The 95987-nt window shown below is 69.8% G+C and carries 75 protein-coding genes and 1 tRNA gene; 50 read left to right on the plus strand and 26 right to left on the minus strand.

The window, feature by feature from the left end; translation table 11 throughout:
• The 5 genes from ACZ7OU_RS42920 to ACZ7OU_RS42940 form a co-directional block, all read left to right on the plus strand.
• The coding region (locus ACZ7OU_RS42920) for a hypothetical protein (RefSeq protein ID WP_470259691.1) at nt 1–1185 on the plus strand (1185 nt) is incomplete at its 5' end.
• Entirely contained in the window at nt 1178–2551 is a 1374-nt protein-coding gene (locus tag ACZ7OU_RS42925; RefSeq protein ID WP_470259692.1) for an esterase/lipase family protein, read from the plus strand. The genes ACZ7OU_RS42920 and ACZ7OU_RS42925, both read left to right, overlap by 8 nt.
• Before the next feature lie 274 nt (nt 2552–2825).
• On the plus strand, nt 2826–3374 hold the full coding sequence (locus ACZ7OU_RS42930) for an IS110 family transposase (protein ID WP_470259693.1): 549 nt from the start codon (nt 2826–2828) through the stop codon (nt 3372–3374).
• 29 nt (nt 3375–3403) lie between these two features.
• Nucleotides 3404–3985 (plus strand): transposase, encoded by a 582-nt coding sequence (locus ACZ7OU_RS42935; protein ID WP_470259694.1) that lies wholly within the window; start codon nt 3404–3406, stop codon nt 3983–3985.
• Nucleotides 3986–4258: 273 nt separating this feature from the next.
• Nucleotides 4259–4768 carry a tyrosine-type recombinase/integrase gene (locus ACZ7OU_RS42940; RefSeq protein ID WP_470259695.1) on the plus strand — a complete coding sequence of 170 codons (510 nt, stop codon included), beginning with the start codon at nt 4259–4261 and terminating at the stop codon, nt 4766–4768.
• A gap of 1770 nt (nt 4769–6538) precedes the next feature.
• Here ACZ7OU_RS42940 and ACZ7OU_RS42945 read toward each other — a convergent pair.
• From ACZ7OU_RS42945 to ACZ7OU_RS42955, 3 genes are all read right to left on the minus strand, one after another.
• Nucleotides 6539–12037 (minus strand): S1 family peptidase, encoded by a 5499-nt coding sequence (locus tag ACZ7OU_RS42945; protein WP_470259696.1) that lies wholly within the window; start codon nt 12035–12037, stop codon nt 6539–6541.
• 6 nt (nt 12038–12043) lie between these two features.
• The gene (locus tag ACZ7OU_RS42950) at nt 12044–12391 is read right to left on the minus strand and encodes a CU044_2847 family protein (protein WP_470259697.1); all 348 of its coding nucleotides are present in this window, start codon (nt 12389–12391) and stop codon (nt 12044–12046) included.
• A 1009-nt stretch (nt 12392–13400) separates the two neighbouring features.
• Nucleotides 13401–13473, minus strand: a tRNA-Ala gene (locus ACZ7OU_RS42955).
• Between the two features lie 279 nt (nt 13474–13752).
• Here ACZ7OU_RS42955 and ACZ7OU_RS42960 point away from each other — a divergent pair.
• The 10 genes from ACZ7OU_RS42960 to ACZ7OU_RS43005 all read left to right on the plus strand — a co-directional run bounded on the left by ACZ7OU_RS42960 (nt 13753) and on the right by ACZ7OU_RS43005 (nt 26659).
• On the plus strand, nt 13753–15939 hold the full coding sequence (locus tag ACZ7OU_RS42960) for an RICIN domain-containing protein (RefSeq protein ID WP_470259698.1): 2187 nt from the start codon (nt 13753–13755) through the stop codon (nt 15937–15939).
• A gap of 149 nt (nt 15940–16088) precedes the next feature.
• Nucleotides 16089–16658: an HdeD family acid-resistance protein gene (locus tag ACZ7OU_RS42965; protein ID WP_470259699.1), complete on the plus strand. Its 570-nt coding sequence runs from the start codon at nt 16089–16091 to the stop codon at nt 16656–16658.
• A gap of 13 nt (nt 16659–16671) precedes the next feature.
• Nucleotides 16672–17598: a ribonuclease Z gene (locus ACZ7OU_RS42970; protein WP_470259700.1), complete on the plus strand. Its 927-nt coding sequence runs from the start codon at nt 16672–16674 to the stop codon at nt 17596–17598.
• A 10-nt stretch (nt 17599–17608) separates the two neighbouring features.
• Nucleotides 17609–19261, plus strand: a complete 1653-nt coding sequence (locus tag ACZ7OU_RS42975) for an FAD-dependent oxidoreductase (RefSeq protein ID WP_470245410.1) — start codon at nt 17609–17611, stop codon at nt 19259–19261.
• Nucleotides 19258–20679, plus strand: coding sequence for an ATP-binding protein (locus ACZ7OU_RS42980; RefSeq protein WP_470245409.1), 1422 nt, complete (start codon nt 19258–19260; stop codon nt 20677–20679). The genes ACZ7OU_RS42975 and ACZ7OU_RS42980 overlap by 4 nt, the downstream gene beginning before the upstream one ends.
• Nucleotides 20679–22172 carry a carboxylesterase/lipase family protein gene (locus ACZ7OU_RS42985; RefSeq protein ID WP_470259701.1) on the plus strand — a complete coding sequence of 498 codons (1494 nt, stop codon included), beginning with the start codon at nt 20679–20681 and terminating at the stop codon, nt 22170–22172. Before ACZ7OU_RS42980 ends, ACZ7OU_RS42985 begins: the two co-directional genes overlap by 1 nt.
• Before the next feature lie 96 nt (nt 22173–22268).
• The gene (locus tag ACZ7OU_RS42990; RefSeq protein ID WP_470245407.1) at nt 22269–23348 is read left to right on the plus strand and encodes a hypothetical protein; all 1080 of its coding nucleotides are present in this window, start codon (nt 22269–22271) and stop codon (nt 23346–23348) included.
• Nucleotide 23349: 1 nt separating this feature from the next.
• Nucleotides 23350–24480, plus strand: a complete 1131-nt coding sequence (locus ACZ7OU_RS42995; protein ID WP_470259702.1) for a toxic anion resistance protein — start codon at nt 23350–23352, stop codon at nt 24478–24480.
• Entirely contained in the window at nt 24477–26093 is a 1617-nt protein-coding gene (locus ACZ7OU_RS43000) for an extracellular solute-binding protein (protein WP_470259703.1), read from the plus strand. The genes ACZ7OU_RS42995 and ACZ7OU_RS43000 overlap by 4 nt, the downstream gene beginning before the upstream one ends.
• Nucleotides 26093–26659 carry a hypothetical protein gene (locus ACZ7OU_RS43005; protein WP_470260155.1) on the plus strand — a complete coding sequence of 189 codons (567 nt, stop codon included), beginning with the start codon at nt 26093–26095 and terminating at the stop codon, nt 26657–26659. The genes ACZ7OU_RS43000 and ACZ7OU_RS43005 overlap by 1 nt, the downstream gene beginning before the upstream one ends.
• A 60-nt stretch (nt 26660–26719) precedes the next feature.
• Here the strand turns inward: ACZ7OU_RS43005 and ACZ7OU_RS43010 are convergent, their stop codons facing one another.
• The 3 genes from ACZ7OU_RS43010 to ACZ7OU_RS43020 all read right to left on the minus strand — a co-directional run bounded on the left by ACZ7OU_RS43010 (nt 26720) and on the right by ACZ7OU_RS43020 (nt 29247).
• On the minus strand, nt 26720–27541 hold the full coding sequence (locus ACZ7OU_RS43010; protein WP_470259704.1) for an LmeA family phospholipid-binding protein: 822 nt from the start codon (nt 27539–27541) through the stop codon (nt 26720–26722).
• Between the two features lie 227 nt (nt 27542–27768).
• A complete protein-coding gene (locus ACZ7OU_RS43015; protein ID WP_470245403.1) occupies nt 27769–28023 on the minus strand; it encodes a hypothetical protein in 255 nt (84 codons plus the stop codon).
• Between the two features lie 321 nt (nt 28024–28344).
• Nucleotides 28345–29247: an ornithine cyclodeaminase family protein gene (locus tag ACZ7OU_RS43020; RefSeq protein ID WP_470260156.1), complete on the minus strand. Its 903-nt coding sequence runs from the start codon at nt 29245–29247 to the stop codon at nt 28345–28347.
• A 44-nt stretch (nt 29248–29291) separates the two neighbouring features.
• Here ACZ7OU_RS43020 and ACZ7OU_RS43025 point away from each other — a divergent pair, with 44 nt between their 5' ends.
• The 3 genes from ACZ7OU_RS43025 to ACZ7OU_RS43035 are packed head-to-tail and all read left to right on the plus strand — an operon-like array spanning nt 29292 to nt 31244.
• On the plus strand, nt 29292–29903 hold the full coding sequence (locus ACZ7OU_RS43025; RefSeq protein WP_470259705.1) for a pentapeptide repeat-containing protein: 612 nt from the start codon (nt 29292–29294) through the stop codon (nt 29901–29903).
• Between the two features lie 28 nt (nt 29904–29931).
• On the plus strand, nt 29932–30531 hold the full coding sequence (locus ACZ7OU_RS43030) for a sulfite oxidase-like oxidoreductase (RefSeq protein ID WP_470259706.1): 600 nt from the start codon (nt 29932–29934) through the stop codon (nt 30529–30531).
• Complete coding sequence (locus ACZ7OU_RS43035; protein ID WP_470245399.1) at nt 30501–31244, plus strand: ferredoxin reductase; 744 nt, start codon at nt 30501–30503, stop codon at nt 31242–31244. Before ACZ7OU_RS43030 ends, ACZ7OU_RS43035 begins: the two co-directional genes overlap by 31 nt.
• 45 nt (nt 31245–31289) lie before the next feature.
• Here ACZ7OU_RS43035 and ACZ7OU_RS43040 read toward each other — a convergent pair whose 3' ends face one another.
• The gene (locus tag ACZ7OU_RS43040; RefSeq protein WP_470259707.1) at nt 31290–33752 is read right to left on the minus strand and encodes a helix-turn-helix transcriptional regulator; all 2463 of its coding nucleotides are present in this window, start codon (nt 33750–33752) and stop codon (nt 31290–31292) included.
• Nucleotides 33749–34864 carry an Hsp70 family protein gene (locus tag ACZ7OU_RS43045; protein WP_470245397.1) on the minus strand — a complete coding sequence of 372 codons (1116 nt, stop codon included), beginning with the start codon at nt 34862–34864 and terminating at the stop codon, nt 33749–33751. Before ACZ7OU_RS43045 ends, ACZ7OU_RS43040 begins: the two co-directional genes overlap by 4 nt.
• A gap of 302 nt (nt 34865–35166) precedes the next feature.
• On the opposite strand from ACZ7OU_RS43045, the gene ACZ7OU_RS43050 reads away from it, so the two are divergent.
• From ACZ7OU_RS43050 to ACZ7OU_RS43070, 5 genes are all read left to right on the plus strand, one after another.
• On the plus strand, nt 35167–36168 hold the full coding sequence (locus tag ACZ7OU_RS43050) for an IniB N-terminal domain-containing protein (RefSeq protein WP_470245396.1): 1002 nt from the start codon (nt 35167–35169) through the stop codon (nt 36166–36168).
• Nucleotides 36169–36269: 101 nt separating this feature from the next.
• Nucleotides 36270–38054: a P-loop NTPase family protein gene (locus ACZ7OU_RS43055; RefSeq protein ID WP_470245395.1), complete on the plus strand. Its 1785-nt coding sequence runs from the start codon at nt 36270–36272 to the stop codon at nt 38052–38054.
• A complete protein-coding gene (locus ACZ7OU_RS43060; protein ID WP_470259708.1) occupies nt 38051–39253 on the plus strand; it encodes a GTPase in 1203 nt (400 codons plus the stop codon). The genes ACZ7OU_RS43055 and ACZ7OU_RS43060 overlap by 4 nt, the downstream gene beginning before the upstream one ends.
• Before the next feature lie 121 nt (nt 39254–39374).
• Entirely contained in the window at nt 39375–40907 is a 1533-nt protein-coding gene (locus tag ACZ7OU_RS43065) for an acyl-CoA synthetase (protein WP_470259709.1), read from the plus strand.
• Entirely contained in the window at nt 40907–41449 is a 543-nt protein-coding gene (locus ACZ7OU_RS43070; protein ID WP_470259710.1) for a TetR/AcrR family transcriptional regulator, read from the plus strand. Before ACZ7OU_RS43065 ends, ACZ7OU_RS43070 begins: the two co-directional genes overlap by 1 nt.
• Nucleotides 41450–41492: 43 nt before the next feature.
• Here the strand turns inward: ACZ7OU_RS43070 and ACZ7OU_RS43075 are convergent, their stop codons facing one another.
• Nucleotides 41493–41885 carry a TIGR03618 family F420-dependent PPOX class oxidoreductase gene (locus ACZ7OU_RS43075; RefSeq protein ID WP_470259711.1) on the minus strand — a complete coding sequence of 131 codons (393 nt, stop codon included), beginning with the start codon at nt 41883–41885 and terminating at the stop codon, nt 41493–41495.
• Between the two features lie 159 nt (nt 41886–42044).
• Between ACZ7OU_RS43075 and ACZ7OU_RS43080 the strand changes: the two genes are divergently transcribed.
• Complete coding sequence (locus ACZ7OU_RS43080) at nt 42045–43250, plus strand: glycosyl hydrolase family 8 (RefSeq protein WP_470245390.1); 1206 nt, start codon at nt 42045–42047, stop codon at nt 43248–43250.
• On the opposite strand, the gene ACZ7OU_RS43085 is transcribed toward ACZ7OU_RS43080, so the two are convergent.
• Complete coding sequence (locus ACZ7OU_RS43085) at nt 43247–44230, minus strand: Gfo/Idh/MocA family protein (RefSeq protein WP_470259712.1); 984 nt, start codon at nt 44228–44230, stop codon at nt 43247–43249. The genes ACZ7OU_RS43080 and ACZ7OU_RS43085 overlap by 4 nt on opposite strands.
• 96 nt (nt 44231–44326) lie before the next feature.
• Between ACZ7OU_RS43085 and ACZ7OU_RS43090 the strand changes: the two genes are divergently transcribed.
• The 11 genes from ACZ7OU_RS43090 to ACZ7OU_RS43140 all read left to right on the plus strand — a co-directional run bounded on the left by ACZ7OU_RS43090 (nt 44327) and on the right by ACZ7OU_RS43140 (nt 55276).
• On the plus strand, nt 44327–45277 hold the full coding sequence (locus ACZ7OU_RS43090; protein WP_470245388.1) for an ABC transporter substrate-binding protein: 951 nt from the start codon (nt 44327–44329) through the stop codon (nt 45275–45277).
• Nucleotides 45264–46142: an amino acid ABC transporter permease gene (locus ACZ7OU_RS43095; RefSeq protein ID WP_470259713.1), complete on the plus strand. Its 879-nt coding sequence runs from the start codon at nt 45264–45266 to the stop codon at nt 46140–46142. Before ACZ7OU_RS43090 ends, ACZ7OU_RS43095 begins: the two co-directional genes overlap by 14 nt.
• Nucleotides 46135–46902 carry an amino acid ABC transporter ATP-binding protein gene (locus ACZ7OU_RS43100; RefSeq protein ID WP_470245386.1) on the plus strand — a complete coding sequence of 256 codons (768 nt, stop codon included), beginning with the start codon at nt 46135–46137 and terminating at the stop codon, nt 46900–46902. The genes ACZ7OU_RS43095 and ACZ7OU_RS43100 overlap by 8 nt, the downstream gene beginning before the upstream one ends.
• Nucleotides 46899–48617 (plus strand): aminotransferase class V-fold PLP-dependent enzyme, encoded by a 1719-nt coding sequence (locus ACZ7OU_RS43105; RefSeq protein WP_470259714.1) that lies wholly within the window; start codon nt 46899–46901, stop codon nt 48615–48617. The genes ACZ7OU_RS43100 and ACZ7OU_RS43105 overlap by 4 nt, the downstream gene beginning before the upstream one ends.
• Before the next feature lie 44 nt (nt 48618–48661).
• Nucleotides 48662–49039 carry an effector-associated constant component EACC1 gene (locus ACZ7OU_RS43110; protein WP_470245384.1) on the plus strand — a complete coding sequence of 126 codons (378 nt, stop codon included), beginning with the start codon at nt 48662–48664 and terminating at the stop codon, nt 49037–49039.
• Nucleotides 49040–49323: 284 nt separating this feature from the next.
• Nucleotides 49324–50895 (plus strand): alpha/beta hydrolase, encoded by a 1572-nt coding sequence (locus ACZ7OU_RS43115; RefSeq protein WP_470259715.1) that lies wholly within the window; start codon nt 49324–49326, stop codon nt 50893–50895.
• A gap of 359 nt (nt 50896–51254) precedes the next feature.
• Nucleotides 51255–52163, plus strand: a complete 909-nt coding sequence (locus ACZ7OU_RS43120; protein WP_470259716.1) for an ABC transporter ATP-binding protein — start codon at nt 51255–51257, stop codon at nt 52161–52163.
• Entirely contained in the window at nt 52160–52891 is a 732-nt protein-coding gene (locus ACZ7OU_RS43125) for an ABC transporter permease (RefSeq protein WP_470245380.1), read from the plus strand. The genes ACZ7OU_RS43120 and ACZ7OU_RS43125 overlap by 4 nt, the downstream gene beginning before the upstream one ends.
• A 150-nt stretch (nt 52892–53041) precedes the next feature.
• Nucleotides 53042–53656, plus strand: a complete 615-nt coding sequence (locus ACZ7OU_RS43130) for a hypothetical protein (protein ID WP_470259717.1) — start codon at nt 53042–53044, stop codon at nt 53654–53656.
• On the plus strand, nt 53653–53967 hold the full coding sequence (locus ACZ7OU_RS43135) for a transcriptional regulator (RefSeq protein WP_470245378.1): 315 nt from the start codon (nt 53653–53655) through the stop codon (nt 53965–53967). Before ACZ7OU_RS43130 ends, ACZ7OU_RS43135 begins: the two co-directional genes overlap by 4 nt.
• A gap of 1 nt (nt 53968) precedes the next feature.
• Complete coding sequence (locus tag ACZ7OU_RS43140) at nt 53969–55276, plus strand: DNA polymerase IV (RefSeq protein WP_470259718.1); 1308 nt, start codon at nt 53969–53971, stop codon at nt 55274–55276.
• A gap of 1 nt (nt 55277) precedes the next feature.
• Here the strand turns inward: ACZ7OU_RS43140 and ACZ7OU_RS43145 are convergent, their stop codons facing one another.
• The 5 genes from ACZ7OU_RS43145 to ACZ7OU_RS43165 form a co-directional block, all read right to left on the minus strand.
• Complete coding sequence (locus ACZ7OU_RS43145) at nt 55278–56360, minus strand: glycoside hydrolase family 88 protein (protein WP_470259719.1); 1083 nt, start codon at nt 56358–56360, stop codon at nt 55278–55280.
• Between the two features lie 72 nt (nt 56361–56432).
• Nucleotides 56433–57089: a FadR/GntR family transcriptional regulator gene (locus tag ACZ7OU_RS43150; RefSeq protein WP_470245375.1), complete on the minus strand. Its 657-nt coding sequence runs from the start codon at nt 57087–57089 to the stop codon at nt 56433–56435.
• Between the two features lie 3 nt (nt 57090–57092).
• Complete coding sequence (locus ACZ7OU_RS43155) at nt 57093–58118, minus strand: ABC transporter permease (RefSeq protein WP_360482365.1); 1026 nt, start codon at nt 58116–58118, stop codon at nt 57093–57095.
• 64 nt (nt 58119–58182) lie between these two features.
• On the minus strand, nt 58183–59721 hold the full coding sequence (locus tag ACZ7OU_RS43160) for a sugar ABC transporter ATP-binding protein (RefSeq protein WP_470245374.1): 1539 nt from the start codon (nt 59719–59721) through the stop codon (nt 58183–58185).
• A 73-nt stretch (nt 59722–59794) separates the two neighbouring features.
• Entirely contained in the window at nt 59795–60769 is a 975-nt protein-coding gene (locus ACZ7OU_RS43165; protein WP_470245373.1) for a substrate-binding domain-containing protein, read from the minus strand.
• Nucleotides 60770–61138: 369 nt separating this feature from the next.
• On the opposite strand from ACZ7OU_RS43165, the gene ACZ7OU_RS43170 reads away from it, so the two are divergent.
• Complete coding sequence (locus ACZ7OU_RS43170; protein ID WP_470259720.1) at nt 61139–62263, plus strand: CapA family protein; 1125 nt, start codon at nt 61139–61141, stop codon at nt 62261–62263.
• 141 nt (nt 62264–62404) lie between these two features.
• Here ACZ7OU_RS43170 and ACZ7OU_RS43175 read toward each other — a convergent pair whose 3' ends face one another.
• The 4 genes from ACZ7OU_RS43175 to ACZ7OU_RS43190 are packed head-to-tail and all read right to left on the minus strand — an operon-like array spanning nt 62405 to nt 66361.
• Entirely contained in the window at nt 62405–63421 is a 1017-nt protein-coding gene (locus ACZ7OU_RS43175) for a family 2 encapsulin nanocompartment cargo protein polyprenyl transferase (RefSeq protein WP_470259721.1), read from the minus strand.
• Nucleotides 63418–64797, minus strand: a complete 1380-nt coding sequence (locus tag ACZ7OU_RS43180) for a family 2B encapsulin nanocompartment shell protein (protein ID WP_470259722.1) — start codon at nt 64795–64797, stop codon at nt 63418–63420. Before ACZ7OU_RS43180 ends, ACZ7OU_RS43175 begins: the two co-directional genes overlap by 4 nt.
• Nucleotides 64794–64958, minus strand: a complete 165-nt coding sequence (locus ACZ7OU_RS43185; protein WP_470245369.1) for a hypothetical protein — start codon at nt 64956–64958, stop codon at nt 64794–64796. The genes ACZ7OU_RS43180 and ACZ7OU_RS43185 overlap by 4 nt, the downstream gene beginning before the upstream one ends.
• Complete coding sequence (locus ACZ7OU_RS43190; RefSeq protein ID WP_470259723.1) at nt 64958–66361, minus strand: family 2B encapsulin nanocompartment shell protein; 1404 nt, start codon at nt 66359–66361, stop codon at nt 64958–64960. The genes ACZ7OU_RS43185 and ACZ7OU_RS43190 overlap by 1 nt, the downstream gene beginning before the upstream one ends.
• Nucleotides 66362–66772: 411 nt before the next feature.
• On the opposite strand from ACZ7OU_RS43190, the gene ACZ7OU_RS43195 reads away from it, so the two are divergent.
• The 3 genes from ACZ7OU_RS43195 (at nt 66773) to ACZ7OU_RS43205 (ending at nt 70505) form a co-directional block, all read left to right on the plus strand.
• The gene (locus ACZ7OU_RS43195) at nt 66773–67537 is read left to right on the plus strand and encodes a bestrophin-like domain (RefSeq protein ID WP_470245367.1); all 765 of its coding nucleotides are present in this window, start codon (nt 66773–66775) and stop codon (nt 67535–67537) included.
• Nucleotides 67534–68826: a DUF6923 family protein gene (locus ACZ7OU_RS43200; RefSeq protein WP_470259724.1), complete on the plus strand. Its 1293-nt coding sequence runs from the start codon at nt 67534–67536 to the stop codon at nt 68824–68826. Before ACZ7OU_RS43195 ends, ACZ7OU_RS43200 begins: the two co-directional genes overlap by 4 nt.
• A 116-nt stretch (nt 68827–68942) precedes the next feature.
• Nucleotides 68943–70505: an esterase-like activity of phytase family protein gene (locus tag ACZ7OU_RS43205; RefSeq protein ID WP_470259725.1), complete on the plus strand. Its 1563-nt coding sequence runs from the start codon at nt 68943–68945 to the stop codon at nt 70503–70505.
• A gap of 4 nt (nt 70506–70509) precedes the next feature.
• Here the strand turns inward: ACZ7OU_RS43205 and ACZ7OU_RS43210 are convergent, their stop codons facing one another.
• A complete protein-coding gene (locus ACZ7OU_RS43210) occupies nt 70510–71526 on the minus strand; it encodes an autoinducer 2 ABC transporter substrate-binding protein (RefSeq protein WP_470259726.1) in 1017 nt (338 codons plus the stop codon).
• 275 nt (nt 71527–71801) lie between these two features.
• Here ACZ7OU_RS43210 and ACZ7OU_RS43215 point away from each other — a divergent pair, with 275 nt between their 5' ends.
• On the plus strand, nt 71802–72257 hold the full coding sequence (locus ACZ7OU_RS43215; RefSeq protein WP_470259727.1) for a DUF4396 domain-containing protein: 456 nt from the start codon (nt 71802–71804) through the stop codon (nt 72255–72257).
• 30 nt (nt 72258–72287) lie between these two features.
• Here the strand turns inward: ACZ7OU_RS43215 and ACZ7OU_RS43220 are convergent, their stop codons facing one another.
• The 3 genes from ACZ7OU_RS43220 to ACZ7OU_RS43230 form a co-directional block, all read right to left on the minus strand.
• Nucleotides 72288–73523 (minus strand): glycoside hydrolase family protein, encoded by a 1236-nt coding sequence (locus ACZ7OU_RS43220; RefSeq protein WP_470259728.1) that lies wholly within the window; start codon nt 73521–73523, stop codon nt 72288–72290.
• A 231-nt stretch (nt 73524–73754) separates the two neighbouring features.
• The gene (locus ACZ7OU_RS43225; RefSeq protein ID WP_470259729.1) at nt 73755–74972 is read right to left on the minus strand and encodes a hypothetical protein; all 1218 of its coding nucleotides are present in this window, start codon (nt 74970–74972) and stop codon (nt 73755–73757) included.
• Nucleotides 74973–75050: 78 nt separating this feature from the next.
• Complete coding sequence (locus ACZ7OU_RS43230; protein WP_470259730.1) at nt 75051–77984, minus strand: AfsR/SARP family transcriptional regulator; 2934 nt, start codon at nt 77982–77984, stop codon at nt 75051–75053.
• 99 nt (nt 77985–78083) lie between these two features.
• Here ACZ7OU_RS43230 and ACZ7OU_RS43235 point away from each other — a divergent pair, with 99 nt between their 5' ends.
• From ACZ7OU_RS43235 to ACZ7OU_RS43250, 4 genes are all read left to right on the plus strand, one after another.
• Nucleotides 78084–78740, plus strand: coding sequence for an SH3 domain-containing protein (locus tag ACZ7OU_RS43235; RefSeq protein WP_470259731.1), 657 nt, complete (start codon nt 78084–78086; stop codon nt 78738–78740).
• Between the two features lie 32 nt (nt 78741–78772).
• A complete protein-coding gene (locus tag ACZ7OU_RS43240; protein WP_470259732.1) occupies nt 78773–80344 on the plus strand; it encodes an alkaline phosphatase D family protein in 1572 nt (523 codons plus the stop codon).
• A 23-nt stretch (nt 80345–80367) separates the two neighbouring features.
• A complete protein-coding gene (locus tag ACZ7OU_RS43245) occupies nt 80368–80994 on the plus strand; it encodes a TetR family transcriptional regulator (protein ID WP_470259733.1) in 627 nt (208 codons plus the stop codon).
• Nucleotides 80995–81305: 311 nt separating this feature from the next.
• Complete coding sequence (locus ACZ7OU_RS43250; RefSeq protein WP_470259734.1) at nt 81306–82787, plus strand: glycoside hydrolase family 28 protein; 1482 nt, start codon at nt 81306–81308, stop codon at nt 82785–82787.
• Nucleotides 82788–83033: 246 nt separating this feature from the next.
• Here ACZ7OU_RS43250 and ACZ7OU_RS43255 read toward each other — a convergent pair whose 3' ends face one another.
• The gene (locus ACZ7OU_RS43255; RefSeq protein WP_470259735.1) at nt 83034–84221 is read right to left on the minus strand and encodes a glycoside hydrolase family 88/105 protein; all 1188 of its coding nucleotides are present in this window, start codon (nt 84219–84221) and stop codon (nt 83034–83036) included.
• 396 nt (nt 84222–84617) lie between these two features.
• Between ACZ7OU_RS43255 and ACZ7OU_RS43260 the strand changes: the two genes are divergently transcribed.
• A complete protein-coding gene (locus ACZ7OU_RS43260) occupies nt 84618–86390 on the plus strand; it encodes an alpha-L-fucosidase (protein ID WP_470259736.1) in 1773 nt (590 codons plus the stop codon).
• On the opposite strand, the gene ACZ7OU_RS43265 is transcribed toward ACZ7OU_RS43260, so the two are convergent.
• Nucleotides 86369–87607, minus strand: a complete 1239-nt coding sequence (locus ACZ7OU_RS43265; RefSeq protein WP_470259737.1) for an amylo-alpha-1,6-glucosidase — start codon at nt 87605–87607, stop codon at nt 86369–86371. The two genes, ACZ7OU_RS43260 and ACZ7OU_RS43265, sit on opposite strands and share 22 nt — an antisense overlap.
• A 58-nt stretch (nt 87608–87665) precedes the next feature.
• Between ACZ7OU_RS43265 and ACZ7OU_RS43270 the strand changes: the two genes are divergently transcribed.
• Together ACZ7OU_RS43270 and ACZ7OU_RS43275 are read left to right on the plus strand one after the other, a co-directional pair.
• Nucleotides 87666–88802, plus strand: a complete 1137-nt coding sequence (locus tag ACZ7OU_RS43270; RefSeq protein ID WP_470259738.1) for an ROK family transcriptional regulator — start codon at nt 87666–87668, stop codon at nt 88800–88802.
• A 303-nt stretch (nt 88803–89105) separates the two neighbouring features.
• The gene (locus ACZ7OU_RS43275) at nt 89106–91037 is read left to right on the plus strand and encodes a S53 family peptidase (RefSeq protein ID WP_470259739.1); all 1932 of its coding nucleotides are present in this window, start codon (nt 89106–89108) and stop codon (nt 91035–91037) included.
• A 48-nt stretch (nt 91038–91085) separates the two neighbouring features.
• On the opposite strand, the gene ACZ7OU_RS43280 is transcribed toward ACZ7OU_RS43275, so the two are convergent.
• On the minus strand, nt 91086–92603 hold the full coding sequence (locus tag ACZ7OU_RS43280) for a sensor histidine kinase (RefSeq protein ID WP_470260157.1): 1518 nt from the start codon (nt 92601–92603) through the stop codon (nt 91086–91088).
• A gap of 172 nt (nt 92604–92775) precedes the next feature.
• Here ACZ7OU_RS43280 and ACZ7OU_RS43285 point away from each other — a divergent pair, with 172 nt between their 5' ends.
• Genes ACZ7OU_RS43285 through ACZ7OU_RS43295 form a run of 3 tightly spaced genes read left to right on the plus strand, consistent with a single transcriptional unit; the run spans nt 92776 to nt 95860 of the window.
• Nucleotides 92776–94143, plus strand: a complete 1368-nt coding sequence (locus ACZ7OU_RS43285; RefSeq protein ID WP_470259740.1) for a purine-cytosine permease family protein — start codon at nt 92776–92778, stop codon at nt 94141–94143.
• A gap of 44 nt (nt 94144–94187) precedes the next feature.
• On the plus strand, nt 94188–94859 hold the full coding sequence (locus ACZ7OU_RS43290) for an SDR family NAD(P)-dependent oxidoreductase (RefSeq protein WP_470259741.1): 672 nt from the start codon (nt 94188–94190) through the stop codon (nt 94857–94859).
• Complete coding sequence (locus ACZ7OU_RS43295; protein WP_470259742.1) at nt 94856–95860, plus strand: S-adenosylmethionine:tRNA ribosyltransferase-isomerase; 1005 nt, start codon at nt 94856–94858, stop codon at nt 95858–95860. Before ACZ7OU_RS43290 ends, ACZ7OU_RS43295 begins: the two co-directional genes overlap by 4 nt.
• Nucleotides 95861–95987 lie beyond the last annotated feature (127 nt).

Raw genomic sequence — 95987 nt, forward strand, 5'->3', positions numbered from 1 at the left:
TGCTACAGCGAGGTGGGCCGGCGTGGTGAGGCGGTGGCGCCGGCGGAGGAGGCCGTCGCCCGGTACCGGACGCTGGCCGCGGAGAACCCGGCCTACCTTCCCGGCCTGGCCAGCGCGTTGAACAACTTGTCCGGGAATCTGGCGGAATCCCAGGGCTCTGATGCAATCGAAACGATGTGGAAAGACACGCTACTCGAGGTCGGCGAGCAAATACGTCCGACGCTTCTTTTGTACAGGGCCCTGTACGCACAAAGCGGCTATCCGGAAACAGCGGTATGGCTCTACGCGGCTATGCAAACGGGAGACCGTGGCCTGACGGCAGCCGCACACTCGGCTGCCCGGCGGCACTGGGCCGCCAACCAAGAGTCCTGGGCGCAAGCATGGACCGAAATCGATCACGCACCCTTACCGCCCTGGCTCACCGTTGATCCTGACTCGCTCACAACCGCATCCGAATGGATCGCAACCCCCAACTACGAAGACGAATGCGACTACCTGATTGCCAACCCGCAGCTTCTGGGCAACACATTCGACGTAGCTGTCGAAGAAGCCCTGCTGGAGCTCCCCGAAGCCAACGCATCCCGCTACACCGGCCTGCGCGATGCCGCACGATCCGAGGGCATCGCAGCAGCCTACAGGCCGCTCTTGTCCGCCGTTCTGGCCCAACAGTTCACCGTCGCCGAACCCGAACGACAACAGCGGCTCATGACAGATCGACGAGCGGACCTCCTCGACGACCTGACTGTGACACACCTGCACCAGCTAGCCGAGAAGACAGAAAAAGACACCAGACCTGCGATTGCACTGGCGCTGGTGAGCCTGGCCAGAGCCACACCCCACGATGACCTGGCCACTGTCTTTGCAGCCATGAAGGACACCGAAAAGTTCGCAGCTCTGTTGCACAGCGCCGCCGGCGAACTCGACGCCGCAAAAATACGAAATCTCGCCACAATCGCCCTCTGCACCACCTCGACAGCAGCCAGTGCTTCCGACGCCGCGTTCCATCTCGCGATCGCCGCCGCCGTTGATGGGGATGAGAGCGCACAGTCCCTTCTGCGTCGAGCAGTCACCTGGAGCCCGGACAAACGCAACACGTGGATCGCCCGGCTCGCCGAACTCGGCACCGCCAACCCGGCCGTTCTGAGCCTCATTCCGACCCTGACCGAGGTGGCACCGGATGCCTGACCGCGACCTTGTCGTAGTTCTCCCGGGGATCACCGGCAGCACCCTCACCCGGCACGGCACGCCGGTCTGGGCTCTGTCCGCAGGTGCGGTCCTGCGTGCGATCGGCACCCTGGGACGGAACCTGAACCAGCTGCGGTTGCCGCAGGGGCTCGGTGACGAACACCCTCAGGACGGCGTCGAACCTGGTGTCCTCATGTCGGACCTGCACGTCATCCCCGGTATCTGGACCCCGATCCGTGGGTACAGCAGCCTCCTCCAACGTCTGCGGACACTCGGTTTCCATGAAGAACACGGCAACCTTTTGCCCATCGCCTACGACTGGCGCCTGTCCAACCGGTACAACGCCCGTCGCCTTGCGACCCTCGTCGAACCGGCGCTTGAGCGGTGGCGTGCCGCCTCGCCGGAGCACCGCGACGCGCAACTGGTGTTCGTCTGCCACTCCATGGGGGGCCTGATCGCCCGCTGGTACATCGAATACTGCGGCGGCGCCGGGCACACCCGCAAGCTCATCACCCTCGGCACCCCCTACCGCGGCGCCGCCAAGGCCCTGCTGCCCTTGGTCAACGGCGTACGCAAAGACCTTGGCCCACTCTCCGTCGACCTCACCGTCTTCGCCCGCAGCATGCCCGCACTCCACCAGCTCCTGCCCACCTACGCGTGCATCGATCAACTCGACGGCCTGGCCAACCTCACCGAAACCACTCTGCCCGAACTCGACACCACCATGACCACCGACGCACTGGCCTTCCACCACGACCTCGCGCGTGCAGAAGCTGCCAGGCCCGCCAGCCTCGCCATGACCCACGCCATCGTCGGAGTCCGCCAGCCCACCACGAGCACCATCCGCATCGCCGACGGCCGAGCGATCCCCCTCGACACCATCGGCGCCGACAACGACTATGGCGACGGCACCGTGCCCCTCGCCGGCGCAATCGGCCACGGCCTGACGATGGACACCAACACCGTCCGCCGCATCGTCGACCACCACGGCAGCATCCAAGCCAACCCCTACGCCCTCGACGAACTCGAAGAAGTTCTCACCACAAACCCCATCCTCCGCCGGGCACCGGCAACCGTCCCGGTCCAGCTCACCGCACCCGACCTCGTCATCGCAGGCGAGCCGGTCCCCATCACCGCGCAGCTCCCGGCGGACGTACGAGACTCCCTACAGATCACCGTCGTCGACGAACATCAACGGACCGCCTTCGCCCGCCGCCCGCGGAGCACTAACGGCACCTACCACGCAACCGCACCGGCACTCCGACCCGGCGGCTACGAAATCCGTATCACCGGCACCCGCCCAGGATCACCGATCACACCCGTCACGGCACCTGTTCTCGTCTGGGACCCAGCAACCGAACTTTGATTGAAGTCGGAGGCGATACGCATCGACCCACGTTACGTCCGCACATCGGCTACTTAAGACTGGGCGGCAAGACCGGGTCCGACCAGACTCTGGTCCAGGTGCTCGGTGAGTCGCTCCCACCATCGGCTGCCTGCCAGCGTCATTGGTGTGGCTCTCTCATGGCATGCGTCTCGCCGAGCACCGCGCGAGGAGTGGCTGGAAAGGGGTCTGCCCGGCTCGAAGTAGCGGTGCCCTCCTTGCTTGTCATCGACTCGTTGAGGCAAGGGAGAACCGGATGCCGGTGATCATCGGAATGGACCCGCATAAACGGTCGGCCACGATTGAAGTGATCAACGAACGTGGTGACGTGGTCACGGCCGGGAAGTTCGGTACTGACCAACTCGGCTATGCGGAAATGCTGTTGGCCGGGCGGCGGTTCGCCGAGCGGGTATGGGCGGTGGAAGGTTGTAACGGCGTCGGCCGGCATATCGCCCACCGGCTGGTCCACGACGGCGAGACCGTGCTCGATGTGCCGGCGAAGCTGTCGGCGCAGGTGCGGGTGTTCGCCACCGGCAACGGCCGCAAGACCGACCCGGTCGACGCGCACTCGGTAGCTCTGGTCGCGCTGCGGACCCCGAACTTGGTCCGCGTCCAGGCTGACCCGGAGCTGGTCGTGATGGGCATGCTCGTCGATCGCCGTGACGAGCTCGGCCGTGCCAGGACCCAGACCGTCAACCGCCTTCACCGACTATTGCTGGAGCTCTTTCCTGGCGGAGCAGGGAAGTTCCTGTTCGCGGCGCAGGCCCGGGCGCTCGTGGCGACGATCAAACGCGGGACATTGTGAGCAAGACTCGCCGCCGTCTGGTCGTTGAGTTGATCATCGAACTCGAGGCGATCGACAAGAAGATCAAGACCGGGGAGAAGGATCTTCGTGAGCTGGTGATTGCGCGCGGCTCCACGCTGCTGGATCTGCACGGCATCGGCCCGTCCGGCGCCGCGCGGCTGCTGGCCGATGTCGGCGACATTCACCGGTTCGCCGGCCGGGACCGGTTCGCGTCCTGGAACGGCACTGCGCCGCTGGATGCCTCCTCCGGACAACAGCAACGGCATCGCTTGTCCCGCGCCGGCAACCGCAGGATCAACCGGACCCTGCACATCATGGGCGTCGTGCAGCTCCGCAATCCCACCGCCGGCCGCGTCTATTTCGACGCGAAGAAGGCGGCGGGCAAGACGTCGATGGAAGCGATGCGCGCCCTGAAACGACGGCTTTCGAACGTCGTCTACGCTCGCATGCTGGCCGATCAGAAGCGACGTGAGGCGGCAGGCTCGGGAGGGCACTCGGGGACGACTTTGCAATCCAGCGTGGCCGGCCTGACCCCGGACACCGGCCCTTCGGACAAGTCACAACCCGAACCTGCCACCAGCCAGCCTACCCCCGCCCGGGCTGCCACTTGACATAAAGGGGAGCCATGAGTGCATACGGACCGGTCGTTGTGGTGTGCGCCTCTGGATGCCGTCCGGCGCCTGCGTTGTCTTCGAGGGCGGACGCTGGAGATGTCTGCGCCGGGGAACTCCACCGTTGGGTCAACGCGTCGTTGGATTTATCCAGGTGTGGAGGTTGTTGTGGCGTGGGTGGAGCAGTGCGGCAGCAGGTCGTGGCGCGTGAGGTATCGGCGGCGAGGTTTCGGTGTTCGTTCGGTGTCGGGGTTCGGTTCGCGGCGTGATGCTGTGGCTTATGCCGCCGGGTTGGAGGTGGATCGGCGTCGGCGGGTGTGGATCGATCCGGCCGACAGCGCGGTCACGGTCGCCGACTGGGTGGCGCGGTGGTTCCGGTCGCTGGATCTGGATCCGCGGACGATCGAGAGCTATCGCAGCCGGCTGCGGTGTCACATCCTGCCGAAGTTCGGTGACCTGCCGTTAGGTGCAATCACGGCGCTGGGCGTGACCGAGTGGGCTCGGGAACTGGAGCGAGCCGGATTCGCCCCGTCGACGGTGAGTTCGCAGCTGAACCTGTTGTCGATGCTGTTGACCGACGCGGCCGACGAGCGGCTGATCCCGTTCAACCCGGTACGCCGGCGGAGGCGTCGTGGTCGGCGGTCACTGCGGGCGGTGGGGGGAGCGGATCTGGGCGACGCCGGAGCAGGTGGTGCGGATCGCCGAGCAGGCAGGCCTCCTCGGCGGCCCGATTGCGCGGCTGCTGGTCATCACGGCGGCGTGGACCGGTTGCCGGTGGGGTGAACTGGCCGGCCTGCATCGGGACAATGTCGATCTCCGGCGTGGGGTGATCGTGATCGATCCGTTGGTGGGTGCGTTGCACGAGTCGGGGTCGATGCGGTGGCTGGGGCCGCCGAAGACCCGGGCCTCGGCCCGGGTGATCGCGCTGCCGCCGTTCCTGGTCGCGTTGCTGCGGAGCATCTCGCGCGGCACCCGTATGGGTTCGTGTTCACGACGCCGAGTGGGACGTGGTTGTGGCGTTCGACGTTCCTGCGGCGGGTCTTCCGACCTGCGGTCGACGGCAGCGATGCGTCCGGGGCGAAGGCGGGCTGTGCGGCGGTCCGACCGGGGTTGACCTTCCACGGGCTGCGGCACAGCCACAAGACCTGGCTGATCGCCGGTGGCGCACCGGAGATCGCCCAGGCCCGTCGGCTCGGGCACCACCTGGACAACCGGGTGATCGAGACGTACTCCCATGTCGCCCCGGAGGTCGAGCAGCGGCTGCTCGACGATCTTGAGCGCCGCTGGCACACGGCGGCTCCACTTCCGCCGACGCCGTCACCAAGTGTAGTCGACAGAGAGAGACGGGCGCCGGTTGTCCCCCTCTTCGCCACGGTGGGGGTCACCCGCCGAGCGAGCCCGGGAGCAGCGGGAACACCGCGCCGACGCCGGATCGAGGGTGGGGTGGTGCTCCAGTTCTGCCCCACCAGGAGCACAAGATCACGCCGCAAAGGTCGATCACCGAAGATCGAACCCGGAACGCAAGAAACCCCTCCGACCTGCCGAAACGGCATGATCAAAGGGGTTCTGTAAGAGAGTGGAGCTAAGGGGACTCGAACCCCTGACCCCCTCACTGCCAGCGCAAGACGTCGTGACCTGCGGATTTGGTGAATCCGCAGGTCAGCTGGGGAAGCCTGGTGCACTTCGGTGCGGCTGTGCTCCGTTCGGGAGGGGTTTGCCCCAGCTGTGCCCCAGTGAAAGTAGTAAGAGGACTGGCCGAGTTCGTCTCGAACAACTGTGCGTCGGCATTTGACCCCAGGTCTGGAGAAAGCCGAGTGGCGTCAAGTCGAGCGGCGCCGTGCAGCTGGAGTCCCGTCTTGACGAGGACGTAAGTCGTGAGGCCAGCCCGCGTTGAATTGCCGAGCGTAGTGTGCCGAGACCTGCGCTCCGCGGCATGAGCGCGCATTCCGCGCGATGGGCACGCGGATCCTTGGGATCGAGCGCGTGACCGCGAGCGGGTGCCGTGGGCGGGCTGGGGCCGCTGTGGTCCTCCTTTGAGGGCGAGTAGGTGGTTGGAGTCGACCGCCGAGGAACAAGGCCGCCGGCCAGAACTTGATACCCCGTCCGCGCTGCGCGCAGGTCAGCCCGGCGAGCGTCCAGGACAGCAGCGAGGTAGCGACAACCCTTCGTGTTCCAAGCTGCCTGTCCGTCCGAAAGGTGGTGGCATAGCGCAAAGACATCCCCGCACAGCTCGCGGACACCGGACAACGCGGAGACATACTCATGGTCGCCCGACCAGGGAGCTCCCTAACCACTGGCGGCGCCGGCCGTTTAGCCCACGCTACCGCCATTCGTACCGACGCAACGGTTCACGGCGCTGGGCGCGACCTGGCTGCCTTCTGCGCGGCAGTAACCCGTTACCGTCGGCCGTTCGGAATTCCGGCCGTCGGGGAACTCCACCGAATTACCCCCGCCGGCCGCCGCGAGTAGCCGGGATCCGATGACGACCGCCTCTTCGCCGTTACGGAACGGCCGGAGCGATCGAGACGGTGGCGCACGCCAGCCACCAGGCAATCACTTGCTTTTCTCATCCACCTTTCGGAGCCGGTCCAGCATGCCGCTCATCTCTTCGGAGCTCGTGTCATCGAGCACAGGAATGGTGAGCAGCGCTTCCGCCAGCTCGACCGCCAACCCATCACTTGCCGCAGGTACCATCTCGAAGACTCGTTCGCGCGCCGACAACCACGCCATGCCGTGATTGAGGATCTTGGTCCAGTCAGAGTCGCTGTGGTCGCCTCGAATCACGAGCGAGATCAGAGCGTGCGCAGTTGGACCCCGAAAAGGCCAGTCGACGAGCCACGCGAATGTCATGTCGGTGAGGCGGCTGCGCTGCACATCGCTAAGGCCGCCGCAGTTGAGCACGTACCGGCTGACGTGCGGGAAACCCGGTCTCTCGACACCGCTGGTGGTGAGCCACTGCCAGGCCAGCGACACGGCTTCGGGCTTGTGCCGAGGAACGTCTTCCAAGCGCTGTAAGAGCGCCGTGAGGCAATGCCCCACCATTTCCTTCGACGGGATTTCCTTGATCACTTCGATAGACCGCGCAGCGATGAAGTCGAGTTCCTCCGTCGTGAGGTCACGACGAGCGAGCAACCCTTGCAACACCCTACCGACCTCAGCGGATGGCTGGCGACGGGCCCAGACGACCGCCAGTTCGATCACGTCTCGCGCGGCGGAGCCGGTCAGCATGATGCAACACAGCATGCCTTGGAGCACATGACTGACGTGATGCGGTGGGCGGTCACCCTCAAGCCACTTCGTGGCGATCACGAGTCCGCGCTTGAGCTCGTCAGGTGCAACATCCGGCCGAGATAGCAAAGACTCCAACAGGAAGCGCGTCGCACCGTCGTCCAAGTCCATCTCCAGCCATTTCAGAGACCAGGCGGAGACAGCAGCCAGCTGCGCTCGCGACAGGTGACGCACTTCCAGCAGCTGCTGCGCAACGAACACCGCGCTCGTTTCCTCCGGGTAACCCGCGATCCAGTCCACCGCCCGGTGGAGCACCGTAGTCGCGTGGTCGAAGTTCAAGTGTTTGTGCTGAATCAGGTTTTGCAGCGCATACGGCATCACAGGCAGCATGTCCACGCGATCGAGCCACCTCAATACGTGCTGGATAAGCGACTGCGATCGCTCGGGGTCGACGAGCGGCATCCTCAACGCCGCCCAAGCGACCGTCGACAGGTTGCGATGCATCCGAGGAGTGGAATTATCAGAGTTGAACTCATTGTTGGGGAAGTCAGGTGGTTGGTCGAAGTACTTAATGCACGACAACGCGTGCGCAAGATTCCGGTTGGCGAGCACGCGTGGCACGACGGCGCCGTTGAGTGATTTCAAGGACCGGGACAGCAGCTGCACGCCGACGAACGAGCATGGTGAGCGGAAGTCCATCCACTCCATCGCCACCTCGAGGAGTTCGATCTTCTCCGTCGTAGTGGCTTGACTCGATCGCCAGATTTCGAGCACGAGAATGGCCGTCGCACCGGAGGTCGGGTGGCTCGTCATCCGTGCGATCGCCTTGTCGATGACGCCCCGCACGAGCGAAGAATCCAGTGTTGAGCTCTCACGCAGCAACGAGATCGCCACGGACGCGGCTGCGGGCAGCTCCGCGTTCGCGTTCATCCAGCCGAGCGCCAACGCCTCCATTTCGTCGCGCTGCTGTACGGTGAGGTCGCGCCGCACCAGCAGACTGGAAAACACGGCGCCCGCGTCCGGATGGTCCGGGCGGGCGCGCACCCATCTCAGCGCGGGCCCGACCATGGAAGCCGATGACGTCGATTCTCTTCTGTCCTTGCCGATGCGCAGCATGGCACCGAGAACGGTAGCCGCGTTCGAACGGTCACCATTGTGACGCAACCAGACCGTAGCGTGTGCGGTGATAGCGCTCAGCTTGTCGTAGTCCAGCTGGCGGCGCAGCAGCTCGAAGATGATGTACGAGGACCGGTGCATTGCGGCTTCACAGGCCAGACGATCGAGGAGTGCGCCCGTGGACATCGATTGTTGCGCAGATATGCCTGACCGCGGGTACAACTCGTTCAACAACGCGAAGCGCGCATCCTCCGCAGCATCTCCAGATCGAGTGAGCAACCGGGCAACGACACCGCTCACGACATCCTCGTCGATCCTGTGCTGGGACACCAGCGTCATCAGTACTGCACGCACGGACGGCGGATCTTCGGCTTCCGCAAGCCACGCCATCGCGTGCTCCTCGACAGCGCTGACCACCTCAGGTGACACGTTCGTGTGCTGTCGAAGGGCAGAGGTGATCACCCACGACGCCTGCGGCTGGTTGCGGTGGGTTCGCAACCAGCCGTCTATGATCGGCGTTATCTGCGACCATTCGGCAGTGCTGAGCTCGACCGAAAGCAGCCCCTGCAGCACCCAGCTGGCTTCCAATATGAGGCTGAAGCGGTCCAGCCAGGCGAACGCGGCCGCCCTCAGCTTCTTCCGCATGGTCTTGGGGTGTTTGCTGACCAGCAACGCACCGAGCACATCTGCGTCCTGCGACGCCAGCTCCTCCGGTCGACGCCAAGGGAGAACATCGAAGACAGCGAGCGCCGAAGTGGGCGCAGACGGGAAAGGCTGCGACCGTCTGATCGCTCCAGCCACGATCTCGTGGCCTCGCGATGGCCAAGCGCGCAACCGGCGCGCGTCGAGCTGCTGGGGCAGCTTCATCCAACGGAACACCTGCTGCACGACGCGCTGAATCTGATTCACCGTTAGATCGTCGCGTTGGAGCAATGCGAGCAGCGCGCTCGCCGCATTCGGGTCGGACAGCCGTCTGCCGAGCCAAGTGAGCGTCTGGTCGACCACCTTGCGCTGGATGTCTGCTCCGAGATCGCGCGCGCTGAGTAGCACTCGTAGCAGTTGCGGCGTATTGGCAGCGGTACTGTTCACGCCGGCCCAGGTCAACGCTTGCGTAGCGAGCGTCCGCCGGTCGACGTCGACCGTGTTGACGATCAACAGATGTGTGAGGAGCGAACCGACGGATCGGTCGGTCGGACTGCCTGCGATCTCGGCTCGAGCATTCGCGACGAGGTCCGCACTGCCGTTCCCCGTCTGTTCACCGTGAACCAATAGCGCGTGCAGTAAGGCGTTGCGCCTGTTCCGGCGCAGGGATCGCAACAAGGACTCCGCGTGAACCACGAAATCGTTGAGCTGGTCCGAGGTCAGGAGATTCCTGTTCATCAGTACGGCTCGCAGGAGGCGGTCACTGTCGGCTTGGTTGAAATGATCGCGGGTCCACTCCCTGGCGTAGGCGACGGTTTGTCTCGCCCAGTCCGCCTCACGCAGTTCCCTGCGCCGCAACAGGGGAGTGATAACTTTGCTTGCTTCGACCGAGTTCCTATTGCGAGCCAGCCAAATCAACGCCTGGGTGACAGGGCGGTCGCCAGGAACGCCACGCAGCGACTCGACGATCAACGAGGTGGCAGGTGACGGTCCTAGAACGGCATCCAGGTAATTGCCTATGAGTCCCGCCCACGGCTCGTGGTGAAGTAGGGCATACTTGGTGAGCTCCCCGGGATCTCCAGCCTGCTCCAGCACGTGACCAAGCGCGGTCTGATTGTCGTGCAACCAGCTCTCGCACACTTGGCGCAGCTTCTCCGCATGCAGCCGCTGACTTGGATCATCCGCCAGGTCCACGTACTGACGCGAGACATGCACGCAGAACCGCTCGAACGCGACCGCGTCGGCGCAGGCGGAATCCAGCATGATCCGCGCGGCGGCAGCGTCGATCTCGGCCGTGCCCTTCGGGAAGAGACATGCGCGCAGCAGCGCGTCGGCCACGACGTCATGCAGAAGGTCGAGTTCGGGATCCTCTTGGTCGTCTGCGTCCGACCGGACCAGCCAGCCGGTCTCTTCGAGCTTCAGCACGTGGTCGGTGACCTTGAGCCCAGCCGGGTCGAAGGCGGACACCGCTCGCCGTACTGTGGCCGTCAGCTGGCTGATACTCCTGGGGCAGGTGTTGGCGGCGAGGGCATAGCCGAGCAGGTCGCCGTCGGACAGCAGGCGGTGAGCCGGCCGCCCGGACAGGAGACTGTCAAATGCAAGTCTGGAGTGCAGCCAGTCGTCCAGGAGCCTGGTGTCCGGTGCGTCACCACCCGAACTGGCAACACGTTCCCACGCGACAGCGAGGAGCAAAGTGAACAGCGGTGTAGCGTGGGCAGCACCACATCTTCGTCGCAGCTCGGTACGTGACCACTTCTTCAAGGCGTTCGGCGCGAGCTGCGCGAGGATGGTGTCCACTACCTGGTTCTGGTGTTTTTTCTCTTGCGGCAGGCGGCGTGACGTGAACAGCGAGGATGCCATCAGCAACAGTGGGTGCTGAGCTCCCGGCCGACAGGTCGCCAGCAATGCGACATGCACACCCTCCTGGTCGGCGTCCTCGATCAGCCGTTCCAGCGCATCGAAGTCGAGCGACTTGTCGTGGTTGTCGAGGTAGTCGAGCACGATCAGCACACGATCAGCCCTTGGCTCGCCTTCCTCGCCGAACACCGCGAGCCTCAGGTGTTCCACCGTCAGCCGGTTGGTCGCGCTCACCGCGTGGTGAATGCTGGGCGAGCGGGTGCACCACACTCGCCAGTTGTCGGCCAATGCAAGTCTGCCGACCTCCCAGCACAACCGCGTCTTGCCCGCGCCCGGTGGCGCAACCAGGAGCACACCGCGATCGGAGTCTCGTAGCTCGGCCATGAGATTTGCCGGATTGAACGACTCGTGCTCGCCGGTGTGCTCGACGTAGGAAAGGTTTTCTGACAGAAGATACTTGTTCCTGCCACGCTTGCCTGCTAGGTATTCGAAGGGACGGATCGGCTGCTCGTCCCACCATTTCGGTTGACGTGGCGCTGCACGAGCTGCATGTCGCCAACGCGAGTCACGCGCGTGAAAATTTTCGTGCGCCTGAGCGACAGTGCCGACCAGCTCGAGAATCTGCATGGAGGACACTATCCACCCACCTCGGTCGGTGTCCTCCTCCCTGGCTGTGCGCATCATCCCGATCACCTGCGAACTGGCTCGATCGAGCACAGGGCCGCCACTCATACCGGGAGGGACTTCGCCGTCAGCGAACTTGTAGAGCGGTTGATCGTGCCCAGGTTGCTCGATCTCGCCGCTATAGGTGAGCAAGGTCGTCTCGGCGGTGGGAGTGAGCTCCAGCCGCTTGGTGTAACCGCGGACCTTCACCCGCGCCTGATCATGCGGTGCCACCCTGCTGAGCAGGACACACGGGTGCCCGTCGTGTTCATGCGAGATCAAGGCGACGTCCGGCGGCAAGTGCAGTCCGGTCGGACCGTGCGTCGACAGGGATTGCGGCCAGATGCACTCCACCCTACCCGCGAACTTCGTGCCATCGGAGGTGACCAAAGTGACTTGACACCCCGGCGTCGAACCAACGACGTGGGAAGCCGTGATGACGCACCCGGGAGCGATGAAGAATCCCGTGCCCAGAACGACTTCACCGTCGGCGATCCGAACCGTGCACTTTTCGAGCAGCACCTCCAGGTCGGGTGAATGTGTCACGTTCGATCACTCCTGAGATTGAGATTCGCTCTCCGAAGGGAGTTCCTGCTGAGAGGTCGTCTCCACCTGATCCGCAACGGCAGGCTGACTCACTGGGAAACCCCACGTCGCGGTGATTTTGACGTTCGCCTTACCGCCGGCTTCGGCGAGTACGCTCACCACTTTGCCCGTCTTGGCGTTGATCTCGACACCGAACTCGACGGCGACTGTGTCTGGCCGGTGAGCCGCTAACGCCTGCTTCACCGAGGCGACGACACCCCGCACTGTCTCGGTGAAATACGGCAGGGTACCGAGCTGGAGGATGGAGTCGGTGAGGTTCACATCGCGCGGGCCAGTACTGGCTTGCCCGTCCATGCGTACTAGTACAGATTCACCGCTGGGCAGCTCCACTTCAGCGAAACCAGACACTGCGCTCAACCTTTCACTAAGGTTATCCGACCTTCAGCCTCTCCAATCGAGCAATAACTACGACTTGTTACAAGCAGTGCTTAACTGACGGGTTGCCGATCCCGAGTTCGACGCCGAACTCGGGCGGCGCCGGCCGAGTTCGGTCCAGGGCACGCTGAACTCCTGCGCTGAGGTGAGGGGTCGCGTGGTTGGTGCGTGTCCAGGACCTCTCCATAGGCGAAAGAGGGGAACCTGATTCGGCGAAGAACCTCGGTGTGTGACCGAATCGGGTGCTAGCGACGAGTTCGGCGGCGTCGGCCTGGCCGGCTTGGAGCCTGGTTCGGGCGGCTAGGCCCGCGGCGGCCGGCGGCGACGATGCCGCGGAGGTCCTCGTCGGTGAAGCGCAGGTGCTTGCCGACGAAGGTGCATGGGATGAGGCGCTGGCCGGCCTTGCCGGAGCCACGACTCGCTGATGGTAGGCCGTTCGGCCGCGTCGGCCGGCATGTAGAGAAGTCGGCCCGTGTCGCCAGTGGGGGGAGTCGGCGGGCTCGGAGTGTCTCGATGGCTGGTGCGCTACGGCGTCGGGGTGGCGAAGGAGATGGTTGTCGTTCTGCATGGTGGCCTCGAAGTGCGACGGGTCGTGGTCGCTGCCTAACTCCGCTCAGGCGCATCGGAGGAGACAGAAAGATCATGACCTGCGGCCAACCGCATCGAGGCTGGTTCGGGTTGGTGGCAGAGCATGCGGCCGATGCTGTGGAGGTGCCGGGTCAAAGAACCTTTGGTGATTCATCTGTTCGGGGGACGCTGCTGGAGCACTTTTCGTGACCCCATTTCGCCGCTATCCGGCCGGTGCCCCAGTTTTGCCCCAGCTACTCGCTGGTAGCTGAACTTCTTCTTGATGAAACTCAAAGTTCGTTGAAACGAAAAAACCGCCCAACCTGGAAATTCTGTTCCGGTGGGCGGTGTTTCGTCACTGTGGAGCTAAGGGGACTCGAACCCCTGACCCCCTCACTGCCAGTGAGGTGCGCTACCAGCTGCGCCATAGCCCCGAGGCGAAGGTGAGCTCCGCATCTCGTATGGCAATACCGTACAGGACCCCCCGCATGCCCTCCGCAGAGGGGGTGCCAGTCCCGGTGAACGGGGCGTTGACCTGCGACTTTACGCCTTATTTTTAGTCGTGTATTGACTCCGGGTGTGGCCGCCGTTACATTTTCGGCGGTTGTGACGCCGAGGTCCCCGCCCGTTACGCCGCGTCTACCCCTAGACCGGGCACGCCTCTGCCGTTTCCTGCTCTACGGACGCCGCGAACCGCGGCAGAGGAGGTTTCGATGAAGACGAGACGGCGGGTGATGACGCTGCTCTCCGCGGCGTTCGCCCTGGTCGCGGGCACCGTGACCGCGACGAACGCGCAAGCGGCGGTCACCCCGGACGGCTGGTACACCGTGGCCGCCGTCAACAGCGGGAAGTGCGTCGACGCCCGGGCTGCCGGGACCGCCAACGGCACCGTCGTGCAGCAGTACTCCTGCAACCAGACCGCCTCGCAGCAGTGGCAGTTCCAGTCCACGGGCGACGGCTACTTCCGGGTGAACGCGCGCACCAACGCGGCCGCCGCCTGGGATGTCAGCAACGTCTCCACCGCCGATGGTGGCCTCGTGCAGCTCTGGACCTACTCGAACGGCGCCAACCAGCAGTGGCAGGCCGTCGACGAGGGGAACGGCCGCTACCACTTCGTCAGCCGCAACAGCGGGAAGTGCCTCGACGTCCCCGGGGCCTCCGCCGCCGACTCCGTGCAGCTCCAGCAGTACTCCTGCAACGGCACCACCGCCCAGTCGTTCATCCTGAACCCCGTGAACACGACGCAGCCCGGTCAGCCGGATCTCGGCCCGAACGTGGTGATCTTCGACCCGTCGATGCCCAGCTCGACGATCCAGAGCTGGCTCAACAGCATCTTCAGCCAGCAGGAACGCAACCAGTTCGGCAGCCAGCGCTACGCCGTGATGTTCAAGCCCGGCACCTACTCCAACGACGTCAACGTCGGCTTCTACACGCAGGTGCTGGGCCTCGGCCTGAGCCCCGACGCCGTGACGATCAACGGCGCCGTGCACGTCGAGGCCGACTGGTTCCCGCCGCAGAACGCGACGCAGAACTTCTGGCGCGGCGCCGAGAACCTGTCCGTCAACCCGACCGGCGGCGCCGACCGCTGGGCCGTCAGCCAGGCCGCGCCGTACCGCCGCATGCACGTCCGCGGCGACCTGCAGCTCGACGACGGCGGCTGGGCCAGCGGCGGCTGGATCTCCGACTCGAAGATCGACGGCCAGGTCCGCTCCGGCTCGCAGCAGCAGTGGATCTCCCGCAACTCGCAGTTCGGCAGCTGGTCCGGCTCGAACTGGAACATGGTCTTCGCGGGCGTCCAGGGCGCCCCGCAGAACACCTTCCCGGCCCCGCCGTACACCACCGTCAACCAGACGCCGGTCGTGCGCGAGAAGCCGTTCCTCTACATCGACAACGCCGGCAACTACCAGGTCTTCGTCCCCGGGGTGAAGACCAACGCGTCCGGCACGAGCTGGGCGAACGGGACCGCGCCGGGCACGTCGCTGCCGATCGACCAGTTCTACATCGCCAAGCCCGGCGCCACCGCCGCGGACATGAACGCCGCGCTCGCCGCGGGCAAGAACCTGCTGGTCACGCCGGGTGTCTACCACCTCAACCAGGCGCTGCACGTCACCCGGCCGGACACCGTCGTGCTCGGGCTCGGCATCGCCACGATGGTGCCGGACAACGGCGTCACCGCGATGAACGTCGACGACGTCGACGGCGTCAAGGTCGCCGGCCTGCTGATCGACGCCGGCACGACCAACTCGAACACGCTCATGCAGGTCGGCCAGGCCGGCTCGACCGCCGACCACTCGGCCGACCCGACGTCGCTGCACGACGTGTTCTTCCGGATCGGCGGCCCGGCCGTCGGCAAGGCGACGAACAGCCTGGTGGTGAACAGCAGCAACGTGATCGGCGACCACATGTGGATCTGGCGCGCCGACCACGCCGACAACGGCAACAACGTCGGCTGGGGCACCAACACCGCCGACAACGGGCTCACGGTCAACGGCAACAACGTGACGATGTACGGCCTGTTCGTCGAGCACTACCAGAAGACGCAGGTCGTCTGGAACGGCAACGGCGGCCGGACGTACTTCTTCCAGAACGAGATGCCCTACGACGTGCCGAACCAGGCGGGCTGGATGAACGGCTCGACCAAGGGCTACTCGGCCTACAAGGTGGGTCCGAACGTCACCAGCCACGAGGCGTGGGGGCTGGGCAGCTACTGCTACTTCAGCACCAACCCGTCGGTCGCCAGCGCTCACGCGTTCGAGGCGCCGAACACCGCGGGCGTGAAGTTCCACGACATGGTGACCGTCTCCCTGAACTACCAGGGCACGATCACGCACGTCATCAACAACACGGGTGACACGACCCCGACCGGCACCAAGCCGGTCAACCTGGTCAGCTACCCCTGAGCAACCGGCGTGCGCCGTGGTGGCGGCCGCGGCGCACGCCGGTCCTATGTGTCCGGCCACAGTGGACGCATGGCCCGAACGGGTGGTGAATCACGCCGGCCGGGCGATTGGTCGCGATAATGGGACGCCCCACACCCGAGGAGCGACCCATGACCTCCTTCGCAGCGTTTTCCGTCATCGAACCCCGCCGAGCCTGGCCGATCGCCGCCGTCCGCGGCGTGGTCGCCGTCCTTTTCGGCATCTTCGCGCTGGCCTGGCCGGGCGCCACGGTGCTCGTGCTGGCGATCCTCTACGGCGTGTACGCGATCGTCGACGGCGTCGGCGGCCTGATGCAGGCCTTCCGCCCCGGCGACTCCGGCCACCGCGTCGCCTACGGAATCCTCGGCGCGCTCGGCATCGTCGCCGGAATCCTGGTCCTCGTCTGGCCCGGCATCACGGTTCTGCTCCTGGCCCTGCTGGTCGGCCTGTGGGCGATCGTCACCGGCGTCGCGGAGATCGCCGCCGCGATCCGGCTGCGCAAGCAGATCCAGGGCGAGGCGTTCCTCATCGCCGCCGGCGCGCTCTCCGTGATCGCCGGTGTCCTCATCGTGATCAACCCGATCGCCGGCGCGTTCGGCATCGCGCTGCTCGTCGGCATCTACGCCCTGCTCTACGGGATCATGCTGCTGGTGCTGGCCTTCCGGCTGCGCAAACTGGGGGACGCAGACCCCGCCGCGTGAGTAGCGTGCGGGGGTGTCGACCCGCGAACTGGTGGTGCTGGGCACCGCGAGCCAGGTGCCCACGCGCCTCCGGAACCAGAACGGCTACTTGCTGAGATGGGACGGCGAGGGCCTCCTCTTCGACCCCGGCGAAGGCACCCAGCGCCAGATGCTGCGCGCCGGCGTCGCGGCCACCGACATCACGCGGATCGGCATCACGCACTTCCACGGCGACCACACCCTCGGCCTGCCCGGAGTCATCCAGAGGTTGTCGCTGGACGCGGTCAAGCACCCGGTCCACGCCCACTTCCCGGCCTCCGGCGCGCACTTCTTCGAGCGGCTGCGCCACGCGACGTCCTTCTACGAGCAGGCCGACCTGCGCGAACACCCGATCGCCGAAGACGGCCCGATCGCGACCGGGAAGTTCACGCTCGAAGCGCGGCGGCTGAGTCACCCGGTCGAGGCCTTCGGCTACCGCCTGGTCGAGCCGGACGGCCGCACGATGCTCCCCGGCAAGCTGAAGGACCACGGCATCGCCGGCCCCGACGTCGGCAAGCTCCAGCGAGACGGTCACCTCGGGACCACCAGAATCGAAGACGTGAGCGTCCCCAGGCCCGGCCAGCGGTTCGCGTTCGTCATGGACACTCGCCTGTGCGACGGCGTGTACGCGCTCAGCGAAAAAGCCGACATGCTCGTGATCGAGTCGACGTTCCTCGCCGAGGACACCCACCTCGCCCGTGACTTCGGGCACCTGACCGCCCAGCAGGCGGCGCGCGTCGCCGCCGAATCCGGGGTGCGGCAGCTCGTCCTGACCCACTTCTCGCAGCGCTACCCCGATCCGGCGCGCTTCCTGGAGGAGGCGAAAGCCGAGTTCGACGGCGAGATCGTGGTGGCCGAGGACCTGGAGCGGGTCCAGGTCCCGAAACGCCGGTCCTCCCCAGCGGACCATCGGGCGCCGTAGGCTGCATCTCGTGAGCCAGCCGATCCTGATGACCGTCGACGACGATCCCGCCGTGTCCCGCTCGGTCGCCCGTGACCTGCGGCGCCGGTACGGGAAGGACTACCGCGTCATCCGCGCCGACTCCGGTGCCGACGCCCTCGACGCGCTGCGCGAGATCAAGCTGCGCGGGGACGCCGTCGCGGCGATCCTCGCCGACTACCGGATGCCGCAGATGGACGGGATCGCCTTCCTCGAGAAGGCGATGGACCTGTTCCCGCACGCCCGCCGCGCCCTGCTGACCGCCTACGCCGACACCGACGCCGCGATCCAGGCGATCAACGTCGTCGACGTCGACCACTACCTGCTCAAGCCGTGGGACCCGCCGGAGGAGAAGCTCTACCCGGTGATCGACGCCCTGGTCGAGACCTGGAAAGCCGTCGGCGACAAGCCGGTCGAAGAGGTCAAGCTCATCGGCCACCGCTTCAACTCGCCGTCGTTCCACATGCGCGACTTCCTCGCCCGCAACGCCGTCCCGTACCGGTGGTACTCGGTCGAAGACGACGAAGGGCGCCGGATCCTGCAGGCCGCCGACGCCACCGACGCCGACATCCCGGTCGTCGTCACCCCGGACGGCACCGTCCTCAAGCACCCCTCCGGCAGCGAGATCGCCGACGCGGTCGGCTTGTCGACCCGTCCGGCGCAGGAGTTCTACGACCTCGTCGTGATCGGCGGCGGGCCGGCCGGCCTCGGCGCCGCCGTCTACGGCGCGTCCGAGGGCCTGCGCACGGTGCTCGTCGAGAAGAAGGCCACGGGTGGCCAGGCCGGCACCAGTTCGCGCATCGAGAACTACCTCGGCTTCCCCGACGGCGTCTCCGGCGCGCAGCTGACCGACCGGGCGCGGCGCCAGGCGCAGAAGTTCGGCGCCGAGGTGCTGACCGCGCGCGACGTCGTCGGCCTCGAAGCCCGCGGCTCGTCCCGGGTCGTCACCTTCGGCGACGGCAGTGAGATCGCCGCGCACTCGGTGATCCTCGCCAGCGGCGTCACCTACCGCGCGCTGGACGCCGAGGGCATCGAGGAGCTGAGCGGCCGCGGCGTCTACTACGGCTCGGCCGCGACCGAGGCGCCCGAGTGCAAGGGCGAGCACGTCTACATCGTCGGCGGCGCCAACTCCGCCGGACAGGCGGCGGTGTTCTTCTCCCGGCACGCGAGCGACGTCACGATCCTCGTGCGCGGGGAGTCGCTGGAGTCGTCGATGTCGCACTACCTGATCGAGCAGATCGCCGGCATCGAGAACATCCACGTCCGCACGCACACCACGGTCAAGCAGGCCCACGGCGACGAGCACCTCGAACGCCTCACGCTGTGCGAGAACGGCGTCACCGAGACGGTCGAGAGCGGCCACCTGTTCATCTTCATCGGTGCCGCCCCGCGCACCGAGTGGCTCGGCGAGACGATCCACCGCGACGAGCACGGCTTCGTGTGCACCGGCCCCGACCTGACGGCGAACGGGCAGCGACCGGCGGGCTGGACCCTCGACCGTGATCCGCACTACCTCGAGTCGTCCGTCCCCGGTGTGTTCGTGGCCGGTGACGTGCGGGCCCAGTCGGTCAAGCGGGTGGCGTCCGCGGTCGGCGAGGGCGCGATGGCCGTGACGCTGGTACACCGGTACCTGGAGGAACAATGAGCGCACTGCCGCGGGAAGAGCTTCGCGGGCTCTTCCTTTTCGAACACCTTTCCGAAGACCAGCTCGACTGGATCGCCGCCAACGCCGTGCTCGAGGAGTACGCGGCCGACTCCACCGTCATCAGCGAGGGCGGCGAGGCGACCTGCTTCTACGTCCTGCTGAACGGCGCGATCCGGATGACGCGGCTGGTCAGCGGCACGGAGGTGGAGACCAACCGGTCCGACCAGCGCGGAGCGTACTTCGGCGCGACGCAGTTCTTCGTGCACCAGGAGAGCGAGCACACCTACAACGCCACCGTGCGCGCGCTGTCCGACGTCACGTTCCTGGCGCTGCCCTCGAAGGAGTTCTCCTTCGAGTTCCGCCGGTGGTTCCCGATGGCGACGCACCTCCTCGAAGGCATGTACCTCGGCTGGCGCAACAGCGACACCGTGATCGGCTCACGTCGTCGGCTCCTCGCGCTGGGCGAACTGTCGGCCGGACTCACGCACGAGCTGAACAACCCGGCCGCGGCCGCAGTCCGGGCGACGTCCGCCCTGCGCGAACGCGTCGCCGGGATGCGGCACAAGCTCGCCTTCCTCGCGAAGAAGGACATCGACCCGGAGCTGCTCTACCAGCTCATCGACGTCCAGGAACGCCTGGTCAAGCAGGTCGTCAACGCCGAGAAGCTGTCCGCGATGCAGCAGGCCGACCGCGAGGACGAGATCACCGACTGGTTCGACGACCGCGGCATCGACCAGGGCTGGGACCTCGCGGACATCTACGTCCGCGCCGGGCTTACCACGGCCGACCTCGACAACGTCCTCGAGCAGGTCGGCGACACCTTCATCGACGGCGCCGTCCGCTGGCTCGCCTACGCGCTCGAGACCGAGATGCTGATGGGCGAGATCGAGGACTCCACCACGCGGATCTCCGCGCTGGTCGGCAAGGCCAAGCAGTACTCGCAGATGGACCGGGCGCCGCACCAGTGGGTCGACGTCCACGACGGGCTCGACTCCACGCTCGTCATGCTCGCGGGCAAGATCGGCGACGGCGTCCGCATCGTGAAGGAGTACGACCGGAGCCTGCCGAAGATCCCGGCGTACCCGGCCGAGCTGAACCAGGTCTGGACGAACGTCATCGACAACGCCCTCGGCGCGATGCAGGGCGAAGGCACGCTGACGCTGCGCACGTGGGGTCAGAACGAGCAGGTCCGCGTCGAGATCGGCGACACCGGACCCGGCATCCCGGCGGACATCAAGCAGCGGATCTTCGAGCCGTTCTTCACGACGAAACCGGTCGGCGAAGGGACCGGCCTCGGCCTGGACATCTCGTGGAAGATCGTCGTCGAACGCCACCAGGGTGACCTGCGCGTCGAGTCCGAGCCCGGGAACACCCGGTTCGAAATCTGCCTGCCGACGGTCGAGCAGGCCTCGCTCTGATGGCTTCCGTCCCGACGGTCACGACCGAGCTCGGGGCGCTGGTGGGGCTGGCGGGCGACGGCGTCCGCCGGTGGCGTGGGATCCCGTATGCCCACCCGCCGGTCGGGGAGCTGCGGTGGAAGGCACCGCGGCCGCCGTCGCTGTCCGGTGGCGTGCACGTCGCGACGGAGTACGGGCCGCACGCGATGCAGTCGCCGGACCCGATGAACCCGTCCGCCGTGTGCGACGAGGACTGCCTGTACCTCAACGTCTGCACGCCGGAAGGGCCCGTTCCCGACCGCGGCTGGCCGGTGCTGTTCTGGCTGCACGGCGGCGGCTACCGCGTCGGCCACGGCGAGCAGCTCGGTGACGGCGAGGAGTTCGCACGCGCCGGGATCGTCGTCGTCACGATCAACTACCGCCTCGGCTCGCTCGGCTTCCTGCACCTCGCCGGCCTCTTCGGCGAGCCGGAAGCGGACGCCGGCGTGTGCGGGTTCCTCGACCAGGTCGAGGCCCTGAAATGGGTGCGCCGCAACATCTCCGCGTTCGGCGGCGACCCCGACCGGATCACCGTCTACGGCGTCTCGGCGGGCGCGAAGAGCGTCGGGAACCTGATGGGCAGCCCGCTGGGCACGGGGTTGTTCGCCCAGGCGATCAGCAGCAGCGGCGGCGCGGACCACGTCGCGACGCCGGAGGCCGGGACCGCGCTGGCCCGGCGGCTCCTGGACGAGGTCGGCTGCCACGACGTCGAAGCGCTGCGCGCCTTGCCGGCGAAGGAGTTCGTCGAGGCGCAGGAACGGATCCTCACCGGTTTCCAGGCGCTGTGGCTGTGGCGGCCGACGCTGCACCCCCGCGTGCTGCCGGAGGTGCCGATCGAGCCGATCCGCCGGGGGAGCGCGGCCGGCGTCACGCTGCTCGTGGGCTGCAACAGCAACGAAGGCAGCACGTACGCGCTGATGCTCGGCGACGACGTCGCGACCGCTCCGGCAAGTTCGGTCTTGAATGGCATCCTCGGCGACGAAGGCGCTTCGCAGCTTCTCGAGACGTATCTTCGCCGCGTCCCCGACCTGAAGTCCGCGAAGATCGCCGCGATGGGCGACGAACGCTACGGCGTCCCGACCCAGCGTCTCGCCGACGCGCAGTCCGCCTACGCGGCCGTCTACCGCTACCGCATCGACATCGCCGCGCCCGGCGTGCCCGAGCAGCTCGACGGCGGCCACGGCACCGAGACGACGATGGCGTGGAAGACCCCGCTGCCGCTCGCCACCCAGGGGTCCGCCGTCAACCCGAAGCGCGAAAGCGCGGCGTTGCTGATTCACCGGTGCTGGGTGCGGTTCGTCCGGGACGGCGTCGCGGACGCCGACGGCCCCGAATGGCCCCCGTACGGCCCCGAGTTGCGGCCGGTGCTCGTTTTCCGGGAAGACACCGACCTGGTGCTCGACCCACGGTCCGACGAGCGGAATGCCTGGGGCGACACGGAATGGGCGTCCGGAACCTGGTTCCAGCCGTCCTGACACCGTTAGTTCATCTTTCCTTCACTTCGAGCTGGCTCGTTCGCGCGTCAAACGAGTCGAAGGCCGTAGAGGATTTGGCCGTCGAGGGGAGTGACAGTGAAACGCCAGGTGTCCATCGGGTTGGCCGTGGTGCTGCTGCTGGCCGTCGTCGCCGTGATCGTCTGGGGCCGCGGCGACGACTCCGCGCAGGGTGGCGACCTCACCACCGTGCGCGGGGTGATCGGGTCGGAGAAGCAGGCCTTCTTCACCGACCAGCGCGTCGTCGACGCCTTCGCCCGCAACGGCCTGAAGGTCGAGGTCGACACGGCCGGCTCGCGGCAGATCGCGACGACCGTCGACCTGGGGAAGTACGCGTTCGCGTTCCCGTCGTCGTCGCCGGCCGCGCAGAAGATCCAGCGCGACCGCAAGGTGACGACGGTCTACACGCCGTTCCAGTCGCCGATGGCGATCGCGTCGTTCGAGCCGATCGTTTCTTTGTTGCGGGCCAATGGGGTGGTGCACAAGGGCGCCGGCGACTACGACGTCCTCGACATCGCGAAGTACCTCGACCTGGCGAAGGCCGGGACGCGCTGGGACCAGCTGCCCGGTAACACCGCCTACCCGGCGCGCAAGAACGTCCTGGTCACGACGACCGACCCGCGCGAGTCGAACTCCGCGGCGATGTACCTGTCGATCGTTTCCTTCGTGGCCAACGGCAACACCGTCGTCAGCACGCCCGACCAGGAGGCGAAGGTGCTGCCGTCGGTGTCGAAGCTGTTCCTCGACCAGGGGTACACGCAGAACAGCACCGAGGGGCCGTTCGAGGACTACCTGTCGGCGGGCATGGGGAAGACGCCGCTGGCGCTGATCTACGAGTCGCAGTTCGTCGACCGGGTGGAGCGCGGCGACGGGTCGATCCGGCCGGACATGCGCATGCTCTACACCGCGCCGACGGTCTACTCGAAGCACACGCTCGTCCCGCTCTCGGGCGACGGCGACAAGGTGGGCCAGCTGCTCACGACCGACCCCGAGCTGGGCAAACTCGCCGCGACCTTCGGGTTCCGCACGACCAACCCGCAGCTGTTCGCCGATGTCGCGGCGAAGGCGCACGCGCCGGCCGACCTGGTGGACGCCGTCGAGCCGCCGACCTTCGAGACGCTCGAGCGGCTGCTCGACGCCGTCGGCAAGCAGTACTGACATGGACGACTTCGCCCTCACCCCGCCCGAGCCCGTCACCGCGATCCCCGCCGAGCGCGCCGCCGGGCTCATCACGCTCAGCGACGACACACGATCGGAAGTCGCCGTTCGCGCCGAGGCCTTCGCCGCGCGGCTGGAGGCGCTGGACGTCCGGTCGCCGGAGTTCACGGACCTCCTCGACGAGCTGCTGGCCGTCGGCGAGGCCGACATGCGGGCCGCGGCCGGCGTCGCGGGGTCGATGCTGGACCGGTCCTTGCGCAGTGCCGCGTCCCCGCAGGACGGCGTCACGACGAGCCTGACGAGCCTGCGCCGCACGGTCGCCGAGCTGGACCCGGCCAAGCTGCCGCTGACCGGGCGCAAGCTGCTCGGGATGTTCCCGGTCGCCCAGGGCGCGAAGCGGGCCCTGGACCGCTACCGCGCGGCGAACGAGCCGGTCAACGCGCTGGTCGTCGACCTCCGCGGCCGTCAGGACGTCCTGCGTCGCGACAACGCCGCGATCAAGGGCGAGCGTGGGCGGCTGTGGAAGGTCATGGGCAAGCTCGCCGAGGCGGCCGCGTTCGCCGAAGCCGTCGACGGCGCGATCGAGACGCAGGCCGGGGTCTTCGACTTCACGGATCCCGCGCGCGCCAACGCGTTGCGCGCCGACGTGCTGTACCCGATCCGGCAACGGCACCAGGACCTGCTGACCCAGCTCGCCGTCAGCGCGCAGGGCTACCTCGCGCTGGACCTGGTGCGCAAGAACAACGACGAGCTGGTCCGCGGTGTCGAGCGGGCGGTGTCGACGACCGTGTCCGCGCTGCGGGTCGCCCTGCTGGTCAGCGGCGCGCTGGCGAGCCAGCGCGACGTCCTCGACGAGGTCGCGGCGCTGCAGGCGACCACCGACGGGCTGATCCGCGCCAACACCGAGCTGCTGGACCTGCAGTCCGCCGAAATCCGCAAGGCGAGCAGCGACCCCGCCGTCGCGACCGAGACGATCCGCCAGTCGTTCGACCGGATCTACGCCTCGATCGACGCGATCGACGGGTTCCGCGCCGACGCCGTCCGCACGATGGCGGCGACCGTCGAGTCGCTGTCCGGCGAGATCCGCCGCGCCGAAGACCACCTGCGGCGCTCGCACGAGGGGGAAGCATGATCAGGAAACTTCTTGCGCTGACGGTGGGCGCGGCCTTGCTGGCCGGCTGTTCCGACGCCGCTCCATCCGCGCCGCTGGGGGATCCCGAGCCGGGGACGCTGCGGATCCTTGCGGGCAGCGAACTGGCGGACATGCAGCCGGTGCTCGACGAAGCCGCGCGCGCCACCGGAGTGACGGTCAAGTTCACGTTCACCGGGACTTTGGAAGGTGCCGAAGCGCTCGCGAACGGCAGCGTCGACGGCAAGTACGACGCCGTGTGGTTCTCGTCGAACCGTTATCCCGCAGGCATTCCCGAAGCGGCGAAGCGGCTCGGCAACCAGGTCAAGATCATGAGCTCGCCGGTGGTGCTCGGGCTGGCGACGTCCGTGGTGCAGCGGCTCGGCTGGGCGGGCAAGCCGGTCAGCTGGGGTGAGATCGCCGCGCAGGCCGGGAAGAAGGCGTTCAGCTACGGGATGACGGACCCGTCGGCGTCGAACTCCGGGTTCTCGGCGCTGGTCGGGGTGGCTTCGGCGCTGGCCGGCGCGGGCAACGCGATCGACGCCCAGCAGATCGCGTCGGTGACTCCGCAGCTGACGCAGTTCTTCAGCGCCCAGGCGCTTTCGGCCGGGTCGTCGGGCTGGCTGTCGGACGCGTACACGCGGCGCGCGACCGGCCAGGACCCGGGGCAGAAGGTCGACGGGCTGATCAATTACGAGTCCGTGCTGCTGTCGGCGAACGCGTCCGGGAAGCTGCCGGAGCCGCTGACGCTGGTCTACCCGAGCGACGGCGTCGTCACGGCCGACTACCCGCTGACTCTGCTTTCGGACGCCGGGAACGACGCCCGCTCGGCACACCAGCGGCTCTCGGACTACCTGCGGACGCCCGACGTCCAGAAGAAGATCATGGAGACGACCCAGCGGCGGCCGGTGGTCCCGGGCGTCGCGCTGGGGCGGCAGTTCGCGGCGCGCGACCTCGTCGAGCTGCCGTTCCCGGCGACGCAGCAGGCCGTCGACGCGCTGCTCCAGGCTTACTTCGACAAGATCCGGCGGCCGTCGCGGACCTTGTACGTGCTCGACACGTCGGGTTCGATGAAGGGCGATCGGATCGATTCGCTGAAGAGCGCGCTGGTCGGGCTGACGGGGGCGGACACGTCGCTGACCGGCCGGTTCAGGCGGTTCCGGAGCCGGGAGGAGGTGACGATGCTGCCGTTCAACACGAGTCCTTCGCGGCCTTCGACGTTCACCGTGCCGGAGCAGAACCCGCAGGGCGAGCTGGACCGCATCAAGGCGTTCGCCGAGGGACTGTCGGCGGGCGGCGGGACGGCGATCTACGACAGCCTTTCGGAGGCCTACCGGGTGCTGGAACCGTTGGCGGCGCGCGATCCGGACCGGTTCACGTCGATCGTCCTGATGACCGACGGCGAGAACGCGAACGGCTCGTCCCTGGCCGACTTCCAGGCGTCGTCCGGCTCGCTGCCGCCGGCGATGAAGCAGGTGCCGGTGTTCACGGTGCTGTTCGGCGAGGGGTCGAGCGACGAGCTGACGCAGGTCGCCGGGGCGACCGGCGGCAAGGTGTTCGACGCGCGGAAGGTCCAGCTGTCCAGCGTGTTCCAGGAGATCCGCGGGTACCAATGATGCTGCTGCGCTATCTGGGGTCGACCAAGAACCTGCTCGGCTGCGTCGGCGGGCTCGTCGGTGTGGTGCTGTACCTGACCGGGGTGATCGGGTGGTTCTGGCCGTTCGTCGTGGTCGCGTTGTACCTGGTGGGGGCGCTGCTCGCGCCTTCGGAGAAGGTCCGGCTGGTCCCCGATACGTCCGCCGAGCTGCGGTCTTCTTTGGAAACCTTGGTGCGGCGGGTCTCGTCGCAGGCTTCGCGCATGCCCGAGTCCACTGTGGACACAGTGGGGCGCATCGCGGAAGTCCTGCGGGACTTGCTGTCCGATCCTGCGCGGTTGTCGGCTGACCCCGATGTGCGGCACGCCGTCGTGCGCTTGGCGGGCTCGGATCTGCCTCTGTCGCTGGAGACTTATCTGAACCTGCCGTGGTGGTTCGCGGCCCGGCGGGCAGGCGCGGGCTCGGAACTGGTGGCACAGCTGGGTTTGCTCGAAGCGGAGGCGCACCGGGTGGCCGAGCGGTTCTACGCGACCGAGGTCGACCGGCAGGCCGATCACACGCGGTATCTGCGTGACCGGGACGGGTGAGTTCGCGGCGCTACTCTTGTGAGTGGTGACGTTCGAACGCGCGTTCGAGTAGCTTGGATCTCATGGACGCGAACCGAGTTTCGGCAAGGTCAGGGTCACCGCTGCGGTGGTCAACCAGCTCAGCAGGTCGGCGAGAGGAATGCGGGAAAGCCGTTCCGGCCACTCTTCGGCGACGGTGTGCAGCACGAGTTCGTCGTGCCGCGGCTCCACCTTGGTCAGCTTTATCCCCGGCGGGAGCTCCGGCAGGGGAAGCACGATGGGCTGGAAGCGCTTCGGTGGGCGCAGGGTGCGCTGTCCGATGTGGAGGGTCCGGGGCACGAGCACGACCGCGTCGGCCTCCACCCGGGCTTCCAGCGTCAAGTGGCCCCAGTGCGGCTTCTTGGCCCAGTGGATCTGGAGCAGCCCGCTGTCCGCCGGGGCGGCCACGATCCCGGGGCGGACCTTCGCCACCCTTTCGCGGAGCACGTCCGCGGAAACGGCGATGCGCAGGTCCACGCGGGCGGGTTTGGCGGAGGGAACGGGAAGGGAGCGGAGGCGGACGTCTTCGGCGAGCACGGTGACCCGGCGCAGCGGAATGCTGCCGCCTTCGGGCTCGGGCCAGTCGACGTCCTCGGCGACGATCCGGACGTCGCCGATGCGGCCGGTGGCCAGGCGGAGGCTGTCGGCCGGGTAGTCGAGTTCGGTGAGGGTCAGGCCGACGTCGCGGCCGTCGACCTTGGCGGTCAGCCGGCGCCCGACGAGCTGTTCGGTGACGGTGCGCACCAGGGCGCCCGGCGTGACCGGGACGTTCGGGAGCAGGGAACGCCCGGCCGCGGCCAGTCCGGCCAGCCCGGCCAGTTCGGGCCAGGGCGACCAGCCGTCGAACCACCTGCCGTCGCTCATCCGTCCAGTGTCGCCGAAGGCCGGGTGGCCCGCCGAGGGCAGGTCAGGTGAAAGCGGTGATTCTCACGCGGCGACGGTGCGGGACCTGACCCGCCGGCCGTCTCCTGCCTGGCCGCGTCCCGGATGTGGTGCGGGATGCACCCACTGGGGCGGCTGGGAGCCACCTGCCGTCACCGGAGGGGGCGGCGACGACAGGTGGCAGTTCGGAGGGCGGTGTCGCCCGCCGGTCACCGGCCCGCGAAGCGGGCGATGATGCCGGTGATGACCAGCCAGAACACCGCGGCCAGGCCGAAGTCGAGGATCACGGCCAGGCTGGGGTTGTCCACCGGGAACAGACCCGGCCAGAACAACGCGAGAGGAACCGCCAGTGACTTGATGAAGACGAAGAAGGCGTTGCCGGCATTGGCACCGGCGAGCACCATGATCATGTAAAGCACTTCGATCCCCGCGAAGATCGCGCCGATCGCCGTGATGACCCGCACGGCCGTGTTCCGTCTGGTGGTGGTTCGCCAAGGAGACATGCCCGGAAAATTCCCGGATCGGGTGACCCGTCAAACGCTCCAACCCCAAGATTGCGCCGTTCGGCGGCTCCCGTTGCTCTCTGCCGCCCCTCCCGCACCCTCAGTCGCCCCCAAACCGGCCTCCGATGCCCGCCCAGTCACGCGTGATGCCCGCTCAATCACGCCCGATGCCCTCCCAGTCACGCGTGATGCCTGCCCAGTCACACGCGTGTCGTCCATCCAGGTACGCGAGTCGTCCGTCCGGGTGCGCGTGTCGTCCACTCAGGTCCGCGTTCACGGCCGTCAACGCGGGCCGGCGTCACCCAGCAGCCGCGCGATGGCCCAGTCCTGCACCGCGAGACCGACGGACTTGAACACCGTCCGTCCACTCACTGCCGGCGGCGTACCCAACGCGTCGCCGAGCTCGACCAAGGAGGAGCGCTTCACCACCCCACTGTCCACCGCGTGGATCACCTCACCGGCTTCCTCGAGCACGGCCTCGACCTGATCCACCACCACACACGAAGCAGAACCGAGCAACTCGGCCGGAAGCTCCCGCATGGAAGGCAGATACGACCCGATCGCGTTGACGTGAACCCGCTCCGGCAGGTCGTCCACATCGAACAGAGGAGTCGACGATGAAGTAGCACAACAAACGATCTCCGCATCGGAGACGGCGTCGGCGGCCGAAGCCGCGACCCGCGTCTCGATCGCCGGGAACTCGGCACGCACAAGATCCGCGAAGCCCTGAGCACGCGACGGATCCCGTCCGAACACCGCCAGCCGGCTCACCGGCCGGACCGCCGCCACCGCCCGCACCTGGTCGGCGGCCTGCGCGCCGGTGCCGAGGAGCGCCAGGCGGCTGGCGGAGGGCGGCGCGAGCAGGTCCGTCGCGACGCCGGACGCCGCGCCGGTGCGCAGGGTGGTCACCTCGATCGCGTCGGCGACCACCTGGCCCGCGGCCGTGTTCCACACCAGCGTCCCGAGGATCATCGGCGTGCGGCCGGCGACCAGGCTGAGCGTCTTCACCACCGTCGTCGACGTCGGCGTGTGGCAGGCGCTCATCACCAGCGTCGTGCCGCCGCCGAAGGACAACCGTTGCGGCACCACGAAACGGCCGGCGGCGAGGTCGAGGAAGGCCTCCCGGACCGCGTCGACGGCGGCGGTCATCGGCACGGCCGACCGGACGGCGTGAGCATCGAGCATGTGCGAACCCTTCGAAGCCGGAGAACTGCCGCTAGCCTGACTAGGTGTCCGATGCCGCGCAAGATCCACCCGTCGAAGACCAGCGGTTCGTCCGCGACGACTGGTACGGGGAGGAGATCACCGGACGCCACTACGTGCGGTGCGAGTTCCGCGAGGTCGACTTCTCGGAGACGCAGACGCGGAACTCGGTCTTCACCGACTGCGTGTTCGGCAACGTGCGCTTCAACGCGTCCCGGCACGCGGACTCGGCGTTCACCGGCTGCACCTTCAAACGGTGCAACTTCTTCGACGCCGAGTTCACCGGGTGCAAGCTGGTCGGTGCGACGTTCAGCGAGTGCGAGCTGCGCCCGCTGCGGGTCACCGGCGGCGACTGGTCGTTCGCCGGGCTGGCGGGGGCCGACCTGCGGTCGGTCGCCTTCCACGGGGTGCGCATGCGCGAGGTCGATCTCACCGGGGCGAACTGCGCCGACGCGGTGTTCGCCGACGTCGACCTTTCGGCGGCGACGCTGCACGCCGTCAAGCTGTCCCGCGCCGAGCTGAGGGGCAGCGATCTCTCGGCGCTCGACCCGGTGAACGCCGAGCTGGCCGGCGCGATCGTGTCACCCGAACAGGCTGCGGTGCTCGTCACGTCGCTCGGGCTGCACGTCCGGGCGTAGGCTCGGGCCGATCGGGAGGAGAGCCGCGATGGGCGTCGTGACACCGGGGTTCCGCGGCCGTGCCCGCGGCGGCAACCCGCGTTTGCCACCCGGGCAGTACCTGGCGGAGGACTTCCCCGTGCTGTCCGCAGGCCCGACGCCGCGCGTGCGGACCGAGACGTGGGAGTTCACGGTCACCTCCGAGACCGGCGAGAAGCACGCCTGGAGCTGGGCCGAGCTGATGGCCCTGCCCAGCGAGAAGCCCACAGTGGACATCCACTGCGTCACCCAGTGGTCCAAACTGGACACCCGCTGGCGCGGCGTCGCGGTGGACACCCTGGTCGGCGGGCTCGACACGGCCGCCGACTACGTCATGGTGCACTCCTACGGCGGCTACACCACGAACTTGCCGCTCGCCGACCTGCTCGACGGCCAGGCCTGGATCGCCTACGAGTACGGCGGCAAGCCGCTGACCCCGGAGCACGGCGGCCCGGCGCGGCTGCTCGTGCCGCACCTGTACTTCTGGAAGTCCGCGAAGTGGGTGCGCGGGCTCGAGCTGAAGACCCGGGACGAGCCCGGCTTCTGGGAGAACGTCGGCTACCACGACTACGGGGATCCATGGCGCGAACAGCGGTATCAGGGCGACTAGCCTGGCGGGTCGCCCGCCTGGCCGACTTCCGCGACGAGACGCCGACGGCTCGCACGCTCGTCTTCGACCTGCCCGGCTGGCCGGGTCACCTGGCGGGGCAGCACGTCGACGTCCGCCTGACGGCGGCCGACGGTTACCGCGCGCAGCGCAGCTACTCGCTCGCCGCGCCCGCCGACGGTGACCGGGTCGAGCTGACGGTCCAGCGCGTCCCCGACGGCGAGGTGTCCGAGCACCTGGCCGGCCCGTACGCGATCGGCGACCCGGTGGAGATCCGCGGCCCGGTCGGCGGCTGGTTCGTCTGGCGCCCGGCGGACCCGGCACCGGTCCTGCTGATCGCGGGCGGCTCGGGCATCGTCCCGGTGATGGCGATGATCCGCGCCCGCCGGGCGGCGGGCGTCCGCACCCCGTTCAAGCTGATCTACTCGCTGCGCACGCCGGCCGAGCTGTACTACGCGGACGAGCTGCGCACGCCGGTGGCGGGCCTGGACATCACGTACGTGTACACGCGCGAGCTGCCGGAAGGCCGCCCGGGAATCCCGCGCCGCATCGACGTGCCGACGCTCAACACGGCGGGCTGGCCGGCGGAGTTCGGCGCGGACTGCTTCATCTGCGGACCGACGGGCTTCGTTGAGACGGCGGCGGACATCCTGGTCGCACTGGGCCACGACCCGCACCGCATCCGCACGGAGAGGTTCGGCCCCAGCCGCGACTGACCCAGCCTCAACTGACCCAGCCGCGACTGACCCGGGTCGGCTGTTCTAAGGCGCGTCCGGGCGAGACAGCAGCTCCCGAAGCGTCGCGAGCAGCTCCCGGCGGTCCGCCGCGCCCAGCTTTCCGCGGATGCGGGCCATGTGGTGCTCGACCGTCTTCCCCGAAATGAACAGCTTCGAACCCGCCTGCTTGTAAGTCAGGCCTTCGACCACCAGCCGGGCCACCTCGAGCTCTCGCTCGCTCAGCGCCGCCAAGCCCGTCCCGGCCGCCGCGGGCTCCGATGTTCCCGGCTCGCGGCGGGCCGCCGTTCCCTGGAACTGGCGGGCCGCCTCCAGCAGCTGGACCATCGCCTTGCGGTCGGACGTGCGGATCGCCGCCTGGCCGGCCAGGCGGGCCGCGTCCCAGCGCAGGCCCAGGTCGTGCATCTCGGCTGCCGCCGCCGAGATCGTGTCCGGGGCGAACGTGCCGCTCCGGACCGACAGCCAGCAGCGGGCGGCCGTGGCCAGCGCGTGCGGGTAGCGGCCGCAGTGGGCGTGCGTCTCCAACGTCGTCAGGTGCGCCTTCGCTGCGTCCGCGTCCTCCAGCGTGATCGCCGCGTGCAGCTCGTGCCACACCAGCGAGACCGTCCACAGTGGAGGCTCGCCGAGGCGCGCCAGTAGGGTGTGGGCCCGTTCGAGCTGACCCGAAATCTTCGCGAACGCGCCGGTGCGGGCCGCCGCGATCGCGAGCTCGCCCAGCGGCAGGAGGGTGAACAGGTCCGTCTGCTGCCGCATCGACGCCTGGTACGCGCGGTGCCACGACCGCTGCAACCCCACCAGATCGCTGGCCCGGCGCGCCAAGCCGAGCTCCAGGGTGGCGAAGAACAGCTCATCGCGGGCTTCCAGCGTGCGGCCGGCGACGGCGTCGCGGTGTTCGGCCGCCGTCGCGAGGTCGCCGGCTGTCATCGCGACCCAGCCCAGCAGCAGCCGGTGCCGCACGGACAGCAGGTCGCCGCCGATCCCGCCGTCGAGAGCGCGGGTCAGCACGGGCTCAGCCAGCGCGAGTTCCCCGGTGTGCAAGGCGGCGAGCGCGGCCAGCGACGCCGGGCTGTCGGGCAGCAAGGTGCCGCCCAACGCCGGCTCCAGCATCGCGGCGGCGCCGAGCAGGGTCGACAAGGTCTCCGTCGCGCAGCCGACCACCGAATCGGCGATGCCCCGGGCCATCCGAGTGGCCGCCCCGGCGAACAAGGTCGGCGCGACACCGGGAGCGGGGGAGTCGAGCAGCCGCCGGGCCCCGTCGAGATCACCGGTGCCGACGAGCGCTATCGCCGCGAACGCATCGGCTCCCGCCCAGTTGGCGGTGCCGGGATGTCCGGCGCCCGCGGAACCGTGGCTGCTGGAATGCCCGCCAGGCGCCATCATTTCGGCGCTACGCGACGCCCAGTGGTACAGCTCCGCACTCCGAGCCAGCTCACCCCGATGCGCGAGCACAGTCGCCGCGATCGCCGCGCCGGCTGCGCGGGTCTCGGGATCAGCCGCCCCAAGCATCCCGTCGCCGAGGCGCAATGCCGTGTCCAGGTCGCCCGACAATGCCGTCGCGCGGGCCCAGCCCGCCGTCACCACCGATGACCGGTCGCCCGCCTCCGCCGCTGCCTCGAACAGCCGGGCCGCGAGTCGCGCGTCGGCCGGCAACGCCTCCGCTGCCGCCGCTGCGAACGCTGCCGCCGCTGATGCTCCGGAGCTGCCCGTGCCGAGCAGGGACCGCGCCAGGTCGAGTACCGGGAGACCGTTCGCCAGCTGCAGCTCGACCAGGCGCTGGACCGTCGTCAGGCGGCGGGCGGGTGGGCCGAAGTCGCGGACGGCCGTTGCGGCCAGGGGAAGCAGCGTGTCGTCCGGGCCGAGGAGACCCGTCGCGCGGGCCGCGTCGACGATCGATGGCAACTGATCAGGGCCGCGGTCCAGCAACGCGCACAGCAAGTCGAGATTGCGCCCTGCCCCGGCTTCCGCCGCGATCAAGTACCGCAAGACGTCGTCGGGGAGCTCGTCCAGCTCCGGGCGAAACTCCTCCAGCCGCCCGAGGAGCGCGCGCTCGGCCAAGCGCGGGACTCCGCCGGTGCGCGCGTGGAGCTCGGCCGCCGCCTTGGGCTCGGCGGGCGAACCCGTCACCGCCGCGATCAGCCGTGCGACGTCCTCGACGCCGAGGGGGCCGAGTTGGAGCAACGTCCAGCTCGAAGCCACCGCGGCCGGCCGGTGGGCGACGACGATCGGGCCGTCCGCGCCCGTGAGCAGCTCCTCGAGCTGGTCGGGACCCAGCCGGTCGGCGTCGTCGACGAGCAGGGCCTGGACGCCGGCCGCGCGGTAGCAGCGGTCGAGTGCGGCGAGCAGCACGCTCTTGCCGTACCCGCCGGGCGCGACGACGGCCAGCCGCATCGGCGCCGCCGGGTCGGCCGTGACCTGGTCGAGCAGCCGCAGCGCCGCCGGGTGCACGGGGACGGTGCGAAGCGGGGGGACCTGCGTGAGCAGAGTGTTCAACAGGGACCTTCACCGGAGGGGTGGGCGCAGTGGCTCGGGACGGGGGAGGGGACGGCGGTGGCTTCGCGGGCGGTGACCGTGATGACCACGGCCGAGGTGGCCGCGGCGAGCAGGAGCACCGCGGCCGCGAGGGGACGCCGCCGCCGGAACAGGTTCATCGGACTGCTCTTTTCGGGCAGCTCGAACGGCGTGATCTCGACCGGCGGGCGCGGTGGCCGCTCGCCGAGGTCACCGAGCGTGTCCACCTGGGGGAGCAGGGTGGTCTCGACGGCGGGGGGTTCGTGCGGGGCACCCCGGTGGTCCGCGCGCAGCGCCGCGAGGGCGGCCGCGCCGAGTGCGGTGGCCGCCGGCGGAACCGGTCCCGCGAACACCGGGCACGGCGGCCGGGCCGGGAGCGCGTGCGGGGGGACGTCGCCGCAGAACACCACGCCGGCGAGTCCCTTGGGGGACGTCGACGCCGCGTTCGCGAGGGCGAAGAGCGTGCTGAGCGCCGCCGCCGGGGCCACGCCTTCGGCGCTCGCGGCCGGTTGCCAGCCGCTCGCGCCGGTCGCCGTGGCCAGGGTGACGTTCACGCCGTCGGCGCCGAACTCGCAGACCCCGGCCGCCGTGGCGCCGGGGCCGGGGACGGGCAGGTGCGCCCCGAGCGCGGCGATCGAGCCGGGGACCAGCGTGACCGCGGGGAACCCGGCGTCGGCCAGTGCCCTCCGCAGCACGTCACGGCGGTAGCCGCCCCAGTCGGCGGGGTGGGTCAGCACCAGGTGCTGCGGGGCGCCGCCGAACTGGTTCGCGGCGTGCTCGGCGATGCTTTCGACGAGCACGGTGGTCAGCGTCTCGGGCGGGAACGGCTCGCCTTCGACGAGCATCGGCACGTCGTCGCCGATCCGCCGGTGGAAGCCGGTGAGCAGCCGGGACGGGACCTGGGCGCCCGCCTGCGCGGCCGCGTCCCCGGTGAGCAGGTACCCCTCGTCGTCCAGGAACAGCGCGGACGCGGCGGCGGGGGTTCGTTCACCCAGCCAGAGCGGTTCGGGTTCGCTCCAGCCGGGGCCTTGACGGTGGCAGGTCGCGGCGTGGGTACGCCCCTGTGCCACATCGATCCCAAGGACGTAAGGCAATGGCGCTTTCCTCCTCACCTCGCGGGGCCGATCGGGGGTGCGGGATCCCCCTAGGGCTCGGGGCATCCTCACCCAAACGGGTTAGTCAATCAAGGGGCTGGAGGGATTTAACCCAACTGCGAGCATCTCGGATGACCCCCTAACTCCCTAACGATGACATATCGATCCCCTATTGGCTGACTGGTCCGCGACTCGGAGTGATCCCCGATGTGCGTGGGGGGACCGGGTCCCTAGCTTGATGTCGGAGCAGCGGTCCTTGCGGCCGATGCCGTCCCCCGAACCACCGGACCAGGAGAAACCCCATGGACTCCGTGCAGACGTTGCACGACTTCGCCCTGAACCTGCTCAACGACCCGACCGCCCTCGCGGCCTTCGGGACGGACCCGCAGGGCGTCCTCGCCGCCGCCGGTCTCGGCGACGTCAGCGCCGCCGACGTGCACGAGGTCATCCCGCTGGTGCTCGACTTCGTGCCGGTCGACAGCCTCCCGGCCGTCGGTGGCCTCGCGGGCGTCGGCAGCCTCCCCGGCCTCGGCGGCCTCGGCACCGACGCCCCCGGCATCCAGGGCGCGATCGACCAGCTCACCGCCCTCACCGCGGGCCTCGGCCTGCCGGCCGTCCCGGCCTTGCCGGGTGTCGGCGACCTCGGCGTCGGCGCGCTGCCGGGCGTGGGCGATCTCGGCCTGCCGGCCGTCCCGGGCGTCGGTGCGCTCCCGGGTGTGAACGACCTCACCACGACCGCCGCCGGCGTCACTGCGCTCGCGGGCGACTTCGGCAACGCGGGCGACCTCGGCTCCAGCCTGGACGCGGTCCAGGTCACCGGGAACCTCGTGTACTCGGTCACCGACGCCGACCACAGCTCGGTCGTCGCCACCGTCGAGCAGGCCGCCCACCTCGGCGACGCCGTCACGAACAACGTGTCGTACAACGCCGTCACCCCGGTCTACGAGGCCACCTCGCAGGTCGGTGACATCAGCGGTGACCTCAGCCACACCGTGAACTCCGTCGTCGGCCAGGTCGGCGACTTCTCCGGCATCCTCAAGGGCGCCGGCGACATCGACGTCAAGCACGTCACCGGCGAGGTCACGAACGCCGTCCACGGCGTCGGCGACGTCAGCGGCGTCGTGTCGAACGCCACCGGCATCTCCGTCGACCACAATGTGGCCGGCGCGGTCGGCGACATCGCGAGCGGCAACACCTCGGCCGTTCACGACGTGGTGTCCGACGTCTCCGACGTCAGCCACAACGCCCTGGGCAACCTGCACCTCGGCGACATCGCGTCCAACGACATCCACCTCGGGCACTGATCCCCGAACCGGTCACCGGTGCCCGTCCCGCGGTCTGGGTGCAGCCGCGGGACGGGCACCCGGTGTGCGTACGGGGAGTAAACCGGGGACACTCGTCCGCTGTGACCGCACCGGCTTGGCACGAAGTGCTCAACGAGACTCTCGACGCGTGCCGCACCCACGGCCGCGCCGACCTCGCCGAGCGCCTCCGCAGACGTCGTGACGCCCCCGAGGGGCAGATCCGGCTCGGCGTGCTCGGATTCCCCAAACAGGGCAAGGGATACCTGGTCAACGCGGTGCTGAACGCGCCTGTGTGCGCGGTCGGCGACGCCCCGACCCCCGAAGTCCCCACTGAAATCGGCTACGCCGCCGAACCCGCCGCCACCCTCGTCAGCCGCTCCCGCGAACGGACTCCCGTCGCGGTCGAACGGCTCACCGGTGAGCTCGGCGCCCGCCCCGCGGGCACGCTCAGCCGCGTCGAGGTCGGCGTGCCGCGCGAGCTCCTGTCCGCCGGGCTCGTCCTCGTGGACACCCCCTCGGTCGGTGACCCGCGGTCACCGCGCACCGCCGCCGCGCTCGACCTGCTCGCCGAAGCCGACGCTGTGATCCTCGTCTCCGACGCGACCGCGCCGCTCAGCGCCGCCGAGCTCGCGCTGGCCCGCCACGTCCGCACCTGGTGCCCGCACGTCGTGCTGGCGCTCACCAAGATCGACGCTTCCCCCGGGTGGCGCGCGGTCGCCGAACGCAACCGCGGGATGCTCGCCGAGGCGGGGATCGACGCGCCCGTCCTACCGGTTTCGGCCGTCGTGCGCCAAGCCGCCGCGAAGGCCGGGGACGCCGACCTCAACGCGCGTTCGGGCTTTCCCGAGCTCCTCACGTGGATCGCCGAGCAGGCCTCGCGGCCGCCGGAGCAGGCCCGCGCGCTGCTCGCCGCCGTCGGCGTGCGCGCCGCGGCCGCGGAGCTCGTCGAGTCCCTGCGCGACCGCGTCGAGGCCGCGGGACAGGATGCCGGGCTCGGCCAGGCCGCGCTGCTGCAGCGCGCGCAACGCCGTGCCGACGACCTGCGGCGGCAGAACACCCGGTGGCAGAACCTGCTTTCCGACGAGGTCACCGACCTGATGGGCGACGTCGAGTACGACCTGCGCGAACGCACGCGCAAGATCGTCAACACGATCGACCAGACCTTCGACGAGGGCGACCCGGCGAAGGTCTGGGATGACTTCGCGCCGTGGCTGGACGAGACCCTGGCCGATGCCGTCGAAACGAACTACGCGTGGCTGGCCGAGCGAGCACAGTGGACCGCGCAGGCGGTCGCGGCGTGCTTCGGCGCGCAGTACGACCGCGCGCTGCCCGACCTGCCGCTCGACGGTTCCGGGGTCGAATACCTCGACGACGTCCGGCGCCCGAAGATCGAGAAGTTCAAGATCGGCCAGCAGGCCTTCACCGGCCTGCGCGGCTCCTACGGTGGCGTGCTGATGTTCGGCCTGGTCACCAGCTTGCCCTGGCTGGGCCTGCCGCTGATCAACCCGGTGTCGCTCAGCGCCGGCGCGGCGTTCGCGGTGAAGACGATCCGCGACGAGGGCGGGATGCGCCTGCAGCGGCGCCAAGCCGCCGCCAAGCAGGCCGCGCAACGGCACGTCGACGACGTCTTCCTGCGCTACAGCAAGGAGTTCCGCGACGGGATCCGCGTCGTGCAGCGGCGGCTGCGCGACCACTTCACCGGGCTGGCCGAGGACCTCGCGGACGAGCTGACGCGCGAACGCGAGACGATCATGGCCGGCACCGCCGAGCGCGAGCGCCGGACCGGGCACATCCGCCGGGAGATCGACCGCCTGGCCGGGCTGCACCAGCGCGCGGGCGAGCTCGGCACGATCGCCGGGCGCAAGCCGCGGGAGCTCTCGGCGTGACGCAGGACGTTCGCGACCTGCTGCACGCCGCGGCCGGGCTCTACCGCGACGACCCGCGCGCCTCGGCGGTCCTGCACGACTGCCTGAACCGGCTGGAGCAGCCGCTGCGCGTCGGGTTCACCGGTGCGCCGTCGTCGGGCAAGACGACGCTCGCCGCCGCGCTCGGCGAGTGGCCGACGCGGGCGCTGCGCGACCTCGTGCTGCTGGACGACCCGGGCCCGGCCGACGACCTCCCGGACGCGTCGGTGCGGCTCGTGCGTCACCTCGAACCGGACGAGCTCGCGGCGGCGCACCCGCCGGGCGGCTCGGCGTTCGCGCGGCAGAGCGCGGTCAACTCGGTGCTGGTGCTGTCCCGCGCGGACGAGGTCGGCGCGGGCCGGATCGACGCGTTGCTGACCGCGAAGCAGCTGGCACGCCGGGCTTGGCGCGAAGACCCGCTGTGCACGGGGTTCCTGGGCGTGATCGCCGTCGCGGGGCAGCTGGCCTACGGCGGCCGGTCCCTGCGCGACGACGAGTTCGACCTCCTGGCGGCCTTCGCCGCGGTGCCGCGCGAAGAGCTGGAACGGCACGTGCTTTCGGTGGACTCGTTCACCGACCCGGCGTTCCCCGGCCCGATCCCGGTCGAGACGCGGCGGTCGCTGGTGGTGCGGTTCGGGATGTTCGGCGTCCGCCTCGCGCTGACGCTGATCCGCACCGGCTGCGACGACCCGCTCAAGCTGTCGACCGAGCTCGTCCGCCGCAGCGGTCTCGGTGAGCTGCGGGACACCCTCGCCGGGTGCTTCGTGGCGCGGGCCGAGGCGTTGAAGGCGCGCACGGCGATCATCCGGCTGGAGACCCTGCTGGCGGACCGGCCCCGTCCCGGCGGCGATCGGCTGGTGTCCCGGGTGGAGCGCTTCGCGGCGGCCGCGCACGACTTCCGCGAGCTGCGCCTGATCGCCGACATCCGCGGCGGCCGCACGGCCCTGTCCGGCGAGCCGGCGGAGGAGGCGGTCCGGTTGCTGGGTGCCCAGGGCACGGCCCCGGCCGACCGCCTGAACCTGGAGCCGGACGCGGACCCGGGCGACATCTACGACGCGGGCCTGGACGCGCTGCGCCGCTGGCGGCACGAGGCGGAACGTCCGGACCGGCCCCACGCGGAACGCACCGCGGCGCACGTCGTGGTGCGCTCGACCGAGGGCCTGCTGTCGCTGTTCGCCTGACACGCCGGGAAAAAACCGGCAATCCGGGCATTCAGGTCATTGCTGTCAGGTGTTGACTCGCGGTCGCCGTCGCCGCACCATAGACCGGTCTATGGTCCAGCGCCGGCCCGAGGAGCACTCGATGCCCGAAGACGTCCGCCCTCGTGTCCGGCTGTTCGGCGACCTCCTGGCGCATTGGGCGCGGGAACGCCCCGGCGACACCGCGCTGATCTTCGGTGACCAGCAGTGGACCTGGGCGGAGTTCGACGAGCGCGTCCGGCGGCTCTCCGGCGCCCTCGCGGCGGCCGGGGTGGGCCGCGGCGACCGCGTCGCGTTCGTCGACAAGAACCACCCCGCCTGCCTGGAGACGACGTTCGCGGCGGCCGGGATCGGTGCGGCCAACGCCGTGGTGAACTGGCGGCTCTCCGGCGACGAACTGGCGTACGTCCTCAACGACTCGGGCGCGAAAGTCGTCTTCGTCGGCACCGAGCTGCTTCCCGTGCTCGACGCGATCCGCGACCGGCTGCCGGCAGTCGAGCGCGTGGTGGCCGTCGACGAGTACGAGTCCTTCCTCGCCGGTGCCGAGCCGCACACCGGCGCCGAACTCGATGAGGACGACGGCGTCCTGATCATGTACACCAGCGGCACCACCGGGTTCCCGAAGGGCGCGGTGCTCACGCACCGCAGCGTCATCGCCCACGGCCTCGCCGCGGGCACGGCGTTCCCGATCGGCCCGGGCGACGTCAACCTCGTCGCGATGCCGCTGTTCCACGTCGGCGGTAGCTGTTACGCCGTTTCCGGTTTCCTGTACGGCGAACCGTCGTACCTGACGCGCGAGCCGGACGCGGCGTCGCTGTTCGCGGCTCTGCGCGCCGGGATCACGCACGCCTTCCTGGTGCCCGCCGTGGTCGCCGGGATCGCGCAGGCCGGCGAGGCCGCGCTCAAGGCGTTCTCCAGCCTGAAGTACCTCTGCTATGGCGCTTCGCCGATGCCGCTCCCGTTGCTGCGCACGGCCCTCGCCGCGTGGCCGGACACCCGGTTCGCCCAGGTCTACGGCATGACCGAGCTGTCCGGCGCGGTCACCGCACTGACCCCGGAGGCGCACCGGGACGCCTCGCGCCCGGAACGGCTGGCGTCGGCGGGTACCGCACTGTCCGGTGTGGACATCCGGATCGTCGACCCGGTGACGGCCGAGGACACCGAGGTCGGTGAGGTCTGGATCCGCACCGAGCAGCGGATGGCGGGCTACCTCGGCAAGCCCGAGGCGACGGCGGAGACCATTGTGGACGGCTGGGTGCGCACCGGCGACGTCGGCCGCCTCGACGACGGCGGGTTCCTCTTCCTCGAGGACCGCGTCAAGGACATGATCATCACCGGCGGCGAGAACGTCTACTCACCGGAGGTCGAGCGCGTCGTCGCGGAGTTCCCCGGCGTGGCCGAGGTGGCGGTGATCGGCGTGCCGGACGACCGCTGGGGCGAGCAGGTCAAGGCCGTCGTCGCGGGCGAGGGGCTCGACGCCGACAAGCTGATGGAGTTCTGCCGCGAGCGGCTGGCCCACTACAAGTGCCCGCGCAGCGTCGACGTCGTGGAAGCGTTGCCGCGCAACGCGACCGGCAAGATCCTCAAGCGTTCGCTGCGCGAGCCGTACTGGCGGGACCGGGACCGGAACGTCTGATGCCCTCGGTGACGCGGCAGGCGTACTTCGCGGCCGCGCTGGACGTCTTGGCGGAACACGGGTTCACCGAGCTGAACGTCGGCAGGCTGTGCCGCGACCTCGGCGTGACGAGCGGGTCGTTCTACCACCACTTCGGCGGCTGGCCGGGTTTCGTGGAGCAGCTGCTGGACCACTGGGAGAACCGGCAGGTGCTCTTCCTGCGCGAGCGGAACTTCGGCAGCGGCGGGCCGTCGGCGGACTTCGCCGCGCTGATGGACCTGACGCTCGGGCTGCCGCACGAGGCCGAGGCCGCCATCCGCGCGTGGGCGGCGAACGACGAAACCGTGCGGGCGGCGCAGAAACGCGTCGACTCCGCCCGGCTGCGGACGGTCGGCAAGGCGGTCAAGGGCATCGTCGACGACCGCGGCCTCGCGCGGACGCTGACGTCGCTGGGCATGGCGATGCTGGTGGGGCACCAGCAGCTGGCGTCGGCGGGGGAGCACAGCGAGCTGGCGACCCTGCTGGCGGAGTACACGCGGCTGGTGCACGCCCGGGCCTCGTGAGTGGGAAACAGTGTTCTAACACTGTTTCCCACTCACGACCTCTTCACGCGTTGCCGAGGATCCGGCTCACCGCGATCTCCAGGACCACCCGCTGCGGGTTCGGCTTGGGCTGACGGTAGCGGGCGGCGTAGCGGTTTTCCGCGTCCCGCACCGACTCCGGGTCGTCGCGCAGCACCGCGCGTCCCTCCAAAGTGGACCACTTCGGGCCCTCCAGCTGGCAGACCGCGACCGGGACGCCGTCGGTGCCCGCGGCCCGGATCAGCCGGGCCTTGACGGACGTGTCGAACGTGATCACGCGGGCGAGGCCGGCGTCGAAGTCCACGGTCACGCCGACCGCGACGACGTGCGGCGTGCCGTCCGGGCGGACCGTCGTCAGGGTGGCCAGCCGGCGTTCGGTCCAGAAGGCGCGGAAGTCCGCGCCGCGGTCGATCTTCATGCGGTCCACGCTAGTCCGTCCGGGTGGCCGGCCGGTCGTGAGACCACTCACGGTCATTGTAAGGAAAGTTTCCTAACAGTCTTGACCTGGTCTTGAACCTTCTGTCACGCTCTGATCGCCGTCGCCGCAGCCAACGATGTCTGTCTTTACGGAGGACCGATGAAGAGAATCGTCCGGGCGGTGGTGGCCACGGCCGCGCTGGCCGCCGGGCTGCTGAGCGTGCCGACGACCGCGTCCGCCGCGGGGACCCCGTACGTGCCGGGAACCCTGCGGCCGTCCGTCTCGCAGGCCACGCAGGATGCCGCGCTCCAGAAGTACTACGACTTCTGGAAGAAGAACTTCCTCACGACCAAGTGCGGCAGCGGCACCTACGCCGTGCTGTCGAAGGACGCCGACCACTCCTTCGTCGCCGAAGGGGAGGGCTACGGCCTGACGATCTCGGCCATGATGGCCGACAAGGACACGCAGGCCCGCGCGATCGTCGACGGGATCCTGAAGTTCGTGAAGGCCCACCCGTCGGTCAACAACAAGGATCTGCACGCGGCCGAGCAGGACGGGAACTGCAAGAGCGTCAACGGCAGCGACTCCGCCACCGACGGCGACCTCGAAATCGCGTACGGCCTGCTGATCGCGGACAAGAAGTGGGGCAGCACGGGCTCGGTCAACTACAAGGCCGAGGCCGTCCGGATCATCAACGCGATCAAGAAGTCCGAGGTCAACAACAGCACGAAGTTCACGCTGCTGGGTGACTGGGGCAACGACGCGGAGTACAAGAACAGCTCGCGTTCGTCGGACTGGATGCCGGGGCACCTGCGGGCCTTCGCGAAGGCGACCGGGGACAGCTTCTGGGACCAGGTCCGGACCCGGTCGGAGACCGCGGTGAGCCAGCTGCAGTCGTCGTACGCGCCGAACACGGGCCTGCTGCCGGACTTCGTCGTCAACACGAACTCGACGCCGAAGCCGGCGCCGGCGAACTTCCTCGAGGGCCCGTACGACGGCAAGTACAGCTGGAACGCGTGCCGCGACCCGTGGCGCCTCGGCGCGGACGCGATCTCCTTCTCCGGCAGCGCGGCGGCGGCGCAGGTCCGCAAGATGAACACGTGGATCAAGTCGGCGACGGGCAGCGACCCGTCGAAGATCCAGAGCGGCTACTCGCTGTCGGGCTCGAAGACGGAGAGCGGCCAGCACCCGTGCTTCACCGCGCCGTTCGCGGTGGCGGCGATGACGGACGCGGGCAGCCAGGCGTGGCTGGACAAGCTGTGGACGTCGATCTCGACGTGGTCCCCGGACGCGACGGACTACTACGGGACGGGGATTACGGTGCAGGTGCTGCTGATCCTGAGCGGTAACTACGTGGCCGCTTAGGCCGGCTCTCGCGGCGGCAGTCCCGCGGCGCGGTAGATCTCGTCGATCACGGTCATCGTCTCGACCGCGTCCTCCGCCGAGGTCTTCACCGGTTCGCCGTGCAGGACTGCCGCCGCGAACGCGTCCAGCTGGTACTCGTACGTCGCCCGGCGAGGGAACTTCTCCGTGCGCCGCGCATCGCCGGTCCGGACCGAAAAGCGGTGGTACGCCTGGGGCATCAGCGGGTTGACCACCTTGAGCGAGCCCTTCGAACCGATCACCTTCGCACTGATATTCAAAAACGAAGACGACCACATCGAGCACGTCACCCGGCCCGTGTGGCCCGAGGGGTACTTCAGCTCCGCCGTCATCGCCCGGTCGACCCGGGGTGACCTCAACCGGGCCGACGCCGACACCACCGACGGCGTCTCGCCCCCGAACGTCCGGGCCATGTGGACCGCGTAGCAGCCCGCGTCCATCGTCGCGCCGCCCGCGAGGTCGTAGTCGTAGCGGATGTCCGAGAACTTCGGCAGCGGGAACGACACCGTCGTCTCGACGCGCTCCAGTGAGCCCAGCTCGCCCGACGCCACGATCTCCTCGGCCCGCAGCGTCAGCGGGTGGTAGCGGTAGTGGAACGCCTCCATCACCACGCGATCCGACTCGGCGGCCAGCTGGGCGATCTCCCGCGCCTCCGCCGCGTTGGCCGTGAACGGCTTCTCGCACAGCACGTGCTTGCCCGCTTCCAGGGCCGCGCGCGTCCAACGGCCGTGGAGGCCGTTCGGCAGCGGGTTGTAGATGGCGTCGACGTCCGGGTCCGCCAGGAGCTCTTCGTAAGACCCATACGCGGCCGGGATGCCGTGCCGCGTAGCAAACGTTTGCGCGCGAACGAGAGAACGCGCGGCGACCGCTGTCACCGCGACGGAGGAGTTCGAAGAAGCGGGCTTGACCAGGGCAGCGGGGGCGATGCGCGCCGCCCCGAGGATGCCGATCCGCAGGCTCATGCGCGCAAGCTAGCACCGAGACAGATTTCAACAGCAAGTTGACCTCTTCAACAACGAGTTGTACCGTTCCGGCCAGCCGAACAGTGGAGGTCCGCTATGTCCCGTTCACGCGCCTTGCAGGCGGGTTTGCTCGCGAGCCTGGCCGTCCTGGTGACGGCCTGCGGTGGTGGTCCGGACGGCGCGGGCGGGACGTCGCAGGCCGCCGGCGCGCCCGCCTCGGGCATCCCGGACACCACGGCGATCGTCCAGGGCGTGCAGAAGGACGCCCAGCTCAACGCCGCGCTGCCCGACGCCGTCAAGCAGGCGGGCGTGCTGCACCTGGCGTCGAACCTGCAGTCCGCGCCCAACAACTTCTACGCCGCCGACGGCAAGACCCCGATCGGCTACGAGGTCGACCTCGCCAAGGCGATCGCCGCCAAGCTCGGCGTCACCGTGACCCACCAGGACATGGCCTTCGGCTCGCTCATCACCAGCCTCCAGTCCGGCCGCATCGACCTGACCATGGCCGGCATGAACGACACCAAGGCCCGCCAGGCGCAGATCGACTTCGTCGACTACTTCACCTCGGGCATCACGATCATGATCCGCAAGGGCAACCCGGACGGCATCACCGGACCGGACACGCTCTGCGGCAAGAACGTCGCCGTCGTGCAGGGCACCAGCCACCAGAAGTTCGCCGAGGCGCAGAGCACCAAGTGCACGCAGGCCGGCAAGCCCGCGCTGAACGTCACCGCGACCGACAGCGACAACCAGAACCAGAACCAGCTGCGCACCGGCCGCGTCGCGGCGATCCTCAACGACCTGCCCAGCGCCGTCTACATCTCGCGGACCGCCGGTGACGGCAAGTTCTTCGAGGTCGTCCCGGGCGAGCCGATCGAGGGCGGGCCGTACGGCATCGGCGTCAACAAGCAGAACAAGCCGCTGACGGAGTCCGTCCAGAAGGCGCTGCAGGCGCTCATCGCCGACGGCACCTACGGCAAGATCCTCCAGGCCTGGGGCGTCGACCAGGGCGCGATCAAGGAGGCCGCGGTCAATGGCGGGTCCTGAACCGCTGCCCATCGTCCGGCTGAGGCACTGGGGACGCTGGGTTGCCGCCGTGATCATCCTGGCCCTGCTCGTGCTGCTGGGCATCGCCCTCGGCAACGCGCAGATCGAGTGGAGCCAGGTCCCGGACTTCGTCTTCTTCAAGGTGATGGCGACCGGTCTGCTCAACACCGTCGTCCTCGCCGTGCTGTCGCAGGCCGTCGCGATCGTGCTCGGCATCGTCATCGCCCTGCTGCGCCGCAGCGCCAACCCGGTCGCCCGGTGGTTCGCCGCCGGTTACATCTGGATCTTCCGCGGCCTGCCCGTGCTGCTGCAGATCCTCCTTTGGTACAACCTGGCGCTGGTCTTCCCGGTGATCGACATCCCGTTCCTGGTCCACGAGCAGACGAACGTGCTGATCAGCGCGTTCACCGCCGCGTTCCTCGGCCTGTCGCTCAACGAGAGCGCGTACATGGCCGAGATCGTCCGGGCCGGGCTGAACAGCGTCGACAGCGGGCAGACCGAGGCGGCCAAGTCGATCGGCATGACGCCGGCCGCGACGCTGCGCCGGGTCGTGCTGCCGCAGGCGATGCGCGTGATCATCCCGCCGACCGGCAACGACTTCATCAACATGCTCAAGGGCACGTCGATGGCGTCGGTGATCGGCGTGACCGAGCTGATCCACGCGGCGAACAACATCTCGTCGAACAACCTGCTGGTGATGGAGACGCTGCTGGCCGCGGCCGTCTGGTACATGGTCGTGGTGACCGTCGCCGGCGTCGGCCAGCACTACCTGGAACGCTCCTTCGGCCAGTCCGACAGCGGGGCGCTCGCCCGCGCGGGCAAGGCGTTGCGCGGCGTGCCGCTGGTGAGGAGTGCCCGTGTCTGAGCCGCTGCTGCGCGCCGTCGGCGTCAAGAAGTCCTACGGCCACACCGAAGTCCTCGGCGGCATCGACCTGGAAGTCCACAAGGGACAGGTCGTCTGCCTGCTCGGGCCGTCCGGTGCGGGCAAGAGCACGTTCCTGCGCTGCATCAACCACCTGGAGACGATCGACGCCGGCCAGATCTGGGTCGACGGCGAGCCGATCGGCTTCCGGCAACGCGGCGGAAAGCTGTACGAACTGCGCGAACGCGACGTCGCCCGCCAGCGCCGGGACATCGGCATGGTGTTCCAGCGGTTCAACCTGTTCGCGCACCGGACGGCGCTGGAGAACGTCGTCGAGGGCCCGATCCGGGTGCTCGGCCTGCGCGCCGAAGACGCCCGCAAGCAGGGCCTCGAACTGCTGGACCGCGTCGGGCTCGGGCACCGGGGCGACGCCTACCCCGCGCAGCTGTCCGGCGGGCAGCAGCAGCGCGTCGCGATCGCGCGGTCGCTGGCGATGAAACCGAAGCTGATGCTGTTCGACGAGCCGACGTCGGCGCTGGACCCGGAGCTGGTCGGGGAGGTGCTGGAAGTGATGAGTACGTTGGCGGGGGAGGGGATGACGATGGTCGTCGTGACGCACGAGATGAGCTTCGCCGCGGAGGCCGCCGACGAGGTGGTGTTCCTGGCCGACGGCGCGGTCGTCGAGACCGGGCCGCCGTCGGAGGTGCTGAGCGCGCCGAAGCACGAGCGCACCCGGCAGTTCCTGGCGAGGATCCTCGCGTGACGCGGATTTCGCCCCGGTACCTGCTCCAGTTCGACGAGCCCGCCGGCTACCTCGACTTCGCCCGGTTCGGGCCGCCGTCACACGCGGTGCTCGACACGACGGCCGCCCTGCTCGACCAGGCCACCACGGCCGGTCCGTCCACTGTGGACGAGCTGATGCGGCAGGAGATCCGGGCCAAGGCGGCCGCCGCGCGGCTGTCCGGCTCGGACACCGATCACACGGTCCTGCTGCCCAACACCAGCCTCGGGCTGTTCCAGGCCGCGTTCCACAGCAGCGGTGACGTCCTCGTGTCGGCCGCCGAGTTCCCCGCCAACACCTACCCGTGGGCCCGCGCCGAACAAGCGGGCCGGCTGCGTGTCCGGCGTCTGACCGGCGGATACGTGACTCCTGAGCGCGTCGCTTCCGCTTTGACGCCCGAGATCACCACGGTCAGCGTCAGCGCCGTCGACTTCCGTACCGGCTTCCGTGCCGACCTGGCAGCGTTGCGCGACGTCGTCGGTGACCGGCTGCTGGTCGTCGACGGCATCCAGGGCTTCGGCGTCGTCGAGGAGCCGTGGGAGGTCGCCGACGTCCTGGTCGTCGGCGGGCAGAAGTGGCTGCGCGCGGGCTGGGGGACCGGCTTCGCGGTGCTGTCCGACCGGGCGCTCGAGCGGATGGACCCGGTGTTCTCCGGCTGGACGGGCGCGCGCGACCCCGGCCTGTTCGACGACGAGATCCACCCGCCGGACGCCACCGCCCAGGCCTGGTCGATCTCCAACCTCAGCCCGATCACGTCCGGTGCGTTCGCCGAGGCCCTCGAACTGGTCGAGGACGCCGGCGTCGGCGCCATCGCGGCCCGCATCGCCGAGCGCATCGGGTCGTTCGAGGAGGTGCTGGCCTCCTGCGGCGCCGAGGTCGTGTCCGCGGTGGACCGCCGCGCCGGGATCCTGGCGTTCACGCTGCCCGGCCATCCCGCGGAGCAGGTCGGCGCCGCGCTGGCCACCGCCGGGATCGCCGCGACCGTGCGGCCCGAGCACGTCCGGCTGTCGCCCCACGCGTCGACGCCGGCGGCCGCCGCGGATCTGCTGCGCTCCGCTTTGGAGACGTTGACGAAGCCGCGTGAGCCCTTGGTCGTCCCGGCCGCGGGCGCGACGACGCACGAGGTGCTGACGGCGCTGGTCCCCGCGATCCCGGGGCTCGCGGCGATGCTCGGGCCGGGCAACGAGGTGCTGCTGCACGACCTGAGCCGGCTGCCGGACTCGATCGTCGCCATCGCGGGCGACCTGACCGGCCGCAACGTCGGCGGCCCGATGACCGACCTGCTGCTCGGCCTGGTCCGCCGCGGCACGACCCAGGACCTGACGAACTACCGCACGCACGGCCCGGACGGCCGCCCGATCCGCTCGTCGACGCTGTTCCTGCGTGACGCCGACGGGGTCGCGGTCGGCTGTCTGTGCGTCAACAGCGTCGACGCGTCCGCGCCGGCGAACGGCGCCGGCGAGCCGGAGACTTTCCCACCGGACGTCGACAGCCTGCAACGGTTCCTCGTCGACCGCGCGGTGACCAAGGCCGGGATCCCGGTGGACCTCATGAAGAAGCGGCACAAGGCGGCGGTGGTCCGGGAGCTCGACGAAGCCGGTTATTTCCTCATCAAGGACGCGGTCGACCACTTGGCCGGGCGCCTCGACGTCACCCGCTACACGATCTACAACTACCTCAACGAAATCCGCGCCTGATCGGGGCCTTGCCCGCGCCCGTTCCGGAGCGCACCATGACGCGCATGACCGAACCGGACACCCGGCGAGCGCTCCTGCGGCTCGAGGCGGACGACGCCGACGCCGAGGAGCTCGACCGGCTCGCCCGCCGGCTGCGCGCCGAGCTGGGCGAGCTCGACGTCGACCTGCGCTCGGTACCCGGCGAGGTCCCGGCGGGCGCGAAGGGCGCGGACCCCGTGACGATCGGGTCTCTGATGGTGGCGTTCAGCGCGGCCGGCGGAGTGTTCCCCGGCCTGGTCGAGACGCTGCGCGAGTGGCTGGGCCGCCAGGCGGGCCGCCACAAGATCAAGATGACGATCGACGGCGACACCGTCGAGCTGGAGCGGGCGACCTCGGCGGAGCGCCAGCAGCTGATCGAGGCGTTCGTCCAGCGGCACGGCTGACCGCGCCCGGCACGCACTGCCGCTGGCCCTCCTGATCCTGGTGCTGACTTCAGGCGTGACGGGCTGGCTGGTCCCCTTGCTGCTCGTGGTCTTCGCGACCTTCATGGTGCTGGGCCTGTCGGCTGTCCCCGGTCGATCCAAATAGGACCGGCGCCGGGTGCCCGGTGCATCCGATTTCCGCCTTTCGTAGGGCATTCGCACCCTGCCACCCGTTTGCCGTCCCCGGTCGGCGTGCGCGGGTCTAGGGTTCAGCCGCCGAAGCCGAAGCCGAAAGGGAGAAAACAGTGAGACGTGCCCTTTTTTCCGTGGTGGCCGCCGCCGCGGTGGCGTCCGCGCTCGTGGCCGCGCCGGCCGCGACCGCCGCGCCCGCGAGCCAGGCGTCGATCGCCTGGGGGGCCTGCACCGACCCCACGCTCGTCGCCGCCGGCGCCGAATGCGGGTACCTGGGGGTCCCGCTCGACTACTCCAAGCCGCACGGTGAGCAGATCCAGCTCGCCGTCGACCGCGTCAAGCACAAGGTGCCGGACGGGCAGTACCAGGGCGTCATGCTGACGAACCCGGGTGGCCCCGGCGGCTCCGGCCTGCTGCTGGCGACCCGCGGGCCGCGCGTGCCCAACCACGCCGGCGACGCCTACGACTGGATCGGCTTCGACCCGCGCGGCGTCGGGTCCAGCAAGCCCGCGCTGAGCTGCGACCCGAACTACATGGACTACAACCGGCCGCAGTACGTGCCGTTCACCCCGCAGCTGGAGAAGACCTGGCTGAGCCGCTCCAAGGGGTACGCCGAGGCCTGCGCGAAGAACAACTCGAAGGCCCTGCTGGAGAACATGAAGACGACCGACACGGTCAAGGACATGGACTCCATCCGCCAGGCGCTCGGTGCGAAGCAGCTGAACTTCTACGGCTACTCCTACGGCACCTACCTCGGCCAGGTGTACGGCTCGCTGTTCCCGCGGAACGTGCGCCGGATGGTGCTCGACTCGACCGTCGACCCGCGCGGCGTCTGGTACGGCGACAACCTGAACCAGGACGTCGCGTTCGACAAGAACATCCTCATCTGGTTCGGCTGGGTCGCCCAGCACGACGACGTCTACCACCTCGGCAAGACCCAGTCCGCCGTGCAGCGCGTGGTGAACGAGCAGCTGCTCAAGGCGCAGTTCAACCCGGCGGGCGGCGTGATCGGGCCGGACGAGATCATCGACGTCATCCAGCAGGCGTCGTACTACCAGCTCCGGTGGACGCTGCTGGGCGACGCGCTCGCGCGGTTCGTCAACCAGGGTGACTGGCAGAACTGGAAGTCGCTGTTCGAGGCCTTCGGCGGCCGCGGCGACGACAACGGCTACGCGGTCTACCTGGCCGTCCAGTGCTCCGACGTCCAGTGGCCGCAGAGCTGGAACCAGTGGAAGATCGACAACTGGAAGACATTCACCAAGGCGCCGTACTTCACCTGGCAGAACGCCTGGTTCAACGCGCCGTGCCTGTACTGGCCGGCGAAGGCGGGCAAGCCGACCAAGATCGACGGCAGTGGCGTCCAGAGCGTCCTGATGATCGACGAGACGCTCGACGCGGCGACGCCGTTCCCGGGCAGCCTCGAGGTCCGCAGCCGCTTCCCGGGCGCGTCGCTGATCGCGGAGCCGGGCGGCACGAGCCACGCGATCACCCCGCGCGGCAACGCGTGCGTCGACAACAAGATCGCGGACTACCTGGCGACGGGCGCGCTCCCGGCCCGCAAGCCGGGCCGCACGGCCGACGTCGAGTGCGCCCCGCTGCCGCTGCCGGTGCCCCCGGCACCGACCGCGGCGAAGGCCGACCTCGGTGCGACTCAGGGTCTGGTTGCCGGGCGGTTCGTCGGCTGACCTGCGGAAACCCGCTGAGACGGGGTGTTGGGCCCAGCGCCCGGCACCCCGTTTTTTTGTAGGACGGGGTTGCCGAGGGCGTCACGTCGCAGTTGACGGTCGGCCAGGCTGGCGTCGGGCCGGTGTCTTCCGACGTCGCCGACTGGCGCGGCCGCGAGTGGCTCGGGAGGCAGGTGGCACGGGTCGCCGGGCGGTTCATCGGCTGACCTGCGGAAACCCGCTGAGACGGGGTGTCGGGCCCAGCGCCCGGCACCCAGTTTTTCTGACTTTCCGACGCCGGGGGCTTTGAACCCGCGCGGACTTTGTGTTACAAAGTGCACGTCGAGTTTGAAACGCAAAGTCCACGAAAGGAGAACGCCATGACCGGGGGACCGGCGTTCGCGCTCCACGGCCTCACCAAGCGGTTCGGCGGCGTCACGGCCGTCGGCGGGGTGTCCGTCGAGGTCGCGCAGGGGCAGATCGTCGCCCTGCTCGGGCCGAACGGCGCGGGCAAGTCGACCACCGTCGACATGCTGCTGGGGCTGACCAAGCCGGACGCGGGGGAGGTCACCGTCGCCGGGGGCAGCCCGCGTGAGGCCGTCGACCGGGGGCTCGTCGGCGCCATGATGCAGAACGGCGCGCTGCTCGGCGATGTCACCGTCGGCGAGATCGTCGACCTCATCGTCTCGACGCACGTCAACCCGCTGCCCGCCGCCGAGGTGATCGCCCGTGCCGGGCTCGAGAACCTCGTGAAGCGCCGCTGCGGCAAGCTTTCCGGCGGTGAACGCCAGCGCGTGCGGTTCGCCCTCGCCCTGGCCGGCGACCCGCGGCTGCTCGTCCTCGACGAGCCCACCGCCGCGATGGACGTCGACGGGCGGCGCGCCTTCTGGGCGGCCATCCGGGAGTTCGCCGCCACCGGCCGGACCGTGCTGTTCGCGACGCACTACCTCGCCGAGGCCGAGGACTACGCCGACCGCGTCGTGCTGATGCGCCACGGCGTCGTCGTCGCCGACGGCGCGGTCACCGAGGTCCGGGCCGCGGTGTCCGGGCGGGTGCTCAAGGCCGTCGTGCCGGAGGCCACCGAAACCGACCTGGCGGCGCTGCCGGGCGTCACGACCGTGCAGCTGCGCGCCAGCCGCGCCGAGCTGGCCTGCGCCGACTCCGACGCCGCCATCCGCGCGTTGCTGGCGAAGTACCCGCAGGCGTCCGACATCGAAATCACCGCACTGGGGCTGGAAGAGGCCTTCCTGGCGCTCACCGCCGACGAGACCGAAGGGGCGGCCGCGTGAACACCACCTACCTGAGCCTGGAGATCAAGCGGATCGTCCGCAGTCCCCAGTTCACGATCTTCACCATCGGCATGCCGACGGCGATGTACCTGCTGTTCGGGTCCATCTTCGGCGACACCCTCCTGGACAACGGCCTGCACTCCAGCACCCAGACGATGATCACCATGGCGGCGTACGGCGCCAGCGGCGGCGCCCTGTTCACCGGCACCCGCGTGGCGCAGGAGCGCACCGACGGCTGGCAGCGTCAGATCCGCCTGACGCCGATGCGCGGCTCCGGCTACCTGGCGGTGAAGGTCGCCTCGGCGATGGCCGTCGCCCTGCCGGTGCTCCTGGTCATCTTCCTCGTCGGCTTCCTGCGCGGCGAGCAGCTCGGCCTGGCCGACTGGGGCCGGCTGCTGGTCTTCCTGTGGGCGGCCACGCTGCCGTTCGCCGTGCTCGGGCTGGCGATCGGCCTGTTCGGCAAGGGCGACACGGTCGGCGCGGTGACCGGTGCGCTGATGATGCCGCTCGGCATGCTCGGCGGCCTGTGGATCCCGCTGGAGTTCCTGCCCGGCTGGATGACGACGCTGGCGCACTTCGTGCCGACCTACTGGCTGCGGCGCGTCGGCGTCGACCCGCTGACGCACGCGTCCGGGACGTGGGTCGCGGTGCTCGTGCTGGCGGGCTGGCTGGTCGTGCCCGCACTGGTCGTCGTGCGCCGGTTCCGGCTGGACACGGCCAGGTTGTGAGTGCTTGTTAACCTCCGTGCAGTGAACCTTGTTCTGCCGTCGCCCGGCGCATCACCAGGTTCCGAGCCTCCGTTTCGCGGCGGGGCGCGCCGGGCTGACCAGAACAAGGTTCAAGTACTGAGGGGTCTGCGCGGACGAAGGGCGGAACAGGTGGACGACGAGCCGATGTCGGCGGAGGAGTCGCTGAACCTGATCGCCCGGCAGAACCGGCAGAACCGCCGGGAACTGGGCGGAGGCCCCGCGCGCATGCTCGCCGCGTGGGCCTTCGCCTGGATCGTCGGCTGGGGCTTCACCTACTTCGCGACGCAGACCGAGAGCGTCCCGGGATGGGTCGGCGGCGTGCTCGTCACCGTGCTCTTCCTCGGCGCGATGGGCTACACCGCCTTCGTCAGCGCGCGGGCCGGGCGGGGGATCCGCGGCCCGTCCAAGACGGTCGGCGCGATGTACGGCTACAGCTGGGCCTTTGCCTCGATCGGGCTCTCCGTGATCGACATCCGGATCACCCAGTTCGGGTCGCTGACCTCCGACCAGGTGTCGCTGCTGTGGTCGGGCACCTGGCTGCTGGTCACCGGCGTCATGTACCTCGCCGGCGGCATGCTCTGGCAGGACAGGCTGATGTACGGCCTGGGCGCGTGGATGATCGTGTCCGCGGCGCTGAGCGTGCTGATCGGGTTCCCGGGCAACTTCCTGGTGCTGACCATCTGCGGCGGTGGCGGGTTCCTGCTCGCCTCGATCGTGTACTTCGTGCGCGAGAAGTCGCGATGAGCGAACCGCTGCCGCAGCTCGACCCGGTCATCCACGCCCAGGCGCGGTTGCGGGTCACGGTCGCGCTCGCCGGGCTGCACACCGGCGACCAGATCACCTTCCCGCGCCTGCAGCAGCTCCTGGACATGACCGCCGGCAACCTCTCGACGCACCTGCGCAAGCTCGAGGACGCCGAGTACGTCGAGATCACCAAGGCCTACGAGCACCGCACGCCGGTCACCCTGGTCCGGCTGACCGCGGCCGGGCGCGCGGCGTTCGAGAGCTACACCAAGGCGCTGCACCAGCTGCTGGACGCCACCGGCGGGGACTGACGTGGCCCGCTGGGTGATCCACCTCGACCTGGACGCCTTCTACGCGTCGGCCGAGCAGCTCACCCGCCCGACGCTGGCCGGGCGCCCGGTGCTCGTCGGCGGCACCGGCCCCCGCGGCGTCGTCGCGGGCGCGAGCTACGAGTCACGGGCGTTCGGCATCAAGTCGGCCATGCCGATGGCGCAGGCGCGGCGGCTGCTCCCGGCGAACGGCGTGATCGTGCCGCCGCGGTTCCGCGTGTACGAGCGGCTCAGCCAGGAGGTGTTCACCGTCGTCACGTCGGTGGCGCCGCTGCTGGAGAAGATCTCCCTCGACGAGGCCTTCGCCGAGCCGCCTTCGCTCGTCGGCGCGTCGTTCGACGAGGTGACGGAGTTCTGCGCGTCGCTGCGGTCCCGCATCCGCTCGGAAACCGGGCTGGTGGCGTCGATCGGCGCGGGCAACGGCAAGCAGATCGCCAAGATCGCCTCGGACGAGGCCAAGCCGGACGGCCTGCTGGTGGTGCCGCAGGGCACCGAACGCGAGTTCCTCGCGCCGCTGCCGGTGCGCGCGCTGTGGGGGATCGGCCCGGTCGCCGAGGGGAAGCTGCGGTTCATCGACGTCCAGACGCTGGGGCAGCTGGCGGCACTGTCCGAACAGGACGCGGTGGCGACGCTGGGCGGCGTGGTCGGCCGCGACCTGCGCCGCCTGGCCACGGGCTTCGACGACCGCCCGGTGGCCGACCGCGGCGAGACCAAGCAGGTCAGCGCGGAGACGACGTTCGACACGGACATCATCGACCTCGCGTCCTTGCGGGCGGAGGTCCGCCGGATCGCGGTGGGGGCGCACAAGCGGCTGGTCAAGGCCGAGCGCGTGGCCCGCACGGTGGTGATCAAGCTGCGGCACACGGACATGCACACGGTGACCCGCTCGGAGACGATCTCGGCACCCACGGACGACCTGGCCGAGCTGGCGGCGGTGGCGGAACGGCTGCTGCTGGACCCGGCGGAGTTCGGCGGGATCCGCCTCGCCGGCGTCGCCTACAGCGGGCTTTCGGTGCCGCACCAGGACGCGTTGTTCAGCCTCTCCGTACCGGAAACCGCGGCGGCCACGGTGGTCTCCGCCGCGGCCGCACCGGTCGCCGCCCCGTCGGAGTGGCGACAGGGCGACGACGTGGTGCACGAGGAGTTCGGCACGGGCTGGGTCCAGGGCGCGGGCCACGGCCGGGTGACGGTCCGCTTCGAGCACCGCAGCTCGGGCCCGGGCGCGGCGAAGACGTTCCCCCAGACCGACCCGGCCCTGACCCGTGGCGACCCCGGCGACTGCCTGAAGTGACCTACTCGGCCGAGCAGCCTTGCAGCTTGGCCACTTCCTGGCCGGCCAGCAGGAACGCGCCGACGCCGAACGCCGACGTGTCGGTCACCTTCGCCGTCGCCGGGCGGTCGCCGACCGGCTGGACGTAGCCGACCTTGCCGTCCGCCTGCAGCGCCTTCGTCGACAACGCCGTCCACGCCTTGTCCACCACCGGGCGGAACCGCGATGCGTCCAGGATGCCCGCGGAGATGCCCCAGCCGATGCCGAACGTGAAGAACGCCGTGCCGCTCGTCTCCGGGCCGCCGTGGTCCCACGGGTTCAGCAGGTCGGAGTTCCAGAAGCCGTCACGACGCTGCACCAGGGCCAACGTCGTTGCCATCTTCTTGTACACCCGCAGGTACTCCGGCCGGCGCGGGTCGGTGGACGGCAGGACCTGCAGCACCTTCGTCAGCGCCGCCAGGGCCCAGCCGTTGCCGCGCGACCAGAACACGCCCGAGCCGGTGAACCGCGCGTCGCGGTACCACAGGCCCGTGAAGTCGTTGAACAGCTTGTGTTCCGACGACTTGAACAGCTTGTCCATCGCATCCAAATAGGACGGATCGTGGTCGATCACGCTCATCCGGGCGAACGACGGCATCGCCATGTTCAGCGCGTCGACGTAGTTCCAGTAGTCGCGGTGCCCGGCCTGCACGGACGCGACCTCGTCCTTGATCCGGGTGCGGATCGAGTCGAGCGGGATCTCCGGGTGGAAGTACGTGTACAGGTCGAGGTACGCCTCGCCGGCCGCCTGGTTGTCCGGGAAGAACGGCCGCTTCGGGTCCAGCGGCAGCTGGTAGTTCGCGGCCTGCGCCCACGGCAGTGTCTTGTGGTTCGACTGGCCGGTGGTCCGGACCAGTGCGAGGTTGCCGACGTGGAACGTCGCGTTCTGCCAGTCGATCGCGTCGAGGTTGGTGCCGTTGGCGACCCAGTAGTCGCCGGCGGCGACCATCTGGCCGGTGATCGGGCAGTCTGCGGGGGCCGCGACCGCCGCCGGAGCGGAGAACAGCCCGCCCGCCACCACCGCGGCCGCGAGCACGCCAAAGCCACGAATACCCGGGAAACGCATGGAAGCGTCCTCCTCAGCACGTCATGGCGGCGGGTGGGTCGCAGCGAGTGTTCAGGGTTCCCGGTGGACGTGTCAAGGTGCCGGTGAGTGGTACGGCGCAACGGTTTCCAGCAACCGGCGGGACGCGGATTCGGCCCCGTCGGCGTTCTTCGCGAGCACCAGTGTCAGCACCCGGGAATGCGCCACGAGCTCCATCGGCTCGCCGTGCGCCGTCAGCGCGGCCACGACGGGGACGTGCAGCTGCGCGATCAACGCGTTGCCGGACGCGCGGATCAAGGCCGCGTGGAACTTCGAGTCGGCGTCGTGGAAGGCCGCGGTGTCCTGGCGCTCGACGGCGTCCGCCATCAGCTCGTAGGCCGCGGCCATCGCCGAAAGCTCGTCGGGACGCCGGTGCTGCGCCGCCAGCCGCGCCGCCTGCGGCTCGATGGTCAGCCGCAGTTCCCGCAGCTCGTGCAGGTGGTGGCGGCCGTCCGGCCCGTTGACGCGCCAGCCGATGACGTCCGGGTCGATCGCGTCCCACGCCTCGGGGGGCAGTGTCCACGTGCCGACGCGCGGCCGCGCGGTCACCATGCCCTTGGATTCCAGCACCCGCAGTGCCTCGCGCACCACCGTCCGGGAGGCGGAGAAGCGGCGGCCGAGCTCCTCGGGGACGAGCGGTTGCCCGTCCCCGAGGACGCCTTCGACGATGAGCCTGCCCAGTTCGTCCACTATCCGGGCATGGAGGTTCACCGGCTACTCGGGCAGGCCGACGCGGCGCTCTCCACTGCGCAGCTGCTGCAGCACGACCGCGATCACGAGCAGGGCGCCGTGGGCGACGTTCTGCCAGAACGGGTTGATGCCCAGCCCGGACATGCCGTTGTCGAGCACGCCCAGGATGATCACCGCGAGGACCGTGGAGATGATCGACCCGCGGCCGCCCTTGAGCATCGTGCCGCCGAGCGCCGCGCCGGTGACGGCCTGCAGCTCGAGGCCTTCGGACCCGGACACCGGCTGGCCGGAGCCCGTGCGCGCGGTGATCAGCACGCCCGCGACCGCCGCCACCACGCCGGCCAGCGCGTACACGCCGATGATGTACCGGTTGATGTTGATGCCGGCCAGCCGCGCCGCGGTGTCGTTGCCGCCGATGGCGTAGACGTTGCGGCCGATGTCGGTGTACTTGAGCAGGAAGTGCAGCAGCGCCGCGACGATCAGGAACACCCACACCAGCGACGGCAGGCCCGCGATGGCGCCCTTGGCCAGGAAGATGAACAGGTCGTCGCCGCCGGTGTAGCCCTGCGACTTGCCGTCCGAGATGACCTGCGCGACGCCCTTGTAGGTGGCGAGCATGGCCAGCGTCGCGACCACCGGGTTGACCCGGCCGAAGATGATGATCATGCCGTTGATCAGGCCGCAGAGGATGCCGACACCGACCGCGGCGAGGATGCCGACCCCGGCGCTGCCGGTCGAGGTGAACACCATCGCCGAGATGACCGAGGCGAGCCCGGCCATCGAGCCGACCGAGATGTCCAGCGCGCCCAGGATGATCACCAGGGTCTGCACCAGGGCCAGCAGGCCCATGATGGTGATCGCGCTGCCGATCAGCAGCAGGTTGTTGGTGCGCAGGAAGTTGTCGTTCAGGATGCTCAGCAGGACGATCAACGCGATCAGCGTGATGATCAGGCTGGAGTTCTGCACGCCGATGCCGGTCAGCACGCGGCGCGCGGCGCTCGGCTGCGCAGGTGCGGCCGGGGCCGTCGTTTCCTTGGTGGGGGTACTCATGCGCCGACCTCGCTGACGCTCGGCACGGCTACAGCCGTGTCATTCGATTCGTTCGCAAGCTCACTCATGCGCCGATCTCCTGGGCTTCTTCCACGGCTGGTTCGGTTTCGGGGATGGCGAGGGTCAGCACGGCTTCCTCGGTCGCGTCCTCGCGGCTGAGCTCGCCGGCCAGGTGCCCGGCCCGCATGACGAGGATGCGGTCGGCCAGCGTCAGCACCTCGGGCAGGTCGGAGGAGATGACCAGCAGCGCGATGCCTTCCGCGGCGAGGCCGTCGATGATCCGGTAGATCTCGGCCTTCGCGCCGACGTCGACGCCGCGCGTCGGCTCGTCGAGGATCAGCAGCTTCGGCCGCCGCGCGAGCCAGCGCGCCAGGACGGCCTTCTGCTGGTTGCCGCCGGAAAGCTTGCGGACTTCCTGCTCCATCGACGGCGTACGCACGCGAAGCTCGCGGATGTACTCCTCGACGAGCGCGCGTTCCTTCGCCCGCTTCACGACGCGGAAGCGGCGAAGGCGGTCCAGCACCGAGATGGAGATGTTGTCGCGGACGGACCGCTGCATGAGCAGCGCGTCCGTCTTGCGCTCCTCGGGCGCGAAGCCGATGCCGGCCTTCACGGCGTCACCCGGGTTGTGCGCGCGCAGCCGCTTGCCGTCGAGCTCGACCGTGCCCGACCGGATCGGCAGGTCGCCGACGATCGCGCGGGCCAGCTCGGAGCGTCCCGCGCCGACCAGGCCGGCCAGGCAGACGACCTCGCCCGCGCGAACCTGCAGCGAGATGCCGGTGACGTCGTCGGTCGTGACGTCGTCGAGCTTCAGCACGACGTCGCCGGTGTCCTGGGTGACGCGGCGCTCGAGGGCCGAGAGGTCACGGCCGATCATCATCCGGACCAGGCCGGGCTCGTCGGTCTCCGCGACCTGCTGGACGCCGACGAGCTTGCCGTCGCGCAGCACGGCGACGCGGTCCGCGAGCTGGAAGATCTCCTTCATCCGGTGCGAGACGTAGACGACCGCGACACCGCTGTCGCGCAGCCGCCCGATCAGCCGGAACAGCGCCTCGACCTCGTGCTCGGACAGCGACGACGTCGGCTCGTCGAAGGCGATCACCTTCGGCGGCGTGGCCGCGGTGAGGACGCGCAGGATCTCGACGATCTGGCGCTGCGCGGCCGACAGCGCGACGCCCAGCGTCGCGGGGTTGAGGACGCCTTCGAAGCCGTACTCGGCGAGCGCGTCCTGCGTCGCCTTGATGAGCGTGCGGCGGTTGAACACCCGTGCCTTGGCGGGGAGCTCGCCGACGAAGACGTTCTCCGCCACCGAGACGTGCGGGATGATCTCGGGTTCCTGGTAGATCACGCGGACCCCGGCGGCCATCGCCGCGCGCGGGGTGTCGAACGCGACCTCGGTGCCGTCGAGGAGCAGGCGCCCGTCGTCGGGGCCCTGGTCACCGGAGAGGACGCGCAGCAGCGTCGACTTCCCGGCGCCGTTTTCGCCCATCAGCGCCAGCACCTCGCCGGAGCGGATTTCCAGCGAGACGTCGTCGAGGGCGGTGACGCCGGAGAAGCGCTTGCCGATGCCCTCGACGGCGAGCGCGGCAGGAGAGCTGGACATGATCGCCTTCCGTACGGCGGTCGTGAGTGGGAAACAGTGTTAGAACACTGTTTCCCACTCACGACGGGATCGGTCAGGTGCAGTTGACGCCGGCCTGCTTGTAGTTGTCCTTGTTGACGATCGTGGTCTTCGCGATCGTCTCCGCGGGCAGCTCCTTGCCGTTCTTCACCTTGTCCACCAGCACCTGGATCGCCGAGCGGCCGACCTCGGCGCCGGAGATGTAGAGCGCGGACTTGTTGCCGGTGTCCTTGCCGGCCGCCCAGTCCTTGCAGTCGAGGTACGCGCCGAGCCCGACGCCGATGATGTTGCTCGCCTGCACGCCGGAGTTGGCGAGCGCGGTCACGACACCGGTCTCGTTCTCGTCGTTGCAGCCCCACACGACCCAGTGCTTGACGCCCGGGTTGGAGCTGATCACCGCGCCGGAGCGGTTCTGCGCGTCGACGGGCGAGTTGTCGGTGCCGACGTCGATCACCGGGACCTCGGCGCCCGCCGCCTTGGCGAACGCGGACTTCGCGGCGCCGACGCGGTCGGTGCAGACGGTGAGGTCCTGCTTGTAGGCACTGATGATCTTGGTGTCGGCGGCGGTCCAGCCGGCGGCCTTGAAGAGCTTGCCGGCCTCGGTCCCGACCGAGTCGCCCATCTGGCTGCCGTTGAAGCCGACGAACGGGGCCTTCGCGCCGGTGCCGTCCTTGATGACGTCGTCCGAGGCGATGATCGGGATGCCCGCGCTCTTCGCCTTGTCGATCACCTGCGGGCCGATGGCCTGGTCCGGGACGACGATGGCGACGCCGTTCGCACCCTGCGCGACCGCCGCGTCCAGCTCGGTGATCGCCTTGTTGGCGTCCTGGCCGAGGTTGACGACCTTGAGCTCGACGCCGAGCTCCTTCGCCTTCTCCTGCGCACCCTGGGCCTGCTCGACGAAGTACTGCTGGTCACCCTGTTTCTGCAGGTAGTAGAGGGTGATCTTGCCGTTGGCGGGTGCCTGCTGCGTCGGTGCCGCGGTGTCTTTGCCCGAGGAGCACGAGGCCATCAGGACACCGGAAATCAAACAACAACCAACAACGCTCCAGGTGCGCAGCCTGTGCGAGTGTGGGGACATCGTTGCTCCCAAGGAGGCCGAGGTTCGAGTGGCGCGTGGGGGCGCCACTGGGTGACTGGTATTACAAAACACCCGTTCGTGCAGCGTCAACCCGCAGTTAGCGGAGCGATACCTACTCTCCGTAGTTGCATCGTGGCACGCACCCGAGTGATTTATCGTATTTTTTAGCGGCTGTCCTGCGCGTTGTCCGGTTTTGTCCTGTGCGAATGTTCTGATCGGTGTTGTCGACTGTGGTGGAAGTTTCCGTTGACCAGGAGCGCGCACGTGTCGGGTTCGTCCGGATGGGAGGATGACCCGACCACAGCAGCAGGGGGACCGATGACGAAGTTCCGCGTCGCCGCGCTCGCCGGGATCGCCGTCCTGGCGGCCGCGTGCAGCAGCCCGCCGCAGTCCGGCCCGGCGCCGACGCCGTTCCCGGAGACGCCGTCTTCGGCCGAGGCGGCCCCGGACGGCTCGTTCAGCGTCGTCGCGACCGGCGACGTCCTGATCCACCCGGCGCTGACCGAGCAGGCCGAGGCCGACGGCAAGGGCAAGATCGACTACCGGCCGCTGCTCGCCGGGATCAAGCCACTGATCTCCGGCGCCGACCTCGGGATCTGCCACCTCGAGACGCCGCTGGCGCCGGAAGGCGGCCCGTACAGCGGCTACCCGTCGTTCAGCGCGCCGCCGGAGATCGCGGACGCGCTCAAGGACACCGGCTACGACACGTGCTCGACGTCGTCCAACCACACGATCGACCAGGGCGCCGACGGTGTGAAGCGGACGTTGGACAAGCTCGACGAGACGGGCATCAAGCACACCGGCTCGGCGCGGTCTTCGAAGGAAGCGGCGACGCCGCTGGTTCTCGACGTCCACGGCGTGAAGGTCGCGCAGGTGTCGTACGCCTTCGGGTTCAACGGCATCAAGGTGCCGGCCGGGAAACCGTGGCTGGCCAACCAGATCGACGTCGACGACGTCCTGGCGTCGGCCCGGAAGGCGCGTGAGGCGGGCGCGCAGGTCGTGATCGCGAGCCTGCACTGGGGCGTGGAGTACCAGCACGAGCCGACGGCCGAGCAGCGGTCGCAGGCCAAGAAGCTCCTGGCGTCGGACGACATCGACCTGATCGTCGGCCACCACGCGCACGTGGTCCAGCCGTTCGAGAAGATCGGCGACAAGTGGGTCGCCTACGGGCTCGGCAACAGCGTCGCCCGCCATTCCGAGCCGAAGGGTGACACGGAGGAGGGCGCGGCGGCCCGCTTCCGCTTCGTCCGCGACGGCGACCGCTGGAAGGTCGACAAGGCCGAGTACATCCCGACGCTGATCAAGCTCGACGCCCCGATCCGCCTGATCGACTTGTCGACATCCCCCGCGTCAGCGCAGGTCACGAAGGCCCTGGGCGACACGGACAAGAACATCCTGAGCCTCAAAGCCGACAAAGACGGCCTCACCCGCCCCGGCAAGTAACGGACGACACGCGTACCTGCGCGGACGACACGCGTACCCAGACGGACGACACGCCGGGCCGGGCACGTGCTCGCCGTGTCGTCCATCCAGGTACGCGTGTCGTCCGCCGGGGTACGCGTGTCGTCCGTTCCGGTACGCGGGTCAGTGGGTGCGGGTGGTGATCAGGCGGGCCAGGGCGGCCAGTTCGGCGGCGGGGCGGGGGACCGGGTTCACCGCCGCGAGGTCGCGGAGTCCCTTCGCCACCAAGGCCGACGCCTGGGCCTGGCTCCACTGGCGGCCGCCGGCCTCGTCGACGAGCGTGGCCGCGAGGGCCAGCTCGACGGCGTCGAGCGGGTCGGTGCCGGAGTACAGGGTCGCCAGCTCCGCGCCCGCCGTCGTGCCGGACGACAGCGCCGTCACCACCGGGAGCGACTTCTTGCGGTTCTGCAGGTCCGAGTAGACCGGCTTGCCCGTCTCGGCGGGGTCGCCCCAGATGCCGAGCAGGTCGTCGACGTGCTGGAACGCCAGCCCGATCGACCGGCCGAACTCGCCGAACCGCTGCACCGCTTCCGGCCGCCCGGCGAGCAACGCGCCCAGCTCGCAGCTCGCGCCGATCAGGGCGGCCGTCTTGCCGACGGCCATCCGGACGCACTCCGCCTGCGTGACGTCGTCGCGCTGCTCGAAGTCGACGTCGGCGGCCTGACCTTCCAGCAGTTCGAGGACACCCCGGGACAGCAGTCTCGAGCCCTCGGGTTGCAGCTGTTCGAACGCCACGCTCAGCAGCGCGTCCCCGGCGAGCACCGCGGGCCCGGTGCCGAAGACCGTCCACGCCGTCGGCCGGTGCCGCCGGGTGGTGTCGCCGTCCATGACGTCGTCGTGCAGCAGCGAGAAGTTGTGCACGAGCTCGACCGCGACGGCGGCGGGCACGGCGTCCGCCGGGACGCCACCGGCGGCTTCCGCGCACAGCAGGACCAGCGCCGGCCGCAACGCCTTGCCGCCGTCCGCGGACGACGGTTCGCCGTGGGCGTCTTCCCAGCCGAAGTGGTAGCCGGCGATCCGCCGCATCACCTCGGGCAGCCGCTCGGCCGCCGTGCGCAAAGCGGGGTCGACCAGGCCCTTGCTCCACGCGAGGACGTCGGCGAGGGGGCGGGCGGCGGTCCGGGAGTCCATGGTCGTCATGAGCGTCCGATCTCGACGTCGTCGAGCACGCCGAGCGCGTCCGGCACGAGCACGGCGGCGGAGTGGTAGGCACTGACCAGGTACGACGTGACGGCCCGGTCGCTGATCCCCATGAACCGGACGTTGAGCCCCGGCTGGTACTCGTCCGGCAGCGACTTCGGGCGGAGGCCGATGACGCCGGCGTCGTCCTCGCCGACGCGCATGGCCAGGATCGACGTCGTGCCGGTGTCGGTGACGGGGATCTTGTCGCACGGCAGGATCGGCACCCCGCGCCAGGCCGTGACGCGCTTCCCGTCGAGGACCGTCGTATCGGGGTAAAGCCGGCTTGCGGTGCACTCGCGGCCGAACGCGGCGATCGCGCGCGGGTGGGCGAGGAAGAACTTCGTCTTGCGACGGCGGCAAAGCAGGTCGTCGAGGTCCAGCGGCGTCGGTGGCCCGCTGCGGGTCGTGAGACGGTGTTTGAGGTCGACGTTGTGCAGCAGCCCGAAGTCGGTGTTGTTGACCAGCTCGTGCTCTTGCCGTTCCCGCAACGCTTCCACGGTCAGCCGGAGCTGCTGCTCGAGCTGGTTCATGGGGTTGTTGTAGAGATCGGTGACGCGGTTGTGCACGCGCAGCACGGTCTGCGCGACGGCGAGGTCGTACTCCCGCGGCGAAGGGTCGTAGTCGACGTACGTGCCGGACAGCACGGGCTCGCCGTCGTGGCCGGCCGCCAGGTCGATGCTGGCCTCACCGGCCTTGTTCTGCGGCTTCCGCGGCCGCCCGACCGCCTCGGCGACGTGCGTCCGCAGGGACTCCGACCGGCCGTTGAGCCGCGCGTACGCCGAAGCGGACAGCACCAGCGCGATGACGCGGGTCGCGGCGCGGGCGGTGAAGCTCCACCGCGCGTCGTCGCGGGCGAGGAGCTCGGCGCCGAAGTGGTCGCCGTCGGTGGCGGTGCCGAGGGTGACGTCGTCGCCGTACTCGCCGCGGCCGTGCTGCGTGACTTTGCCGTGGGCGACGAGGATCAGCGTGTCGAGCGGCGTGTCCGCGTCGACGATCGTGGCGCCGGGTTCGTACTCGCGTTGTTCGAAGGCTTCGGCGAGGGCGCTCAACGCTTGCTCGTCGCCGAAGCCGCGAAGGAGTTCGAGTTCGGTGAGCTCGGCGGGGACGACCTGGACGCGGGCGCCGGTGGTGTAGAAGCTGACCTCGCCGTCGCCGATGGTGTAGGTGAGGCGGCGGTTGACGCGGTAGCTGCCCGCGGGGACGTCGACCCAGGCCAGTTGCGAGAGCAGCCAGCGGGTGGTGATGCCGCGCATCTGCGGCAGCGACTTCGTCGTCGTGGTCAGCGTCCGCGCGGCCTTGACGCCCAGGGACAGCTGTTCTTCGGTGACGGTCAAGGGGTCACGCGCCGATCGGGTCCAGGTGCGGCGGGCTTGGGCACGACCCGGGCCGCGGCGGTGCCGAGCCCGGTCGGCCCGAAGGCCGACGGCGGCAGGCCGGGCCCGGGACGCGGCGGTTCCGCGTCGGGCTTGCGGGGCGGGGTCGCGGGCTCCGGCATCACGCCTCCCGGCCGAGTTCGGCGCTTTCCAGCACGGCCAGCGCGTCCGGGACCAGCACGGCGGCGGAGTAGTACGCCGACACCAGGTACGACATGATCGCCTGCTCGGAGAGGCCCATGAACCGGACGTTCAGCCCCGGCTGGTATTCGTCCGGGAGGCCGGTCTGGTGCAACCCGACCACGCCCTGGGCCTGTTCCCCGGTCCGCATCAACAAGATCGAACTGGTGCGGGTCTCGGTGACGGGGATCTTGTTGCAGGGCAGGATCGGGACCCCGCGCCAGGCGGGGACGTGGTGACCGCCGAAGTCGACGGCGTCGGGGTAGACACCGGCCTTGGTGCATTCCCGGCCGAACGCGGCGATCGTCTTCGGGTGCGCCAGGAAGAACCCGGGGTCCTTCCAGACCAGGGCGAGGAGTTCGTCGAGGTCGTCGGGGGTGGGTGGTCCGGTGCGGGTGGGGATGCGCTGGGCGAAGTCGGCGTTGTGCAGCAACCCGAAGTCGGTGTTGTTGACCAGTTCGTGTTCCTGGCGTTCCCGCAACGCCTCGATGGTCAGCCGCAGCTGTTGTTCGATCTGGTTCATCGGCTGGTTGTAGAGATCCGCCACCCGCGAATGCACCCGCAGCACCGTCTGCGCGACCGACAGCTCGTACTCCCGCGGTTGGGCGTCGTAGTCGACGAACGTCCCGGGCAGCATCGGCTCGCCGTCGTGGCCGGAGGCGAGGGAGATTTCGGCTTCGCCGTGGTCGTTGCGGGCCGAGGCGCCGCCGGCGACGAACGCCTCCAGATGGGCTTGCAGGGTTTCCGACCGGGACCGTACGTCTTCGAAGACGTCGCGGGGCAGGGAGAGGACGGTGCAGGTGGTGACGGCCTTGGCGGTGAACTCCCAGATCCCGTCGTCGCGGATGAGGGCGGTTTCGCCGAAGTAGTCGCCGTCGGCCATCGTGCCGAGCACGGTCTGGTCGCCGTAGGCGCCGGTGCCGACCTTGGTGATCTTGCCGTGGGCGATGAGGAAGACCTGGTCGGCGCGGGAGCCGAACTCGACGAGGGTGTCGCCGGGGGCGTATTCGTGCTGGGAGAACCGGGAGGCGAGTTCGGCGAGGACGTCTTCGTCGTCGTAGCCGCGCAGGGGGGCGAGTTCGCCGAGTTCGGGTGGGATGACGCGGACTTCGGCGCCGGTGGTGGTGAAGGTGACCCGGCCGTCGCCGACGGAGTAGGAGAGGCGGCGGTTGACGCGGTAGGCGCCACCGGAGACCTCGACCCAGGGCAGGAGTTTGAGCAGCCAGCGGGAGGAGATGCCCTGCATCTGCGGGACCGACTTGGTCGTGGTGGCCAGGGTGCGGGCCGCGGCCCGTCCGAGGCTCAGCGGTGCCTGGTCGGTGTCCACCGGGTCGGTGACAGTCACAACGAGAACCACCCAATCATTCGGAAGCCGGGAATGCCCGAGGCTGGCAACGAAGAATCAACATAGCAACGGCGTCCGCGCGCACAATGACACGATCGGGTCGGCGGGATCGTTACCTGGTTGGCTTCCGGCCATTTCGGGCACTTTTCCCGTTCGCTCGTCCGCCGCCCATCACCCGCCGTTCCCGGTCGTCACCCGGTCGGGAAGATCCCTGCTCGTAAGGGGAATTCGTCGTCGCGGTGGGGAGCGGCGGAAGGCACCGCGGTGTCGGTGAACTGCGCCGAACCGGCTATGGTCGCGGCCTGGGTGAGGCCACTCGGATGAACCGAACAATTCCCGGTTGTCCCTCCGGAAATGCGTGGCTAACTTGAGCGATCCGGCGGTGAATCCGCCCGGTGGGAAAGGACGTGGATGAACATCTTCGTGGCCGGCGGTCTGTGGGTGGCCGGCGCGGCTCTCGTCGGGGGCGTGATCGCGTACCTGGTCCGCCGGTTCGGCTGGGACGAGGGACGGCCGGACAACAACGACGCGGCGGGCCAGGTCTTCACCATCGTCGGCGGCCTGCACGCGGTGCTGGTCGCGTTCGTGCTCATCTCGCTGTTCGACTCGGTCGGTGCCGCGAGCCAGGACGCGCAGACCGAGGCGGACAGCCTGGTCGCGGCGACGTGGGCGGCCGACGCGCTGCCGGCCGAGACGAAGGACCGCGTGCACCAGCTGGCCGTCGCCTACGCGCGGACCGTCGAGCAGCAGGAGTGGCCGCGGCTGTCCGACGGCGGCGAGATCCCCGCCACGGGCTGGACGCAGCTCGACCAGATGCGCCAGGCCGTCGCGGCCGCTGAAGTCGACGGCGACTGGCAGATCGACCGCAAGACCGAGGCGAGCAACCAGCTCTGGTCGGTCTACCAGGCCCGCACGCAGCGGCTGAACAACGCCTCCGGCGGCGGCGTCGGGGCGGTCGTCTGGTTCGCGCTGATCCTCGGCAGCCTGATCACCGCGATCCTGCTGCCGAACCTGTTCGGCGGCACGCGGCTGGCCGCGCACGTCATCATCGTCTCCACCCTGGCCGGCACGATCACGTTGCTGCTGTTCGCGATCCACCAGCTGCAGAACCCGTTCAGCGGGGGCGCGAAGATCCCGCCGGAGGCGTTCACCGGCGCGCTGGAAAGGCTGGCTTGACCGGCGGGCGGGCCCGCTGGGCGGCGATGCTCGGCGTGGCCGCGGCGGTCTCGGCCCTGCTGGCGGCGACGGGCTGGCTCGCGCCCGAGTCACCGAAGCGTCCGGCGGCCCAGGGCCAGGACGGCTGCACGATCCTGCAGGCGGAGAACGAACGCGACGGCGCGCCGACGACGTTGCGGCTGCTGTCCCTGCCCGACGGGACGACGAAACGCCTGACCCAGGCGGGCTACTGGATCAACGCGATGGGGTACTCAGCCGCGCAGGGCGTGGTGTACGGCGTCGCCGACGGAACGCGCGGCGGCCGGTACGACCACGGCTCGCACGCGGTGCGGATCGACGCGTCGGGGTCGGTGACGGACCTCGGCGTGGTCGGCCGGGCGGGCGCGCGGCGTCCGGTGTGGAGCCAGGTCACCGGTGCGACGGCGGGGGCGATCGCCGGGAACCGCTGGTACGTGCGGCAGGACAGCGATCTGTACAGAGTGGACATCGATCCGGCTTCCGCGGACTACGTGCGGGTGGTGCACCGGACGGCGCTGCGGCCGGTGTCGCTCGCGGTGGGGGTCGACGACTTCGCGTACGACTCGTCGTCCGGCTTGCTGTACGGGGTCTCGACGACTTCGCGCGGGGGCGGTTCCGTGGTGACGCTGGACCCGTCGACGGGGACGGTCGCGGTGGTGCCGGGGCTGCGCTTCCCGCCCGGGGGCGCGTACGGGTCGGTGGGGCTCGCGCCGGGGGAGATCTACGCGACGGCGAACCGCGACGGGCGCCGGAGCGTGACGTACCGATTGCCGCGGGACGGTTCGGGCCCGGCGGTCGAGGTGTCGACCGGGCCGGCGCTGGTGAGCGGCGACGCGGCCGGGTGTTTCGCCGCGGCCACCCCGCCGCCGCCCACGACCGTCTCGGAGACACCGACGTCGAGTCCGCCCATTCCGCCGAACACGCCGCCTTCCGAGACGCCGCCGCCGAACTCGACGACCCCGGCTCCGACGCCGTCGGCCACGCCGGTGCCGGAGCCACCACCGCCGTCGCGGCCGCCCCCGGTGGAGCAGCCGGTAGCGGTCGCCGCGACCCCGGCGCCCACCCCGGCTCCGGTGGCCACGCCCGAGCCGAGGGCCGTGGAGCCGCCCCCGCCACCGTCGAAGCGGCACGTGCAGCCGACGCCCACCCCGGCGCTGGTGGCCGACGGCACGGCGGTGAAGACGAAGGAGAAACGCCGCTGGGGACTGACGGCGCTGATCCTGGTGCTGGGCGGCGGAGCCGCGGTGGGCCACGTCCGCCGGCACCGCTGACCTGGCGGCCGGTCGCACCGTTAACGTCCTGGCCTCCTCGAATCCGGGCAACGTCCACTTCGGCCACGAAGACTCCTCCTCCAGCGCGGTGCACGCGCCGGAAGAGGAGAAACGGGATGAAGCGGGCAACAATCGCCTTGGTCGCCGGGGTACTGGCACTACCCCTGGTCGCGGGGACGGCGGAAGCGCACGACCACGGGCCGCGGGCGAAGGACGACCACCTCCGGGTCCACGGCGGGCGGAGCCTGATCGCGGACGTGCTCGGCAACGACCGCGCCACCGCCGTCGTCCGGCACACCGCCGCCGCGCACGGGAGCGTCGACCTCGCCGCCGACGGCACCCTCCGCTACACCCCCGCGCCCGGCTTCACCGGCCGGGATTCCTTCACCTACACGGTTTCCGACGCCGTGAAGCTCTACCCGACGAACCTCAAGCCGCTCGCCACCATCGGCGGCGTGCAGCTCAAGGGCGGTGCGTACGGCTCCGCGCTCACCCCCGTCCCCGGCGAAAAGGGCGAGTTCTACGGCCTCACAGACCGCGGCCCGAACGTCGACGCGCCCGACGGCGGCAAGATCGAGCCGCTGCCCGCCTTCACCCCCGCCATCGGGAAGTTCCGCCTCCGTGACGGCAAGGCCGTGCTGGAGAAGACCATCCCGTTGCGCGCCGAGGACGGCACGCCCTACAACGGCCAGGTCAGCCCGCTCGCGGACACCGGCGAGAAGATCGTCGACCTGAACGGGAACGTCCTGCCGAAGTCGGCGAACGGCTACGACTCCGAAGGCCTGGTCGCGCAGAAGGACGGCACCTTCTGGGTCTCCGACGAGTACGGCCCCTTCATCACCCACTTCGGCCGTGACGGGCGCGCGCTTGAACGCCTCTCGCCGTTCGACGGCTCGCTGCCGGCCGAGCTGAAGTACCGCGTGCCGAACAAGGGCATGGAAGGCCTCGCGCTGACCCCGGACGGCCGGACGCTCGTCGGCGTCATGCAGTCGGCGCTGCAGCAGCCGGACCTGACGAAGAAGCCGGGCAACGTCACCACGCTGCGGATCGTCACCGTCGACCTGCGCACCCGCGCCACGCACGAGTACCTCTACCTGCTCGACGACCCGGACACGACGGGCACCGCGGTCAGCGAGATCACCGCGCTCTCGGCGACGCGCTTCCTGGTCGACGAGCGCGACGGCAAGCCGGAGCCCGGCGCGTTCAAGAAGCTGTTCGAGATCGACCTGACCGGCGCCACCGACGTCGGCCCGCGGGCCGCGGGGTACGACGCGGTCAAGGGCGGCCTGCTCGTCGGCGGGAAGAGCATCGACGCCTACGTCGGCAAGGACACCACGGCCGAAGCGACGAAGGACCTCGCCGCCGCCGGGATCAAGCCGGTGAGCAAGAAGCTGTACCTCGACCTCGGCGCCCTGGTGACGGGCTTGGACCCGAGCGGCGGCTTCTTCGGGCACGACAAGGTCGAGGGCGTCGCGACGACCGACGGCGGCCGGACCCTCGTGATCAGCAACGACAACGACTTCGGCATCGACGGCGTGACCAACGCGGCCCCGCCGTACGCGCTGCACCCGAAGACGCTGCCGGACGGCCGTCAGGACGACGGCGAGTACCTCGCGGTCGACACGACGAAGCTCCCGGCGGCGACGAGCACCGCGACCGTCACGATCGACGTGCGGTAGCCCGTCAGTACTTGAACTGGTCGACGTTGTCGGCGGTGATGAGCAGCGGATCGCCCAGCAGGACGGTCTTCGACGCGGCGTCGTACTTCACCGCCGGCAACTCCAGGCTCACCTTGTTGACGGCCTGGAGCGGCTTGCCGTCGGCGACCTGCTTCGCCGTCCACGCGGTCAGGTAGCCGAGCGACTCGACGTTCCACAGCACCGACTCGGAGCACGAGCCGTCGAGCAGGAACGGCTTGATCGACTGGGGCGTCCCGATGCCGACGGTGAACACCTGGCCGATCTTCTGCTGCTCGCGCACCGCCTTCGCGACGCCGGGGGCGGACGTCGTGCACTCGCCGACCAGGCCGTTGAGGTCCGGGTGGCGGGCCATCACTTCCTTGGCGAGGCTCGTCGCGTTGTCCTGGTCCTCGCCCGCGTAGACGGTCTCGACGACCTGCGCCTTCGGGTAGTGGTCGGCCGTGTAGGTCTTCTGGACCGAGATCCAGGTGTTGAGGTTCGCCGCGGCCGGGCCGCACGAGACGATCGCGTACTTGCCGGTGCCGCCGGTCCGCTTCATGAGCGCGTCGGTGAGCGCGGCGCCGATGCCCTCGGCGCTGGCCTGGTTGACGAACACCTCGCGCTGCGTGCCGGGCGCGTCGGTGTCCGAGGTGAGCACGTGGATGCCCTTCGCCCGCGCCTCGGCGATGGCCGGCGCGAGCGCGGCCGGGTCGTTCGGGGCGACGACGATGACGTCGACCTTCTTCGCGATCAGGTCGCGCATGATGGCGACCTGGTCGGCGGGGTCGACGGTCTTCGGGCCGACCATGGACCACTGCACGCCCAGCTGCTTCGCCGCTTCGAGGCCGCCGGTGTTCATCGCCTGGAAGTACGGGATGTCGGCGACCTTGGGCACGAACGCGATCCGCTCCGGTGCCGGCGCGGGGGCGTTGCCCAGCTGGTCCGAGCAGCCCCCGAGCGCGAGCGCCGCACCCAGCAGCAGCGTCGCGAACAGCCGGAACGTCTTCGTCGGCCCTCGCATCCCCACCCATTCCTCGGGACTCTCGAACGGTCTGCGCGCGGTGGAGACCAAGGGGGAAGGTAGGGCCCCGCGTAACGGTGGTCAACGGGATGTGCGCAAAGGGTTACGGAAGCGAGTTCTACCTCGTGGCTTTCTGGCGGGGATTGGCCTGGTCAGCGGCTTTGGACACGGTGAGTGACAACGATTCGTCACTCTGTGGTCGACACGTCACCCGGAGGTCGCGCGTGACGCGCGAGACAGGCGCATTAATACCCCTTGGGGGTATAGTGGCGGGCATGAGCGAACAGCACGGAGCTTCGTGGGCGACGGCGATCCAGGCGACCCTGCACTGCCTGACCGGCTGTGCGATCGGTGAGGTGCTCGGCATGGTCTTCGGCACGGCGTTCGGCTTGCACAACGCGGCGACCGTCGTCCTGTCGATCGTCCTCGCGTTCGTCTTCGGCTACGGCCTGACCATGCGGGGGGTGCTGAAGTCGGGGCTGCCCCTGGCGGCGGCGTTCAAGGTCGCGCTGGCCGCGGACACCGTGTCGATCGCGGTCATGGAGCTGATCGACAACACGGTCGTCGTGGCGATCCCCGGGGCGATGGACGCCGGCCTCGCCAGCTTCCTCTTCTGGCTGGCGCTGGCGCTTTCGCTGGCCATCGCGTTCGTGGTCACGGTGCCGGTGAACAAGTGGATGATCGGGCGCGGCCTCGGCCACGCGAAGGTGCACGCCCACCACCAGCACTGACGCGGGGGAGGTGGCGGCCTCCCCGGTGGGTCAGACGCGCGAAAGGTCGACGGCGCGGTCGACCTTCGGCCGGTCGAGCACCCGCAGGATGCCTTCCAGCAGGTAGTAGTCGGCGTAGGGGAGCGACACCTCGATGCCGTCCTCGGCCGGCCGGTTGCGGGTGCAGCGCGCGACGCTCGCCTCGGCCCGGGTGGACTTCGTCGTCAGGCACGTCTGCGAGACCGCCGACAGGATCCGCAACGCGCTGTCCCGGTACTGCGAGCGGTGCGTGATCTCCGCGAGGTCGAGCAGGCCGCAGGCCATGATCACCCCGGCGGAGGCGTCCTTGATGTCGTTCGGCGCCTGCGGGGCGAGGTAGTCCCACACCGGCACGTGGTCGGACGTCAGGTGCGCCAGCGCGAAGTCCGCGAGCTTTCCGGCGGTGGCCAGGAACTCCTTGTCGCCGGTGCGGCGGTAGATGGTCGTGAAGCCGTAGACACCCCAAGCCTGCCCGCGCGACCAGCAGGACGTCGGGCTGTAGCCCTGCACGGTGTTCGGCCCGATCGGCGCGCCGGTGACGGGGTCGAAGTCGAAGACGTGCGGGGTCGACCCGTCCGGGCGGACGAAGTTCTTCTGCGCGGTCTTGGCGTGCGCGACGGCGATTTCGAGGTACTGCGGGTCCCCGGTCTGCTTGCTCGCGAACGCCAGCAGGTCGAGGTTCATCATCGTGTCCATGATGACGCGGCCCGCGTCCTTCGGGTCGGTCAGCGAACCCCAGGCGCGGATGAACTTCCCGGCCGGGTTGTAGCGCTTGATCAGCGACGCGGCGGCCTGCACGGCGCCCGCCCGCCACTTGTCGTCCCCGGTGAGCCGCCACGCGGTGACCCACGACGGGTAGAAGAGGAAACCGAGGTCGTGCGTACCGGTGTCGTTCTGCCGCGGCGCGAGTTTCTCCGCGGACGCCAGCGCGAGGGTCTTGAATTGTTCGTCGCCGCTGTGCAGCCAGGCCAGCCACAACTGGCCGGGCCAGAATCCGCCGACCCAGTCACCGTTTTGCGAATAGGTCCATTTCTCGAACTTCGTACCGACCGGAAACGCGGTGACGCTTGGCGCGACGGCCCGCAGCTTGGCTACCGCGTAGTCGGCCGCTTGGCGGAGCGTCCGGGTGACGGATTCCTGGTCGAAGGTGGTCGAAGTGCTTGCCGCCGCGGCGGTGGAGGTACTGGCGCTCGCCGCCACCGCGGCACCGGCCGCGGTGGTCAGCAGGGTTCTCCGGGAAACGCTCACAGGTGCCCGCCATTCCGTGTGGGGAAATGCTCCAGGTGCCCGGAAGTTTTCCACAATCGTCACGACGTTGTACAGCGGGCGGACAATAGTTCATGAATGTGAATGATGGACCGGTGAGTGGGATATCCGTGAAAAGGGCGAAGGCCCGGCGGGGGACGCCGGGCCTTCGCTTTTCTCGCGGGGGTGAGGGCAGTCAACCACGCGAAACTCGGGGCTCGATCGAGCCGCGGGTCAGCACAGGGGTGCGACCGGGTTGTCGGAGCCCGTCTGCAGGTACGTGTCCGACACGTAGTTGTTCGGGCCGATGCGGTCCCAGATCGTGCTGGTGCCGAACGTGCCGGTGACGCTGTCGCCCAGGACGTAGCACTCGATGTTCACCTTGGCGTAGTTCGCCGCGAGGCCCTTGATCGCCGCCGAGGTGCTCGCGCTCGCCCGGACGTTCATCGGGTCGCCCGCGGTCTTCACCGTTCCCGTCGGGCCGGTGCCGGTCCACAGGTACGTCACGTTCACGTAGCCGTTGTCCGACATGCCGAGGCCGTCCCAGAACACGCCGTCGGCGAGGTCGATGCCCGCCGGGTTCTGCACCGTGCGGCCGGAGTCGTCCTTCTTGCCGTTGTAGCCCTGCAGGTACGCCGCCTGCGCTTCGGGCGTGCCCTGCGGCAGGTCCTTGAACTCCGAACGGACCGACGCCGGGTTCCAGTAGTCGTCGCGCTCGTTCCACGGGCCGATCTCCCACACCGGCGCGTACTCGCACTTGCTGCCGTCGGTGCGGCACACCTTGGCGGTGTAGTTGCCGGTTCCCTTGGGGGACACGGACTTCCCGGACGGGAACGAGACGAAGTGGTCGTGGCTGGTGATGACGTGGCCGTTCGCGGTGGTGCCGCCGACGAGGCCTTCGCGGGTCCCGTAGACCTTGTACGTCGACGCGGCCGTGGCGGCCAGCGCGTTCACCTGCGGGGCGCTGTCGGCGCTCAGCGCGACGCCGCGGACCGACGGGCGGACGCCGTCGGTGTCGCTGTGCAGGCCGATGCGCACCTGGACGGAGCTCACGCTGCTCTTGAACGCCGTCCCGGCGGGCGTCCACTCGGTCCAGTCGTCCGCGCCGATCCGGCCGCGGACGTCGACCTCGACCTCGGTGCCCTTGGGCGTGTCGGCGGACAGCTGCGCGCTGACGCGGTTCGCCGGGGCGCTCAAGGCGTGCTCGGCGGTGATGAGGCTGCCTTCACTGCCGGCGAACACCCGCGCGGTTCTGTGCCACGCGGCGTCGGCCAGGGTCAGTGTTCCCCCCGCGCCCGTCACGTTGACGTCGTCGCTGTCCACAGTGGACAGGTTGGCGGTCCAGGTGCTGCCGGTGGTCGCGGCCTGGGCGGGGGCTCCGGCCAGCGCCGTCACCGCCCCGGCGGCCAGGACCGCCGCGGTCACGCGGCCGGCTTTCTTGATCCGGATCATCCCCGGTTCTCCTCTCGCATGCGTTCACTCGAACGTGGCGAAAGACTGACCGGGCCGCGTACACAATCCGTACAAGCATCAAGCCGAAACGATGTGCGGCGGCTCCTCCACCGAGGTCACGGGCTCGGGCGGCCGCGACGAAAGCTCCCGCCAGATCGCCAGCGCGCGCTCCGAATAGTCCCGGGACCGCTCCGGCTGCGACAACGCCCGGTGCAGCTCGCCGAGCAGCTGCGAGACCTCCGCCTCCGACCGCCGGTCGCCGTTGCGCCGGTGCACCGAAAGCGAGTTCACCAGCAGCAGCTGCGCGTGCGCGAAGTCGCCGCTGTGCAGGCACAGCTCGCCGAGGTTCTGGTTCGCGTACCCGACGCAGTGGTCGTCGCCCAGGTCCGTGAAGATCGCGATCGCCTGGTCGACGTGCTCGCGGGCCGCCGCCAGGTTGCCCTGGTGCTGGAACAGCAACCCCAGCCGCTTGTACGCGTGCGCCTCGCGGTGGCGGTCGCCGATCGACGCCGACAGCTCCAGCGCGTCGGTGAACCAGCGCTTCGCCGCCGCGTAGCAGCCGCGCGACATCCACACCGCGCCCGCGCCCAGCCGGGCCACGGCTTCCCCGTGGGGGTCGTCCATATCCGCGAACAGCTTCAGCGCCTCGTGGCAGTGGTCGAGCGCGCGGTCGTCGTCGCCCTCGATGCGCAGGATCGTGGCCAGCCCGGTCAGTGCGATGCCGACCCCCTGCGTGTCGCCGACCTGCTCGAACAGCGCCCTCGACTCGTCGAACGCCACCCGCGACCGGGCGTATTCGTCCTGGTAGAGCAGGTACTGGCCGAGATTGCGCTGGACGATCGCCTCCGCGCGCAGCGACCCGGTCCGGCGAGCCGCGGCCAGCGCGATCGTGTGCGTGCTGTGCCAGTCGTCCTGGTGCCCGCGCAGGTCGAAGTACGGCGTCAGCGCCGACGCCAGCTGCCAGGCCAGGTCGTCGAAGCCGTGCTCGGCAGCCAGCGAGACCGCCGCGACGCTGGTGTGGCGCTCGGCCGCGAACCACGCCGCCGGGTCGTCGGGCAGCACGTCGGCGGGCACCGCCGGGCGCGGCAGCTCGTCGTCGCAGTACATGCCGAAGAAGTGCAGCGGCATCCGTCGCGCGGCTTCCAGAGCCAGCGCGAGGTAACCGGAAAGGACCCGCCGAAGCGCGGCACGCGTCTTCGCCGCGTCGCTCTGCTCCGCCAGCTCCACCGCGTACACGCGCAAGAGATCGTGCAGGCGGTACCGGGGCTGCCCGGCGGAATCCGAGCCGACGAGCTCGACGAGGTGGCCGTCGACCAGCACGTCGAGGACGTCGTCGGCTTCGCGGCGGCCCAGCACGGCCGCGACCGCCCACGCCGGGAACTGGACCGGCCCGAGCAGGCCGAGCCCGCGGAACGCCGTGGCCGCCGACATCGGCAGCAGGTCGTAGGAGAGCGTCACGCTCGCGCGGACGGCGAGGTCGCCGACGCGCAGCTCGTCGAGCCGGCGGTGCTCGTCGCGCAGCCGGTCGGCCAGCAGCCGCAGCGTCCAGCCCGGCCGGTTCGTCAGCTTCGCGCCGGCCACCCGGATCGCCAGCGGCAGGTGCCCGCACTGGCGCAGGATCGCCGCGGCGCTCTCCGGCTCGGCGGCCACCCGCTCGGCGCCGACGATGCCTTCCAGCAGCCGCGCGCCTTCGTCCTCGGGCAGCAGGTCGACGTCGACCGGCGTCGCCCCGGGAAGTCCCGGCAGCCGGAGCCGGCTGGTCACCAGCACCGCGCACGCGCCCGCACCGGGCAGCAGCGGGCGTACCTGGGCGGCGCTGCCGGCGTCGTCGAGCACCACACACATCCGCCGCCCGGCCAGCCGCGAGCGCAGCAGCGCCGAGCGTTCGGCCGGCTCGCGCGGCAGGCCGGCGTCCGGGATGCCGAGCGCGCGCAGCAGTTCCGCGAGCACGCCCATCGGCGCCCGCGGCGACGACGACGTGCCGGCCAGGTCGACGTGCAGCTGGCCGTCGGGGAAGTCCTCGCGGACGGCGTGCGCGACCCGGACGGCGACCGCCGACTTGCCGACGCCGGGGGCACCGGAGAGCACGACCACCGCGGGCGTGCCCGAGTCCGCGCGCTCGCGCATGAGGTCGGCGACCTCGCGGAGCACGTCGTCGCGGCCGGTGAAGTCCGGCAGGTCGAGCGGCAGCTGGCAGACCGGGACGAAGTCGGCCGGGCGCCCGGCGGGCACGCTTTCGGTCACCAGCGTCGCGCGCAGCTCCCGCAGCCGCGCGCCCGGCTCGGCGCCGAGCTCCTCGCGCAGCACGCGTTCGGCCGATTCGTACGCCTCGACGGCGTCCGCGGTCCGGCCGGCGGCGCGCAGCGCGACGATCAGCTGGGCCCACAGCTCTTCGCGCAGCGGGTGCTCGGTGACCAGGCCGCGCAGTTCGGCGACGGCTTCGCCGCACCGGCCGAGGTCGATCCGCGCGCGCAGGCGCTGTTCCTGCACCGACAGGCGGAGCTCGGCGAGACGGGCGACGCTCGCGCCCCAGCTGTGGTCGTGGGGGAGTCCTTCGAGGACTTCGCCGCGCCACAGCGCGTCGGCCCGGTCGAGCAGCTTGAGAGCGCTCTCCGCGTCGGCACGATCGAACGCTTCCTGCGCTTCCCCGGCCAAGGCCGTGAACGCGAGGTGGTCCAGCTCGTCCGGCGACGCGGTCAGCAGGTAGCCCGAGGCCCGGCTGCTGATCCGTTCGCCGAGGCCGGGGTCGATCTCGGCGAACCGTCTGCGCAGCGAATGGACGTACGTGCGGATGTTCGCCGCCGCCGACCGCGGGGCCGAATCCGGCCACAGCACCTCGACCAGGACGTCGGCGGACACGACGACGTTCGGCTGCAGCGCCAGCGCGGCCAGCAGCAGCCGGGGCTTCGGCCCGCCGAGCGCGACCACCTGCCCGGCGGCGGTGACCTCCAGCGGACCGAGGACGCGGATCTTAAGCGAGGTGGCCTCAACCTGCCCGATGAGTTCCCCCATGAGCCGGATGCTATGACCCGTTCGACCCCGGGGATAGATCCATTCGGAGTGTCCGTGCCTTTGTACGAGTCGTGTACGAGCCGGAGTCACGCTCCCGCCATGAAGCCTTCGAACCTCCGGCGGATGGCCGGACTGGGAGTCGTCCTCGCGACGGTCGGCGCGCTGGCGGTGGGTGGCGCGCTCGACGCGTCGGCCGCGGCGACCGGCACCGTCAAGACCGCGGGCGACCCGCTGAACGTCCGCCGGGCACCCACCGCGGGTGCCACGGCCGTCAAGACCGTCGCCACCGGCGCGTCCGTGACCATCGACTGCCAGATCACCGGCTCGTCGGTGACCGGGACCTACGGCACGAGCACGTTGTGGGACTACGTGCCCGCGCTCGGCGGGTACATCTCGGACACCTACGTCTACACCGGGTCCGACCAGCGGATCGCGCCCGACTGCGGGGTCGGCTCGGGCAGCGGCCAGTGCGCCGACGCGTGCGCGGGGGAGGGGCAGTTCCGCTCGTCCGACTCGCACTTCCTGGTCTACGACACGGACGCCGACGGCTATTCGGCCGTCGTCGCGTACTGGCTCAAGGGCGGCGCCGGGCCGTTCTACGTCTGGAACTCCGGTGGCGAGGGCACGAAGGTCGACAAGGCCGTCAGCGTCCCGCACGGCGGCTGGGTCTTCTACAAGGTCTGCGTCGCCAACTACACGACCGCCAAGCCGGACCTGAAGTCCTGCAGCGACGGCATCACCGACTTCGCGGCCTGACCGCGTCCCCCTTCCCCGAAAGGCATTCCGACATGGTTCAGGTCAACCGGCGCAAGGTGCTCCTCGGCGGGCTCGCCGCCGTCACCGCGACCGCGGCGTCGGCCGCGCTGCCGTCCTGGGCGAACGCCCGCACCACGGCCGCCGCCCCCACCATCCACGACCCCTTCCAGCTCGGCGTCGCCTCCGGCGATCCGCTTCCCGACAGCGTGGTGCTCTGGACGAGACTCGCGCCGGCGCCGCTCAACGCCGACGGGTACGGCGGCATGCCGGACGCCACCTACGCGGTCGACTGGGAGATCGCGAACGACGAGGCGTTCTCCTCGATCGTGCAGACCGGTTCGGTGAACGCGGTCCGCGCGGCCGCCCACAGCGTCCACATCGAACCGGTGGGGCTGCAGCCGGCGCGCGAGTACTTCTACCGCTTCAAGAGCTCCGGCTACATCTCCCCGGTCGGGCGCACGCGCACCGCGCCCGCCGCCGGGGCCGCGGTCAACCAGCTCAAGTACTGCTTCACCTCCTGCCAGCACTGGGAGGAGGGCTACTACCACGCGTACAAGGGCGTCGTCGCAGACGACCCGGACCTGGTGCTGTTCCTCGGCGACTACATCTACGAGAAGAAGTCGGGCCGCGTCGCGGCGGAGCGCAACCCGCGCAGCCTCGCCGTCGCCGACGACGCGACCACCCTCGCCCTGTACCGCGCCCGCCACGGCCAGCACAAGACCGACGCGGACCTGCAGGCCGCGCACGCGATCGCGCCGTGGATCGTCGTCTTCGACGACCACGAGGTCATGAACAACTGGAACGGGACGACTTCGCCGGCGCCGGCCGCGCGCAAGGCCGCCGGGTTCCAGGCGTTCTACGAGCACACCCCGATCCGGTCGACCGCGAAGCCGAACGGCGCGTCGATCCAGCTGTACCGCCAGCTCATGTGGGGCAACCTGGCGCGGTTCCACATGCTTGACACGCGGCAGTTCCGCAACGCCCAGGTGGCCGACCCGTCCGGGTCGACCGGCCCGGCCTGCACCGACATGCGCAACACCTCGCGCAGCATCCTGGGCAGCACCGAGGAGGCGTGGCTGCTCAAGCAGTTCGAGTCGCACCCGGCCACCTGGGACTTCCTCGGCCAGCAGGTCTTCTTCGCCACGCGCGACGGCGACGGCAACAAGGCCACCTGCGAGAGTCCCGATTCCTGGCAGGGCTACGAGGCTTCGCGCGACCGGATCGCGAAGGGCTGGGTCGACCGGAAGGTCGCCAACCCGGTCGTGCTCACCGGCGACGTCCACCGGCACTGGGCCGCCGACCTGCGGCTCGACTACTTCGACCACAGCGACCCGCTCATCGGCTCGGAGCTGGTCACGACGTCGGTGACGAGCAACAGTGACGACGCCGCGGCGCCCAGCGCGGCCTGGCTCGCGAACAACCCGCACATCAAGTACTGCAAGGGCGAGCGCGGGTACGTCCGCGTCACGACCACGCCGTCGCAGATGCGAGCCGATTTCATGACCACGTCCGACACCAGCGTCTACGACCCGGCGTCGGTCGTCATCAAGAACGACATCAGCTACGTAGTGCAAGCAGGCAAGCCTGGCCTGCAGAAAGCCTGACGCGGGACGCTACGCTGCGTGATGTGACCGAAGAACTGGGCCTGCGGGAGCGCAAGAAGCTCCGCACGCGGGCGGCGATCTCGACGGCGGCCATCGCGCTCTTCCTCGAGCGCGGGTTCGACGCCGTCGGGGTCGCCGAAGTGGCGCGCGTGGCCGAGGTGTCCAAGCGGACCCTCTTCGCCTACTTCCCGACGAAGGAGGACCTGGTGCTGCACCGGTTCGCCGACCACGAGACCGACGCGGCCGACGTCGTCCGCGCCCGGCGTCCCGGGCAGGGCGCGCTGGCGGCCCTGCGGGAGGCGTTCCTGCGGGGGCTTTCCGAGCGGTCGCCCGTGACGGGACTGTGCGACGAGCCCGCGGTGCTCGCGGTGTTCCGGCTGGTCACCGGCACGCCGGCGCTGGTGGCGCGGCTCGCGGAGTTCACGTCCGCGGGGGAGTCGGCGCTGGCCGCCGCTTTGGGGGAGGCCGGCGTCCCGCCGCTCGACGCCGGTTTGGCCGCCGCGCAGATCGCGGCCGTCCGCCGGACCCTCGCGACGGCCAACATGGACGCGGTCGCGGCCGGCGTCCCGGCGGACCGGCGGCACCCGGACGCGGCCGCGGCCGCCGAACGGGCGTTCCACCTGCTGGCGTCCGGAGTAGGGTTCCCGTGAACCGTCCGGATCATGACGGATTCATGGTCCGGACCATGACGGATGCACGTTTTCCCCGGGCTCTTCGAAGGTAGACTGCGATTCCTGTGCGGACATCGGTGTCAGCTCCCCGGTGTCCCCGGCGCTTTCCGGCACCACCGAACACCGGGGGACCCGCGTCCGACTGGGGGTGTCGCGGGTCCCCCGGGCCTCACGGGGAATGGGCTTTCCCCGCTTTCCCGGCGATCTTGACACTCCGCTCGCGGCACTCGTAGGCTGAGTGCTCCGCCGTCTTGCCTCACTTTCTCCGAATCACGACAAGGCGGTTCACGGTGAAAAGATTCTTGCTGATCTCCGGCGCGGTCGCGGCATTGGTGGTGGCCGGTGCGGGAGTGTCCGCCGCCGCACCCGGCGGCGTTTACGACGTCAAGGACTACGGCGCCAAGGGCAACGGGTCCACCAACGATTCCGGCGCCATCGACAAGGCGATCACGGCGGCCAACGCCGCGGGCGGCGGCACCGTCCGGTTCACTTCGGGGAACTACAAGTCGGCCAATACCGTCCACCTGAAGAGCAACGTGACGATCCAGCTCGACGCGGGGTCGACGATCACCGGGTCGAGTGCGGACAGTTACGACAAGCCCGAGTCGAACCAGTGGGACGCCTACCAGGACTACGGCCACAGCCACTTCCACAACGCGATGTTCTACGGCGACAAGCTCACGAACATCGGGTTCACCGGCGCCGGCACGATCGACGGCGGCGGCAACCTCATCACCGGCAACCCGAAGTCCGGCGAGGCCGACAAGATCCTGTCGCTCACTCACTGTGACGGGCTCACGCTGTCCGGGATCAAGCTGCGCCGCGGCGGCCACTTCGCGGCGCTGATCAACGGCTGCACGAACGTCGTCTCGGACAAGCTGACGATCGACACGTCGAGCGACCGCGACGGCTGGAACATCATCAGCACGACCAACGTCAAGATCACCGATGTCACCATCGCGGCGAACGACGACGCACTCGTGTTCAAGAGCGACTACGCGCTCGGCGCGAAACTGCCGAACGGGAACGTCACGGTGAACAACGCGAAACTGTCGGCGGTCTGCTGCAACGCGCTGATGTTCGGTTCCGAGACGTGCGGTGACTTCACCGGTTACCAGTTCTCGGACATCACGATCACCGGCGCGCACAAATCCGGCATCGGGATCGTTTCGATGGACGGCGCGAAGATCTCGGACGTTCATTACCGCAACATCACGATGTCGGGCACGTACTCGCCGATCATGATGAAGATCGGCACGCGCAAGCGGTGCGGCAACAAGCCGGGCGTCGGCTCGATCAGCGGGATCACGTTCGACAACATCACCGGAACGCACACGGGCACCAACTTCAGCCCGACGATCTGGGGCGCGGACAGCACCCACCGCGTCTCCGACGTCACGTTCACCGGCGTCCACCTGAACGTCCCGGGCGGCAACGGCACGGCGGGCACGGGCGTCCCGAGCAACGATTCGACGGACTACAACCCGAAGAGCATCGGCACGCGCCCGTCGTACGGCTGGTACCTGCACTACGCGGCGGGTGTGAAGTTCGTGGACAGCTCGGTGGAGTTCGCCAAGGACGACGGCCGTCCGGCGAGCATCGTGAACAACAGCTCGGACATCACGTTCGACCACTTCACGGCGGAGAAGGGCTCGAAGAGCCCGTTCGACATCGGCTTCCAGACGGTGACGGGCTACTGCGTGAAGAACTCGGCGACAACGTCGGGCTCAGCCCTGCGGCTGAACGCTTCCGGCTCGACTTCGACCTGCTGACCAGCGTGCCGGGGCCCCTTCCCGCGAGCGGGAAGGGGCCCCACGCGTGTCGGGAGAGGCATCACGCGTGATTGAAGGGGCATCACGCGTGATCAGAGGGGCATGACTCGTGATGCCCGCCCAGTCACGCGTGATGCCCGCTCAATCACGCGTGATGCCTCCTCGATCACGGGTGATGCCCCTTTCCGCACGGACGAAGGGGCCCCGGCCGGTTGGCCGGGGCCCCTTCTGCGGCGCGCCTCGAGGTCAGTGCGAATACTGCTCGTTCATGATCAGGAACGCGCCCAGGCCGTGGAAGTCGTTCGTCTTGCGGGCCCGGGCGTAGTAGTACGACAGGTCGCCGACGTTCGTGCCCTCGCAGATGTCGGTGATGTTCGTCAGGCCGTCGGAACCGACTGACACCTTGCGAAGGACACCGGCGTACCCGCGGTCCGCCACCGCCTGGTACGACGCCGGCAGGTAGCCGCGCTGGACGCCGCGGGCCATCGTGAACGTGTACATCGACGACGCCGACGTCTCCAGCCAGTTCTTCGAGTCCCCGCCGCGGTCGACGACCTGGTACCAGCGGCCGGTCGAGGCGTCCTGGTAGCGCTGGTAGCCCGCCGCCAGGAACTGGACGATCTCGATCAGCGCGGGCCGTCGCGGGTGGTTGGCCGGGAGCACCTCGAGGATGTCGATGGCCGCCATGCCGAACCAGCCGATCGCGCGTGCCCAGTGGTACTTCGAGTGGTGCCCGGTCCCGGATGACCACGACTCGGAGCCGTCCTCGTCGTACGCGTGGTACAGCAGGCCCTTCGCCGGTTCGCGCAGGTGGCTGAAGTAGACGACCAGGTTCTTCGCCGACTCCTCGAAGCAGTAGCCGCCGTCGGCGAACGCCGCGCCGTACAGCGCGAGGAACGGCTGGGCCATGTAGACGCCGTCGCCCCACAGCTGGCCGACCTTGCTCGTCGCGTGGAACATGCCGCCGTCGGACGTGCGCGGGTAGGCCGGGAACCGCTTGCGCAGCTGGTCGGCCGCCGTCTTGTACTTCTTGCGGCCCGTCTCCGCGTACAGCAGCGGCAGCATCTGGCACGAGCGCATCGAGTCGAGGTTGGTGAAGCTGTTGGAGATCCCGCTGTCGGTGATGAAGCGGTCGTACCACGCGACGATGTAGTCGAGGTACTTCTGCTCGCCGGTGCGCTTGTAGAAGAGGTACTGGCCGTAGAGGTACAGCCCGAGGGTGTAGCCCCAGCCGCCGATCTTCGCCGGCGTGTAGCGCTTCATCGTCGAGTCGATGACCGCGCGGGACCAGTCCGCCGGTGCCGCCGCACCGCCGATCGGGGGGAGCCGGTCCGCCGCGCGCGCGATGGGCCCTGCCGCGGCGAGGGCGCCCAGTGCGCCCAGGGAGCCGGCCAGGACCGCGCGCCGGGTCGGGCGAAGGGGGTGCTCGGACATTCGTTGTCCTTTCGTGCACGGGCCCCGGTGGTGCGGGCAGTACCGGGGCAGGGCACGGTCGGGGACGCGTGCCCCGCCCCGGAATGGGTGGCCGGGATGCCGATCCGCCGTCCGTCGGCATCCCGACCAGCTCTGGGGGGCGCGGCGTGCTGCCCGTGTCGCCGGAGCGGTGGGGGAGAGTGAAAGCGCTCTCGGGGAGAACATTTACCCGCCTCCGGGAGGTCGAGTCAAGAGAGATCGGATCTCTCGTGTCATATATCAGATATTTAACCCGGTTGGCCGCAGTCAGGATGTACCGGCCGCTGGGACGTCGCGAAAAGGTCGGATCTCAGTATTGACCGTGGCCGGAAGTCAGGAGTACACCACCGAGTGGACCAGACCACTTGGAGGTCACTGATGTCAGCCAAGTTCCTGCGGCGGGTACTCGCCGCTTGTGCGTCGATGCTGGTGGTCGCCGGGCTCGTCGCCGCGCCCGCGTCGGCGGACTTGCAGAAGCCGTCCCAGCAATGGCTGCGCGACAGCCAGGCGGGCCTGTTCCTGCACTGGGGCATGCGCACGTCGCCCGGCTACACCAGTTGCAGCGCCTGGGAAAAGGCGATCACCGACGGCGGGTGGAATCCCGCCTACTGGGTCACCGAAGCGAAGAAGCTGCACGCGTCGTACCTCGTGCTCGCGTCGTTCCACAGCCGGCTCGGCTACTCGCGCGCCTGGCCGTCGAAGATCCCCGGCAGCTGTACCACGAAGCGGGACTTCCTCGGCGAGCTGATCGCCGCGGCGAAACCCCAGGGGCTCAAGGTCATCCTCTACATGACCAACGACGCGCAGTGGCACGACGAGGGCGGCCACGAGTGGCTCGACTCCGCGGGCTACTCGAAGTACAAGGGCAAGACCGTGAACCTCGACAGCCAGGACGGCTTCGGCCAGTTCAGCTACGACAACTTCTTCGAGGTCATGAAGAACTACCCGGACCTCGGCGGGTTCTGGATCGACAACGACAACGCGTACTGGGAGTCGCACGACCTGTACCAGCAGATCTACCAGCAGCGGCCGGACTACTTGCTGAGCAACAACAACGAAGACACGCCGATCATGGACACGATCAGCAACGAGCAGAAGACCGGCATGTCCCCGTCGTACGACTACCCGCAGGCGACGTACACGGCGATGCCGCGGCTGACGGAGGCGTGCTTCAAGCTGCCCGACACCGGCTCGTGGTGGTACGGCGGGTCGAACTCGGCGGTGAACAAGGCGCTGAACATCGGACGTCTGGTGACGAACTCGGGCTCGTCGATCAAGTCGCTCATGGCCGAGACGGCGATGGTGAACGGCAAGTTCCCGTCGAACCAGGAGGCGTTCAACAACTTCGCGAACACGTACCTGAGCGCGATCTGGGAATCGCTGGGCGGCACGCAGGGCGCGGGGTACATGTACGGCGGCATGCAGCCGGGCTTCTGGAACGACGGTGCGCACGGCGTCATCACCATCAAGGGCGACACGCAGTACGTGCACGTCCTGACCAAGCCGTCGGGCAGCACCCTGAAGATCCGCGACAACGGCTACCGCGTCCGCGGCGTCACGAACCTCCGCACCGGCGCGGCGATCGCGTTCACCCAGGGCGGCGGCAGCCTGACGCTGTCGGGACTGTCCGGATGGGACACGTACGACACGGTGTTCAAGGTCGAGACGGCCGGCCGCACCGGCACGTACGACCCGAAGACGGTGACGCTCAAGGCGAGCGCGTCCGCGAGCGGCCACAGTGGACAGTCGGCGAGCGACGGCGACTACCTGACGTACTTCGACAACAACAAGACCCTCCCGGTCAACCTCGACTACGACCTCGGCTCGGCGAAGAAGGTCCAGTACCTCGGCGTCAACCAGCGGGAGGACTCGGTCAGCTACGCCCGCTCGGACACGGAACAGTCGGCGCGCATCAAGGCGTACCAGGTGTTCGTGTCGAGCGACGGCAAGAACTGGGGCAGCGCGGTGAAGTCCGGAACCCTTCCGAGCCACCGGGGAGTCCAGTTCGTCGACCTGTCGGCGGTGACGTCGAGGTATGTCCGCTTGCAGGTGACGAGCACGTACGCGGCCTCGAGCGACAGCTCGCGTTACAAGCGGCTCCGCATCGACGAGACGTGGCTGGGCTCGGACTACGCGACGGCGGCGGGCTGAGCGAGGAGGTCCAGGGTCAGTGCCGCGGTCCAGCCGAACGAGCGGGCGCCGTGGCCCGCGCCGGTCAGCGGGTCCACGTACTCCGCGAAGTTCGTGCGTGCGGCCGTCGAGACGAGGTCGTCGCGCAGGCGCTCGGCCAGGGCGTGCTCGCCGTGGCGCACCAGTCCCTGGCGGACCAGCCAGCCGACGTTGGCCCACGACGGGCCGCGCCAGTAGCGGCCCGCGTCGAAGTCCGGCGCTGTCAGGTCGTGGCTCGGGACGCCGTGGACGCGCCCGAGGCGGAACCTCGGCCCGGTGGCCGTCGCCAGCAGGGCCGGGGCGACGGCCAGGTCCGGCAGCAGCAGCGGCAGCAGGCCCGCGCACGTGTGTGCGCGGGTCAGCGAGCCGGTCCGGACGTCGCGGGCGAAGAAGAAGCCGTTGTCCCACAGTGTTTCCTGCAACGCCTTCTCGACGCGCGCCGCGGATTCGCGGTGGGTGGCGGCGGCCGCGGGCAGGCCCAGCACGTCGGCGATTTCGGCCAGCGCCAGGTCGGCGTCGGCCAGGATCGCGTTGAAACCGGGATCTTCGACGACGAACTCGCCGAAGCCTTCGTAGCCGCGGTCCCGGTAGTCGGCCGCGAGCCGGACGTACCGGCCGTAGTCCTCGTCGCTCGGCCGGTCGGCGGCGTCACCGTGCTGCAGGTCGCGGCGGACGAACCCGTTCGTCGGCGTCACGCGGGAGAGCGGGCCGTCCCAGGCCGGGCTGTTGTCCATCCCGGACTCCCACGGGTGCACGATCGCGGCGAGCCCGCGCCCGCCGGCGTCCCGCGAAACCCGCAGGTACTCGTGCCAGGCCCGCAGCTTCGGGTACAGCGTCGCGAGGAACGTGCGGTCGGGTTCGGCCTCGTGCACGGCCAGCACCGCCCGTGCGTGCACCGGCGGCTGGACCAGCCCCGACGTCCGCCGCGCGCGCCAGAAGTCCGGGCCCGGGAAGTACGCCTCCGGCGGGGTGTCGGGGTTGAAGAGGATGTGCGGGACGCGGCCGTCGCGCCACTGCGCGGAGAACAGCGTCAGCAGCTCGCGCCGCGCTCGCGCGGGTGACAGGTGCCGCAGGCCGATCGCGATGAACGCCGAGTCCCAGCTCCACTGGTGCGGGTAGAGCGAGCGCGAGGGCACGGTCGACGAGCCGAGCCAGTTGCCGTCCAGGACAGCCGCGGCACGCCCCCATGTTACGTCCATGTGTCCAATCTATCTCCGACTTGTGTATTGTCAATGGACAAAAGTCCGAGGGAGGGCGATGACGACCAGCGCCGGCGAGCTGTTGCAGCTGGTCAGGACCGGGCAGGCGACCACGCGAAAAGCCCTGCTCACGCGCACCGGGCTGTCCCGGACGACGCTCACCGCCCGGCTCGATCGGCTCCTGGACGCGGGCCTGCTGGCCGAGGGCGGCCACGAGGACTCCACCGGCGGCCGCCCGGCCCGGCAGCTGCGGTTCGACGACCGGCACGCCGTCGTCCTCGCCGCGAGCGTCGACACCATGCACGCCGAAGCCGCCCTCACCGACCTGGCCGGACGGCGGCTGGCCCACCGCGCGGGCGACGTGCGCGTCGCCGACGGCCCGGAGCCGGTGCTCGGCCGGATCACGGCGTGGTTCGAGGAGATGCTGGCCGAGGTGGACCGGCCGGTGTGCGGCGTCGGGATTTCCGTACCGGGCCCGGTCGAGCGCGGCCGGGTCCTGCAGCCGCCGATCATGCCCGGCTGGGACGGCTACCCGATCGACGCGCACCTCGAGGCCCGCTTCGGTGCCCCGGTGCTGGTCGACAACGACGCGAACCTGATGGCGCTGGGCGAGCACCGCGCCCGGTACCCGGACTCGGCCGCGCTGGTGGTCGTCAAGGCGTCCACCGGGATCGGCGCCGGCCTGGTCATCGGCGGCGAGGTCTACCGCGGCATCGACGGCGGCGCGGGCGACATCGGGCACGTCCGGCTGCCCGGCCACCCGGACGCGCGCTGCCTGTGCGGCTCGCTCGGCTGCCTGGCCGCGGTCGCCGGCGGCGGCGCGCTGGCCGCCCGGCTGACGGAGCTGGGCCTGCCGACGACGTCGGGCTCGGGCGTCCGCGAGCGAATTCTGGCCGGTGAACCCGAGGCGGTGCGCCTGGCCGAGGCGGCCGGGCGGGAGGTGGGGGAAGTACTCGCGACGCTGGTCTGCGTGGTCAACCCGGGTGTGCTGGTGATCGCCGGCGACCTGGCCGAACCGCATTTCGTGGCGGGCGTCCGCGAAGTGCTCTATCGGCGCGCCCTGCCGCGTTCGACGCGGAACCTTCGCGTCGAAATCGGTGGCCGCGGCGAAGCGCTCGGCGGCGCGGTGGCGATGGTCGTCGAGGCCGAGTTCGCCGCGGCCGCGGTGGACCGGCGGCTCGAAGCGCGCGCCTGACGGCCGAAGTACCGTCAGCCACGGACTGTCCGGAGTGGACGGAGCAACCGACTTTCGTAGGTGGTGGGCGCCCGGCCCGCGTGGTCCGCACTACCGTTACGAATCGGACGTACCTCTCATCGGGGGCTATTCCTCGCGTAATTCGAGTGACAAATCGGATTTCCGTACCACGCTCCGGGATCCGTGAATTCGCGACCAGATAACGGTTCCGCAAGTACTTCCCCGCGAGCGGAACACCGATCTAGTCTCGTCCGGTGTTCCAGGCCCATTTACTGGGGGCCGCTTTAGAAGAGGGAGATTTCTGTGCGAAGAAGCTCCACCCTGCTCCTTTCGCTCGCGGTGGTGGGTGGCCTGACCGGCGCCCTGCCGGCCACGGCGTCCGCGCAGGGGCGTCAGGACATTCCGCAGTCGCACCCGTTGTGGGCGAACGCGCAGGCGAAGGTCGCCGACACGGCGGCCGCGTCCAAGCTGAGCTTCCGGGTCTACCTGAACCAGCGCGACAACGCCGGTGCCGAGGCGCTGGCGCAGGCCGTGTCCGACCCGGACAGCAAGACCTACCGGCAGTACCTCAGCACCGACCAGGTGCGTGACCGGTTCGCCGCGAGCGACGCGACGGTGAACGCCGTCAAGGCGTGGCTGACCGGCAGCGGGTTCAGCATCGGGGACATCCCGTCGAACCGCGCCTACGTCGAGGCCACCGGCACCGCCGGCCAGACGCAGAACGCGTTCGGGGTCAAGCTGGGCAAGTACAAGGTCAAGGGCCAGACCCTGCGCGCCGCCGACAAGAACCTGTCGGTGCCGGCGAACCTGGCGGCCGACGTGCTCGGCGTCGTCGGCGTCGACCAAGCGACCAACCTGTTCAAGCCGGACCACGACACGGGTTCCGCGACGCCGTCCGACGTCGCCCCCGGCCCCGGGTTCCGCAACGCGCGGCCGTGCAGCGCCTACTACGGCGAGAAGATCGACACCACCGATCCCGCCTACAACGGCAAGCACCTGCCCTACGCCCCCTGCGGCTACACCCCGGCCCAGCTGCGCTCGGCCTACGGTGTCGACAAGGTCGGCGCGGACGGCAAGGGCACCACGATCGCCATCGTGGACGCGTTCGCCTCGCCGACGATCTACTCCGACGCGAGCACCTACGCGAAGAAGAACGACCCGCAGCACCCGCTGAAGCAGAGCCAGTTCAAGCAGCACGTCTTCCCGGCGAACCCGGTTCTCGAGCCGCCGGACCAGTGCGACGCGGCCGGCTGGTACGGCGAGGAGACCCTCGACGTCGAGGCCGCCCACGGTCTCGCGCCGGGCGCCGACATCCTGTACGTCGGTGGCGAGTCCTGCGAGGACAACGCCCTCGACGAGGCGCTGAACTACGTGATCGCCGGCCACAAGGCCGACATCGTGTCGAACTCCTACGGCGACACCGGCGAGGACATCCCGGCCGACGAGGTCAAGGTGTTCAACCAGATCTCGCTGCAGGCGGTGCTCGAGGGCATCGGCGTCTACTTCTCCTCGGGTGACAACGGCGACGAGGTCGCGCGCCTCGGCACGCCGTCGCCGGACTTCTCCGCCTCGGCGCCGTGGATCACCGCGGTCGGCGGCACGTCCATCGCGATCGGCAAGGACGGCAAGCGGATCTTCGAGACCGGCTGGGAGACCAGCAAGTCGACGCTGACCAACGGCGTCTACGGCCCGGCGGCCTACACCAGCGGTTCCGGTGGCGGCACGAGCCGGCTGTTCGCGCAGCCCTTCTACCAGAAGGGTGTCGTGCCGGACGCGCTGGCGAAGAAGAACCAGACCGGCAACAACAAGGGCCGCGTGGTGCCGGACATCTCGGCGATCGGTGACCCGAACACCGGCTTCCTGGTCGGCCAGACGCAGACCTTCCCGGACGGCGCCTACTACGACCAGTACCGGATCGGCGGCACGAGCCTCGCGTCGCCGGTGTTCGCCGGCATCATGGCCGTGGCCGACAGCCGCGACCACTTCCACCACGGCTTCATCAACCCCGTGATCTACAAGCTGACCTCGCGCACGCCGGCGATCAGCGACGTGAAGCACGTGGACGCCGCGGTGGAGCGCGTCGACTTCGCCAACTCGGTCGACGCTTCGGGCGGCCTGCTCACCTCGGTGCGCACGCTCGACTACCAGGGTCTGACGATCCACACGACCCCGGGCTACGACGACGTGACGGGTCTCGGCACGCCCAACGGGCTGCTGTTCCTGCTGCTCGTCTAGCGAGTGATTCCGAAAGGGCCCCCTCGTCGCTGCGGCGAGGGGGTCCTTTCACGTCCTGAGCGGGATGAGCGCGCGGACCGTCGTCCCGCCGGTGCCGCCGCGCACCTCGAGCTCGCCACCCAGTGCCTCGACTCGGTCGCGCAGGCCCGCCAGGCCACTGCCGCCGTCGAGGGACGCGCCGCCGACGCCGTGGTCGGTCACCGACACGCGCAGCTCGCGGCCCGCCACCGCGATCCGCACCTCCGCGGAATCGGTCTGCGCGTGCTTGAGGGCGTTCGTCAGCGCCTCGGACGCCACGAAGTACGCCGTCGCCTCGACGGCCGCGTCCAGCCGGGGCACCGTGCCGACCGTCAGGGCGACCTCCATCGGGATCCGGTCGGCCAGCGAGCGCACGGCCGGGACCAGGCCCGCTTCGGTGAGGATCGCCGGGCGGATGCCGCGGGCCAGTTCGCGCAGCTCGGTGATCGCGGTCTGCAGCTCCTCGACCGTGCGGGTCAGCAGTGCACGGACCTCCGCCGGCAGCGACCCGCCGTGCCGCCGGCCGGCCATCCGCAGCAGCAACACGACGCTGACCAGCCGCTGCTGGGCGCCGTCGTGCAGGTCGCGCTCCAGGCGGCGGCGCTCCTCGTCGCCGGCCGCGACGAGCCGGGCCCGCGACGCCCGCACCTCGGTCAGCCGCTGCTCGAGCTCCGCGGTCAGCCGCTGGTTGTCCAGCACCAGCCCGGCCGCCGCGTTCAGCGCGTCGATCGACCGGCTGTCCTTCCACACCTCGTCGTCCTGCACGAGCGCCGCCAGCCCGGTGCCGTCGCGCTCCAGCAGCAGCCGGATCATCTCGGCGTTGCCGACGCGGGCGCGCAGCACGCCGGCCAGGAACGCCAGTGGCCACAGGCAGAACAGGATCCGGTACGCCTGCAGCATCGACTCCGACAGTGGGTGCGCGTCCCCGAGCGCCGTACCGATCCCCGACGCGAGCGCGCCGAGCAGCGCGATGGCGATCACCGGCGACAGCAACCGCCGCTGCGGCAGCCGGCCGGTCAGCCAACGATAGAGCAGCACGACGATCACCCCGGCGCTGATCGCGGTGGCGGCGAGTTCCAGCACGCGGTCGGCGACGCCGCTGCCGTCGTGGCCGGCGGAGATCGCCAGCAGGTCGCGCGGGTCGTCGTTGAACAAGAGCCCGAGCACGCCCAGCGCGAACACCACCGAGTAGGACGCGGAGACGAGCAGGCGTTCCCACCGCGACCGGAGCCTGCCCTGGGGGAAGGCGAGCACGAGGTGCGCAATCACCGGACCGGACGCGGCGCGCAGCGGCACGGCGATCGTGTACAGCACCGGGTCCGGGGCGAACTGCAGGTCCTCGAGGAACAGCGCGACGCCGGCGAGCGCGATGAGCACGCCGATCGGGTTCGCCGGGCGCCGCACGTGCGCGACCGCGCCGGCGAGCAGGAACAGGAAGCCGGTGACGGTGCTCAGGGCCGTGTCGAGCGCGGTGTGGCCGCCTTCGCCCGCCTTGAGGACCAACGCCGTGACGCCGAGCGCGAGACCGGCCGCCAGCAGGCCGGTCATCACGAGCGTCCGCGGATGCTGGACCACGCAACCCTCCCCGGTGAGCCTCGCCGGTCAATCCTGGCGGGTGTGTGCGGCGGTCCGGCAGCGGCTAACCGTGATTCGTCCGTTCGGGCCGTCGCGTTACACCACGCGGGCGCGCTTTAGGGTGATCCGGAACAGGAGGCGCCACATGAACGGACTGGGTGCGGAGGTCTTCGGCGGGCGCATGCCCACCGGCGGCCGTGACCTGGCGATCGAGACCCACGGCATCGCGCCGGTGCCGGAGGGCAACCGCTTCGGGCGGCCGTGGCGCCTGTTCAGCGTGTGGTTCGCGCCGAACCTGACCATGACGGCGGTGTTCACCGGCACGCTCGCGGCGTCGCTCGGCCTCGGGTTCTGGACGGGCCTGGCCGCGATGCTCGCCGGCACCGTGCTCGGGTCGCTGCCGGTGGCGTACCTGTCCACCTGGGGACCGCGCACCGGCACCGGCCAGCTGCCGCTCGCCCGGCTGCCCTTCGGCGGCGGCGTCGTGCTGCCGGGACTCATCCAGTGGCTCGGCTCGATCGCCTGGGACGCGCTGGTCGGCCTGTTCGGTGGCGAGGCGCTGGCCGAGCTGACCGGGCTGCCGTTCTGGGCCGCGGTGCTGATCGTGCTGGTGCTGCAGTGCGCGCTCGGCGTGTTCGGCTACGCCCTGATCCACCGCGTGCAGGCCGTGATGAGCGTGCTGCTGGTGCTCGCGTTCGCCGCGCTCGCCGTGAAGGTCCTTTCCGGACACGCGATCGCGACCGCCGACACGGCGTCGGGCGCCGACCTGGCCGGCGGTGTCGTGCTGTTCACGACGATCACGTTGTCGCTGGCGATCTCCTGGGCGCCCTACGCGTCGGACTTCAGCCGCTACCTGCCGGCCGGGACGTCGTCGCGGTCGGTGTTCTGGGCGACGCTGCTCGGCCTGACGGCGTCGTACGCGATCGGCGAAGGGCTCGGGCTCGCGCTGGGGTCGTCGCTGGGCGACCAGACGGCGACCGGGGTCGCGGCGCTGCTCGGCGGCGGGTTCCTGGGCGCGCTGGCGCTGGCGGTGATCGCGCTCGCGGCGGTGTCGTCGAACGCGATGAACGACTACAGCGGCTCGCTGGCGCTGCAGACCGTCGGCGTCCGGCTGCGGCGTCCGGTGTCGGCGGTCGTCGTCACGGTGCTCGCGTTCGCGCTGATCCTCTGGATGCACAGCGGCGAGCTGGCGGTCAAGTTCCAGAACGTGCTGCTGTTCGTCAGCTACTGGATCCCGCCGTTCCTCGGCGTCGTCATCCCGGACTGGCTCGCCCGGACCCGCGGCGGGCGGCGCGTGGACGTCCTGGAGTCGACGTCGGTGCGTCCCTGGGCCGCGCTCGTGGCGTTCGTGGTGGGCTTCGGGGCGGCGGTGCCGTTCATGAACACGTCCCTCTACACCGGACCGGTCGCGTCGGCGCTGCACGGCGCGGATCTCGCGTACTACGTCGGGCTCGTCGTTTCGCTGGCAGCGTACTTCCTGCTGCGCGGCCGGGCTTCGGTTGACATCAAGTAAGGTAGAGGTTTGACGATGGTGTGGTACCCCTCGAAGGAGGAACCATGCCAACCGCACTCGTCACCGGGGCGTCCGCGGGCCTGGGCCGTGCCCTGGCCGCCGCACTGGTGAGTCGCAAGTGGACAGTCGTCGGCGACGGCCGGGACGCGGCCGCGCTGTCGGCCGCCGCCGGGGAGATCGGCTTCACGGCCGTCCCCGGCGACGTCACCGACCCGGCCCACCGCGCTTCGCTGGCCGACGCCTGCCCGTCCCTCGATCTGCTCGTCAACAACGCCAGCTCCCTGGGTGCCAGCCCGTTGCCGCCTTTGGGGAGCTATCCCTTGGCGGAGCTGGAAAACGTCTACCGCGTGAACGTCTTCGCGCCGCTCGCGCTGACGCAGCTGCTGCTGCCGGCGTTGACGGCGTCCCGGGGCACGATCATCGACATCAGCTCGGACGCCGCCGTCGAAGCGTACGAGGGCTGGGGCGGCTACGGCTCGGCGAAGGCCGCGCTCGACCACGTCACGGCGGTCCTCGGCGCGGAGAACCCGGACCTGGCGGTGTACGCGGTCGACCCGGGCGACCTGCGCACGGCGATGCACCAGCGCGCGTTCCCGGGCGAGGACATCTCGGACCGGCCGCTGCCTGAGACGGCCGTCCCGGCGTTCCTGCGGCTGCTGGACTCGCGTCCGCCCAGCGGCCGCTACCGGGCCGCGGACCTGCTGGTGAGCGCATGAACATCCGTTTCGACCTGCCGGACGAGCTGTCGGCGTCGGCCCCTCCCGAGGCGCGTGGCTTGGCCCGGGACGAAGTCAGGCTGCTGGTCGCTTCGCCGTCGGGTGTCCACCACACGGTGTTCTCGTCGCTGGGTTCGCACCTGCGCCCCGGCGACCTGCTGGTGGTGAACACGTCGGGGACGTTGCCGGCGGCGGTCGACGCCGTCCGGGGCGGCCGTCCGGTCGTCGTCCACTTCTCGACGGAGCTCGACGACGGCGCCTGGGTCGTCGAGCTGCGAGCGCCCGGCGGGCCGCTGCTCGACGGCCGGGCGGGGGAGCGGCTGGAGCTGCCCGGGGGAGCGTCGCTGAGCCTGCTGGCCCCGGCCGCACCGGGCTCGACGCGGCTGTGGCGCGCGGCGGTCTCGGTCGAGGGGCCGGTCGAGGGGTTCCTGACGGCGGTGGGGCGCCCGATCCGCTACGGGTACGTGCCGCGCGCGTGGCCGTTGCCGGACTACCAGACGGTGTTCGCCCGCGAGCCGGGCAGCGCGGAGATGCCCTCGGCGGCGCGGCCGTTCTCGGACGCGCTGGTCACGCGCCTGGTCACGGACGGTGTGCTGTTCGCGCCGCTGGTGCTGCACACGGGGGTGTCCTCACCGGAGGCGGGCGAGCCGCCCCAGGCCGAGCGGTTCCGGGTGCCACCGACGACCGCGGCACTGGTGACGTGGGTGCGTTCCCGAGGCGGCCGGGTGATCGCGGTGGGCACGACGGTCGCGCGGGCGTTGGAGTCCGCGCTGCCCGAGGGGCCGGCGGAGGGCTGGACGAACCTGGTCCTGGGCCCGGACCGCCCGGCGCGGGTGGTGGACGGAATCGTGACGGGCCTGCACGCCCCGGACGCGTCCCACCTGCTGTTGCTGGAGGCGGTGGCGGGCCGCGACCTGGTCCAGCGCGCCTACGACGCGGCGGTGGAGCGCAGGTACCTGTGGCACGAGTTCGGCGACGTGTCCCTGCTGCTGCGCCACTGACTTCGGTGTGGCGTTCGGGTGCGGGACGCCGGACGCCACACCGGGTTCAGCGGGAGCGACGCTTGGCCAAGCCGGCCGCAGGGGTGCCGGCAGGATTCCTGCTCCGGTGACCGAGCCTCCGGGCCGA

The organism is Amycolatopsis sp. NPDC114505 (assembly GCF_055633615.1).

What these genes read in the sequence shown, in the direction of transcription:
- ACZ7OU_RS42925 (WP_470259692.1), top strand. Translation starts at nt 1,178, where the DNA reads ATGCCTGACCGCGACCTTGTCGTAGTTCTCCCGGGGATCACCGGCAGC.
- ACZ7OU_RS43085 (WP_470259712.1), bottom strand. Translation starts at nt 44,230, where the DNA reads ATGAGCCTGCGGATCGGCATCCTCGGGGCGGCGCGCATCGCCCCCGCT.
- ACZ7OU_RS43090 (WP_470245388.1), top strand. Translation starts at nt 44,327, where the DNA reads ATGTCCCGTTCACGCGCCTTGCAGGCGGGTTTGCTCGCGAGCCTGGCC.
- ACZ7OU_RS43120 (WP_470259716.1), top strand. Translation starts at nt 51,255, where the DNA reads ATGACCGGGGGACCGGCGTTCGCGCTCCACGGCCTCACCAAGCGGTTC.
- ACZ7OU_RS43160 (WP_470245374.1), bottom strand. Translation starts at nt 59,721, where the DNA reads ATGTCCAGCTCTCCTGCCGCGCTCGCCGTCGAGGGCATCGGCAAGCGC.
- ACZ7OU_RS42930 (WP_470259693.1), top strand. Translation starts at nt 2,826, where the DNA reads ATGCCGGTGATCATCGGAATGGACCCGCATAAACGGTCGGCCACGATT.
- ACZ7OU_RS43255 (WP_470259735.1), bottom strand. Translation starts at nt 84,221, where the DNA reads ATGTCCGAGCACCCCCTTCGCCCGACCCGGCGCGCGGTCCTGGCCGGC.
- ACZ7OU_RS43205 (WP_470259725.1), top strand. Translation starts at nt 68,943, where the DNA reads ATGAAGCGGGCAACAATCGCCTTGGTCGCCGGGGTACTGGCACTACCC.
- ACZ7OU_RS43235 (WP_470259731.1), top strand. Translation starts at nt 78,084, where the DNA reads ATGAAGCCTTCGAACCTCCGGCGGATGGCCGGACTGGGAGTCGTCCTC.
- ACZ7OU_RS43240 (WP_470259732.1), top strand. Translation starts at nt 78,773, where the DNA reads ATGGTTCAGGTCAACCGGCGCAAGGTGCTCCTCGGCGGGCTCGCCGCC.
- ACZ7OU_RS43210 (WP_470259726.1), bottom strand. Translation starts at nt 71,526, where the DNA reads ATGCGAGGGCCGACGAAGACGTTCCGGCTGTTCGCGACGCTGCTGCTG.
- ACZ7OU_RS43175 (WP_470259721.1), bottom strand. Translation starts at nt 63,421, where the DNA reads ATGACGACCATGGACTCCCGGACCGCCGCCCGCCCCCTCGCCGACGTC.
- ACZ7OU_RS43030 (WP_470259706.1), top strand. Translation starts at nt 29,932, where the DNA reads ATGGGCGTCGTGACACCGGGGTTCCGCGGCCGTGCCCGCGGCGGCAAC.
- ACZ7OU_RS42950 (WP_470259697.1), bottom strand. Translation starts at nt 12,391, where the DNA reads ATGGACGGGCAAGCCAGTACTGGCCCGCGCGATGTGAACCTCACCGAC.
- ACZ7OU_RS43260 (WP_470259736.1), top strand. Translation starts at nt 84,618, where the DNA reads ATGTCAGCCAAGTTCCTGCGGCGGGTACTCGCCGCTTGTGCGTCGATG.
- ACZ7OU_RS43155 (WP_360482365.1), bottom strand. Translation starts at nt 58,118, where the DNA reads ATGAGTACCCCCACCAAGGAAACGACGGCCCCGGCCGCACCTGCGCAG.
- ACZ7OU_RS42960 (WP_470259698.1), top strand. Translation starts at nt 13,753, where the DNA reads ATGAAGACGAGACGGCGGGTGATGACGCTGCTCTCCGCGGCGTTCGCC.
- ACZ7OU_RS43010 (WP_470259704.1), bottom strand. Translation starts at nt 27,541, where the DNA reads ATGAGCGACGGCAGGTGGTTCGACGGCTGGTCGCCCTGGCCCGAACTG.
- ACZ7OU_RS43065 (WP_470259709.1), top strand. Translation starts at nt 39,375, where the DNA reads ATGCCCGAAGACGTCCGCCCTCGTGTCCGGCTGTTCGGCGACCTCCTG.
- ACZ7OU_RS43050 (WP_470245396.1), top strand. Translation starts at nt 35,167, where the DNA reads ATGGACTCCGTGCAGACGTTGCACGACTTCGCCCTGAACCTGCTCAAC.
- ACZ7OU_RS43000 (WP_470259703.1), top strand. Translation starts at nt 24,477, where the DNA reads ATGATCAGGAAACTTCTTGCGCTGACGGTGGGCGCGGCCTTGCTGGCC.
- ACZ7OU_RS43290 (WP_470259741.1), top strand. Translation starts at nt 94,188, where the DNA reads ATGCCAACCGCACTCGTCACCGGGGCGTCCGCGGGCCTGGGCCGTGCC.
- ACZ7OU_RS43035 (WP_470245399.1), top strand. Translation starts at nt 30,501, where the DNA reads ATGGCGCGAACAGCGGTATCAGGGCGACTAGCCTGGCGGGTCGCCCGC.
- ACZ7OU_RS43215 (WP_470259727.1), top strand. Translation starts at nt 71,802, where the DNA reads ATGAGCGAACAGCACGGAGCTTCGTGGGCGACGGCGATCCAGGCGACC.
- ACZ7OU_RS43280 (WP_470260157.1), bottom strand. Translation starts at nt 92,603, where the DNA reads ATGACCGGCCTGCTGGCGGCCGGTCTCGCGCTCGGCGTCACGGCGTTG.
- ACZ7OU_RS43295 (WP_470259742.1), top strand. Translation starts at nt 94,856, where the DNA reads ATGAACATCCGTTTCGACCTGCCGGACGAGCTGTCGGCGTCGGCCCCT.
- ACZ7OU_RS43020 (WP_470260156.1), bottom strand. Translation starts at nt 29,247, where the DNA reads ATGCTCGATGCTCACGCCGTCCGGTCGGCCGTGCCGATGACCGCCGCC.
- ACZ7OU_RS43185 (WP_470245369.1), bottom strand. Translation starts at nt 64,958, where the DNA reads ATGCCGGAGCCCGCGACCCCGCCCCGCAAGCCCGACGCGGAACCGCCG.
- ACZ7OU_RS43195 (WP_470245367.1), top strand. Translation starts at nt 66,773, where the DNA reads ATGAACATCTTCGTGGCCGGCGGTCTGTGGGTGGCCGGCGCGGCTCTC.
- ACZ7OU_RS42995 (WP_470259702.1), top strand. Translation starts at nt 23,350, where the DNA reads ATGGACGACTTCGCCCTCACCCCGCCCGAGCCCGTCACCGCGATCCCC.
- ACZ7OU_RS42985 (WP_470259701.1), top strand. Translation starts at nt 20,679, where the DNA reads ATGGCTTCCGTCCCGACGGTCACGACCGAGCTCGGGGCGCTGGTGGGG.
- ACZ7OU_RS43285 (WP_470259740.1), top strand. Translation starts at nt 92,776, where the DNA reads ATGAACGGACTGGGTGCGGAGGTCTTCGGCGGGCGCATGCCCACCGGC.
- ACZ7OU_RS43135 (WP_470245378.1), top strand. Translation starts at nt 53,653, where the DNA reads ATGAGCGAACCGCTGCCGCAGCTCGACCCGGTCATCCACGCCCAGGCG.
- ACZ7OU_RS43070 (WP_470259710.1), top strand. Translation starts at nt 40,907, where the DNA reads ATGCCCTCGGTGACGCGGCAGGCGTACTTCGCGGCCGCGCTGGACGTC.
- ACZ7OU_RS42980 (WP_470245409.1), top strand. Translation starts at nt 19,258, where the DNA reads ATGAGCGCACTGCCGCGGGAAGAGCTTCGCGGGCTCTTCCTTTTCGAA.
- ACZ7OU_RS43005 (WP_470260155.1), top strand. Translation starts at nt 26,093, where the DNA reads ATGCTGCTGCGCTATCTGGGGTCGACCAAGAACCTGCTCGGCTGCGTC.
- ACZ7OU_RS43095 (WP_470259713.1), top strand. Translation starts at nt 45,264, where the DNA reads ATGGCGGGTCCTGAACCGCTGCCCATCGTCCGGCTGAGGCACTGGGGA.
- ACZ7OU_RS43225 (WP_470259729.1), bottom strand. Translation starts at nt 74,972, where the DNA reads ATGATCCGGATCAAGAAAGCCGGCCGCGTGACCGCGGCGGTCCTGGCC.
- ACZ7OU_RS43110 (WP_470245384.1), top strand. Translation starts at nt 48,662, where the DNA reads ATGACCGAACCGGACACCCGGCGAGCGCTCCTGCGGCTCGAGGCGGAC.
- ACZ7OU_RS43230 (WP_470259730.1), bottom strand. Translation starts at nt 77,984, where the DNA reads ATGGGGGAACTCATCGGGCAGGTTGAGGCCACCTCGCTTAAGATCCGC.
- ACZ7OU_RS43265 (WP_470259737.1), bottom strand. Translation starts at nt 87,607, where the DNA reads ATGGACGTAACATGGGGGCGTGCCGCGGCTGTCCTGGACGGCAACTGG.
- ACZ7OU_RS43170 (WP_470259720.1), top strand. Translation starts at nt 61,139, where the DNA reads ATGACGAAGTTCCGCGTCGCCGCGCTCGCCGGGATCGCCGTCCTGGCG.
- ACZ7OU_RS43270 (WP_470259738.1), top strand. Translation starts at nt 87,666, where the DNA reads ATGACGACCAGCGCCGGCGAGCTGTTGCAGCTGGTCAGGACCGGGCAG.
- ACZ7OU_RS43145 (WP_470259719.1), bottom strand. Translation starts at nt 56,360, where the DNA reads ATGCGTTTCCCGGGTATTCGTGGCTTTGGCGTGCTCGCGGCCGCGGTG.
- ACZ7OU_RS43075 (WP_470259711.1), bottom strand. Translation starts at nt 41,885, where the DNA reads ATGAAGATCGACCGCGGCGCGGACTTCCGCGCCTTCTGGACCGAACGC.
- ACZ7OU_RS42965 (WP_470259699.1), top strand. Translation starts at nt 16,089, where the DNA reads ATGACCTCCTTCGCAGCGTTTTCCGTCATCGAACCCCGCCGAGCCTGG.
- ACZ7OU_RS43080 (WP_470245390.1), top strand. Translation starts at nt 42,045, where the DNA reads ATGAAGAGAATCGTCCGGGCGGTGGTGGCCACGGCCGCGCTGGCCGCC.